Origin of the sequence: Flavobacterium sp., from assembly GCF_052437795.1 — a bacterium.
Classification (GTDB): domain Bacteria; phylum Bacteroidota; class Bacteroidia; order Flavobacteriales; family Flavobacteriaceae; genus Flavobacterium.
Map to the genome: position 1 here is coordinate 732,525 of NZ_JBQVPA010000001.1, position 111,657 is coordinate 844,181.

119 protein-coding genes and 1 other RNA gene (2 of these 120 running past the window's edge) are annotated in these 111,657 nt (G+C 45.6%); 47 read left to right on the plus strand and 73 right to left on the minus strand.

Translation table 11 applies throughout. The features are described from left to right. The 8 genes from ACT6R0_RS03490 to ACT6R0_RS03525 all read right to left on the minus strand — a co-directional run. Nucleotides 1-103, minus strand: partial view of a hypothetical protein gene (locus tag ACT6R0_RS03490; RefSeq protein ID WP_444651335.1) — the beginning only. The gene continues 566 nt to the left of window position 1, outside the view; 103 of the gene's 669 nt are visible here — the first part of the coding sequence; it begins with the start codon at nt 101-103; the stop codon falls past the left edge of the window. A 36-nt stretch (nt 104-139) separates the two neighbouring features. After that, nucleotides 140-1,033 carry a cation diffusion facilitator family transporter gene (locus tag ACT6R0_RS03495; protein ID WP_444651337.1) on the minus strand — a complete coding sequence of 298 codons (894 nt, stop codon included), beginning with the start codon at nt 1,031-1,033 and terminating at the stop codon, nt 140-142. 35 nt (nt 1,034-1,068) lie between these two features. Beyond that, nucleotides 1,069-1,791 (minus strand): RloB family protein, encoded by a 723-nt coding sequence (locus ACT6R0_RS03500; protein ID WP_444651339.1) that lies wholly within the window; start codon nt 1,789-1,791, stop codon nt 1,069-1,071. 2 nt (nt 1,792-1,793) lie between these two features. Then, a complete protein-coding gene (locus ACT6R0_RS03505) occupies nt 1,794-3,008 on the minus strand; it encodes an AAA family ATPase (RefSeq protein WP_444651341.1) in 1,215 nt (404 codons plus the stop codon). 166 nt (nt 3,009-3,174) lie between these two features. Continuing rightward, nucleotides 3,175-3,360, minus strand: coding sequence for a hypothetical protein (locus ACT6R0_RS03510; protein ID WP_444651343.1), 186 nt, complete (start codon nt 3,358-3,360; stop codon nt 3,175-3,177). Between the two features lie 158 nt (nt 3,361-3,518). Beyond that, nucleotides 3,519-4,295: a TIGR02757 family protein gene (locus ACT6R0_RS03515; RefSeq protein WP_444651344.1), complete on the minus strand. Its 777-nt coding sequence runs from the start codon at nt 4,293-4,295 to the stop codon at nt 3,519-3,521. Then, nucleotides 4,288-5,988 carry an LIC_10190 family membrane protein gene (locus ACT6R0_RS03520; RefSeq protein WP_444651346.1) on the minus strand — a complete coding sequence of 567 codons (1,701 nt, stop codon included), beginning with the start codon at nt 5,986-5,988 and terminating at the stop codon, nt 4,288-4,290. Before ACT6R0_RS03520 ends, ACT6R0_RS03515 begins: the two co-directional genes overlap by 8 nt. Before the next feature lies 1 nt (nt 5,989). Next, nucleotides 5,990-6,652 carry an ABC transporter ATP-binding protein gene (locus ACT6R0_RS03525; protein WP_444652313.1) on the minus strand — a complete coding sequence of 221 codons (663 nt, stop codon included), beginning with the start codon at nt 6,650-6,652 and terminating at the stop codon, nt 5,990-5,992. 140 nt (nt 6,653-6,792) lie between these two features. Between ACT6R0_RS03525 and msrA the strand changes: the two genes are divergently transcribed. Continuing rightward, complete coding sequence (msrA, locus tag ACT6R0_RS03530) at nt 6,793-7,464, plus strand: peptide-methionine (S)-S-oxide reductase MsrA (RefSeq protein ID WP_444651347.1); 672 nt, start codon at nt 6,793-6,795, stop codon at nt 7,462-7,464. Between the two features lie 52 nt (nt 7,465-7,516). On the opposite strand, the gene ACT6R0_RS03535 is transcribed toward msrA, so the two are convergent. Beyond that, the gene (locus ACT6R0_RS03535; RefSeq protein WP_444651349.1) at nt 7,517-8,377 is read right to left on the minus strand and encodes an EamA family transporter; all 861 of its coding nucleotides are present in this window, start codon (nt 8,375-8,377) and stop codon (nt 7,517-7,519) included. 184 nt (nt 8,378-8,561) lie between these two features. Between ACT6R0_RS03535 and ACT6R0_RS03540 the strand changes: the two genes are divergently transcribed. Continuing rightward, entirely contained in the window at nt 8,562-9,056 is a 495-nt protein-coding gene (locus ACT6R0_RS03540) for a hypothetical protein (RefSeq protein WP_444651350.1), read from the plus strand. A 92-nt stretch (nt 9,057-9,148) separates the two neighbouring features. Here ACT6R0_RS03540 and ACT6R0_RS03545 read toward each other — a convergent pair whose 3' ends face one another. The 5 genes from ACT6R0_RS03545 to ACT6R0_RS03565 are packed head-to-tail and all read right to left on the minus strand — an operon-like array spanning nt 9,149 to nt 13,750. After that, a complete protein-coding gene (locus tag ACT6R0_RS03545; protein ID WP_444651352.1) occupies nt 9,149-9,793 on the minus strand; it encodes an alpha/beta hydrolase in 645 nt (214 codons plus the stop codon). A gap of 2 nt (nt 9,794-9,795) precedes the next feature. Further along, the gene (locus tag ACT6R0_RS03550; protein WP_444651354.1) at nt 9,796-10,119 is read right to left on the minus strand and encodes a DUF4870 domain-containing protein; all 324 of its coding nucleotides are present in this window, start codon (nt 10,117-10,119) and stop codon (nt 9,796-9,798) included. Further along, a complete protein-coding gene (locus tag ACT6R0_RS03555) occupies nt 10,120-10,575 on the minus strand; it encodes a hypothetical protein (protein ID WP_444651356.1) in 456 nt (151 codons plus the stop codon). It lies immediately after the preceding gene. A 2-nt stretch (nt 10,576-10,577) separates the two neighbouring features. Further along, nucleotides 10,578-11,831, minus strand: coding sequence for a dihydroorotase (locus ACT6R0_RS03560; RefSeq protein WP_444651357.1), 1,254 nt, complete (start codon nt 11,829-11,831; stop codon nt 10,578-10,580). Further along, nucleotides 11,828-13,750, minus strand: coding sequence for a BatA domain-containing protein (locus ACT6R0_RS03565; protein ID WP_444651358.1), 1,923 nt, complete (start codon nt 13,748-13,750; stop codon nt 11,828-11,830). Before ACT6R0_RS03565 ends, ACT6R0_RS03560 begins: the two co-directional genes overlap by 4 nt. Nucleotides 13,751-13,942: 192 nt before the next feature. On the opposite strand from ACT6R0_RS03565, the gene ACT6R0_RS03570 reads away from it, so the two are divergent. Beyond that, complete coding sequence (locus ACT6R0_RS03570; protein WP_444651360.1) at nt 13,943-15,046, plus strand: lactonase family protein; 1,104 nt, start codon at nt 13,943-13,945, stop codon at nt 15,044-15,046. Between the two features lie 94 nt (nt 15,047-15,140). Here the strand turns inward: ACT6R0_RS03570 and ACT6R0_RS03575 are convergent, their stop codons facing one another. Then, entirely contained in the window at nt 15,141-16,490 is a 1,350-nt protein-coding gene (locus ACT6R0_RS03575; RefSeq protein WP_444651361.1) for a DEAD/DEAH box helicase, read from the minus strand. Nucleotides 16,491-16,703: 213 nt separating this feature from the next. On the opposite strand from ACT6R0_RS03575, the gene ACT6R0_RS03580 reads away from it, so the two are divergent. The 5 genes from ACT6R0_RS03580 to ACT6R0_RS03600 all read left to right on the plus strand — a co-directional run bounded on the left by ACT6R0_RS03580 (nt 16,704) and on the right by ACT6R0_RS03600 (nt 18,769). Beyond that, nucleotides 16,704-16,958: a hypothetical protein gene (locus ACT6R0_RS03580; RefSeq protein WP_444651362.1), complete on the plus strand. Its 255-nt coding sequence runs from the start codon at nt 16,704-16,706 to the stop codon at nt 16,956-16,958. A gap of 150 nt (nt 16,959-17,108) precedes the next feature. Next, on the plus strand, nt 17,109-17,372 hold the full coding sequence (locus ACT6R0_RS03585; RefSeq protein WP_444651363.1) for a hypothetical protein: 264 nt from the start codon (nt 17,109-17,111) through the stop codon (nt 17,370-17,372). Nucleotides 17,373-17,374: 2 nt separating this feature from the next. Beyond that, a complete protein-coding gene (locus tag ACT6R0_RS03590) occupies nt 17,375-17,869 on the plus strand; it encodes a hypothetical protein (protein ID WP_444651365.1) in 495 nt (164 codons plus the stop codon). 187 nt (nt 17,870-18,056) lie between these two features. After that, nucleotides 18,057-18,293 carry a hypothetical protein gene (locus ACT6R0_RS03595; protein WP_444651366.1) on the plus strand — a complete coding sequence of 79 codons (237 nt, stop codon included), beginning with the start codon at nt 18,057-18,059 and terminating at the stop codon, nt 18,291-18,293. Nucleotides 18,294-18,397: 104 nt separating this feature from the next. Next, complete coding sequence (locus tag ACT6R0_RS03600) at nt 18,398-18,769, plus strand: hypothetical protein (protein WP_444651368.1); 372 nt, start codon at nt 18,398-18,400, stop codon at nt 18,767-18,769. Between the two features lie 185 nt (nt 18,770-18,954). On the opposite strand, the gene ACT6R0_RS03605 is transcribed toward ACT6R0_RS03600, so the two are convergent. From ACT6R0_RS03605 to ACT6R0_RS03625, 5 genes are all read right to left on the minus strand, one after another. Next, on the minus strand, nt 18,955-19,305 hold the full coding sequence (locus ACT6R0_RS03605) for a hypothetical protein (protein WP_444651369.1): 351 nt from the start codon (nt 19,303-19,305) through the stop codon (nt 18,955-18,957). Further along, nucleotides 19,302-19,430 carry a hypothetical protein gene (locus ACT6R0_RS03610; RefSeq protein ID WP_444651371.1) on the minus strand — a complete coding sequence of 43 codons (129 nt, stop codon included), beginning with the start codon at nt 19,428-19,430 and terminating at the stop codon, nt 19,302-19,304. Before ACT6R0_RS03610 ends, ACT6R0_RS03605 begins: the two co-directional genes overlap by 4 nt. Before the next feature lie 117 nt (nt 19,431-19,547). Continuing rightward, complete coding sequence (locus ACT6R0_RS03615; RefSeq protein WP_444651373.1) at nt 19,548-20,846, minus strand: hypothetical protein; 1,299 nt, start codon at nt 20,844-20,846, stop codon at nt 19,548-19,550. A 19-nt stretch (nt 20,847-20,865) separates the two neighbouring features. Next, nucleotides 20,866-22,851 (minus strand): excinuclease ABC subunit UvrB, encoded by a 1,986-nt coding sequence (uvrB, locus tag ACT6R0_RS03620; RefSeq protein ID WP_444651375.1) that lies wholly within the window; start codon nt 22,849-22,851, stop codon nt 20,866-20,868. A gap of 323 nt (nt 22,852-23,174) precedes the next feature. Beyond that, nucleotides 23,175-23,837 (minus strand): thiamine diphosphokinase, encoded by a 663-nt coding sequence (locus tag ACT6R0_RS03625; protein ID WP_444651377.1) that lies wholly within the window; start codon nt 23,835-23,837, stop codon nt 23,175-23,177. Between the two features lie 231 nt (nt 23,838-24,068). Here ACT6R0_RS03625 and ACT6R0_RS03630 point away from each other — a divergent pair, with 231 nt between their 5' ends. Continuing rightward, nucleotides 24,069-24,563 carry a GNAT family N-acetyltransferase gene (locus ACT6R0_RS03630; RefSeq protein ID WP_444651379.1) on the plus strand — a complete coding sequence of 165 codons (495 nt, stop codon included), beginning with the start codon at nt 24,069-24,071 and terminating at the stop codon, nt 24,561-24,563. 34 nt (nt 24,564-24,597) lie between these two features. On the opposite strand, the gene ACT6R0_RS03635 is transcribed toward ACT6R0_RS03630, so the two are convergent. From ACT6R0_RS03635 to ACT6R0_RS03680, 10 genes are all read right to left on the minus strand, one after another. Further along, nucleotides 24,598-25,422 (minus strand): DUF4249 domain-containing protein, encoded by an 825-nt coding sequence (locus ACT6R0_RS03635; RefSeq protein ID WP_444651381.1) that lies wholly within the window; start codon nt 25,420-25,422, stop codon nt 24,598-24,600. 5 nt (nt 25,423-25,427) lie between these two features. Next, on the minus strand, nt 25,428-27,806 hold the full coding sequence (locus ACT6R0_RS03640; protein WP_444651383.1) for a TonB-dependent receptor: 2,379 nt from the start codon (nt 27,804-27,806) through the stop codon (nt 25,428-25,430). A 194-nt stretch (nt 27,807-28,000) separates the two neighbouring features. After that, entirely contained in the window at nt 28,001-29,128 is a 1,128-nt protein-coding gene (locus ACT6R0_RS03645) for a serine hydrolase domain-containing protein (protein WP_444651385.1), read from the minus strand. 67 nt (nt 29,129-29,195) lie between these two features. Next, on the minus strand, nt 29,196-29,771 hold the full coding sequence (locus tag ACT6R0_RS03650) for a Crp/Fnr family transcriptional regulator (protein WP_444651387.1): 576 nt from the start codon (nt 29,769-29,771) through the stop codon (nt 29,196-29,198). 107 nt (nt 29,772-29,878) lie between these two features. Then, a complete protein-coding gene (locus tag ACT6R0_RS03655) occupies nt 29,879-32,104 on the minus strand; it encodes an NADP-dependent isocitrate dehydrogenase (protein ID WP_444651389.1) in 2,226 nt (741 codons plus the stop codon). 214 nt (nt 32,105-32,318) lie between these two features. Further along, nucleotides 32,319-32,543 (minus strand): hypothetical protein, encoded by a 225-nt coding sequence (locus ACT6R0_RS03660; RefSeq protein ID WP_444651391.1) that lies wholly within the window; start codon nt 32,541-32,543, stop codon nt 32,319-32,321. 243 nt (nt 32,544-32,786) lie between these two features. Beyond that, entirely contained in the window at nt 32,787-33,140 is a 354-nt protein-coding gene (rplS, locus tag ACT6R0_RS03665) for a 50S ribosomal protein L19 (protein ID WP_444651393.1), read from the minus strand. A gap of 239 nt (nt 33,141-33,379) precedes the next feature. Beyond that, nucleotides 33,380-34,054: a tRNA (guanosine(37)-N1)-methyltransferase TrmD gene (gene trmD, locus ACT6R0_RS03670; protein WP_444651395.1), complete on the minus strand. Its 675-nt coding sequence runs from the start codon at nt 34,052-34,054 to the stop codon at nt 33,380-33,382. A gap of 88 nt (nt 34,055-34,142) precedes the next feature. Next, complete coding sequence (locus tag ACT6R0_RS03675) at nt 34,143-34,595, minus strand: DUF1569 domain-containing protein (protein WP_444651397.1); 453 nt, start codon at nt 34,593-34,595, stop codon at nt 34,143-34,145. 114 nt (nt 34,596-34,709) lie between these two features. Then, a complete protein-coding gene (locus ACT6R0_RS03680; protein WP_444651398.1) occupies nt 34,710-35,513 on the minus strand; it encodes a class I SAM-dependent methyltransferase in 804 nt (267 codons plus the stop codon). 107 nt (nt 35,514-35,620) lie between these two features. On the opposite strand from ACT6R0_RS03680, the gene ACT6R0_RS03685 reads away from it, so the two are divergent. Beyond that, nucleotides 35,621-36,553: a peptidylprolyl isomerase gene (locus ACT6R0_RS03685; RefSeq protein WP_444651400.1), complete on the plus strand. Its 933-nt coding sequence runs from the start codon at nt 35,621-35,623 to the stop codon at nt 36,551-36,553. 133 nt (nt 36,554-36,686) lie between these two features. Next, entirely contained in the window at nt 36,687-37,232 is a 546-nt protein-coding gene (locus tag ACT6R0_RS03690) for a hypothetical protein (protein ID WP_444658620.1), read from the plus strand. 89 nt (nt 37,233-37,321) lie between these two features. Here the strand turns inward: ACT6R0_RS03690 and ACT6R0_RS03695 are convergent, their stop codons facing one another. Further along, entirely contained in the window at nt 37,322-37,888 is a 567-nt protein-coding gene (locus tag ACT6R0_RS03695) for a thioredoxin family protein (RefSeq protein ID WP_444651404.1), read from the minus strand. A gap of 85 nt (nt 37,889-37,973) precedes the next feature. On the opposite strand from ACT6R0_RS03695, the gene ACT6R0_RS03700 reads away from it, so the two are divergent. Next, entirely contained in the window at nt 37,974-38,306 is a 333-nt protein-coding gene (locus tag ACT6R0_RS03700) for a tRNA-binding protein (RefSeq protein WP_444651406.1), read from the plus strand. Between the two features lie 69 nt (nt 38,307-38,375). On the opposite strand, the gene ACT6R0_RS03705 is transcribed toward ACT6R0_RS03700, so the two are convergent. Both ACT6R0_RS03705 and ACT6R0_RS03710 read right to left on the minus strand, forming a co-directional pair. After that, on the minus strand, nt 38,376-39,494 hold the full coding sequence (locus ACT6R0_RS03705; protein WP_444651408.1) for a GTP cyclohydrolase: 1,119 nt from the start codon (nt 39,492-39,494) through the stop codon (nt 38,376-38,378). Between the two features lie 3 nt (nt 39,495-39,497). After that, nucleotides 39,498-40,505 (minus strand): transporter, encoded by a 1,008-nt coding sequence (locus tag ACT6R0_RS03710; RefSeq protein WP_444651410.1) that lies wholly within the window; start codon nt 40,503-40,505, stop codon nt 39,498-39,500. Nucleotides 40,506-40,634: 129 nt separating this feature from the next. Here ACT6R0_RS03710 and ACT6R0_RS03715 point away from each other — a divergent pair, with 129 nt between their 5' ends. The 3 genes from ACT6R0_RS03715 (at nt 40,635) to ACT6R0_RS03725 (ending at nt 44,831) form a co-directional block, all read left to right on the plus strand. After that, on the plus strand, nt 40,635-40,892 hold the full coding sequence (locus tag ACT6R0_RS03715; RefSeq protein ID WP_444651412.1) for a DUF4834 domain-containing protein: 258 nt from the start codon (nt 40,635-40,637) through the stop codon (nt 40,890-40,892). A gap of 124 nt (nt 40,893-41,016) precedes the next feature. After that, nucleotides 41,017-43,521, plus strand: a complete 2,505-nt coding sequence (locus ACT6R0_RS03720; RefSeq protein ID WP_444651413.1) for a YfhO family protein — start codon at nt 41,017-41,019, stop codon at nt 43,519-43,521. After that, nucleotides 43,521-44,831, plus strand: a complete 1,311-nt coding sequence (locus tag ACT6R0_RS03725) for a glycosyltransferase family 4 protein (RefSeq protein ID WP_444651415.1) — start codon at nt 43,521-43,523, stop codon at nt 44,829-44,831. The genes ACT6R0_RS03720 and ACT6R0_RS03725 overlap by 1 nt, the downstream gene beginning before the upstream one ends. Before the next feature lie 112 nt (nt 44,832-44,943). On the opposite strand, the gene ACT6R0_RS03730 is transcribed toward ACT6R0_RS03725, so the two are convergent. The 8 genes from ACT6R0_RS03730 to ACT6R0_RS03765 all read right to left on the minus strand — a co-directional run bounded on the left by ACT6R0_RS03730 (nt 44,944) and on the right by ACT6R0_RS03765 (nt 53,881). Then, nucleotides 44,944-46,833, minus strand: coding sequence for a monovalent cation:proton antiporter-2 (CPA2) family protein (locus ACT6R0_RS03730; protein WP_444651417.1), 1,890 nt, complete (start codon nt 46,831-46,833; stop codon nt 44,944-44,946). A gap of 2 nt (nt 46,834-46,835) precedes the next feature. Continuing rightward, a complete protein-coding gene (locus tag ACT6R0_RS03735) occupies nt 46,836-47,438 on the minus strand; it encodes an NAD(P)H-dependent oxidoreductase (RefSeq protein ID WP_444651419.1) in 603 nt (200 codons plus the stop codon). Nucleotides 47,439-47,461: 23 nt separating this feature from the next. Next, nucleotides 47,462-49,693 (minus strand): cation:proton antiporter domain-containing protein, encoded by a 2,232-nt coding sequence (locus ACT6R0_RS03740; RefSeq protein ID WP_444651421.1) that lies wholly within the window; start codon nt 49,691-49,693, stop codon nt 47,462-47,464. 116 nt (nt 49,694-49,809) lie between these two features. Continuing rightward, nucleotides 49,810-51,162 carry an adenylosuccinate lyase gene (gene purB / locus ACT6R0_RS03745; protein ID WP_444651423.1) on the minus strand — a complete coding sequence of 451 codons (1,353 nt, stop codon included), beginning with the start codon at nt 51,160-51,162 and terminating at the stop codon, nt 49,810-49,812. A 79-nt stretch (nt 51,163-51,241) separates the two neighbouring features. Then, nucleotides 51,242-51,757 carry a hypothetical protein gene (locus ACT6R0_RS03750; protein WP_444667360.1) on the minus strand — a complete coding sequence of 172 codons (516 nt, stop codon included), beginning with the start codon at nt 51,755-51,757 and terminating at the stop codon, nt 51,242-51,244. Then, nucleotides 51,750-52,436, minus strand: coding sequence for an SIR2 family NAD-dependent protein deacylase (locus ACT6R0_RS03755; protein ID WP_444651426.1), 687 nt, complete (start codon nt 52,434-52,436; stop codon nt 51,750-51,752). Before ACT6R0_RS03755 ends, ACT6R0_RS03750 begins: the two co-directional genes overlap by 8 nt. A gap of 132 nt (nt 52,437-52,568) precedes the next feature. Further along, complete coding sequence (locus ACT6R0_RS03760) at nt 52,569-53,351, minus strand: anti-sigma factor (protein ID WP_444651428.1); 783 nt, start codon at nt 53,349-53,351, stop codon at nt 52,569-52,571. Further along, entirely contained in the window at nt 53,351-53,881 is a 531-nt protein-coding gene (locus ACT6R0_RS03765; protein WP_444651430.1) for an RNA polymerase sigma factor, read from the minus strand. The genes ACT6R0_RS03760 and ACT6R0_RS03765 overlap by 1 nt, the downstream gene beginning before the upstream one ends. 55 nt (nt 53,882-53,936) lie before the next feature. On the opposite strand from ACT6R0_RS03765, the gene ACT6R0_RS03770 reads away from it, so the two are divergent. After that, nucleotides 53,937-54,602 (plus strand): TrmH family RNA methyltransferase, encoded by a 666-nt coding sequence (locus ACT6R0_RS03770; RefSeq protein ID WP_444651432.1) that lies wholly within the window; start codon nt 53,937-53,939, stop codon nt 54,600-54,602. Between the two features lie 318 nt (nt 54,603-54,920). Here ACT6R0_RS03770 and ACT6R0_RS03775 read toward each other — a convergent pair whose 3' ends face one another. The 3 genes from ACT6R0_RS03775 to ACT6R0_RS03785 all read right to left on the minus strand — a co-directional run bounded on the left by ACT6R0_RS03775 (nt 54,921) and on the right by ACT6R0_RS03785 (nt 58,541). Beyond that, complete coding sequence (locus ACT6R0_RS03775; RefSeq protein ID WP_444651434.1) at nt 54,921-55,691, minus strand: carboxypeptidase-like regulatory domain-containing protein; 771 nt, start codon at nt 55,689-55,691, stop codon at nt 54,921-54,923. A gap of 80 nt (nt 55,692-55,771) precedes the next feature. Continuing rightward, nucleotides 55,772-57,601, minus strand: a complete 1,830-nt coding sequence (locus tag ACT6R0_RS03780) for a DEAD/DEAH box helicase (RefSeq protein ID WP_444651436.1) — start codon at nt 57,599-57,601, stop codon at nt 55,772-55,774. A 355-nt stretch (nt 57,602-57,956) separates the two neighbouring features. Further along, nucleotides 57,957-58,541 carry a non-canonical purine NTP diphosphatase gene (locus ACT6R0_RS03785; protein ID WP_444651437.1) on the minus strand — a complete coding sequence of 195 codons (585 nt, stop codon included), beginning with the start codon at nt 58,539-58,541 and terminating at the stop codon, nt 57,957-57,959. Nucleotides 58,542-58,703: 162 nt separating this feature from the next. Between ACT6R0_RS03785 and ACT6R0_RS03790 the strand changes: the two genes are divergently transcribed. Then, nucleotides 58,704-59,969 carry an aminotransferase class I/II-fold pyridoxal phosphate-dependent enzyme gene (locus tag ACT6R0_RS03790; protein ID WP_444651438.1) on the plus strand — a complete coding sequence of 422 codons (1,266 nt, stop codon included), beginning with the start codon at nt 58,704-58,706 and terminating at the stop codon, nt 59,967-59,969. 163 nt (nt 59,970-60,132) lie between these two features. Here the strand turns inward: ACT6R0_RS03790 and ACT6R0_RS03795 are convergent, their stop codons facing one another. Together ACT6R0_RS03795 and ACT6R0_RS03800 are read right to left on the minus strand one after the other, a co-directional pair. Then, complete coding sequence (locus ACT6R0_RS03795; RefSeq protein ID WP_444651439.1) at nt 60,133-60,996, minus strand: hydroxymethylglutaryl-CoA lyase; 864 nt, start codon at nt 60,994-60,996, stop codon at nt 60,133-60,135. Nucleotides 60,997-61,186: 190 nt separating this feature from the next. Next, nucleotides 61,187-62,221, minus strand: coding sequence for a quinone-dependent dihydroorotate dehydrogenase (locus ACT6R0_RS03800; protein WP_444651441.1), 1,035 nt, complete (start codon nt 62,219-62,221; stop codon nt 61,187-61,189). An 86-nt stretch (nt 62,222-62,307) separates the two neighbouring features. Here ACT6R0_RS03800 and ACT6R0_RS03805 point away from each other — a divergent pair, with 86 nt between their 5' ends. From ACT6R0_RS03805 to ACT6R0_RS03815, 3 genes are read left to right on the plus strand one after another with little or no spacing between them, the layout of a single operon-like run. Then, on the plus strand, nt 62,308-62,922 hold the full coding sequence (locus tag ACT6R0_RS03805) for an HD domain-containing protein (protein ID WP_444651443.1): 615 nt from the start codon (nt 62,308-62,310) through the stop codon (nt 62,920-62,922). A gap of 37 nt (nt 62,923-62,959) precedes the next feature. Continuing rightward, on the plus strand, nt 62,960-64,201 hold the full coding sequence (pepT, locus tag ACT6R0_RS03810; RefSeq protein ID WP_444651444.1) for a peptidase T: 1,242 nt from the start codon (nt 62,960-62,962) through the stop codon (nt 64,199-64,201). Between the two features lie 2 nt (nt 64,202-64,203). Beyond that, nucleotides 64,204-64,782, plus strand: coding sequence for a YdeI/OmpD-associated family protein (locus ACT6R0_RS03815; protein WP_444651445.1), 579 nt, complete (start codon nt 64,204-64,206; stop codon nt 64,780-64,782). 532 nt (nt 64,783-65,314) lie between these two features. On the opposite strand, the gene ACT6R0_RS03820 is transcribed toward ACT6R0_RS03815, so the two are convergent. The 5 genes from ACT6R0_RS03820 to ACT6R0_RS03840 form a co-directional block, all read right to left on the minus strand. After that, nucleotides 65,315-65,560 carry a hypothetical protein gene (locus ACT6R0_RS03820; RefSeq protein WP_294823003.1) on the minus strand — a complete coding sequence of 82 codons (246 nt, stop codon included), beginning with the start codon at nt 65,558-65,560 and terminating at the stop codon, nt 65,315-65,317. 220 nt (nt 65,561-65,780) lie between these two features. After that, nucleotides 65,781-66,062 carry a preprotein translocase subunit YajC gene (gene yajC / locus ACT6R0_RS03825; protein ID WP_444651447.1) on the minus strand — a complete coding sequence of 94 codons (282 nt, stop codon included), beginning with the start codon at nt 66,060-66,062 and terminating at the stop codon, nt 65,781-65,783. A gap of 3 nt (nt 66,063-66,065) precedes the next feature. Then, a complete protein-coding gene (locus ACT6R0_RS03830) occupies nt 66,066-66,542 on the minus strand; it encodes a DUF1573 domain-containing protein (RefSeq protein ID WP_444651448.1) in 477 nt (158 codons plus the stop codon). A 20-nt stretch (nt 66,543-66,562) separates the two neighbouring features. Next, nucleotides 66,563-67,507: a transcription antitermination factor NusB gene (gene nusB, locus ACT6R0_RS03835; RefSeq protein WP_444651449.1), complete on the minus strand. Its 945-nt coding sequence runs from the start codon at nt 67,505-67,507 to the stop codon at nt 66,563-66,565. 86 nt (nt 67,508-67,593) lie between these two features. Further along, a complete protein-coding gene (locus ACT6R0_RS03840; RefSeq protein WP_444651450.1) occupies nt 67,594-68,697 on the minus strand; it encodes a Glu/Leu/Phe/Val dehydrogenase dimerization domain-containing protein in 1,104 nt (367 codons plus the stop codon). A 197-nt stretch (nt 68,698-68,894) separates the two neighbouring features. Here ACT6R0_RS03840 and ACT6R0_RS03845 point away from each other — a divergent pair, with 197 nt between their 5' ends. The 6 genes from ACT6R0_RS03845 (at nt 68,895) to ACT6R0_RS03870 (ending at nt 72,691) form a co-directional block, all read left to right on the plus strand. Then, nucleotides 68,895-70,652 carry an ABC transporter ATP-binding protein gene (locus ACT6R0_RS03845; RefSeq protein ID WP_444651452.1) on the plus strand — a complete coding sequence of 586 codons (1,758 nt, stop codon included), beginning with the start codon at nt 68,895-68,897 and terminating at the stop codon, nt 70,650-70,652. A gap of 72 nt (nt 70,653-70,724) precedes the next feature. Further along, nucleotides 70,725-71,105: a PUR family DNA/RNA-binding protein gene (locus ACT6R0_RS03850; protein ID WP_444651454.1), complete on the plus strand. Its 381-nt coding sequence runs from the start codon at nt 70,725-70,727 to the stop codon at nt 71,103-71,105. A 231-nt stretch (nt 71,106-71,336) separates the two neighbouring features. Further along, nucleotides 71,337-71,669 (plus strand): ArsR/SmtB family transcription factor, encoded by a 333-nt coding sequence (locus tag ACT6R0_RS03855; RefSeq protein WP_444651456.1) that lies wholly within the window; start codon nt 71,337-71,339, stop codon nt 71,667-71,669. A gap of 11 nt (nt 71,670-71,680) precedes the next feature. Then, nucleotides 71,681-72,142 (plus strand): DUF6428 family protein, encoded by a 462-nt coding sequence (locus tag ACT6R0_RS03860; RefSeq protein ID WP_444651458.1) that lies wholly within the window; start codon nt 71,681-71,683, stop codon nt 72,140-72,142. A 1-nt stretch (nt 72,143) separates the two neighbouring features. Continuing rightward, nucleotides 72,144-72,269: a hypothetical protein gene (locus ACT6R0_RS03865; protein WP_444651460.1), complete on the plus strand. Its 126-nt coding sequence runs from the start codon at nt 72,144-72,146 to the stop codon at nt 72,267-72,269. A 2-nt stretch (nt 72,270-72,271) separates the two neighbouring features. Next, entirely contained in the window at nt 72,272-72,691 is a 420-nt protein-coding gene (locus ACT6R0_RS03870; RefSeq protein ID WP_444651462.1) for an arsenate reductase ArsC, read from the plus strand. Here the strand turns inward: ACT6R0_RS03870 and ACT6R0_RS03875 are convergent, their stop codons facing one another. The 3 genes from ACT6R0_RS03875 to ACT6R0_RS03885 all read right to left on the minus strand — a co-directional run bounded on the left by ACT6R0_RS03875 (nt 72,692) and on the right by ACT6R0_RS03885 (nt 75,419). Then, the gene (locus ACT6R0_RS03875) at nt 72,692-73,216 is read right to left on the minus strand and encodes a DUF421 domain-containing protein (RefSeq protein ID WP_444651464.1); all 525 of its coding nucleotides are present in this window, start codon (nt 73,214-73,216) and stop codon (nt 72,692-72,694) included. It lies immediately after the preceding gene. A gap of 69 nt (nt 73,217-73,285) precedes the next feature. Further along, entirely contained in the window at nt 73,286-73,774 is a 489-nt protein-coding gene (locus tag ACT6R0_RS03880; RefSeq protein ID WP_444651465.1) for a phosphoribosylaminoimidazolesuccinocarboxamide synthase, read from the minus strand. A gap of 82 nt (nt 73,775-73,856) precedes the next feature. Further along, nucleotides 73,857-75,419 (minus strand): T9SS type A sorting domain-containing protein, encoded by a 1,563-nt coding sequence (locus ACT6R0_RS03885; RefSeq protein WP_444651467.1) that lies wholly within the window; start codon nt 75,417-75,419, stop codon nt 73,857-73,859. 410 nt (nt 75,420-75,829) lie between these two features. On the opposite strand from ACT6R0_RS03885, the gene guaB reads away from it, so the two are divergent. Next, nucleotides 75,830-77,302: an IMP dehydrogenase gene (gene guaB, locus ACT6R0_RS03890; RefSeq protein ID WP_444651469.1), complete on the plus strand. Its 1,473-nt coding sequence runs from the start codon at nt 75,830-75,832 to the stop codon at nt 77,300-77,302. Between the two features lie 75 nt (nt 77,303-77,377). Continuing rightward, on the plus strand, nt 77,378-77,692 hold the full coding sequence (locus tag ACT6R0_RS03895) for a hypothetical protein (RefSeq protein ID WP_444651471.1): 315 nt from the start codon (nt 77,378-77,380) through the stop codon (nt 77,690-77,692). Here the strand turns inward: ACT6R0_RS03895 and ACT6R0_RS03900 are convergent. Next, nucleotides 77,684-79,069: a TlpA family protein disulfide reductase gene (locus tag ACT6R0_RS03900; protein ID WP_444651473.1), complete on the minus strand. Its 1,386-nt coding sequence runs from the start codon at nt 79,067-79,069 to the stop codon at nt 77,684-77,686. The genes ACT6R0_RS03895 and ACT6R0_RS03900 overlap by 9 nt on opposite strands. A 145-nt stretch (nt 79,070-79,214) precedes the next feature. On the opposite strand from ACT6R0_RS03900, the gene ACT6R0_RS03905 reads away from it, so the two are divergent. After that, complete coding sequence (locus tag ACT6R0_RS03905) at nt 79,215-80,837, plus strand: ABC-F family ATP-binding cassette domain-containing protein (RefSeq protein ID WP_444651475.1); 1,623 nt, start codon at nt 79,215-79,217, stop codon at nt 80,835-80,837. Between the two features lie 44 nt (nt 80,838-80,881). Further along, nucleotides 80,882-82,537, plus strand: a complete 1,656-nt coding sequence (locus ACT6R0_RS03910) for a WG repeat-containing protein (protein ID WP_444651476.1) — start codon at nt 80,882-80,884, stop codon at nt 82,535-82,537. 26 nt (nt 82,538-82,563) lie between these two features. Here the strand turns inward: ACT6R0_RS03910 and ACT6R0_RS03915 are convergent, their stop codons facing one another. Further along, nucleotides 82,564-82,731 carry a hypothetical protein gene (locus ACT6R0_RS03915; RefSeq protein ID WP_265173047.1) on the minus strand — a complete coding sequence of 56 codons (168 nt, stop codon included), beginning with the start codon at nt 82,729-82,731 and terminating at the stop codon, nt 82,564-82,566. Nucleotides 82,732-83,084: 353 nt separating this feature from the next. Between ACT6R0_RS03915 and pyrR the strand changes: the two genes are divergently transcribed. The 11 genes from pyrR (at nt 83,085) to ACT6R0_RS03970 (ending at nt 92,226) form a co-directional block, all read left to right on the plus strand. Further along, nucleotides 83,085-83,618 carry a bifunctional pyr operon transcriptional regulator/uracil phosphoribosyltransferase PyrR gene (gene pyrR / locus ACT6R0_RS03920; protein WP_444651478.1) on the plus strand — a complete coding sequence of 178 codons (534 nt, stop codon included), beginning with the start codon at nt 83,085-83,087 and terminating at the stop codon, nt 83,616-83,618. Nucleotides 83,619-83,639: 21 nt separating this feature from the next. Further along, nucleotides 83,640-84,569 carry an aspartate carbamoyltransferase catalytic subunit gene (locus ACT6R0_RS03925; RefSeq protein ID WP_444651480.1) on the plus strand — a complete coding sequence of 310 codons (930 nt, stop codon included), beginning with the start codon at nt 83,640-83,642 and terminating at the stop codon, nt 84,567-84,569. Nucleotides 84,570-84,717: 148 nt separating this feature from the next. Then, on the plus strand, nt 84,718-85,050 hold the full coding sequence (locus tag ACT6R0_RS03930; RefSeq protein ID WP_444651482.1) for a ribonuclease Z: 333 nt from the start codon (nt 84,718-84,720) through the stop codon (nt 85,048-85,050). Nucleotides 85,051-85,122: 72 nt separating this feature from the next. Further along, the gene (locus ACT6R0_RS03935; protein WP_444651483.1) at nt 85,123-86,028 is read left to right on the plus strand and encodes a ribonuclease Z; all 906 of its coding nucleotides are present in this window, start codon (nt 85,123-85,125) and stop codon (nt 86,026-86,028) included. A gap of 21 nt (nt 86,029-86,049) precedes the next feature. Next, complete coding sequence (locus ACT6R0_RS03940) at nt 86,050-86,766, plus strand: hypothetical protein (protein ID WP_444651485.1); 717 nt, start codon at nt 86,050-86,052, stop codon at nt 86,764-86,766. Between the two features lie 15 nt (nt 86,767-86,781). Next, entirely contained in the window at nt 86,782-87,426 is a 645-nt protein-coding gene (pdxH, locus tag ACT6R0_RS03945; RefSeq protein WP_444651487.1) for a pyridoxamine 5'-phosphate oxidase, read from the plus strand. 99 nt (nt 87,427-87,525) lie between these two features. After that, the gene (locus tag ACT6R0_RS03950; RefSeq protein WP_444651489.1) at nt 87,526-88,047 is read left to right on the plus strand and encodes a SixA phosphatase family protein; all 522 of its coding nucleotides are present in this window, start codon (nt 87,526-87,528) and stop codon (nt 88,045-88,047) included. Then, complete coding sequence (ppk1, locus tag ACT6R0_RS03955; protein WP_444651491.1) at nt 88,013-90,142, plus strand: polyphosphate kinase 1; 2,130 nt, start codon at nt 88,013-88,015, stop codon at nt 90,140-90,142. Before ACT6R0_RS03950 ends, ppk1 begins: the two co-directional genes overlap by 35 nt. Nucleotides 90,143-90,191: 49 nt before the next feature. Then, entirely contained in the window at nt 90,192-91,082 is an 891-nt protein-coding gene (locus ACT6R0_RS03960; RefSeq protein WP_444651493.1) for a Ppx/GppA phosphatase family protein, read from the plus strand. Further along, nucleotides 91,079-91,600, plus strand: a complete 522-nt coding sequence (locus tag ACT6R0_RS03965; RefSeq protein WP_444651494.1) for an O-acetyl-ADP-ribose deacetylase — start codon at nt 91,079-91,081, stop codon at nt 91,598-91,600. Before ACT6R0_RS03960 ends, ACT6R0_RS03965 begins: the two co-directional genes overlap by 4 nt. Next, nucleotides 91,600-92,226 carry an XAC2610-related protein gene (locus tag ACT6R0_RS03970; RefSeq protein ID WP_444651496.1) on the plus strand — a complete coding sequence of 209 codons (627 nt, stop codon included), beginning with the start codon at nt 91,600-91,602 and terminating at the stop codon, nt 92,224-92,226. Before ACT6R0_RS03965 ends, ACT6R0_RS03970 begins: the two co-directional genes overlap by 1 nt. On the opposite strand, the gene ACT6R0_RS03975 is transcribed toward ACT6R0_RS03970, so the two are convergent. From ACT6R0_RS03975 to dnaX, 5 genes are all read right to left on the minus strand, one after another. Next, nucleotides 92,214-93,110: a bestrophin family protein gene (locus ACT6R0_RS03975; RefSeq protein ID WP_444651498.1), complete on the minus strand. Its 897-nt coding sequence runs from the start codon at nt 93,108-93,110 to the stop codon at nt 92,214-92,216. The genes ACT6R0_RS03970 and ACT6R0_RS03975 overlap by 13 nt on opposite strands. A 98-nt stretch (nt 93,111-93,208) precedes the next feature. Continuing rightward, entirely contained in the window at nt 93,209-93,991 is a 783-nt protein-coding gene (locus ACT6R0_RS03980; protein WP_444651499.1) for a hypothetical protein, read from the minus strand. Nucleotides 93,992-94,012: 21 nt separating this feature from the next. Next, the gene (locus ACT6R0_RS03985; protein ID WP_444651501.1) at nt 94,013-94,636 is read right to left on the minus strand and encodes a hypothetical protein; all 624 of its coding nucleotides are present in this window, start codon (nt 94,634-94,636) and stop codon (nt 94,013-94,015) included. A gap of 51 nt (nt 94,637-94,687) precedes the next feature. Then, nucleotides 94,688-95,284 carry a DNA polymerase III subunit gamma/tau gene (locus ACT6R0_RS03990; RefSeq protein WP_444651503.1) on the minus strand — a complete coding sequence of 199 codons (597 nt, stop codon included), beginning with the start codon at nt 95,282-95,284 and terminating at the stop codon, nt 94,688-94,690. Nucleotides 95,285-95,364: 80 nt separating this feature from the next. Continuing rightward, the gene (gene dnaX, locus ACT6R0_RS03995; RefSeq protein ID WP_444651504.1) at nt 95,365-96,450 is read right to left on the minus strand and encodes a DNA polymerase III subunit gamma/tau; all 1,086 of its coding nucleotides are present in this window, start codon (nt 96,448-96,450) and stop codon (nt 95,365-95,367) included. A gap of 287 nt (nt 96,451-96,737) precedes the next feature. Here dnaX and rnpB point away from each other — a divergent pair. Further along, nucleotides 96,738-97,056: RNase P RNA component class A (rnpB, locus tag ACT6R0_RS04000), an RNA gene on the plus strand. Here the strand turns inward: rnpB and ACT6R0_RS04005 are convergent. The 4 genes from ACT6R0_RS04005 to ACT6R0_RS04020 all read right to left on the minus strand — a co-directional run bounded on the left by ACT6R0_RS04005 (nt 97,051) and on the right by ACT6R0_RS04020 (nt 100,129). Continuing rightward, on the minus strand, nt 97,051-97,662 hold the full coding sequence (locus ACT6R0_RS04005; RefSeq protein WP_444651506.1) for a hypothetical protein: 612 nt from the start codon (nt 97,660-97,662) through the stop codon (nt 97,051-97,053). The genes rnpB and ACT6R0_RS04005 overlap by 6 nt on opposite strands. Nucleotides 97,663-97,672: 10 nt before the next feature. Then, entirely contained in the window at nt 97,673-98,242 is a 570-nt protein-coding gene (gene rsmD / locus ACT6R0_RS04010; RefSeq protein ID WP_444651508.1) for a 16S rRNA (guanine(966)-N(2))-methyltransferase RsmD, read from the minus strand. After that, nucleotides 98,239-99,042, minus strand: a complete 804-nt coding sequence (locus ACT6R0_RS04015; RefSeq protein WP_444651510.1) for a DUF3822 family protein — start codon at nt 99,040-99,042, stop codon at nt 98,239-98,241. The genes rsmD and ACT6R0_RS04015 overlap by 4 nt, the downstream gene beginning before the upstream one ends. Before the next feature lie 208 nt (nt 99,043-99,250). Continuing rightward, on the minus strand, nt 99,251-100,129 hold the full coding sequence (locus ACT6R0_RS04020; RefSeq protein ID WP_444651512.1) for a helix-turn-helix domain-containing protein: 879 nt from the start codon (nt 100,127-100,129) through the stop codon (nt 99,251-99,253). Between the two features lie 136 nt (nt 100,130-100,265). Between ACT6R0_RS04020 and ACT6R0_RS04025 the strand changes: the two genes are divergently transcribed. Further along, entirely contained in the window at nt 100,266-100,625 is a 360-nt protein-coding gene (locus ACT6R0_RS04025) for a DUF983 domain-containing protein (RefSeq protein ID WP_444651513.1), read from the plus strand. Between the two features lie 3 nt (nt 100,626-100,628). Here the strand turns inward: ACT6R0_RS04025 and ACT6R0_RS04030 are convergent, their stop codons facing one another. Both ACT6R0_RS04030 and ACT6R0_RS04035 read right to left on the minus strand, forming a co-directional pair. Continuing rightward, on the minus strand, nt 100,629-101,261 hold the full coding sequence (locus tag ACT6R0_RS04030; protein ID WP_444651515.1) for an NUDIX hydrolase N-terminal domain-containing protein: 633 nt from the start codon (nt 101,259-101,261) through the stop codon (nt 100,629-100,631). Next, complete coding sequence (locus ACT6R0_RS04035) at nt 101,254-101,964, minus strand: hypothetical protein (RefSeq protein WP_444651517.1); 711 nt, start codon at nt 101,962-101,964, stop codon at nt 101,254-101,256. The genes ACT6R0_RS04030 and ACT6R0_RS04035 overlap by 8 nt, the downstream gene beginning before the upstream one ends. An 84-nt stretch (nt 101,965-102,048) precedes the next feature. Here ACT6R0_RS04035 and ACT6R0_RS04040 point away from each other — a divergent pair, with 84 nt between their 5' ends. After that, nucleotides 102,049-103,104 carry an oxidoreductase gene (locus ACT6R0_RS04040; RefSeq protein WP_444651519.1) on the plus strand — a complete coding sequence of 352 codons (1,056 nt, stop codon included), beginning with the start codon at nt 102,049-102,051 and terminating at the stop codon, nt 103,102-103,104. 70 nt (nt 103,105-103,174) lie between these two features. Here ACT6R0_RS04040 and ACT6R0_RS04045 read toward each other — a convergent pair whose 3' ends face one another. Genes ACT6R0_RS04045 through ACT6R0_RS04055 form a run of 3 tightly spaced genes read right to left on the minus strand, consistent with a single transcriptional unit; the run spans nt 103,175 to nt 104,622 of the window. Next, nucleotides 103,175-103,633 carry a sensor of ECF-type sigma factor gene (locus ACT6R0_RS04045; RefSeq protein WP_444651521.1) on the minus strand — a complete coding sequence of 153 codons (459 nt, stop codon included), beginning with the start codon at nt 103,631-103,633 and terminating at the stop codon, nt 103,175-103,177. 2 nt (nt 103,634-103,635) lie between these two features. Beyond that, the gene (locus ACT6R0_RS04050) at nt 103,636-104,049 is read right to left on the minus strand and encodes a hypothetical protein (protein WP_444651523.1); all 414 of its coding nucleotides are present in this window, start codon (nt 104,047-104,049) and stop codon (nt 103,636-103,638) included. Between the two features lie 30 nt (nt 104,050-104,079). Further along, nucleotides 104,080-104,622, minus strand: a complete 543-nt coding sequence (locus ACT6R0_RS04055) for an RNA polymerase sigma factor (RefSeq protein WP_444651525.1) — start codon at nt 104,620-104,622, stop codon at nt 104,080-104,082. 155 nt (nt 104,623-104,777) lie between these two features. Here ACT6R0_RS04055 and ACT6R0_RS04060 point away from each other — a divergent pair, with 155 nt between their 5' ends. Next, nucleotides 104,778-105,434, plus strand: a complete 657-nt coding sequence (locus ACT6R0_RS04060) for an HAD family hydrolase (protein ID WP_444651527.1) — start codon at nt 104,778-104,780, stop codon at nt 105,432-105,434. A gap of 90 nt (nt 105,435-105,524) precedes the next feature. After that, a complete protein-coding gene (locus tag ACT6R0_RS04065) occupies nt 105,525-106,178 on the plus strand; it encodes an HAD family hydrolase (protein ID WP_444651529.1) in 654 nt (217 codons plus the stop codon). Nucleotides 106,179-106,241: 63 nt separating this feature from the next. Here ACT6R0_RS04065 and trxA read toward each other — a convergent pair whose 3' ends face one another. Next, nucleotides 106,242-106,547 (minus strand): thioredoxin, encoded by a 306-nt coding sequence (gene trxA, locus ACT6R0_RS04070; RefSeq protein WP_444651531.1) that lies wholly within the window; start codon nt 106,545-106,547, stop codon nt 106,242-106,244. Between the two features lie 164 nt (nt 106,548-106,711). On the opposite strand from trxA, the gene ACT6R0_RS04075 reads away from it, so the two are divergent. After that, nucleotides 106,712-108,304, plus strand: coding sequence for a L,D-transpeptidase family protein (locus ACT6R0_RS04075; protein ID WP_444651533.1), 1,593 nt, complete (start codon nt 106,712-106,714; stop codon nt 108,302-108,304). Nucleotides 108,305-108,403: 99 nt separating this feature from the next. Here the strand turns inward: ACT6R0_RS04075 and ACT6R0_RS04080 are convergent, their stop codons facing one another. Both ACT6R0_RS04080 and ACT6R0_RS04085 read right to left on the minus strand, forming a co-directional pair. After that, nucleotides 108,404-110,875: a glycoside hydrolase family 3 C-terminal domain-containing protein gene (locus ACT6R0_RS04080; RefSeq protein ID WP_444651535.1), complete on the minus strand. Its 2,472-nt coding sequence runs from the start codon at nt 110,873-110,875 to the stop codon at nt 108,404-108,406. Between the two features lie 84 nt (nt 110,876-110,959). After that, a protein-coding gene (locus ACT6R0_RS04085; RefSeq protein WP_444651537.1) for an LLM class flavin-dependent oxidoreductase crosses the window boundary here: on the minus strand, nt 110,960-111,657 show its 3' portion. The gene runs 307 nt beyond the window's last position; the window shows 698 of its 1,005 coding nt (coding positions 308-1,005); its start codon lies beyond the right edge, outside the window; it ends in the stop codon at nt 110,960-110,962.

The following is a 111,657-nucleotide window of genomic DNA, read 5'->3' on the forward strand; positions in this document are numbered from 1 at the left end:
TGGCCTTGCAGATCTCAACTGTGAACGCATCTATTTCAGCATCGGTCTGCGAATGGCATAGCGCCGAGATCAGCAGGAGAATAAAAAAACAAGGGTATTTCATAGGTTGGCAGTTTCCCCAAATATAGCAGAATATTCTTTACGAATAATCATCCGGTTCTATATGCACCAGCACATGCCCCAGCTCGGGCAGTTGCAGGCGCAGTGCATCTTCCAGTTCGTGGGCGAGGCGGTGGCCTTCCTTAACGGTTATATTTGAGTCGACCACGGCATGCAGCTCGATATGGTAACGCATCCCGGCCTTGCGGATAAAGCACTTTTCGGTGTCCAGGATACCGGGAACGGTAACAGAAATGCGCTTGATGTCGGCGGCAAGGTCATCGTATACGTGCTCGTCCATTATCTCGCCGAGCGCAGGACGGAATATCAGGTAGCTGTTATAGAGGATGAAAAATGACGCGAAGAGTGCCGCCCAGTCGTCGGCCGACTCATAGCCCGGCCCGCAAAAAATAGCTATCGAAATGCCGGTGAACGCCGCCACCGATGTAATGGCATCGCTGCGGTGGTGCCAGGCATCGGCTTTTAGTGCCGAACTGTTGGTCTCCCTGCTTTTGGCCATTACGATGCGGAACGATATTTCTTTCCAGATGATGATCGCTCCCAATACAATGAGCGTCCATTTTTCGGGCAGGGCGTGCGGGGTCTGTATGTTCAGGATGCTTTCGTAGGCAATAATGGTGGCAGAGGTAATAAGGAAGCCCACTACTATAAAAGTGATGAGCGCTTCGGCACGGCCATGCCCGTACGGATGGTTCTCATCGGCGGGCTTATTGGAGTACTTTATGCCTACCAACACAAGGAATGACGAAAAGATATCGGTGGTCGACTCAATGGCATCGGCTATCAAAGCGTAGGAGTTGCCCAGTATCCCCGCAATGCCTTTGATCAGCGCGAGAAGCGTATTGCCCACAAGGCTGAACCAGGTGGTACGGATCGCTTTTTGTACGTTATTGTCGTGGGTTGCTGTAGCCATGGAAAATTGGGATGGCCAAAGGTAAGGATTAATGTTTATCCTCTTTCCTCAATTTCCTTGTTTAACGCTACGGATTTTCCATTTAGTTCTTCAACCAGTAAATGGATTTTTGTACATGGGTTGTGCGTTGCATAATTCTCGCAGGTAAAATTACTCAATAACTTTGCGGCCCATTTTATTGCCTGTGCCTGGTTGCCATATTTTTCAAGAATATCATACATATTCTCGCTATTCTTTTCGTAAATGAAAGGATTTACCTTTTTTGCTTTACTTCTTTCTTTAATGGCTTTATTTACCTCTGCTTCAAGGTTTTTCTTATAATCAGCTCTGGACATACCAGTGTTCCTGAATTGAAAATGCAGAAGATACCAAAGCTCGAAAGCTTCGTTAGTCCAACCGGTTTTTATATTGTTTTTCTCCGCAAGTTTTATTGCACTGTTAAAGTTGGCTGAGGGGAAACTATCCTTATCAAAGACTGCCCAAACGCTGTCGTATTGCTGGCTGGAATTATCCCGGGCTTTAATAGTGCGATTTACCAGGTCTAAAGTATTCGATCCTTCTCCTTGAGCATCAATTGTATACACGAAAGGCATTACATTGGATTTAAATGACCTGAAATAATTCGGTTCCGTTTTTTCCCCTTCACATATTATCAGGAAATAAACCCGGAGCTCCTTCGTATTTTCTTTCCGCTTTTTATTCTCATTCCGCTTGTGCCTTTTTAGTACGGAGTTATCGATCTTAATGATGTTTGCCATGGCTATATTTCCTGAAAGTTTGAAAGGTAAGGAATTGCCCCATAGCGGCCTTTTATGTAATCAGCTTCAAAGCTCCTGTCATTGCGTACAGTTTTACCATCTTCTTTAAACTCTAACAAAGAATACAGGTCTGTAGCTTCATATTGGTCTTTTTCTGTAAACCACACCTGATCTCTCCTAAAGAGATTCGCTCCTAATAGATTTGTGTCATGAGTGGAGAAAATCAATTGGGCATTTTCCGGATTTGTTTTAGGGTTATTAAACAGTTTTATTATTTCCTGTGTAAGAATGGGGTGCAATTTAGCGTCTAGTTCATCAATAACTAAAGCCAGTCCAAATTTTAAAGCAAGAATAATATATCCGGATAAATCTAAAATTTTATTAGTTCCCGAAGATTCATGATCGGTCATTTTAAATTCAAAATTTGAAATAAAATTACCCTTATTATCGTATTTTTTATGAATAGTTTTTAAACGGTCTTTAAAATCTTTACTACTATCTGAATCAATGTCAAAACTATTAAACCCTAAATCAAGTTTTCTTATGAAATTTTCAAGATCAGATTTGTAATCTGCATGTTTGAACATATATATGGCATTAGTCATTACAATACCTTCTTCATGTTCAAGTCCTGACATAATATGGATACGTGAAATGCTTTTCATTATTAATTTTCCAATTTCCGTATTAAATTGATCAGTTAAAGGAAGAAATAATGCATTATCCCGAGTTTTATCTTCTAAACCACTTGCTTCTTTGAAAGCATCAGCAACACCAATGCCTTCAAGTGTTCTTATAAAGTATAAATCCTCATTCTTTGATTTTTCTAGTAAAACATATAACCATTCTGAATGGATTTTATCATTATCGAGTTCAAATCCATACCTATACCGAATATTATCCTCCAAAATCAAAATTTCAAAGAATGAAGGCTGATCTTCAGTTTCTGTACTTAGTAAAAAGGGTTGTATATTTAGCTTATCAGTAGAGTTAAGTTTGGAAGATCTTTTAATTGTCGTGACCATAAAATCCAATGCCTTAATAAAATTACTCTTACCGCTGGAATTGGCTCCGTAAATAGTTGCAGAGCGCAACACTTTGTATTTATCGACAGTTATAACGTTATCTTTCAATTCCTTGATTCTTCCTGCTTCAAGGCTTAACGTTTTTTTATCTTTAAAGGACAAAAAGTTCCCAACTGTAAATTCAAGTATCATAATAGTTTTTTTAAAATGAGAAATTTTCTCAAATTTAATTCAAATGTAATTAAATTAAATTAAAGTTGGTTGTAGTGACTGTTTTTTCCCTTTGGAATTCCACAAAAAAAAATCAGCCCGAATGCATTATTTGGGGCTGATAATATATTATACGGTATATTCCGCCTTATTTACCGCCGTAAGTCTCTCCTAAAAATATCAGGATGCCGCCAACTACAAGCAAAATAGAATTGATCTTTAGCGTATTGACCGCCTTTTTGAGGTTGGCATTGTTAATGGATACCTGATCGCCTTCAGCGGTCCACTTGTTGGCGCCTTTGAGCCCGGCATATACACTTACTGCAAATAGCATTTTAATTGCACTGTTTAGGCATATTAAAAAGCCTAAAATTTCAAGAATGATCATCATGATTATAACTGGTTACTGTTTTTGGCAAATATATACATTTCCCTTAATCCTTAAAAAAATGTTAATAATCGGGTAGTTGATTTATGATGAGTTAATTATGGCTAAAACCCTTCAAAAACACCCAATCCAAAAAGTGCAAAATCGTATTTTACGGGGTCGGATGCATCCATTTTACGTAAAGCGGCATCGAGTTCGGCCAGGGCTTTGGCATCGTTCTGCTTCCGCGTAAGTACGCCCAGCTTTCGTGCTACATTGCCACTGTGTACATCGAGCGGGCAGGAGAGGAGTGATGGCGAAATGCTTTTCCATAATCCAAGATCTACGCCTGTGGTGTCGTTGCGGATCATCCACCTTAAGTACATGTTGATGCGCTTAGCCGCCGAACCAGCCAACGGGTCGCTCACATGTTTGTGCGTGCGGTTTTGGTGCTCTATCTCAAAGAACACCTTCTTGAATTCATGTATGGCAGGCTGCAGGCTCTCATCCTTTTGATGCCTGGCAAAAACAGCTTCCAGGCCGCCATGGTTTTGGTAAATATGCCGCAACGCTTTAATGAAAGTAACAAAATCCGATCCGTTGAAGGTGCGGTGTACGAACGTATCAAGCTGTTCCAGTTGATGTTTCTCATGGCCCATCACGAAATCATAGGGGCTATTGCCCATGAGCGCTACCATTTTTTTTGCGTTGCTGATGATCATTTTACGGTTGCCCCATGCTATGGTCGCTGCAAGGAAACCGGCGATCTCAACGTCCTCTTTTTGAGTAAACAGGTGCGGTATCTGTATAGGGTCGCTGTCGATAAAGTCGGGCTTGTTGTAAAGAAGTACCTTTTCGTCAAGGAAAGCCTTCAGGTCATCTTTATCAATAGTGTCATTCATATTTTGTAATATCCTCTGCATAAAATCCATCTTCAATATTCTCGGTACGTAACTGTGGCAGGACCTTGTGTTTCTTAAAAAAATACTTCACCTGCTTTTCATTAATGCATGGTGGCGGCCCATCGCCAGTAGCCCAAAAGAAATCCATATCCACAGGGGCATAATAATGCAGGTTGCCTTCGACCTTTTCCCGGAATTCAGTATCGTATTTCGTATTCTTGTATGGAAAGACCACATTGTTGAACGAGAAGGTGCTGCTCTCCAGTACGAATTTGTTCTTGGTAAAGCGGTTCAGGTCCATGGGTACAAAAAGTACAATTGAGGTAACAGCCACCGAAAGCCACATCATACCCAAAATTACTCTTTTACTGGTAATGATAACTGCGGTTATAAGGAACGAGAACAGTAGCAGAAAGTTCAGGAAAAAGCGGTACTGCGGCGACGATAGCGCAAGCATTAGTAGCTCTGCTAACATCACAAGATATAAAAACCACGCCTCACGCCTGTTGTAATATTTGTAGATGATAACGGGCAGTATCACTACCATCGTGGTAACAACCTTGTTGAAAAGCCCATGCAGCTTGGGCAGCATTAGCCATTGCAAGAACTTCTGCGTTACCGTCATGCTTTCGAACTGCTTTTCGGTCACAAAATAGGCGCAAAGTTTAGTGAAGCTGTAGTACAGTTTCGAAATGTGCTCCGGCAGGCTGTAGTCATTATCAGCGAATTGATAGCCGGTGATCGGGAAGAACGGGTGTCCGCTCACAATGGTGTTCTTGGTTATGAACAATGCCAAAACAACCAACCCTGCCAGCGCACATTTTAAGATGGCAGGTTGTATAGCTTTGAGGTCCTTTACAAATAAAAGCAGCGGAAGTACGACCATGGCAGCCGCGGTAGTCTTGATATACAGAGAGAACAGCACTAACACAGTGATAAGGGTAAATGCCCCGGCATCCATGGTTTTGTAACGCTCAAAAACATAGAAGAAGATGATGAACGAAAATACGTATATGGGCATGTCCGGCGATGGCGCGCTGATGAACTGGAACAGCAGTACATTGGCCAACGGCAGCAGCCCTATGATGAGGTAGTGCCTGTGGCCGCCCTCAAAATAGCCTGCGAGACGCGTTATTGCAAAGATGTTGCCCAACAGCAGGCAATACCCGCTGATGTCATTAAAGCTGCCGTACAGGAAAGAAAAGTTGAGCGCGCTCTGGGTAATATGCCAGCCACTGGTCTGTGCCAGGAAAACATGCAGGTTAGCCACGCCTTTTACAAGGCCATATTGGTTCATCCATTTTATGGTTTGGATGTAATAGGACTCGTTGTCAATAACATACGGTATAGAGGCACATTGTGCGACGATAAGCAATGAGTTGATACCCAATATGATCTTCAGTGATCGGGGCAGGGTTTTCAGCTGCTGCCAAAATGAGAAGTAAACATCCGCTATGCATCTGCGGAAGCAATATCCCAAAAGCACGTTCAATGCCAGCAATGCCAGATGGAATTCCCAACCGATGCGTCCGAATACTGCCCATACAGAGGCGAATATGGTCACAGAGAAAAGTCCTAGGATCGCGGTAACGGCAATATCCTTACTATTGATGCGCAGCAATTTCTCCAGCGCCACCCCAAAGCAGATGGTGGTCAGGGTAATATATATCCAACTTAACAGGATGAGAAGCATACTACGAAATAATTAGCCCATCGCTCATTACCAGCTTACGGTCGGCCATATTAGCAAGTTCTTCATTGTGGGTCACGATCACAAATGTCTGGCCCATTTCGTCCCGCAGCTTAAAGAACAGCTTGTGCAGGTTATCTGCAGATGTGGTATCGAGGTTCCCCGATGGTTCGTCGGCAAAGATAACGGCCGGTTTGTTGATGAGTGCCCTCGCAACGGCCACCCTTTGCTGCTCACCGCCCGACATTTCGCCGGGCCTGTGGCCAATGCGGTGCGAAAGCCCAAGGTACTCCAGCAGCTTTTTGGCTTCGGCCTCTGTGGCGCTCTTCGACTTGCCTGCAATGAACGCAGGTATGCATACGTTCTCTAAAGCGGTAAATTCCGGAAGCAGCTGGTGGAACTGGAAAATGAAACCCAGGTGAATGTTGCGGAACTTCGATAATGCCTTATCCTTCAGACCCAGAACGTTCTCGCCATTGATAGTAAGTGAGGTATCCGGGCCTTTTTTGGGAGTGTCCAGCGTGCCGAGTATTTGCAGCAAAGTCGTCTTACCCGCACCCGAAGCGCCTACGATAGAAACGATCTCGCCTTTTTTGATATGGAGGTCAACACCTTTAAGCACGTGCAGCTGGTCGTAATATTTTTGGATGTTCCGGGCCTGTATCATATATGCAGTTTTCACAAAGGAACGAACAATTTAAAAGATACCGAAATCTTTTTTGGCACAATATTTCGTATATCATATTGTAAATTTTCGTTAACCGCATTACCGGTGTGTACCTTATCCTTTAACTTTGAAAAAACAACATGAATAAACTGATAGCAATAGCGCTGGCCGTGGTCTCCGCCTCGTGCCAGGGCAGCCCCAAGCCTACAGGGGAGAATAATGAAGGTAAAAGCAATGTTCAACTAACAGATAACACAGGAGATAAAACAATGAGTGACAAGACAGAGACTGCCATATTTGCAGGTGGCTGCTTTTGGTGTACCGAGGCCTTTTTTACCGACCTTAAAGGCGTGCAGAAAGTGGTATCGGGGTATATAGGCGGAAAGACCGAGAACCCTACGTACAAGGAAGTATGCGAAGGTTATTCCGGCCATGCCGAAGCAATTAAAATCACCTATAACCCTAATGAGGTAGCTTATGAAGACCTGCTTGAGATATTTTTTGCCACACATGATCCTACCACCCTCAACAGGCAGGGGAATGATGTAGGTACGCAGTACCGCAGCGAGATCTTTTATACATCGGAGGCTCAAAAGGCAGCTGCCGAGGATTTCATTAATCAGCTTACCGGACAGAATATTTTTGACAAAAAGATCGTCACAAAGGTTACCAAGGCGCCTGTATTTTATCCTGCGGAAGATTACCACCAAGATTATTACGCGCAGAACACTAACCAGCCGTATTGCGCGGCTGTGATCACGCCAAAACTGGCAAAGCTTAAAAAGAATTATAAGTCGAAACTGAAGGCGTAACTTCCTCAATCAGATCATTAAAAACCACATTGTGCGAAAGCCGGTGTGGTTTTTATTTTTTCAGTTGCGAAAGCGTTATAAGTACTATTGCCACGAGGGCTAAAGCAATGCCCAGGTAATTGCGCCTGGTAAGCTTTTCCTTAAAGATGATTATCCCTGCAAGGCTGCCCACCACGATCACCCCCATGTTCATTGCCGCGAACACGGTCGAGGGATCGTTTGAAAATTCCTTATGTGCCTTGAGGTAAAATATGATGTTGCCAAAATTGAATATGCCCACCAACGCGCCAAACGCAGGGTTGATCGGGTGCATAGGGAATTTCCTGATGATGACATCATAAGCTATCATAAGAGCCGTAACCACCAGTGCACCGCAAAAAATAAAGAACAGCGAAGTGGTATAACCCGGCGATGGCAGCAGTGCCACCTGCTTGAAAAGCACGTCGATCACACCAAAACCAAGTAGCACCAGTAAGGGGAATATCCATTTGCGGCCGTGGTTCTCGTCTTTGCGGTAGGCCAGTATCAATATCATGGCAGGAAAGGCTACGGCGAGTCCGGCCAACTTAAGGATATTGAATTTTTCCCCGAAAATGAACCATGCCGCCAATATGGGTATGAACAGTGACAGCCGTTGTGCCGCGTCGGTCTTTACAATGCCCATGTGACGTATCGATATCGCCAGCAGGAGGAAAACCGTAGGCAGCAGTAACGAAAGCGGGACATAGAGCGGCCAGTGCCGGCTGAAGTTGAAAGACGAAACGTCGGGTTCAAAAAATACGTAACAGAGTATGATGGCAAAAAAGTAGTTCCACCCCACGATCTGGGTGGAGCAGGTATCATACTTTCGGGCAATTTTAAAGATCGCACCCACCGTAACGCTACAGAAGATGCTTAATATAAGGTACAGCATTTTTTAAAGTGTGATGCAAAAGTAGCACTTGGATAATTAAGAAACGGCACAGTGGATGATTATTTTAAAATAATGCGTTCGATCTTGACATACAGATTTTTAGATTTTTAACGGTTTGTAAACGATCGCGCGCGGACAAACTTATACTTTTTTTTGTACATTAGCCTTCCTTATTATATGTGCAATGAAAAAGATGCTCCTGCTTTCAATTACGGTTTTTTTCTTTTTTTCATGCGACTTCATCATGAAGGAGCGCAAAGATGACGACACTGAGGCAAATACCAGTAAAGTAGTACTTGGTACTGATAAAGATGAGCACGGCTGCGTAACGTCTGCCGGCTATAAGTGGTCGCTGCTGCGCAAGGAATGCGTAAGGCCTTTCGAGGAAGGCTACAGGTTGAACGCCATAGAACAGCTTGAAGGTGAAAGCATCGACAAAAGCGCATTCGTTATCTTTGAAGACGGAGGCGAAAGGGCCGAACTGTACCTGCCGGATGCGAAAAATTCTGTCATGCTTGAAGAGGATGACAAAAAAGGCAACTATAGTGGCAGTGGCTGGAAACTTCACCAAAAAGATGGCTATAAGCTACAGAAAGGTCCGCAAATACTATATGCGGGCGCCAAAATAGAGGAAGGGCAGATAACAGGGTACGATAAGCCCGAAGATGCTACTCCTTGATACTCCAGAGGGGCATTGACTCAAACCCTTGAAATTTTCTAAAATGATCCCATTCACTGTTTACACCATCAGTGGATCTCAACTTTTTGGGGTTAGGACCCCAGCCATTTCAAAAGATCGTAAAAATTCTGGGGCGCTACGCCATGGCCAACAGGATACTCGTGGTATTCGGTTCCCAAGCCTAACGCCTTAAGGAATTCCGGGGCTTTGCGTGCCCATTCTACAGGGATCACCTGATCTGCCGTTCCGTGCGAAATGAAAAAACGCAATTTAGAAATGTCATTTCGGTTCCTGTCTTTTTCTATGATGTCGCCATTCAGGTAACCGCTCAGTGCTGCCACACGCTGTATCTTTTCAGGGTAGGACAATGCGACGGCGTAACTTAGTATCGCTCCCTGGCTGAAGCCGATGAGTGTTACCATGTCTTTATCTATAGGGTAATGTGCGACGGCCTCATCTATGAATTTCGCAATGAGGTCACGCGACTGTCCGGCCTGTACTTCATCGGAAAACTTGTTCATGTCTTCATCAAAATTGATGGCATACCACGCGTGCCCGTAACCCGGTAGGCTATAAGGTGCGCGTGCGGAGATAATGTAATACTCATCCGGCAGCTGTGCGGCAAAGGAGAACAGGTCTTCCTCGTTACTGCCGTAACCGTGTAAAAGTAAGAGCAACGGGTTCTTTTCCTGTTTTATTTTCGGCTCGCGGACAAGGTGGTAAAGGGATAATTCCATGCTTACAGGTTTTTAAAGGCTCTCTGGAAAAATGGGCCAACCAATGGTATCAGTCCGTACTGCCCCTGGAGCGCGCTCACGAAGCCGAACATCCACAGCACAAAGAAAAAGACGTAAAAGCCCATAGAGATGGCCCAGCTGTCAAAATAGCCAATTGGGTAGCCTAATGCCAAAAAGCCAAGTTCCAACCCCAGCGCCTGGCGGATATGAAAGGATGCAAAAGGATTTTTCTTTTCGCTGTTTTGTACCATCGCGATGATTGCGCCTACGATGGTAAGGTAACTGATGATGGCATTGGTCTTGCCTTGTTCTACGGTATTGTCCATTTAGTAAATGCTTATTGTGCTTTTTGGTTCAATGTCGGTGCGGCCGTCAAAGATCACGTCGCGGTAGCCTGCTGTACCGTTCTTTGTATCAACGTTGAGTGAGGTGCGGCCTATTTCTACGCCATCCTTGCCGGCTACTTTAAAGTTGACAACGCCACTGTAGTTCTTGTCGTTAATGAGATAGATCACCAACTTGTTGTATTTTTTGGTCACCGAATCCTTCTCAATATAGAATTTGCCTGTGCCAATCCCTTTCTCCTTCATTTGTTCGGAAAGGGCAATAGTGCAGCCCCGGCTGTCCTCGAAGTGCGAGGAAACTTCATCGACCACCTTATCGGTCGTTTCCTTTACGGCTTTGCCGCCTTCGTTTATAACATCACGGGCTTTGTCTTCTGTTTCTTCTTTGCAGGCGATGGCCAGTGTCAGTGCAGCGCCTAATATCAATAGCTTTTTCATGATCAACCGTTTAAAATTAATTTGCCGTTATTGTATATTCCATAAGCTTTCCCTTTCATAGTTCGTCCCAGGAAAGCAGAGTTTTTTGATTTGGAAAGGATATCCTTTTTAGTGAATTTGCGATCTCCTGTTGGTGTGAATAGCGTAAATCCTGCTGTTGAGCCTTCCTCGATATCATGGCTATCAGATCCGAATATTATTTTTCCTGCCGTCAATTTCTCAACGATCACCTCCAGCGGCAGTACGGTCATCAACGCCCCGAAAGCGCTTTCCAGCCCTATGGTGCCGTCTTTTGCCAGGTCGAATTCCAGCTTTTTATTCTCGATGTCCAGCGGGTTGTGGTCGGACGTGATCAGGTCGATGGTACCATCAAGTACGCCTTCGATCAACAGTTCCCTTTCCGCCTCAGGACGGAGCGGGGGAGCGACTTTATATCGGGTATCAAAATCGCACAGCACTTCATCGGTCAGTACCAAATGATGTACCGCTACGCTGCATGTCACGTTCAGGCCTTTTGCTTTACCCTCCCTTATCAATTGCACCGATCTTCCTGTGGATATGGTCGGGATGTGCATTTTACCGCCGGTGTATTCCAACAGGAACAGGTTTCGTGCGATCTGCAGTTCTTCGGCCAGTGCGGGAATTCCCTTAAGGCCCAATCGTGTGCTTATGACGCCTTCGTGTACTACACCCCTGCCTTTTATCTTGTCATCCTGCGAATAGGCGATGACCAACCCGTTGAAATCCTGTACATATTGCAGCGCGATCTTTAGTATGTTCGCATCGGCAATGGCTTTGTTGTGATCACCAAAGGCTACAGCTCCGGCATTCTTCATGTCGAACAGCTCGGCCATGTCCTTACCTTCGCTGCCTTTTGTAAGTGCGCCTATCGGATGGAGGTTGGTCGCATGACCAGCCGATCTGTTCACAAGGAATGCTATGTCGCCCTGCCTTTCGGCGATGGGGTTGTTGTTGGGCTGCAGGGCAATATCGGTAAAGCCGCTTTTTGCCGCTGTATCAAGGCCGTTAGCAAGGGTTTCGCGGTCTTCATAACCCGGCTCGCCAAGGCTTACAGAACTGTCGAACCACCCTTTGGAAATGTGCAGGTTGTCAAGTTCAACGGTTTCAAAGCCTTCCGCAGTAATATTATTGCCTATTTGTTTGATAATGCCGTTCTCCACAATGATGTCGACCTGTTTGTTGTGAAACGGGCTGTTCTTATCAATGATGGTCGCATTTTTGAATATCAGGTTCATTTTACAAATTTTTGTATCAGGAGTTCAAGTATCAGGAATATCAGTGTACCGATCACGAACCATTTCCATAATTCGCTGGCGGTTCGTTCCGATCTAATGTCGCTGTACACAGTGCTTACTGATCCTGTTTCGGTAAAGTCCTTCAGCACGGCTTTGTTCTGCAGGCCCAGGTTGCTCTCGGTGCGGGCATGGTTAAAACTGATATTCTTCAGCACCTCATTGCCTTTTGTGATGGCATAATTTCCTGCAACTTCAGGATAATCCCCAAAGGACAGCTTCACTTTATTGTTCAGCACCTGCTGCATAGGGATAAAGTCGGAACTCTCATTGCGAACAGTGAGTACTTCATCTTTAGAGAGCACGGCATCCAGCAGGAGGCTTTGGTTCTCGCCAATGGTGATCGCGCTTATGCCTGTCTTGCCGCTGTTCTGCGCCATATTGTAAAAGGTTGGCACGATTAGCGGCGAGTTCTGGAAGTTACTGTTTGTCTTATTTATCGCGGCAGAGAATACATATACATTGCCCAGCTTATTGCTCATTGAGGCGAGGAACGGCGTTTGGTCTTCATACGCCAGTACAGGCAAGGCATTCCCGGAAATGGTGAACCCTGTATTTACTGTTGGGTACTGGAAATTATCCGTTTTCTTTTCAAATACTGTTTGGTACAGCGGGTGGTTGAAGGATATTTTGGTTACCTGCCTCTTGTTCTGTGTCATTGGCTTATAAGCCGCGCCAAAAGTACCCAGCAAAGTGTTGAGGTTTTGCAGGCTGCCTTCGGTGGATGGTATGATCACAATGTTACCGCCTTTTGCATAAAGATCTTTCAGGGTAGTGATGAGCGACTGCGGTATTTCCTTCAATTCATTCAGGATGATCGCATCCTGCTTTTCAAGGCTGTTATAGTCAAGCCCGCTCAGTTCCGAAGCTGTAAAGTTGAAGTCATCATCGGTATAGATGCGGGACAGGAAGCTGTTTTTGGCTGTTTCGCCGATGGCAACCACGTTCGACTTTTCAGGTTTGGATATGCTGAAATAATAGGTGTTGTCATATGCCAGGCTGTTATCATTAACCGAAACATAACCATGGAAATCTTTTTTGGGTATGGTAAAAGCAGCAGATCTTTTCTCGGTATCGAATTTTACAATTGTCTTTGCGGTCAGGTTCTTGCCATTGTAGAGCGCAACGGGAACTTCATCTTCAAATTCGCCGTAGGCCTGCATGTCGACCTTTACCTCATAAAAGTTATCCATGGCCTGCGAAATGTAAACGCTGTCAATGCTTATGTTGCTCGTGTTCTGTGCTTCTGCAATTACGGCATATAGTGGGCTGCCGGTAAATTTCTGCAGGTCTTTGCTGTCGAGGTCCACCGCATCGGTGATCATTACAATGTCCTTGCCTGTATTTGTTTTTTTTGCCTGTGCCTTGGTCAGTAAGAAGTCGGGGCGGAAAGGCACATCGCTGTAAGGCAGGTTCTGTAATTCCTTTTGTATGGACTTTATGTCGGTATCCCACCAGGCATTGGTATTGGTGATCAGGGAAAATTGCTGGTTCTCGGGTGTATTTTCGAGGAGGTCCTGTACGGCGCGTTTAAGCAGTTCGCCCTTGCTGCCCTTGGCTTGCATCGAGAAAGAGTTGTCCAGCAGTATCACCATTTCGTTGCCCTTGTTATCATCGCCCTTCGCTTTGAAGAACGGTTGGGCAAACGCAATGATAAGGCAGGCGAGGAGGAGCAGTCGCGTACACAGCAGCAGCCATTTTTTTATTTTAGAGCTTTTGCGGGTTTGCATGCTGAGGTCCTTCAGGAACTTAACATTGGTAAAATATTCTTTCCGGAAACGGCGCAATTGGAATAGATGGACCAGTATTGGAATTGCCAGCAGGAAAAGGAAGTAGAGTATCTCCGGGTGTTTGAACTGCATTCGTTTGTAGGGTTTGTCAAAAATACGATTTTTCTAATAGTATCAAGCCACGAATTAAACGAATTTCAAGTTTGGTAAAATTTGCGTGATCGGTGGCTCAAGCCTTCATTTACTAACGCAAATACCACCGTTAAATTTTTTGCCTGCCTGCATTAATATCTTACATTTGTTTACCAAAGTAATCAACGCACTATGAAATTAGCCGCCATATTAACCTTTTTCGGGATATTTGCCATGAACGCACAAGACTACAATCTTTTAGTGGGAACCTACACTAATGACTGCGACAGTAAAGGGATATATGTATATGACTTTAATGCTGCCACGGCAAAGTTCAAGGAAAAGAACCATTCTGTTAAAGTGGAAAGCCCCAGTTTTCTTACGGTCTCTGATGATAAAAAGTTCATTTACAGTGTGAACGAGTCGGGCGATAAAAGTACTGTCAGCGCATTTAAATATACAGCGGCAAGCGGCAAGCTCGACTTCATCAATAAAAAAGAATCCAAAGGTGAGGACCCGTGCTATATCATTAATGACGATAAGAATGTTATCGTGGCCAATTATTCCGGTAGTACCATAGCAGTATTCAATAAGAAGCCTGACGGTTCGCTTACCGATGCGAAACAGGTGGTAAAGCATACAGGCAGCAGCGCCAACAAAGACCGTCAGGAGAAGCCGCACCCGCACATGGTGATCTTTTCACCAGATAAAAAGCACCTATTTGTAAACGACCTGGGTACTGACAAAATTTATATTTACAGCTATAATCCGACAGGCGGCGATAAAACACTTACACTAAAGGAAACCATAGCAACCGATCCGGGAAGTGGTCCAAGGCATCTTGCTTTTAACCCGAACGGTATTTTCTTTTATTTGCTGAATGAGCTTAATGGAACTGTAACTGCCTATAGCTATGAGAATGGTAAAACTGTAAAAATGCAGGACGAAAGCCTTGTGCCTTCCGGTTTTAATGGGCAGAACGGGGGAGCCGATATTCATTTTTCCAATGACGGGAAATTCCTTTACGCGACCAATAGGGGCGATGCCAACACCATTACCGTTTTCAGGGTACATGCAAACGGCATGCTGAACATGGTGCAGCAGATAAGCACACAGGGCGTATCGCCACGCAATTTTGCCATCGATCCCAAAGACAATTTCGTTTTGGTAGCCAACCAGAAAAGCAATAACATTGTTATCTTTAAAAGGGATAAAACTACAGGAATGCTGGAAGATACTACTCAGCGGATAGAGGTGTGCTCACCTGTATGCCTGGTGTTCACTGCGAATAAATAATTGTTTAGGCCTTACTGATCGATGCGTAGTTATCTGCTTTTTAGTGATCTTACAATGAGATCATTGTTCGGATAAAGCGCACCGATCATTTTCTCTACTTGTCTTTATCTTTACGTTTTTTATCACGCGCCCTTTCTACACCACGGTTTCGGGGTGCGGTCTTACGGGGTTTGGTCTTTCCGGGACCGCCAAGGTTCACCTTTTTATTCTTTTCCTTCTTTTCGTGGAAAGCGGCACCGCCCTCTTCCTTTTTCTTTTTGAAAACCTGCTTTAATTTCTTCCAGTCTTTTTCAAACTCGAGCAGGCGTGTGGCTATTTCAACACCTTCAGGAATATCAAGGACTTCCATTTCTTTTTCCATCAGCACCTCTGCCTGTACCTGAATGTCCTGTTCGTGCTTGCCTACAAAGCTTATGGCAGCGCCTTCCTTATCGGCACGGCCCGTACGTCCAATACGGTGGATGTATTGCTCGGCAACCTCAGGGAATTCCATATTGATTACGTGGGTAATATCCGAAATGTCAAGACCTCTCGCCATTACATCGGTAGTGACAATGCCCCTCAGGTCGCCCTGTTGGAACGATGCCATGGTGTTGAGCCTGTAGTTCTGCGACTTATTGGAGTGTATCACGCCGAATTGCCTCGGATAAGATTCCTCAACAGCATCCATCACAAGGTCGGCGATCTTTTTATTATTCACGAAAACCAGCACACGGCTCATGTCCTCGTCTTTCAGCAATTCCTTCAGCAGGCTTATTTTGGTTAGGAAGTTGGGCACATTGTACATCTGCTGCGATATCTTTTCCAGCGGCGTACCCGACGGCGCTAGGGATACTTCTTCCGGGAGATCAAAAAAGTCATTCAGCATTTCGTCCACTTCATCGGTCATTGTAGCTGAAAAAAGTATGTTCTGCCTTTTTTGGCGCATCATCGATAGTATCGAGGTTACCTGGATGCGGAAGCCGAGGTTGAGTATTTCGTCAAATTCGTCTATAACCAGCTTTTGCACCTCATCAAAACGTACAACGTTGTCAAGGGCGAGGTCCATCATCCTGCCGGGAGTGCCTACAAGGATGTCAACACCCTCATACACCTGTTTTTTCTGCGTATTAATGTTCACGCCGCCAAATATACCCAAGGTGCGCACCGACATGAATTCGGTGAGTTTTTCTACCTCTTCTACAACCTGCACTACCAGCTCACGGGTCGGCACCACGATGACAACACGGGGTGAGTCGGTTTTAGCGAACTTCCATTGCTTGAGTATCGGCAGGAGGTAGGCGAACGTTTTACCAGTACCTGTTTGTGCAATGCCCATCATGTCACGGCCCGACATGATAACAGGCATGGCCCGCTCCTGTATAGGTGTAGGATCGGTAAAACCAAGGCCGTCAATGGCTTTTTGCAATGCTTTGGGCAGGTCGAGATCGTGGAATGTGGACATGGGTATATTTTTTGCAAAGATAGGTTTTTAATTTTTAGCGACGAAAGCGTTACCTCCAACCGCTCTCCAACGCAAAATGGAGCCGCTTTATTAGTGGTGGGATCTGTGCAGATCTACACGATACGTGTTATCGTGTTCCATTTTTAAATTAACATAACCTTGTCAAATTTTCATTTTGGCTGTAGTATTTTAGCTATACAAAAACTAAAAGCCATGCCTGAATTTGTAGTAATAGGAAACGAAATATCCATAGCATCCATAAGGAATTACTTGTTTGCCAAAAGGATAGAAAAGGGGGATTCGCTCGTGCTGAACCCAATGGACCACGAAAAACTGATCGAGGAGATAAAAGCTTCGGAAGAGCCGATCGACATTCCGCTGAATGTGCTGGGGGTGCTCATCATTAAAGATACCACCGGTGAAGTCCCCAATGGAAAAGTCCAGATCGTGGGCGACGATAAAATGTAAATTATATGTGACCTGAATACTACTACTGATCCAAAAGCTTCGTATAAACGAAGCTTTTGTTTTATGAGGGATCAGGAAAGTTTAGGCTTTATTTAAGAGCCCGTTCAAATTTTAAGTGCTAATTTGTATCTAACGTTAAAAGACCAAACCATGACCGATAATTTTAAGACCATAAAAGATGCCTTCACCGACGCAGGGATCGATGTACAGACGGCAGAGTACAGTATCACTGAGTATTCACTAAATACCAGCCTGAGCTTTAAGTTCAACAATATTGCAGAATTGCTTTTGTTCCTTAACGTGGCCGATCTGGAGAAAACAGAAAAGATAAAGGCCCGGGTGATGGAATCCAATGTAGATCCCAACAACTTTTTTTACGTGAATTTCTACAAACCTAAAGTTGTTGAACTGTAATTATGGACCTTGGCTACCTCAAAATAAAAATAGACATCAGAGCGGAGCATAATTCGCTTAAGAAGAAGTACGATTACAAACGAAAGGAACTCAAGAAGGAAGAGATCAAAAAGATCTTCGACGGTTTTAAGGAATTCTTCAAAAGCGACGGGCATTTTAAGTTCAAAGAGAACGAGCACAGCATTGCAGCCGAATACCGCGACCACGCTATCAAGCTTGATATGGACGTATATAAGAACATTGACAGCCCTGACTTTAAGATCGTAGGCATCATCAAGACCTACGAGAAAGATACTTTCGAATTCGTGGCCGAAGGCTTGTGTAATAAAGAGATGACCCTGCAGCCTGTGGAACCGGATGAAAATGAAAAGCTTGTAATGGAATCAAAACTCTACCAGGACTTCCTTGATGGCGAGATCAAATACGATTTTGTATATAGCATAACAGGCAGGGAAGGAGAGTATGACTCGATACAGGCGCTGCTTATTGCGTTATAAACAACTTTTTGTTTAAAACAAATCCGCAACATTGTTAAGGATATCACAATATCCTCTACTTTTGATAATACTAAAATTCAACAGATCGCGTTGTAACTTCTTGGCTGCAACGCCAAGAGTGCTATTATCAATTAAATTAATATCCCTTTTGCTGTAACATTACATTATTATCCCTAAAGTAAAAGGCATGAGATTGTTTTCTCTCATATTGTCCATAGCAGTATTCTTTGTATCCCTGTACTTTTTAGTGCAGGAGTTCCCCGTGTCCGGCGATATTAACGATTTGATATACATAGCACTGCTGGTTATCCTGATGATCATTTGCGTCGTGGGTGTCATCATCAACTGGAGCCTTTTAAAAAAGCGCAGCAATACCATGGTGTTTTTTGTATCCAATAGCTTTTCCGTTAAAAAACACAGATAGTGGCCTGGCAGGGAGTGCCATATCTGTCGCACCAATAGCCAATCTTAACCCAATTAAAACACTACTGGGTAGTTATCGGCATACATTTACAAAAACAATAAATTATGTCTGATAAAAAACAGTTTGGCGTATGGATGGACGGCCACCATGCAACGGTGGTAGGTAAGGGAACTTCGGGTGACGGCGACTTTGTCGTGCTGGGCCACGTAACCAATCCCGGCGCGGAAGGCAACTCCAGCGAAAATGCAAAAAACAACCATGAGCAGAGCCTGACGCAGAAATTTTTCAAGGAGATCGCCGCGCTGATGCAGAATGTGGATGAGATCCACATCACAGGAACCGGCGACGCACAGGAACAGTTCATTAAATTCCTTGCCAACACGCCCCAGTATAAAAATGCAGTGGCTAATGAAAGCACCTCCAATAAAATGAGCGATGAAAAGCTAATCGAAATGATCACGGCCAACTTTAACTAAAGTAAGTCCCGATAAAATACAAGAGCCTCGCGATTGCGGGGCTTTTTTAGATTTACAACATATGGCTGTCCGCACCCTCGTAGTGGCAGTTCATCAACAGCTCCGCGGCTTCCTGCGCATCGTGGAGGATGTCATCGGATTCAAGGTGGGCTATGGCAGGGGTGGGGAAAGTGATGGTCGTAATATTATTTGTTCAGCTTGGAAAATTTTATTTCGAGCGATTCATGTGTCTTGCCTGCTCCGTTGGTATAGTTTACCGAACCTTTTGTATAAACCGCTTTAGTCCCGGCGTACGGAATAGAATCTATGTAATGGAAGAATAGGGTGTCCCTTGTTATTTCAGCTTTACCGTCGAAAAGGTTTCTATCCCGTAAGCCCCTGGTTTCAAATTCAAACGTACTATCGGGATAAATGCGCAGGTACACCCAACCCAAGGGGGCTTCCCTGTCGGCGAGGAGTATCGGCTGTTTTTCTTTTGTTTCTTTTTGGCAACTAAAAAGGAATAAAACGATGAATAAGTAGTGGTAGTATTTCATGCTTTTGGTTTACAATTGTCGGTAGCGCGGGCTTCCAACTCGTGTCGGTAAAGGTTTGGTTTGTTGTTGTCTTCTATTGTTGGCTGCACGAGCGTGACGCTCGCGCCAGCGGTGGGGATTTGCATTTTAGTTTTTTTGGGATCGCTAGCGCGGGCATCTTGCCCGTGCCGGTAGAGGTTTGGATTACTATTGCCGGTATGAGCTTGAAGCTTGCCCAAAACGGGGGGAAAATCATAATTATATTATTTCTTATTTTTTAATTTGTTTCTGATTCCAAAAAAATCTAAAACTGCCTGCCTATTTTTATATTCACCATTTAATTTAATAAGCTCTAGGATAAATGTAAGAGCGAAGCCTTGAAATTTATAAAAACTCATAGGATTTATTTTTAATTCAATTCTATTATGCAAGAATTTATTACGTACTTCATAAATCTCATTTATAGCTTTTGTTAACTCATTATCATTGCATTTCTTTGCTATCTGGTTTACATATGTTTGTCCAAGGCCTTTAATATTTCCTTCGGGGATTAGAAAACTCTCAAGTAAACTGATTAATTTTATACTCCGCTCGTAAAAATTATGTGTTGCATGGCTTTCACCTAATAGATCTATTTTATTTATAATCTCAAAATAAAGTTCATCATTCTTCTTACTATTAATAAATTCTGAAACTACATCTAATCCTTTAGACTTAAACGTTTCCAACAGCTCAGTAGTAATTATGGAAGTTTGACTACCGGATTTAAAATTGAATGTTAAGAAATTAGTATGTTTATCTCTTCCTATGAAAGATAAAAATTCGTCATTTCTATCGTCGTCCATATAAGGTAATTCAACCTGCATAATCGATTCATTTAGCATAAAAATTTTTAGAACATTTAAAGCTAACTTAACGTTATAGATAGATTTATTTTTAGCGCGATCTTTCGTAGCATATACTTGAGCAATCGCTATAACTTTCTTAGTGTATGATTCAAGGTTTTTTTTATTCTGATCATACTTTTGTCCCATTTTAGAAAATTCATTTTCAAAAAATGTTGTGCTGAGTGAAGTAAATAATATATTCCCGATGATAAATTCTTTTTCAATACCTAAGGAAGATACTTTGTAGTAGAATTCATAGTTGTATAATTCTTCTTCAACTTTATTCTTTAAATAATTTATGAGATCAGATGATGAGATATTAGTTTCATATATATTTATTAACCATTGAAATATTTCAATCTCAATAAATCTATAATCTGTAAAATTATTGAAGTAAGGTATAGAAATTATTTCATTAGCTAAGAGTTGTAACTCTCTGTAGTTCTCTTTACTTATGCCTACCTCGTAATCTTGTATACCTTTTTTAACTGCACATAGATTGCCTAAAGAATCAATTAAATGTGATACAGGTTTAATTGTAGAATTTTTAAAATCTTCTACATTTATTCCAACAAAATTTTCAAACTTTCTGGAAACTGTTTTTTGATTTTTAGGTGTTACTTCTAAAAGATTTATAAGGCCATATGCCAATTTATTAATTTCTGATTCAGTCATAATATTAAATATAAATAACCTACACTTTCTCCTGCAACACCTTTATCTCATCCCGCAACTTCGCTGCCTGTAAAAAGTCCAGCTCCTTAGCGGCTTTCTCCATCGACTTGCGCTTCTCGCGGATGATCTTCTCAATGTCAATTTTGGTCATATAGGTAGTGTCCGGTTCAGCGGCAATTTTCGGGGCTTCCTCCAGCTTGTAGGCATTGCTCTTACCGAGGACATTCTTCTCGATCTTCTTGTTCAGGGCGGTTGGCACAATGCCGTTGGCCACGTTGAAGTTATGCTGCTTTTCGCGCTTGTAGTTGGTCTCGTCAATGGTGCGCTGCATGCTGTCGGTGATCTTGTCGGCATACATTATGGCTTTACCGTTCACATTACGTGCGGCACGCCCCACGGTTTGGGTCAACGAGCGGTTCGAGCGCAGGAAGCCTTCCTTGTCGGCATCCAGTATCGCTACCAGTGACACTTCAGGTAAGTCAAGCCCTTCCCTCAAAAGGTTCACTCCGATAAGCACATCAAAGATACCTCTGCGCAAATCCTGCATGATCTCCACACGTTCCAGCGTATCCACCTCGCTATGGATGTAGCGGCAGCGAATGGAGACTTTCGTCAGGTATTTGGCAAGCTCCTCGGCCATTCGCTTGGTAAGCGTAGTCACGAGTACACGCTCATCAAGTTCCACGCGCTGGTGTATTTCTTCTATAAGGTCATCTATCTGGTTCAGGCTCGGGCGAATTTCTATGATCGGGTCCAGCAGCCCTGTCGGGCGTATCACCTGTTCCACATACACGCCGCCGCTTTTCTCCAGTTCATAATCGGCAGGGGTGGCGCTCACGTACACCACCTGGTTTTGCATGGCTTCAAATTCCTCGAACTTTAACGGGCGGTTGTCCATCGCGGCAGGGAGTCGGAATCCGAATTCCACCAGGTTCTCCTTGCGTGAACGGTCGCCGCCGTACATGGCGTGCACCTGGCTTACAGTCACGTGGCTTTCGTCGATCACCATCAGGAAGTCTTTCGGGAAATAATCCAGCAGGCAGAAGGGGCGCGTGCCGGGCAGCCTGCGGTCCAGGTAGCGCGAGTAGTTCTCGATACCCGAACAGTAGCCCAGTTCGCGTATCATCTCAAGGTCAAAATTGGTGCGCTCTTCAAGGCGCTTGGCCTCAAGGTGCTTGCCTATTTCTTTAAAATAATCTACCTGTTTTACCAGGTCCTGCTGTATGTCCCAGATCGCGCTTTGCAGCACATCCGGACTGGTCACGAACATGTTGGCAGGGTAGATGTTCAGACGGTCATATTTTTCAAGTACTTTCGAGCTTGCTTTGTCAAATGCTTCTATTTCTTCGATCTCATCCCCAAAAAAGTGGATGCGGAAAGGCTCATCGCCATAGCTTGGGAAAACCTCCACCGTATCGCCCTTAATGCGGAAAGTACCGGGCGTAAAGTCGGCCTCCGTACGGGCATACAAACTTTGCACGAGGCGGTGCAGCAACTTGGTGCGCGATATCATCTCGCCCCGCTTTATCGAGACCACGTTCTTTTGGAATTCCACCGGATTACCGATACCGTAGAGGCACGATACCGATGCCACCACGATAATGTCTCGGCGGCCCGAGAGCAGGGAAGAGGTGGTGCTGAGCCGCATCTTTTCAAGCTCTTCGTTTATCGAAAGGTCTTTCTCTATGTACAGCCCTGATACGGGTATGTAGGCCTCAGGCTGGTAGTAGTCGTAGTAGGACACGAAGTATTCCACGGCATTGTTCGGGAAGAATTGCTTGAACTCAGCATACAGCTGTGCCGCCAGGGTCTTGTTATGTGCCAGTACCAGTGTGGGTTTCTGCACCTCCTGTATCACATTAGCCATGGTAAACGTTTTACCCGATCCGGTTACCCCCAGCAGCGTCTGGAAGCGTTCGCCCATTTCGATCCCCGCGCTCAGTTGCTTTATCGCCTCGGGCTGGTCGCCCATCGGCTTGTACTCCGATACAACATTAAATCTCATTCGTTTAGCTTTTCTACAAATATACGAAATATGAGGCAGTCGCGGTCGCAGTTTTCAGTCACGGTCGCGGTCCACATTTTGACGAAATCACCACGTACTGTCGGCACGTCTTGCTCCCCTCTCCTTTGGAGAGGGACCGGGGGTGAGGTCTAATGAGCAGGAGTGAAGCTGTTCTAGGGGGCTTTGAGCGAATGGCCAGTGCATTTTTGCCATCGTCATTCCTGCCCTCCGCTGTATCTGCTTCGTGCCTCCGCAGGATGCCGCGTCGGTCAGGGCTAAGGGGGAGAGGGGTTTTACCTTTTGCCAAAAAACCAAATCGACCCTCAATCAAAGCACTCCATCAACAGCAGATCGCCTTCGCGATGCTGTATCGTTACCATGCCGTCGGCCAGCGCCTGGTTGCTGCTCCCGGTGCGGTAGCCTATGGTAAGTTCGTCGTCATTGAGTTCGTACTTCAGGTTTTTGGAGTGGATGCCCGAAACCTTCCCAATAGGTATAAGGGACAGGGGCGTGCCTGCCGGGTACCACTTTTCGAACTTTTGCGGCAGCAGGAATATCTTTGAGTGATCGTCCAGTATCACGATCTTTATTTTGTCGCGGTAACTTACGATGTTGGTAATGTTGGTGATCGTGTGGTCGGCACGTTTTCCGGTGGCCCATATCACGTTCACGGCAGGGAAGTTACGGTCTATTAGAAAGTCCAGTGCCTTTTCAAGGTCAGTCTTGTCCTGGTCGGGTGTATGCACTATTTCCAAAGGATATTGCATGTCCCTGTAATATTCCGGGTCAAAGCCACGGTCAAAGTCGCCCAGCAATACATCCACTTTTATACCATATTGCATGACACGCCCGATTGCGCTGTCCAGCACCACTACAAGCGGCGACCACTCCAGCAGCTGGCCCATCAGCTCTTTACTGCATTCGGCGCCATTGGCAATGATGAGCGCGGGTTCCTGATCGTCGCGGACAATATGATGAGATGACATAATTTTAATTTGAAGTAAAAATAATAAAAAGAACCCGGATGATCCCTCATGATGCATGACAAGCTGCTGATCGGGCGGATGAGAACGGATTTTATTTGTGGTTTAGCAGAATTACCTCGAGGCTTCATTTAACTAAAAGAAAATTTTGAGGATCTTTGTGTCTCCTTTGTGTGACTTTGCGGTATAACTTAATAGCTAAATTATTAATTTTAGCAAATTAAAATTGCAGCCGTGCACATACGACCCGCTACACCTTCAGACCTTATCACCATCATGCCCATCATCGATGATGCACGCCTCATCATGCGCGAGAACGGCAACCTGACGCAGTGGATCAACGGCTATCCTTCCACCGAGGTGATATTGAACGATATTGATAACGGCCATGGGTTCGTATGCATTTCAGAGGATGAAATTGTGGGCTATTTCTGCTTCATTGCCGGAGATGATCCGGAGCCCACCTACAATGTGATCGAAGGCGGTGCTTGGCTCAATAGCGATCCTTACGGTGTGATCCACAGGCTGGCATCGGGGCGAAAGGCGAGGGGCATAGCGCGTGCGGCATTCGAATTTGCCTTTACTAAAACAGCAACCATCCGCGTTGATACCCACCACGACAACATCCCCATGCAGAATTTCCTGAAGAAGAACGGGTTTGAATATTGCGGCATCATCTATGTGAATGATGGCACGCCCAGGGATGCGTTCCAGAAAACCATTGCATAAAAAAGCCCTCCGGAGAGGGCTTCGCTTTATATATTTACTGTATCGTATACGTGTTCTCCTCAACTTCTGCCAGCCTGAAATAACCCATTGCAAAGTTCTTTTGGTTGGTCTGGTTAATGATATTGCCACGGGCATTTACAGGAGGCGTCTGGAACGGGCCGCTTCCGGCGCCACCCTCTATCATAGAGATAAGGATCGTCATAAAATTATAATAGCGTTCGGATACACTATATAATTCGATGTCTACCACCTTTCCCTGTTCAAACTGTTCATCAGATAGTATTACCGACATCATGTTGCCTTGCTGGAATTCATCTTTAAGCGCTCCGTAATGGGGAAAGGGATAAATGTCGGTATCTATGCGGACAACATAAAAGTTGGTCTCATTGGCATTATCAGGAAAATAATAGGTCAGCTCAATATCTTCACCTGTAAAGCCGCCTTCATTGTCCTGTACAATGTTGTCTATCTGCGGAGTGGCGTAAAGCTTTTCTGTAGCGGTATACGTTTGGCCGTCATGTATCACGGTAAGGGTATAGGTCTGGCCGATCTCTGGCACAAAGTCGGTGCACACATATTCGCCGGTCCCGGGTGTTTCCGTAAAGTTGAATACGGTATTGGCGCCATTGGTAATAAATACTGTAGCGTCAGATACCACCTGCACGGTAGTTCCGTAATAGCTTCCGCTCATGGTAAGTTTTACCTTCTGTTCGCTGCCATCTGTGCCGCGCGCCCAGTTTATAGATGCATCAACGACCAGTCGGGGTGTCCCGTTAGCAAGGTCTACATCAATTACCTCTTCACACGAAGTAAAAAGGGTTATTGTAAGGATGAGGAGGATATACTTAATATTTTTCATCGGGATCAAAATTTAAAGTTGTAGGTAACACTAGGTATCACACCAAATATAGAAAGCCTTACAGCCTCGTTCCGGGCCGTGTCCTCATTTTGCCTAAAGGTGATGGAAGCCGCATTTTGCCTGTTGTACAGGTTGTATATGCTGAATACCCATTCGCCCTGCCAGCCTTTTGTTTTTTCCGGTTTAGGGGTATAGGTGGCCGACACATCCAGGTGATGGTAAGCCGGCAGCCTGCTGCCATTCCTAGAGCCAAATATAGGTACATTCACATCGCCATACTGGTACTGCCCTTCGGGATAGGTTGCCGCCTGCCCGGATTGCAATGCGAATATTGCCCCAAACGACCATTTTTTATTCAGTTCATACGAGCCTGTTACCGATAGATTGTGTGTTTTGTCATAACCGGTACTGTACCAGTCGCCATTATTTATACCTGTTTCATTTGCTGTCCTGCCCGGTGTCTGCTGCTCCGCGCGCGACAGTGTATACGATACCCATCCGGTAAGGCTCCCTGTATTTTTACGTAATAACACTTCCAGGCCATATGACCTCGCCCTGCCGTTAAGCAGCACTTGTTCGATAGCCTTGTTGGCAATAAGGTCGGCACCGTCAATATAGTCAAGCTTATTTTGTATCTTTTTATAGAAAGATTCTACTTCCAGGCTGTAAGCGTCATTTTTAAAGTTCCTGAAATAGCCGACAGCGAACTGGTCCAGCAACTCAGGCTTCACATAATCGTCACTCGGTGCCCATACGTCCAGCGGGGTAGGCGACGACGTGTTCGAGATGAGGTGCAGGTACTGCGCCATGCGGTTGTAGCTCGCCTTCACCGACTGGTTATCGTCCAGCTTGTAGGCTACCGCAACACGGGGCTCCAAATTGTTGAAATCGGCTATTGTCTCGCCACTGCCATAAGAGCGTGTTCCCGTCGGGGCCGCCTTTTCATATATTTTCAGTTCATCGTCAAAAGTTACCGGCTGATCGTTGGCATACGTATTCATTACCTGCGAGCCAAGTCGGTAGAACATGCTGTAGCGAAGCCCATAGCTTACGGTCAGGTCCTCGGTCAGCTCATGCTCGGCATCGATATACGCTGATGGTTCGAATGCGTATTTTTTCTCCAGCTGGTCGTAGTTGATGGACGAATTGAGCCCCATCGGAGTAACGGTCCCGGGGTTGAAATCATAATAAAGCGCGCTGACACCATAATTCAATTTAAACTTGTCGCTGAGGTAGTGCTTCAGGTCGTACTTGAAATTATAGTTTTTGATGCCTGAATCCCATTTCAGGTCTATGAATCCAAGTTCAAGGCCATAATAGTAATCACTGTATATCATACTCATGTTAGAGAACAGCTTGTCGCTGAACAGGTGGTTCCAGCGCAGGTTAAAAACCGCGTTGCCATATACATTGCTAAAGCTGTCGCTGATGTCGAGCAGGTCACGGCCAAAATACCCTGACAGGTACAGGTTGTCGTTCTCCCCGATGTTATAGCTAAGCTTCGTGTTAAGGTCATAAAAGTAAGCGGAGTTATCATTATCTGCCAGCTTAAGGAAAAGGTGGGCATACGAAGCCCTTCCGCCTACAAGAAAGGAAGCCTTATCTTTAACTATGGGTCCTTCGGCAAGCAGGCGGCTCGATATGGCGCCAATACCCCCGGTCATGTGGAAATCCTTTTTGTTGCCTTCCTTTTGGTAAATGTCCAGTACAGATGACAGCCTGCCACCATATCGGGCGGGGATGCCGCCTTTGTAAAGCTTCAGGTCCTTAATGGCATCGGCGTTAAAAACAGAGAAAAAACCGAACAGGTGGGATGAGTTGAATATCGTAGCCTCATCTAAAAGGATAAGGTTCTGGTCAGCCGAGCCTCCGCGCACATTAAAGCCCGAAGCGCCCTCGCCGGCATTGGTCACGCCGGGCAGCGTGAGTATCGACTTCAGCACGTCGACCTCACCCATGACCACAGGCATTTTTTTGATCTCCTGCGAGGTTAACCTGTTAACACTCATTTCCGGCTTGCGGATCTCTGCCCTCGGCCTGTCGGACGAAATGATAACCTCCTCCAGTTCCTCGCTGCCCGGCTCAAGGCTAAAGTTCTTGCGTATATTGCTGTTTAGCACAATGGTCTCTTCCTGTGTGCCAAAACTCACATAGCTTATCTGGACCGTATAGGTCCCCGCCGGAAGTGAGATCGAGAAAAATCCATATTCGTTGGTAGAAACGCTTTTTTGGATCTCTTTGATGTAAATGCTTGCTCCTATGAGCGTTTCGTTGCTGCTGCCATCGGCAATAGTGCCGCTAAGGGTGAATTTTTCCTGCGCAAAGGCATTGCCCAGGAACATAATGAGGAGTACCGTGACGTACCCTTTTAGTCGTAAGATCATGATGTGGTTTGTTCGATTGATTGATGATTTGCTTTATACTGCAAAATTGCACTATTCCAATTACATAACAACTATGCAATTTTAGGACGGCAGCATTTTAACAGGATTATTTATTTCAGGTTTGATAACGCGTTCATGACGAAATAAATTGTTTGTTGTTACAAAATTTACAGAAAAATAATACACAATTGAGACTACTGCAGTACTATATCCACTATCTCCTGCCACAACTCCATGAACTGTGCTTCCTTATTGGCATCGATCAATGTACCTGTATTGGTGCAAAGTGTAATGCTCATGTTTTTCGACGGGAAATAAAAAGCATAGGCCGCCGCGCCGGCGCCGCTGCCATCATGGCCTATAGCCTGAACTCCTGCGGGTGTTTTGTAAAAATGAAGACCAAGCCCGTATATAGGCTGTCCCTGGTAGCTCACCGCTGTCTTCATTTCGGTCAAAGATGCAGGCGCAAGCAGTGTACCCTCCTTCAATAGCTTGTAGTAAAAGGCAGCGATATCCTGTGTGGTGGCAACGATACCGTCATCGCCAATGAACGACTGTACCGTGCCCAACTGTAGTTCGCTTACATCAGTAAAGCCCGTGCCCTCTGCCAGATAGCTTGCGGTAGTGCCTGCCGGTGCGGCCATAGTGGTTCCTGCAATGTAATAAGTATTGGTAAGCCCGGCCCCGTTGATCACACTCGTCGTAATGTGATCGCGGTGGCCGTTATCGGTAACGCTGTCAATGATCAGTGCAAGCAAGTGGTAGTTGATGTTGCTGTAGCCGAAAGATGTACCCGGCGAAAAATTGGCAGGCTTCCCATATACATAGCTCAGTACCTGGGCGCTTGGCATAGGAAGCGGACCTGAAAGTGCATCATTAAAAAATTGGTCATTGTCTATGTAATCAGGCAATCCCGACGTCATGTTGAGCAGCTGCCTTACGGTAATGATATTGCCATTTACAAGGTTGTCGCATACCGATGCCGGAAGGTAGGTGTTCATTTTCGCGTCAAGGTTTATCTTGCCTTCTTCCTTTAGTTTGAGTACAGCAACTGCCGTAAAGGTCTTCGAAATGCTTTGCATGTAGTGCAGCGATGCTGCCTGCATGGGCTGTTCGTCCATTTTTGCATCTCCCGCCACGAGGGTGTAGCTTTCAGTACCCGACTTTACGCTCAGGCTCAGCCCCGGGAATTTTGATAATGCGGCATCCAGCTTTTCCTGCGCGCGGGCTTTGGTGTCAATTGTTTGGGACCTGGTGTCGTCACTGTTGCACGAAATAATGAACAGCGATAACAGCAATGAACTTAGTTTTGCGATCTTCATGATTTGATATTATTTTGATTGATGGCGCAAATGTATCTTATCCTGAGCGAATAATAATTGACTTAGGTCAAGTGGCCATCTTTGCGCGTATTCTGCTCAAACGTTCCTGCGAGATCCCCAGATAGGAGGCAATGTATTTCAGGGGAATCAGCTTTACCTGTTCCGGTTGCCTTGCATGCAATGCATGGTACAGCTGCTCTGCCGTGTAGCTCTTGAATTCAATATGCCGCCTTACCAGCACTTCAATGTAGTGGGCGAGCAAATTCTCAATAAAATCCTTCAATTCAGGGTAAGTTCCCTTCAGGCGTTCCAGTGTACTGCGGTGTATCTTGATGATAACGCTGTCCACGATCGCCTCAATGGTCTCTGTGCTGTGAGCATTGGTTATAAAGGCGTGGGGTGCTGTATCGACATCGCCCGCAAAGCTGAACCCAATGATCATTTCCCTGTCATTCAGCAGCCTGTACGCCCTGAAGCTCCCCGAAACCACAATAAAGAAAAAATCGCATCGCTGGCCTGCCTTAATGGCGGGTTCACCGGCTTTCAGCAATGATTCTGAGCCGTTCTCCATCAACATTTGCATAAGCCTTGCTGTAGGCTTATCGGTCGCTTTATCGAGCTGGTTTTGAGGGTTGATGTACATGGCTAATGCTCTTTCCGCAAATGTAGGATTAATTGTCAGGTGTAAAATTTTTCTGTAATAAAAAAAGCCACCCCTCAGGATGGCTTCTATATAATAAGATCGATCGTTTAGTTCAATTTCGCAAGAATGCTGTTAAACGTTCCGCTTGGCCTCATGGCTTTGTCGGTCAGTTTAAAGTCAGGGTGGTAATACCCGCCCAGTTCCTGCGCTTTGCCCTGCGAACCTATAAGCTCCGCATCGATCTTCACTTCGTTCTCTGTGAGTTCCTTTGCTATCGGTCCGAATTTTGCCTTTAGTTCCGCATCCTTGTCCTGTGCGGCAAGTGCCTGTGCCCAGTAAAGTGCCAGGTAAAAGTGCGAACCACGGTTATCGATCTGGCCTACCTTGCGAGCAGGCGACTTATCCTGCTCAAGGAATTTTTCATTGGCCGCATCCAGTGTTTCAGACAGTACCAGAGCCTTTTGGTTGCCCAATGTCTGTCCCAGGTGCTCGAGCGATACGCCCAATGCCAGGAATTCTCCAAGGGAATCCCAACGCAGGTAGCCTTCCTCTGTGAATTGCTGTACGTGCTTAGGTGCAGAACCTCCCGCGCCGGTCTCGAACAACCCGCCGCCATTCATCAGCGGAACGATGGAAAGCATTTTTGCCGATGTACCTAATTCAAGGATAGGGAAGAGGTCGGTAAGGTAATCACGAAGTACATTCCCGGTTACTGATATAGTATCTTCACCTTTGATGATGCGCTCCAGTGTGAATTCAGTAGCCGCTACCGGGTCAAGGATCTTTATGTCGAGGCCGTTGGTATCATGGTCTTTCAGGTAGGTCTTTACCTTTTCGATAAGCTGTACGTCGTGCGCACGTTTGTCATCGAGCCAGAATACTGCCGGAGTAGCTGACAGCCTTGCCCTGTTCACGGCAAGCTTTACCCAGTCCTGGATAGGCGCGTCCTTTGTTTGGCACATCCTGAAAATATCGCCTGCCTCAACGGCCTGCTCCAGGTATACAGTGCCATTATTGTTATCGATCACTTTTATAACGCCGTCGGCCGCAGCCTGGAACGTTTTGTCGTGCGATCCGTATTCTTCAGCTTTTTGTGCCATTAAGCCCACATTCGGTACGCTGCCCATAGTTGCAGGGTCAAAAGCCCCATGCTTCTTGCAGAAGTCGATCGTAGCGGTATAAATGCCGGAGTAGCTCCTGTCCGGGATCATTGCTTTGGTATCCTGGCCTTTGCCTTCGGCATTCCACATCTGTCCTGAGGTACGTATCATGGCCGGCATCGAGGCATCTACGATCACGTCGCTTGGCACGTGCAGGTTGGTTATACCCGCATCGGAATTTACCATTGCGATCGCGGGGCTGTTCTTCTTCGTTTCATCAATAGCGGCTTTTACCTCGGCTTCCTGCGCGTGGCCTGCTATTTTAGCATAAACATCGCCAAGGCCGTTGCGGGTATCTACACCCAGTTCTTTGAACAGGGCCGCGTATTTTTCAAAAACATCAGCAAAGAAAACCTCTACCACGGCGCCAAATATGATAGGGTCAGATACTTTCATCATCGTCGCCTTCATGTGCAGCGAGAAAAGTACATTTTTCTCTTTGGCATCTGCCACTTCTTTGGCAACAAAAGCTTTTAGCTTATTCAGGCTTAGTGCCGATGAGTCGATTATCTCGCCTGCCTTAAGCGCGGTTTTATCTTTCAGTACTGTAACTGTACCTTCGTTTCCTGTAAATTCAATCCTTACATCGGTAGCTTCTTTTAGGGTAACTGAAGTTTCACTTCCATAAAAGTCGCCTTCACTCATGCTCGCTACATGGGTTTTTGAGTCAGCTGACCATGCGCCCATGGAGTGCGGGTGAGCCTTTGCGTAGTTCTTAACGGCCCTTGGCGCACGGCGGTCGGAGTTGCCCTCGCGCAATACAGGGTTCACAGCAGATCCAAGTACCTTAGCATACTTTGCCTTAACGGCTTTCTCCTCGTCAGTTTTGGCATCCTCAGGAAAGTCAGGAATGTTATAGCCTTGTCCCTGTAGTTCTTTTATAGCTTCTTTAAGCTGTGGCACTGAGGCCGATATGTTTGGTAATTTGATGATGTTCGCTTCCGGTGTGGTCGCCAGCTGGCCCAATTCGGTAAGTGCATCGCCTATTTTTTGGTCATCACTAAGGTTTTCAGGGAAGTTGGCAAGTATCCTTCCGGCAAGCGAAATGTCACGGGTTTCAACTTCTATCCCAGCAGGTGCGGTAAACGCCTGTACAATGGGAAGGAATGAATGTGTGGCCAGCATTGGGGCCTCATCTGTTATCGTGTAAAAGATCTTTGAGGTATTGGACATTAGGATTGAATTTTAAAACAACCTCATCACGGATGGGAAAAGGCTGATCGTTACTAAGTTATATCGTGTTTGTTTGTGGCCGTGCATCTCAAAATGCAAGGCACGCAAATATAGGAAAAACTGCCCGAAAAGCGGTTTGTCAAATCAGTAAAAAACGTTTGAAATTTACGGAATGCAAAATAGATCATGGAGAAATGGGCAATGCTGGGAATTCTTATTGCTGCCCTTTCAACTGATTGATACGTTCCAGCACCGCGTTGGCATATTCTTTTGTTATAACCTTATTTATCTGGCCTTTGCAGTCGGGAATGGAATAGTACCTGATGTGGGTCAGCTTTGCCTTGGCGTTCATTACTTCTTCAACCTCATAAATGTGCTTGATATTTACAAAGTGTACGCCGCCGCGAATGTCGGCTATTTTAATAAAGATCGGATCCATGCCCAAATGTAGTGAATTTTAGCCAATAAGGGGATAATTATTTGGGCGTGCCGGCTCCGCAAGCTACGCCGTCGGGCTATCGGCTATATCTGCTTCGTGCCTCCGCAGGATACCGCCTCTATCCCTCACGCGATCGCTGTAAATTATCTTCAAGTGTAGGTACAGGTTTTGAGAACCTTATTAAAAATAAAAAGATCCCACCGCAATGCGATGGGATCCCTGTATAATTCCTGAGAGGAAAGATTATCTCCTTCTTTTCTCTTTGATCTTAGCTTTCTTACCTGTAAGGTCGCGGAAGTAGTAGATACGAGCCCTGCGAACTTTACCTCTTTGGTTAACTTCAACTTTTTGAAGTGCAGGCATGTTTACCGGGAAAATACGTTCAACGCCAACAGCGCCTGACATTTTACGGATAGTGAAGGTTTCAGTGTTACCGGCACCTTTTCTCTGGATAACCACACCTTTAAAGAACTGGGTCCTTGTTTTTTCACCTTCTTTAATTTCGTAGTACACAGTGATAGTGTCACCGGCACCAAACTCAGGGAAATCTTTCTTAGCTACGAATTCGTCCTGAACAAATTTTAATAGATCTGACATGATCGTTAGATTTTAAATTATTGATCCAAAGCAACATTCACGAGTATCGTCAGAGGTTGGTCCGAATGAGGGTGCAAATTTATAAACTATTTTTAATAATCCAACAGTTTCAGGTTTAAAGTTTCAGGTTTTTGAAAGTTGTTGTTCAAAAACCGTGTGCCTTTGTATCGCAAGCGTCCCGACTGCGCTCGATGTGAGAACGGTCTAACAACTTTAAACCTTAAACCTGAAACAAATGACTACTCTAAAAGATCCGGCCTCCTGTTCCTTGTATGCTCCAGTGCCATGTCCTCGCGCCATTTGTCAATGTTGGCCGCATGGCCGCTCATCAATACATCGGGCACTTTCCATCCTTTATATTCTGCCGGCCGGGTGTAAATGGGCGGGGAGAGGAGGTTGTCCTGGAAGCTGTCGGTCAGCGCCGAGGTCTCATTGCTCAGCACTCCGGGTATCAGGCGGATAATAGCATCCGAAACCACCGCCGCGGCAAGCTCGCCACCCGACAGTACAAAGTCACCTATAGATATTTCTTTTGTAATGAAATGATCGCGCACACGCTGGTCCACACCTTTGTAATGCCCGCAAAGAATGATGATGTTCTGTAGGAGCGACATCCGGTTCGCCATGCCCTGGTTAAGGGTTTCGCCATCGGGGGTCATGTAGATCAACTCATCGTAGTCGCGCTCGCTTTTCAGTTTGGATATGCACGCGTCTATCGGCTCGACGGACATTACCATGCCCGCGCCACCGCCAAACTGGTAGTCGTCCACATTCTTATGCTTATTGGTACTGTAGTCGCGGAGGTTGTGAAAATGTACTTCCACAAGGCCTTTATCTATGGCTCGTTTAAGTATCGAAGCCTCGAACGGGCTTCGGATAAGTTCGGGAAGTACGGTGATTATGTCGATGCGCATTTTTTTTCTATAGTTGATCTGGTTATTTGTTAATTTGGTTATTTGTAGGCCGGATCAACAAATCCATAAATAACCGAATAAACTTAAATTAAACTCCAAACTGCCTCAAATGGTGGTCCAGGTGCTTCCACTGGGCATGGTCTATTTCCTCATAGCTCATTTTACCGAAAAGCGGATGTTCTGTGACCATAATGCCGGCACGCCCTTCTCGGGTAAACTTGGTCACCAGTTCTTTCAGGCCGGCTTTTGCCTCATTAAAATCAGGATGGTAATTGATCTTGAATTCCTTTGCCGTGGGCATGCCTTTCCCGAATTTCCTTTCGCCGGTAAACAGTTTTTTGGCACTGCGGCCAAAGCAAAATCGCATCAGCCAGTTTACCTTGATCTGCTTGGTGCCGTATACCACCTTCAGTGGCATCTGGCAGTGTTCCATCATCTGGGCAACGGTCATAACACCCCATTCGGAGAGTTTTATCTGGGTAAGCTGTTCAATGCGGTCTAATATTTTCTGGTTCCCCTGAGGGTCGAATAGGCTTTCCATATAGGTGATCTTTAGCGTAACAAATGTAGCAATTATATCGAAAATTATTACAGTTAAAAAATAATGGTTTACCTGACCATTTACTGTGTAAACGGTGCTCCCGGACAGCTACTTTTAACCTTTTTTCACCGTCATCAGCGTGTACATCATCGGTATCTTATTCCCGAAAGGAATGATACGGAACTTGCCCGGCTCAAATTCCTCCGTATTGCTAAAGCAGTTGTAGGGCGAATAGTCAAACTCGTTGAACGAGTGGATCTCCATCCCTTTTGCCAACAGCGCCGTAACCACTTCCGAAAGCGCATGGTTCCAGCTTACCATTTCGTATTCAATGGGTGCGGTCACATCGGCATAGGTGCCAAATTCGGTCTCGATGATGGCATTGTCCTTAAAATAGTTGTACTGTACTTTTTCGAAGTTATTGTCGAACATCCATACCACAGGATGGAATTCGGCAAAAACGAATTTACCGCCGGGCTTCAGGAACTGCGAAACGATACCTGCCCATTTTGCCAGGTCCGGCAGCCAGCCAATGGTGCCATAGCTGGTGAATACGATGTCGAAATGCTCGTCCAGATGGTTTGGCAGGTCATACACATCGCAGCAGATGAAGCGTGTGTCGGTACCTAATTTTGCAGCCAGCTCACGTCCTTTTTCGATGGCTTTGTCCGAAAGGTCCATTCCGGTGGCGATGGCGCCCATCCGCGAAAGCGAAATGGTATCCTGCCCAAAATGGCATTGCAGGTGGAGTATCTTTTTACCTGTTACATCGCCCAGCAGTTTGAGTTCAGGTTCCATGAGGCTGTTCTTCCCGTTAAGGAAAGCCGCCGTATTGTAAAATTCGGAATTCACGTGCACTTCAGTGCGCTGGTTCCAGCCATTTTTATTTATAGCGAGGTAGTTGTCTTCTTTTTTCATGATTGGTTTTTGGCTTTTCCAAATTTACCATTTTGTTATAAAAGCCAACAATGCCTTTAGGGATTTTATTTGTAAATTTGCGCTTCAAAACAAAAAAACAATTCATAATGGAAAACGGGATCTACGCAAAATTCAATACAAATAAAGGAAGCATACTTGTAAAGCTGACTTACGATAAAACGCCGGGCACGGTAGGCAACTTTGTTGGCCTTGCCGAGGGCAACCTTGAAAATAACGAAAAGCCGCAGGGCAAGCCGTATTATGACGGACTGAAATTCCACCGTGTGATACCGGATTTCATGATACAGGGCGGATGCCCGCAGGGTACGGGTACAGGCGGACCGGGTTACCAATTCGACGACGAGTTCCACCCAAGCCTTACGCACAGCGGGCCGGGCGTACTGTCAATGGCCAATGCCGGACCGGGCTCTAACGGTTCGCAGTTCTTCATCACACACGTGGCTACGCCATGGCTGGACAACAAGCACACGGTTTTCGGTAATGTGGTAGAAGGCCAGGATGTGGTAGATGCCATTGCACAGGGCGATAAGATCGAGACCCTGGAGATCATCCGCGAAGGCGAGGAGGCTAAAAAATGGAATGCCATTGAGGCCTTTCGTACCTTTGAAGGCTCACGCGAAAAGCGCGTTGCCGAAGCTAAAAAACAGGCTGAAGAAGCTATGGAAAAGCTGGCTGCGGGCTTTGAGAAAACAGAAAGCGGGCTACGCTACAAAATGATCCAGAAAGGTAACGGCAAGCAGGCAGAAAAAGGCAAGAAAGTATCTGTACACTACCAGGGTTCGCTTGAGAACGGGCAGGTGTTCGACTCATCATACAAAAGGAAGCAGCCTATCGACTTCCAGCTTGGCGCAGGCCAGGTTATCGAGGGCTGGGATGAAGGTATTGCTTTATTGCAGGTAGGCGACAAGGCCCGCTTTGTTATCCCATCGCACCTTGGCTATGGCTCACGCGGCGCTGGCGGTGTTATCCCACCCGACGCTACATTGATATTCGATGTGGAGCTGATGGAAGTGAAATAATTTCGAATTGTCAATTACGAATTACGACCTCTTTTGGTCATTATAATAATACCCCAAAGGCATTCGATCCTTTGGGGTTTTTTATTGGAATGCTTTTTGCATATTTCTCATTAACTTTGTACCTATGAAAACCATGCGCTATTTTATTGCACTTTTTATTTTTTTTACTTTTTCTGCTAAAGCCCAGGTGATGCACTGCGGATATGACTTTACATCCTATGTAGTGCTCGACGTGCACGAGGCGGGTAAAAAAGAGAACATCAAGAACCTGAGGATAACGATAGTTGACAGTCTTGGTAATGATGTGATCAATAAAGCGAATAAATACAGTTTTAATCACGCAAATGAACCCATGGTGTTTACTTTCAATTATAAAATTGGCGATGACAATAAACGTCTTCCGGAGGGAGGTACTGCTGCTAAAGAACGTTGGTTTTTTCCCTATGCGAAAGATAACTACCTGCTTTCGGTAACCAATACATTTCCCGCGGACAGCTTCCAGATCAAGATCGAGGATGTTGACGGTAAGGAGAACGGCGGCAAATACAAAACCATCATCCTTCCCCTGTACAGCTACAATATGTACATTTTATGTTCTAACGAAAGCCAGCAGGCGGGCATGAAGTTCGGCCGTAAAATGAACAAGCCTATCGATGTGGTCCTTGAACAAGCCCCCTAATCCCCAAAGGGGCGATCCCACGATCGCTTATTCGGTTTAGAAGATAACGAACTGTCGGCATGCCACAGTTCCCTCTCCTTTGGGGAGGGTTAGGGAGAGGCCATTCTCCATTTGATCCCACACCCCACACTTGACTTCTGGTTCTCTGGGATATTCCTGTTGTACAGCACGCCGTCAATGGCGTTGCGCAGGTCGCTGCCGCTTAATGGGATGTTATTGCCCGGCCTGGAGTCGTCCAGCTGGCCGCGGTATACCAACTTATCCGAGTTGTCGAACAGGTAAAAGTCGGGCGTGCAGGCCGCGTCAAAGTCTTTTGCGGTTTGCTGTGTTTCATCGAACAGGTAAGCGAAATCCATTTTATTTTCAAAGGCGAATTGCGCCATCAGCTCAGGGCCGTCCTGCGGGTACTTATCAATGTCATTGCTGCTGATCGCAATGATACCGATACCCTGAACGCGGTAGTCGTTGGCGATCATAACGATCTCATCCATTACGTGGTGAACGTAGGGACAGTGATTACAGATGAACATTACAAGCGTACCTTTTTCACCTTTTAGATCTTCAAAAGAGTAAAAATAGTTGGAGTTGGTATCTTTTAGCCAAAATGTTGGCGCGGGCGTACCCAACGGGAGCATATTTGAGGGTGTTTTTGCCATTGTTGATGAAAACTATTATTTTAGCAAAATACGACATTTATCATCGTCGGGCTAACTTTATCCTGAAACTTTAAATCTGAGATCAATGCTTACCTGGGAAGAATTTGAAAAAACCGAAATGCGTGTGGGCACGATCATTGAAGCCAATGACTTTCCCGAAGCACGAAAGCCTGCCTACCAGCTTACGATAGACTTTGGCGCGGAGATAGGCATCCGCAGATCATCGGCGCAGATCACCAGGCGTTATAAGAAAGAAGATCTTACAGGGCGGCAGATCGTAGCTGTGGTCAATTTCCCTAAAAAACAGATCGGCAAGTTCATGAGCGAATGCCTTGTGCTCGGCGCAGTAGGGCAGGAGGGCGATGTAGTATTGCTGGCCCCTGACCTTAACGTGGAAAATGGTTTACGGATCGGGTAGTTTTAGCGGACGGATTAAACAACTTCTTTCAAATTGGTCCTGTCAAATTTAGTTTGATCAGGCAAAACATCACAGATCTTTTCGATATGTCCTTCTGCGCTTGTTTACAACAGGGTTGAAATTCTTCCACAGGTTGTGCATCGCGTAGTTGTCCTCAAGCTCAGGGGTACGGATGCAGTTTTGTATACCGTACTTTGTGAATGTTTCGTAGTATTCCTCAAAAATAATTGCGGTAACACCTTTATTCTGGTATTCAGGCAGTACCCCTATAAGGTAAAAAACAACGTCTTTGCTGCTTTTTTTCGCTTTGAGCAAATGAATGAAGCCAAAAGGGAACAGGCTGCCGTTAGCCTTTTTAAGAGCTTCAGAAAATGAAGGCATCACTATACTGAACGCTACCAGCCTGCCGTTTTCATCTTCAATGAATTTAATGTAGTCTGGGTTAATGAGGCCAACATATTTCTTCTTAAAATAAGCCTTTTGTACATCAGATATGGCAACGAAAGAGGAAAGCTTTTCATACGATTCGTTGAAAAGGTCGAACATCCTGTCCACATACGGCATAACGTCTTTTGGTGACTTGAAATTCAGGGACTTCAGCCCATACCTTTTTTTTATCAGGGCGCTGGCTTTTATAAAAGGCGCAGGGTCTACATTACTAAATGGAAAGATGCTCTCGCGGTACTCTTTTTCCATTACATAGCCCAGCTTCTCAAGGTGGTCCTTGTAGTAAGGGTGATTGTACCACGTGATCATGGTACCCATTTGGTCAAAGCCCTCAGTAAGCACACCGACTTTATCGAGGTTCGAAAAGCCCAGCGGCCCCTCGGCATACTCCATATTATGTTCACGTCCGAATTCATATACTTTTTCAAGCAGTGCCTTCGTTACATCAATGTCGTCAATGAAGTCGAACCACCCAAAGCGAACTTTCTTCTTGCCCTGGTTGTTCACTTCTTCCAAATTGATGATGGCGGCTACTTTCCCCGCTATCTTACCCTCCTTGTACGCCAGATAAAATTTTGCCTCGGCATTTTCAAAGGCAGGGTTTTTATCTTTGTCGAAACTTTCAAGCTCATCGTTTATGAGTGGCGGTATCCAGTACGGATTATCCTTATAGAGCGTAAAAGGGAATTTCACAAAATCCCGGAGATCCTTTTTGGTCGTAGCTTCTTTAATTGTGATCATGGCTTATTTTCCTCCGTCGGGTGCAGGTTCCGGTTCGGGTGTCACCGCATCACGGCGTTTATTCCTGCGCTCTTCGCGTTTCTTTTCTTTATCTTTATTCTTCTTGTCCTGCTCCTTCTTCAGCTCGTCTTCGCGCTCGCCTTTGCCCGGAAGCAAAATATCCCTGTAATCGGCATCAAAGCGCCATGAAAAGCCCACGCCTCCATAGGCTATGAGAGGTGTGTTTTTAAAGTTACCGCTTATCGACGCGTCAAACTGCATCATCGGGTTTAACAGGTAGGCAGCACCGGTACGCAACACGCCATCGGCATACCAGTCGCTTTTATAGCCCTGAAATTCTATAAAGCCTGACCATTTGGCATTAAAACCGCGTGTTACGGTAGATATTATGCCATAACTCGGATAGTCGGTGGTGATTTTGTCTGCTATGATGTTGTTGATCCAAACCCATTTCCCAAAATGGTTGTGGGTTATCAGTGCTGCTTTAGGGCTTAATCCGTCGGTAGGAAAGCTGTAGGGATTGTTTTTACCTATCAGGTTCACACCCGCATAGCCTCCCAATGCAGGTATTAGGTTGCGCCACCTCCATTTGTGGTTGGCTTTCCAGCTGAGCAGGTTTATTTTTGGCTTATAATTTTTATCCGGGTCAAAGAACATATACTTCGCGCCTATGGTTATCTGCCTGAAATCGTTACGCATAGTGGTCTCCAGCGCGTTGGTGTAAGCATCGAACTGGTATTGCAGGTCGGCAATGAGTTCCAGTTCCTCCATAAAGGCACCGTAGCGTATCTGTGCGTCGAGGCCAACACCCTTTGCTTTATAATTCAGCACATCATGCTCTTCGTATATTCCATAGATACCGGTCTCAAACTGCAATACGGTCTCGCCTACCGCAAATGCCGACATCGATTTGCCGGGCCTGTTGCTGTTGATCTCATCCGTATACTGTGCTGTTGCCGCGGTAGTAGCGAAGGCCGAGACCAGCACGAAAAATTTTCTTATGGCAGTCATGTTGTTTGGCTCGTTTATTGGACAGATATTTTAGGGTTCTTCAAAAGTAGTATAATTATTATTATTTTAAGAGCCAACAATTCAATTTTCAGCAACAAATCATTTAATTTTGGTAAAAGTTTAAGATTTATGGATACGGCATCTTTCACAGGCTTCCTCAAGACGATAGCGATATTGATAATGATATATTATGCTATCAGGATAGCATTCAGGTTATTGGCGCCTGTACTTATACAGCAGGTAGTTAAAAAGGCAGGGAAAAATTTTCATGAGCAACAGCAAAATATGCAGCAGCAATACCAGCAGCAGCCCGATCCTTACCCATCCGGAAAACCACGCGAAAAGAAAAAGGTAGGCGAATACATTGACTTCGAAGAAATTGAATAGCCAAAGCATACTGCCCCTGACCATGAGGGGTTTTTTATTGCCCGCGCCGCATTAATTGCGCCATTGTGGCAGGTGTTTTCAGGAAAATAAGTATCTTCACGGCGTTTTACAAACTACGCTTTTTATGAAGAACATCAATAGGATCTACCCGCATTTGCTGGCGATCATCGGATTTATAGCTGTTTCGCTCATCTACTTTTATCCTGTACTTCAGGGTAAGAAGATCTACCAGTCGGATATTGTACAATATACCGGCATGGCAAAGGAACAGAACGATTTCCGCAAACTGACGGGCGAAGAGCCGTACTGGACCAATAGCGCTTTTGGCGGCATGCCTACCTACCAAATGGGCGCCAACTACCCGCACAACTACATCAAGCAGCTGGATAGCGCCATACGCTTCCTGCCGCGCCCTGCCGACTATATGTTCGTGTATTTCCTTGGCTTCTACATATTGCTCTGTACGCTGAAAATGAACCCTCTCAAGGCATTTTTCGGAGCACTGGCTTTCGGGCTTTCTACTTATCTTGTTATCATCCTGGGGGTCGGGCATAACGCCAAAGCCCATGCCATAGCCTACATGCCAATGGTTGTTGCCGGTGTATTGCTTGTCTTCAGGCGCGAATACATTATCGGGGGGCTGCTCACCATGCTTGCCGCGGCGCTCGAGATCAATGCCAACCACTTCCAGATGACATATTATTTATTGCTGTTGTTGCTGGTTATCTACATTTATTATCCGGTCCACGTTATTAAAAGCAAAGAGTACAAGCACCTTGGCATTTCGGCGGCCGTGTTTGCCGTTGCCGGATTATTGGCGCTTGGGGCGAATGCCACCAACCTAATGGCAACATCTGAATATGCGAACGCGAGTATAAGGGGCAAGAGCGAGCTTACGACCAATCCTGACGGCAGTAAAAATACTACTGATTCGTCAATGGAGTATGATTACATTACGGAATACAGCTATGGTAAGGCAGAGAGCTTCAACCTCATTGCACCAAGGCTTTTTGGCGGTGGTAATGGGGAAGACCTCGGTAAAGACTCGCACATGTACGAATATGTGCTTGGCCTTGGCGCCGAACCCGTACAGGCCGAGCAGTTCGTGCAAAGCATGCCTACCTACTGGGGCGAACAGCCTATCGTGGAGGCTCCCGCTTACATAGGGGCCATCATTTTCTTTTTGGCGATACTTTGCCTTGTGATCGATAACCGAAAACTTAAGTATGCATTTCTTGCCGGGGCAGTAGTATCATTGCTGCTTTCCTGGGGCAAGAATTTCCCGGTGCTAACAGACTTCTTTATTTATAACATACCGTTCTACGATAAGTTCAGGGCAGTTTCATCCATTCAGGTGATACTGGAACTATGCATGCCGGTACTGGCGTTCATGGGTCTGCAGGCGTTCTTTAAGACAGAAAAGGCACAGCAATGGAAAGCTCTCTGGATCTCGGCTGCCATAGCTATGGGAACGATAGTGTTCCTGTTCCTGATAAAAGGGCAGTTCAGTTTTTCCGGGCTCAACGACGCACGCTATGACGAAATGTTCGGTAAGATGCCGGGCTTTATCGATGCGCTGATACAGCAGCGGAAGGATATGTATTCGGCCGACCTGATGCGCTCTGGCATATTCATCCTTTTGGCGGCCGCCGGTTTGTGGCTGTACATCAAAGGGAAAATATCCAATACCATTGCTGTGGTCGTTGTGGGGCTCCTGATCGTGTCCGACCTATTTTTCATCGACAGGAATTATGTGAACAAAGAGAATTTTAAGAGCGCCAGCCAGGTAGACGCGCCATTTGACCCAACTCCCGCGGACGAATATATACTCAGGGATACCACCAATTACAGGGTGTACAGCTTCCAGGGCAGGCTCCAGGGCCGCACGTCCTACTTCCACAAGGCAGTAGGCGGGTACAGCGCTGTAAGGCCGCGCAGGTTCGAGCAATTGTTCAACTATATTGTAGAGCCGGGTATCAGTAATATCGTAGGCTCTATCGACCAGCAAAGCATGGCGTTCTCCAGGCGTGTACCGGTACTTGACATGCTGAACGTAAAATATGTACTGCTTCCTGCCAATGAGGAGGGCGAAGTGCCTGTTGCCAATCCGTTCGCCAATGGCCCGGCATGGTTCGTAAGTTCGGTCAAGGCAGTGGATAATGCCGATGGCGAATTGCAGTCGCTTAAACAAATAAACTCCAGGGAAGTAGCTGTGATCAATAAAACGCAATTTGCTGATGCCGTTAAAAAAACGACGTTCGCAGCAGACAGTACAGCAACTATAAAACTTGTATCAGAGAAGCCGAACTACCTGAAATATAGTACCAACAATACTAACGAAGGTCTTGCTGTATTCTCTGAAATGTATTATGCCGATGGTTGGAATGCCTTTATCGATGGTAAGCCTGCACCGCATTTCCGTGCCGATTATGTGCTCCGTGCCATGAACGTGCCTGCGGGTAAACATAGTATCGAGTTCAAATTCGAGCCGCAGGTGGTACAGACAGGCAGCAGGATAGCGCTGTTCAGCTTTATAGGAATGCTGTTGCTATTGGCTGGCGGAATCTATCTTGAAACAAGAAAACACAGCCCCCTGGCCCCCAAAGGTGAGGTTAAGTACCCTGAATAATGGATGCTATTGGAATTCCCCCTCAGGGGTTTAGGGGGCGTAAGCTCCTCATCATAACGTACTATTGGCCGCCTGCGGGTGGGCCGGGCGTACAGCGCTGGCTTAAGTTCGTTAAGTACTTGCCGGAGTATGGTGTGGAACCCGTGGTATACATCCCCGAAAACCCTACTTATCCGTTATTGGATGAAGGCCTGCTGGCAGAAGTGAGGCCGGACGTTACCATTATCAGGCAAAAGATCACCGAGCCGTATGCCTGGGCTTCGATGTTCTCTAAAGGCAGTACAAAAAAGATAAGTTCGGGTATCATCCCAAATAATAAAAAGCAGTCACTCATCCAGCGGATGCTGCTGTGGGTGCGGGGCAACCTGTTCATACCCGATGCACGTGTGCTGTGGGTAAAACCATCAGTGGCCTATCTATCCAAATACGTTCAGGAGAATGGCATCGATACCATCATCACGACAGGTCCACCGCATAGCCTGCATTTAATTGGCCTGCGCCTGCAGGAAAAGCTTTCAATAAAATGGCTGGCCGATTTCCGCGATCCCTGGACGACCATTGGCTACCATAAGGAACTTAAGCTTTCCGCCTCCGCGGAAGCAAAGCACAAGGCACTCGAAAAGCAGGTGCTCACTTCGGCGGATGCCGTGATAGTGACAAGCCCTACCACCAAAAAGGAATTTGAAGCGCTTACGCAAAAGCCTATCCATGTTATTACCAACGGTTACGATGTGGAGAAGGTTCAGAAGCAGCCATTGGACGAAAAATTTACGTTGGCACATATTGGCTCATTCCTCTCTGAGCGCAACCCGAACATATTGTGGGAGGCTCTTGCAGAATTGATAAGGGAGAATGAAGCTTTCCGCGATGCATTCCAACTGAAGCTGATCGGTGCGGTAAGCCAGGAGGTACTGCGTTCCATATCTGAAGCCGGGCTCGATGGCTATGTGAACAGCCTCGGGTATGTGCCGCACGAGACCGCGATAGTAGAGCAGCGAAAGTCGCAGGTGCTGTTACTTGTTGAGATTGACAGTCCTGATACACAGTGTATCATCCCCGGGAAATTATTTGAATACATGGTATCTGAAAGGCCGATCGTTGCGATAGGGCCGGAGGGGGCCGACTTTGCTGCCATCATCAGATCGACCAATACAGGCGTGTTCCTTACTTATTCTGAAAAGGAAAAGCTGAAGCAAATACTATTCGGATATTTTGAAGAATACCAAAAAGGCACATTACGTTCGCATCCCATCGGTTTGCAGCAATATTCACGTAAAAACCTTACAGGAGAGTTGGTTAAGGTGTTGTAGTTCCTCAAATGTTATTTTATATCATTTCAAGGAGTTGCCTGCCGGCAAATCGCCGCGATCCGTTGCACGTCGCTCATAATAAAAGCCGTAAGGGAACTAAAACATCAGATCATCAATCCTCTTTACTATTGCCATCCCCTTCGGCCTCACGCCTCAGGTCGGCGCTTTCCCAGGCATGGTCGGTAGCGCCAAGTTGGGCATACAGGTCGCTTTTAAGCAGTTGTTCCTGTAATTCTATCTCTTCCTTGGCGGTCATAAGAAAAGCTTTTTTATCGTGCCTTTTCTTCGCCAGCCTGAGTATGGACTGCTCGTCATATTTCATAAAGCGCTGTCCCTGCCTGGTTGCGGTGTAGCGCCTTTGCCCAAGCTCTACCAATGCGTCTACCCCAAGATGTACCGCACTGTACAGGTTTTCGCGGTAAAAATTATTTACACCCATGTCGACCAGCTCAAATGCATCAGTACGGTTGCGGGCGCGTGCCAGTACCTTTAGGTTAGGAAAGTGTTTCTTTATCAGTTCCACCACCTGCAGGTTTACCTGGGGGTTATCTATCGCGGCAATGAAAAGCTTGGCATTTTCGCATCCGGCTGCCTTCAGCAGTTCCAGCCTTGAGGCATCGCCATAGTATACCTTAAAGCCCATTTTACGAAGCGACTCCACCCGGTCACTGTCCATGTCCAGTACAGTGGCCGGTATGCCATTGGTTTTCAGCAGGCGCACAATGGTGCTGCCAAAATTCCCAAATCCCGCGATGACCACATCATTATGTTCCTCGATGGTATCATACTTCTTTTTAGGCTGCTTCTCTTTTACACCAAAGAACGGGTCGATCCACCGCTCGTTGATGAGCAGCAGGAACGGTGTCCCTATCATACTCATGGCGATAACAGCCATCATTTGGTTGGACAGGTCAAGGGTAAGCAGGTGCAACTGTGTGGCAAAGCCGAGGATCACGAATCCGAATTCCCCTGCCTGGCTAAGCGCGAACGCGAACAGGAGGTTTTGGTCGGAGCTTTTTTTATAGATCTTCCCTACTATAATGAGCACAAAGAACTTGATGATGTTGATGATGGTACAAAAGATGATGATGAACGCCGGGTCGGCCATGATGAGCTGGAAGTCTATGGATGCGCCCACACCGATGAAGAACAGCCCCAGCAGCAACCCTTTGAACGGGGCAATGTCGCCCTCCAGTTCATGACGGAATTCGCTGTTTGCCAGTACCAGCCCTGCCATGAACGCCCCAAGTGCCGGACTTAGGCCCACGATCTGCATGACGAATGATACACCCATGACCAATAGCAGGGCAGATGCTGTAAATAGTTCCTGCAACCTTGTTTTTGCCACTACGTGCAATAGCGGCACTATGACGAATTTACCGAATACGTACACCATTATTATCGTACCGAAAACAATAAGTGTCTGAAGCCATCCGTCAAGGTCGGAGATAAGCGATTGTGTGATCTCATTCTTTATGATGCCCCCGCTGCCCAATAGCGGCAGTATGGCCATGATGGGGATCACAGCGATGTCCTGGAAAAGCAATACAGCGAACGACGACCGCCCCATAGATGTCTTTGTCAGCCCTTTTTCCTTAAGCGTCTGCATCACAATGGCAGTAGATGATAACGCAAGTGCAAGGGAGATGACCAATGTAGGCCGCCACTCCCAGCGCAGTACGAATGAACAGGCAATGAAAAGCACTACGGTCGTACCCACCATTTGCAGAGAGCCCATACCCATGATAAATTTTCGCATGCGCCAAAACTTTTGCGGGTCGAGTTCAAGGCCTATGAGGAACAGCATCATGACTACGCCAAACTCGGCAAAGTGCATGATGTCCTGGCCTTCCTCTCCGATCAATCCCAGTACGTGCGGCCCAATGATTATGCCCGCGAACAAATAGCCCAATATGGAGCTAAGGCCGAATTTTTTGGCAACCGGCACGCAAACCACTGCGGCCGTAAGGTATATTATCGCCTGGAAAAAAAAGCCGTCCATAGTTAGGTTGTTTTAGTTTTAAACCAGTCGTTAAAGTAGTGAAAAGCTGCGAGTTCTTCAGGGTCGATCACGTTGCTTTCAAGGTATTCCAGCACACGGGCATATAAACGGGCATTTTTCTCATAGCCTTCCTCATCCATAGAGTGCGTACCGTGCACTACGAAAGGCGGGAGGTAGTGCATATTGCATACTTTGGCAGTCTGGCAAAAAGGTTCCAGCAATTCGGGTATGGTAAAGCGGTCACGGCCTGTGGGAGAGTAATTTTCCTTTTTGCCCCCGGTGGTCACTGCCTGCAGGAGCAGTTTGCCCTTTAGCGCATAGCCGTCCTTGCCGTATGCCCAGCCGTGTTCCAGTACAATATCGATCCATTGCTTGAGCAGCGGAGGGCAGCTGTACCAGTACATGGGGTGGTGCCAGATGATGATGTCATGATCGTAAAGCAATTCCTGCTCACGCTTCATGTCCACATCGAACTCAGGGTACTCCTGGTACAGGTCGTGGAAAGTAATGTTCCCTGAATTAGGGATGCTGCTTACCAATGCCTTGTTAGCATTCGATTTTTCGAACAGGGGGTGGGCAAAAATGATAAGTATCTTATTTGGCATTGAGGCTTTATTTCATTGTGAAGTTAAAACAAATTCTCCAATAATTTTTTATCGCCTACAAGCCATAATACATCATTGCGTTTCAGCACCATCTCCGACTCGGGGTTCATGATGCGTTCATTGCCGCGCTCAATACCTACCACAAGGCCGTTGGTGCGTTCCCGGAGTTGTGCCTCCCTTATGCTTTTGCCTATGAACCCGCTGCTGCCCAGGGATATCTTTTTCAGCACAACTTCAGTGTTGCCGGTATCGTCCTGCTGGCGGGTAGCTTCAAGATACTTTTCAAATGCCACTACCTGTTCATCGCTTCCTATAACGTATAATGTGTCGTTCGGAAATATCTTTTCGGTACGCGGGGGGACATTGATAGTTTTTTCACCCCGTTTGATGATCGCGATATTGATCCCGAGGTCTTCCCTCAAATGCAGCTCATACAGCGTTTTGCCCGCGATCGATGATTCCTGGGGTACTTCAAATACCGCCATGTGACCGTCCCATGGGGTAAGCTCACTCCGGTTCTTGATCCGCTGGTGTATCTCGCGGCTGTTAAAGTTATTCATGAAATGGTTCTCGAGGTAGTAGTAGTACCTGCGCATCCGCGAAGGGAACAGGAAACCACCCGCGACCAATACTGCCAGCGCGCCCATTGCCACCATCGGCGAAAAGAAATTGTTGAGCAGCAGCCCGATGTAGAATAGTGCAAGGCACACCCTAAGCACGAGGATGAGCGTTACCGGCCCTTTGTACTTTCGGTCCCTGCGGATATGGTCCATGGCAGTGACCGCGACCCTGCGCAGCGCCAGCGCCCACAGGAATGGCGACAGGAGCAGGATTATGCCGCACGATACCAGTATTTTATTGATGTGAGATGCCTCTGAAACGGGGAATATGAATTTTGACGATAGTACTATGACCCCAACGATGATGACCGAATGCAGCAGGATCTGCGTAACATTGGCCTTAATGAAGATCTTCCAGTCGCTGGCCGATTGTATGGTTTGCGTACTGTAGCTGTAATTCTCGATCCACTTCAGCAGCCTGTTGGGCAGTATTTTTTGCAGGATATCATAAAACTGACCCGAAGACTTGATAAAAAACGGTGTGGTAAAGGTAGTAATGGCCGATATGGCTACGATGATAGGATATAGGAATTCGCTCGTCACACCCAGTGTCATGCCCAGTGTTGCGATGATGAACGAGAATTCTCCGATCTGCGCGAGGCTCATCCCGGCCTGTACCGACTGCTTGAGCGGCTGCCCTGAAAGGATGGCCCCCAGAGTAGTAGAAAGTGTTTTGCCCACAATGGTCACCAATGTTATTATAAGCACAGGAAACCAGTATTCGACCAGTGTTTCGGGGTTGATGAGCATCCCGACCGATACAAAGAACACTGCCCCGAAGAGGTCCTTTACAGGCTTTACCAAATGCTCGATACGTTCGGCCTTAGTCGTTTCAGCAATGATCGAACCCATTATGAAAGCGCCAAGCGCAGGGGAGAAACCGGCCTTTTCGGCAAGTATCACCATCATAAGGCACATGGCTAGCGAAAGGATGAGCGTGGTCTCTTCGTTGAGGAGCTTGCTTAGCTTTTTAAACAGCGTAGGAACAAAGAAGATGCCACCCACGAACCAGAGTATCAGGAAAAATACCAGCTTGAATGCCGATCCGAGCAATTCCATCCCGGAGAACTGCTGGCTTACCGATATGGTCGTGAGCAATACCAACAGCAATATGGCCACAATATCCTCAATGATGAGCGCGCCAAAAACAATGCCGGCGAACTTCTGTGTTTTTACGCCTGCTTCTTCAAATGCCCGTATTATGATCGTGGTGGATGATATGGAAAGTATCGCCCCGAGGAAAATGCTGTCCATTTGGGACCAGCCCATGAGCTGCCCTGTAAGATAACCCAACCCGATCATGCTGGTTATTTGTACAATGGCCGTGACCGATGCCGACCCTCCCACACGCATCAGCTTCTTGAAGCTGAACTCAAGCCCAAGGCTGAACAGTAGTATGATAACGCCTATCTCGGCCCATACCTCTACGTTGTGCTTATCCTTTACCGATGGGAAAAACTCGAAATATGGCCCTGCAAGGAATCCTGCTATCAGGTACCCCAAAACCAGCGGCTGCCTTATTTTCTTAAATAAAAGTACGGCGACCCCTGCTGTCATAAGGATGAGGCCCAGATCTCCTATCAATGGATACAGATGATGGCCGGTTTCCGCGGCGGTGGCAGTTGCTTCGGTCATAAAAGATCCTGTCTAAATTTCCATTCCCTGCAATATAGAAAAATTTTCCGGTGTAGGAAAAACTCGCAAAGCGGGTCAGGGAAATTTAAACAGGATTTAACAGTTATATCTTTTGCCTATGGCTGTATCCCCAGGTAATTTGCGGGGGTTATCTGCATCAGTTCCTGCCTGATACTATCATTGACGTTCAAACCTCCAATAAAATTATGTATCGCATTTTTATCAATGACCGTATTTGTACGTGTAAGGTCTTTTAATGCCTCATACGGGTTCGGGTAGCCCTCGCGGCGTAATATGGTTTGGAGGGCTTCTGCAACCACAGCCCAGTTCTTTTCGAGGTCTTCGGCAAACTTGTCGGCATTCAGCAGCAGCTTGTTCAGGCCTTTTAAAGTAGCTTCAAATGATATGAGCGTATGTCCCATGGGTACGCCTATATTGCGTAGTACGGTGCTGTCGGTAAGGTCGCGCTGCAATCTTGATAACGGCAGCTTGGCCGAAAGGTGCTCAAAAATAGCGTTGGCGATGCCAAGGTTGCCTTCGGAGTTTTCAAAGTCTATAGGGTTCACCTTGTGCGGCATGGCCGATGAGCCTATCTCACCTGCTTTTATCTTTTGCTTAAAATAATCCATTGACACATAAGTCCAGATATCCCTGTCCAGGTCGATGATAATGGTATTAATGCGTTTCAAGGAATCGAAGAAGGCGGCAAAGTGATCGTAATGCTCGATCTGCGTGGTAGGAAAGGAATGCTTCATTCCCAGCGTGCCTTCAACGAAATCATTACCGAACTGCCTCCAGTCGGTTTTTGGGTAGGCCACAAAGTGCGCGTTAAAGTTGCCCGTTGCCCCGCCAAATTTAGCCGCGAACGGTATATTGAACAGCAAACGCATCTGCTCCTCCAAACGTTCCACGAATACGCCTATTTCCTTGCCCAGGCGGGTAGGTGAGGCGGGCTGCCCGTGGGTGCGTGCCAGCATGGGTACGTTGGCCCACTCCACGCTCAGTTCCTTCAGCTTTGCGATAACCGCAATAAGCGACGGCAGGTAGACGTCCTCAAAGGCTTCTTTGGTAGAAAGCGGTATGGCGGTGTTATTGATGTCCTGTGACGTAAGCCCAAAGTGGATGAACTCTTTGTAAGCATCAAGCCCGAGTTTGTCAAAAGCCGCCTTAATGAAATATTCCACGGCCTTAACATCGTGGTTCGTGGTTTTTTCAATTTCCTTGATCTGCTGTGCATCGTCCGCGGTAAAGTTCTTGTAAATGTCCCTCAGCTGCCCGAACAGTTCATTGTCCACACCTGAAAGCTGCGGGAGTGGAAGCTCGCACAGGGCAATGAAATATTCCACCTCGACAAGCACACGGTAGCGTATGAGGGCTTCTTCGGAAAAATAACGGGATAGTGATGCGGTTTTGCCACGGTACCTCCCATCTATTGGGGAAATGGCGTTCAGTTCAGATAATTGCTGCATTGTTGTTGTGTTGTAATGGAATGAACCGCAAATATAGGGTTTTGGGGTGAATATTAAAAGAAGCGTTTTGCCACGAATTTTACGAATTCCGCAAATTTTCCTGGGTTTCCGCTTCGCTCAGTACAACCTCAAGCCAATTGCCAAGTATCGTATGCAGTGCATACAAGTGCCTTTCAGTATCGTTTACAAACTGCATCTCATTATTAACTACTGTTGTAAAACCGCCATTTAATGTACCATTAATGGTTGCTATAAGATATGAATTGGAGCTTCCATCTTCGGCCTGATAGATTCCCGGATCAGGTGTTCGTATAATGGGCTGAACATTGCTTTCCCGAAATGTATTTATTGCAGCAACCAGATTTTCGGGGATAACACCTTCAAGTTCAACAAATGTTCTTACTTGCTGCTTTGCAATGCTAAGTGCAAACGAGCCAAATACAATACTATAACGAAACTGACTGTCGATTACCAAATCATAATTCCAAAGCCTCAAGGTGAAACCATCAAAATGGTCCAAATACAGGATATACTCAGGTTTCAGTGACCATTTATCATCAATATCCATAAAAGCGATATCTGAACGGCTACGCATTTTTCAACTTTTCCCAAACAATCTCCATCCCCTCACTCCCCATTTTTGCAATTACCTCTACAGGTTTTTTCATGTAGGGAATACTTGCAGGATTTGGGTCAACATAATAAATAGGAACATTCGGTTTTGCGTAATCCATAAGGCCGGCTGCGGGGTAGACCTGTAGGGAAGTGCCTATTACGATTACGTAATCCGCCTGTTGTACAATCCCAATGGCCTCTTCAATAGCGGGCACAGCTTCGCCAAACCATACGATATGCGGACGCAGCTGGTAGCCATCGGTATGCAGGTCGCCTAAATTAATATCTGTTGTCCATTCAAAGGAGTCGTAGCTGTTAACGCTGCGTGCTTTGAGGAGTTCACCGTGCAGGTGGAGTACATTGGTGCTTCCGGCGCGTTCATGCAGGTCGTCAACATTTTGGGTAATTACGGCGACGTCAAACTCGTTTTCAAGTCCGGCTATGATGGTGTGGGCCTTGTTGGGCTGAACATCGAATAGCTGCCTGCGCCTTTGATTATAAAAATCTAAAACAAGGGTAGGGTTTTTACGGAAACCCTCAGGTGAGGCGACTTCCATAACGTCGTGGCCTTCCCACAGCCCACCCGCATCGCGAAAGGTTTTTATGCCACTTTCGGCACTTACGCCGGCACCTGAAAGTACTACTAGCTTCTTTTTCATTTTTTGGGTCGGAACTATATACGGAATTTAATTTAAATCAATTGTCACTTCGAGCGCAGTCGAGAAGCAATAATACGAAAATGCCGCATTTCGACTGCGCTCAATGTGACATTTTCTTCATATCCCGTAGAATTATACCTTCCCTAAAGCATACAGCTGCTCCAGAGTAGGGGTGGCACTTCCGCCTTCAGGTTCAAGTGTGATACCAAAAGCCTCGGCCTGGTCGAAATTATCCACCTGTAGTATGCCGTTGGTTTTAGCGGTAGTATCAAGTACGCCGATGCTCGTTGGGGTAAGCGGGTCTAACTTAAGTGCCCAAACCTGGTATACCTTGCCTGCCGGAGCTTCGGGCAGTCCGGCAATATCCACGTAGATCTCCTTCTTGTTCGGGTTTACGTATACTTTAGCATACGCTTCAGGTGCTGCGGCCTGTCCTTCAAGCGGTACAACGGTACTGAATTTGTCGCGTATCACGGCAAGTGCCTTTTCATTCTCGCTATTTTTGGTTTCAAGGGCTGCTACCATCTGTTCGAATTTGCCACGCTCTTTGGTCACGGCTTGCACTTCTTTTGTCACTTCGTTGTATTCGTAATACTGGTAGGCAAGGCCGAACATGAGCAGGATCGCCGCTGCCCATCCGATCCAGGCCGCGGTGTTGGTTTTCGCCCTGATAGGCACAACGCCACCGTGTTTTTCTATAAGCTGCCGGCGTATACGGTCGTAATTCTCCGCCGACAGATATGGTGCAAAGCTATACGAAAGGCTGATCACCGCTTTCTCGATGGACACGATCTCGTCGCGCACTTCGGCGTGTTCTTCGGCCATTTGGTTCACGTCGCGCATTTCTTCATCAGAAAGCCGCCCGAAAACGTACAGTTCCAGTATGCCTGATTCTATGTATTCCCTTGTATCCATTATACTTGCAATAGTGTCCTTAGATCTTTTATGCAGCTGCGGTTCTGCGTTTTTATCGTGCCTAATGGCAATTCGAGCTCTTCTGAAGCTTCCTGCTGGGTATAGCCTTTAAAGAACAGCAGGTCGATGAGGCGTATGCATTTCGGCTTTAGCTTCCTGACGAAATCACGAATGCCTATCGCATCTATCTTGCTTGCCGCGGTGTGGTTATTGTCGAGTATATGTACGAAGTTGTCGGCAGACAGGTTTTTAAGGCTGTTATTATGGCCTTTAGAGCGTAACCTGTCGATGGACGAATTGCGGGCTATGTTGAGTATCCAGGTAAAAAAGCGGCCTTTTGTAGTATTGTAGGAATCGATGTTCTTCCAGATCTTTACAAAAACTTCCTGTAAAACATCTTCGCTTTCTTCCTTGTCCCTGAGTATGTTGAATATAATGCCATAAAGGCTCTTGGAATACATGTCGTACAGCAGGGTAAATGCCCTCCCGTCTTTTTTGTAGATTTGCTCCAGTAATTCTTCCTGTGTCATGTTTTGTGTTTGGTAGCCTAAATGTAGGAAGAATTTTTTAACATATTCGCCTTTTATGAAAAATACAACAGATACCGATTATCTTAATTACCTCGAAGGATTTATAAGTGAAGGCCGTGCCGGGCGTTTCCGCGATGTGCTCAGCCGCCGTACACGCCATTTTACCGTGGCTGTGGAGGACTTGTTCCAGCTGCACAACACAAGCGCTGTAATGCGAACGTGTGAGGTTTTCGGGATACAGGACCTGCATGTGGTGGAGGAGAAGTACGGCAAGACGATCGACAAGGAAATTGCCCTGGGTGCTGAAAAATGGGTTGATGTGCACCGGTATAGCTCGGTTACGGCCTGTATCGCCAGGCTCAAGGAGCAGGGCTATAAGATCATTGCTACCTCGCCCCATGAGGATTCCTGCATGCTTGAGGATTTTGACGTCACACAAAAGTCGGCGCTGTTTTTCGGGACGGAAAGGCTCGGATTGTCCGAAGAGGTTTTAAAGCAGGCCGACGGCTTTCTCAAGATCCCGATAGTGGGCTTTACCGAAAGCCTCAACATATCGTCATCGGCTGCCATTATCATCCAAAACCTCACGCACAGGTTGCGGCACTCGGATGTGGAATGGCACCTTAATGAAGCCGAAATGCTGGAAAAGCGCATCGACTGGGCGGAAAAGACGATCAAGGATATTGAGTTTGTGAAGGGGAGGTACGTTAGTGGGCAATGAGTGACAATATTACTATATAGGAATTTTCCTGCGTACTGTCATTGCGAAGAGGCACGACGAAGCAATCTTCCAAGTAGTAAAGACTTAAGTAGCCTAACTTTGGAACCACGATCCAACCCTCGTCTTTAATCTGATATAAATTGGTGGAAGAGGTGCGAAATATTATTGTTGAGATTTCTCCGCTCCGCAAGCTGCGGTCGAAATGACAAGAAAGATTGCTTCGTCATACTTCCTCGCAACGACGGTGGCGACAACAGTAAACCATCAACCAAAAACGAATAAAAAAATAACCCCATCCACAAATAAACCAAAAAAAACCTACTTACTCCTGTGCATCACCTTATATTCCTCATAGCACCCGCTTATCGCATCCATGATCTGGAGGTCGTTAGCAGTATTGATGAAGTCGGTTGAATAGTTGCAGTGCTCCAGGATCTCGGCAATGTCGTTCTTGGTTACGCCGAGCAGGGCTGCCAGGGTCTCCCGGTCAAATTTTGAGGCGAGGGCATTCCGTACGGTATCGTCCTTTTTCATTTCGCGCAGGCGCCGCATCTCGTTGCCTTTTTTGCCAAAAAGGTTGTTGAGCAGGTCGGCAGGGTTCAGCATGGTGCTGAGCACGCGCTTAAAAGCGTTAGGGGAGTGCTGGCCTCCTTCGTAGCCCTGCGAAAGCCCTGCAATGTTGTAGCGGTAGCTTTCTTTTATCGGGATGAGCTTGGAGTCGATAGGGAGGTAGCCGGTAAGGTGGTATTTGTCTATGATCACTTCTTCGAGGGTGTAGGCACGCTCGGTGATGGGGATCTTGGCAACGGTCTTGAATTTGATCCAGTCGTTCGTCACACGTACCTTGATGGACTGGAACCCGATGTAGGATATGTGCAGGGTGTCATTTGCCACAGCCTCAATGGTAAAATTACCTTTAGCATCGGTAGTGGTACCCTTTACCTTATTAATGTTGATGATATTGACACCTGAAACCGGCTCCCTTGTATCATCTACAATGATGGTACCTGATACGGTCTCGGTTTTTTGGTCCTGCGCGTGGGCCAACAGGCTGAAGAGTGAAAATAAAAAAACTGCAAAATATCTCATCGGCTGTTTATATGTTGTAAAAGTAATAAACAAACGGGATATTTTGCAGTTAGTATGTAGTAAACCGAAATTATTTTAGTTTAGCTCCTTCTTGGCTTCCTTGATCCGGAAGGTGCATCGCTGCCGCCCCTGCGGGGTGCGCTTTGCGTCCTTGCACCGCTCCTGCCTCCGCCAAACGAATCGCCACGGCGCTCGTTCCTCGAATTGCGGTCGGTACTGCGGTCACCACCACGGTTAAATCCGCCTCCGCTGCGTCCGTTATGGTCCCTGCGTCCGCCATTGGTATCGCGCCCATCGTTCTTGGAGATCTCCACATTCAGCCTGCGGCCTTCAAGGTGCATGCTGTTCAGTGTCTCAAGAACAATGTTGGAGTGTTCAGCATCGGTATTAAAGAAAGAGAAGCCTTCTTTAACATCCACCTTGAACACGTCGTCACGGCCTAGGCCAAGGGTATCGCGAAGGAAATCCTTCAGGCTCATCCAGTCAAAGTTATCCCTCGACCCGATGTTCACAAAGTAACGTGTAGCGCCGTTCCCGCTTCCGCCTTCGTTCGAAGCTGAGCTGTCCCTTCTGTCAGCGCCTGCCTTTTGTGTGGACAGGTCCCTGTTCTTTTTATAGTAATTAATGAAACGGTTGAATTCAACCGATACCATTTTCTTGATAAGCTCCTCTTTGGTAAGGTCCTTCATCACCTCATAGATGGCAGGAAGGTAGGAGTCGATCTCGTGGTCAACCTCTACATCCTTTATCCTGTTGGCAAGGTGGAACAGCTGTATCTCACAGATCTCCATGCCTGAAGGGATGGTCTTCTCTTCGAATTTCTGCTTGATGATCCTCTCAATAGCAGCGATCTTACGCAATTCACTTTTAGTGATGATCACGATAGATGTACCCAGTTTTCCGGCACGGCCTGTACGTCCGCTTCGGTGGTTATAGGTCTCGATCTCATCGGGAAGCTGGTAGTTCACTACGTGTGTAATGCTATCTACGTCGATACCCCTTGCTGCAACGTCGGTCGCCACAAGCATCTGTATCTGCCTGCCCCGGAACGATTTCATTACACCGTCACGCTGTGCCTGGCTAAGATCGCCGTGCAGTGCAGCTGCGTTGTATCCGTCCTCAATAAGCTTTTCGGCAACCGCCTGCGTATCCCTTTTGGTACGGCAGAAGATAACCGAGAAAATATCCGGGTTGCTATCAGCCAAACGCTTCAGTGCCTCATAACGGTCGCGTGCATTTACAAGGTAAAACTCATGCGATACTGTAGAAGAACCCGAGTTCTTGTGGCCTACGGTGATCTCAAGCGGCTTGCGCATGAATTCCTTAGCTATGCGGGCAACTTCCTGCGGCATGGTAGCCGAGAAAAGCCATGTGCTCTTGTCGTCCGGCGAAGTTGAAAGGATGTTTACGATATCATCGTAAAAGCCCATGTTCAGCATCTCATCTGCCTCATCGAGGATACAGAAATCGATCTTCGAAATGTCTACCAGCCCACGGTTGATCATGTCCTGCATCCTTCCGGGTGTAGCTACGATAACCTGTGCGCCACGCTTTATGTCTCTGGCTTGCTCAGTAATGCTGGCTCCTCCGTATACAGCCACAGTGTTCAGGCCTTTTACGTATTTGGAATACAGCTTGATCTCGTTAGTGATCTGCAGGCAAAGTTCACGTGTGGGTGAAAGTATAAGTGCCTGTGTAGCCCTGTTGTCAGGGTTTATCTTTTGGATAAGCGGAAAACCGAATGCTGCTGTTTTCCCTGTCCCCGTTTGCGCTAGCGCTACAATGTCTGTGTCTTTTTCTAATAATAGGGGAATCGCCTTTTCCTGTACTTCTGACGGATTTTCAAATCCTAGATCGTTTATCGCCTTCAGAAGCGATTCATTCAATCCTAATTGTTCGAATTTATTCATGTATAATTTTAAAATTGCCGCAAAAGTACTGCTAATTAGCGAGATAATCTAATAAAGCCCGTAGTTTTATTTTAATAAAATAAATTGAAAATCAGAAAGTTAAGTTTTTTGATAAATCCGGTGGTGTACGCACTATACCCTAACGATGTCAGATGAATAGGTTTTTGTCATAAAAATGAACTTAAAAACAAGCGGCTAATCCTACATTGTCTGATTTGTTTTGGGCGTGTCGCTCCACTGCGTTATGCGTCGGGCTGTTCGCTGTATCTGCCTCCGTAAACTACGGCAGGCCGCTTCCATCCCTCACGCGAACTTCACTCGTGCCCGCCGATAGCTCATAATACAATGATGAAGTTTACTGCTGAAATTCAGATCTCAAAAATTCGATCAGCTGCTTTACAGCCCTGCCTCTGTGGCTCATTTGCGATTTTTCATCCAGTGTCATTTCGGCGAAGGTCACATCAAGGCCTTCGGGTTTAAATAACGGGTCATAGCCAAAGCCTTTTTCTCCTGCTTTCTCGTAAGTGATGGCACCTTCAACCGTTCCTGTAAATAAATGCTGATGCCCCTTTAGGTTTAATGCTATAACCGTTTTGAAACGAGCGCTCCGGTCAGGGTTATTGCCCAGTTCCAAAAGCAGGCGGTGCATGTTGTCACCGGCATTTTTCTGTTCGCCGGCATACCTTGCAGAATAGACGCCCGGAGCACCGTTCAGCGCGTTGACCTCCAGTCCGGTATCGTCGGCAAAACAATCGAAGCCATAATTTTGGGTCACGTAATCAGCCTTTAAAATGGCGTTGCCTTCTATGGTATCGGCGGTTTCAGGAATGTCCTCATGGCAGCCGATATCCTCAAGGCTAAGCAGTTCAATGTCCTCGGGCAGTTGGTGCTTTATCTCAACTATCTTATTCTTGTTGTTGGATGCAAAAACGATCTTCATGGCGTAATTTTTGGTTTTGGTATATTATCGCCATAAAAATACTATTTTCTCCTGAACTTAAAAATGCCGGAACATTCTGTTTATATTGGCTCAAAATAATTATGACAAACGATATTTAATAGCTATTTTTGGTGCGTTTTTAAAGAACGCAAAACTTGAATTATGGTAAAAGATCTTTTTGAAAGGATACAGAAGAATAAAGGCCCTCTTGGAAAATGGGCATCACAGGCCGAAGGCTACTATGTTTTCCCTAAACTGGAGGGGCCGTTGTCCAGCAGGATGATGTTCCATGGCAAAGAAGTGCTCAACTGGAGCATCAACGACTACCTTGGGCTGGCCAACCATCCCGAAGTGCGTAAAGTGGATGCCGAGGCTGCTGCCGAGTACGGCGCTGCCTACCCAATGGGCGCGCGCATGATGAGTGGCCACACTACATTCCACGAGCAGTTGGAGCAGGAGCTGGCTTCCTTCGTACAAAAAGAATCGGCTTACCTGTTGAATTTCGGCTATCAGGGGATGGTTTCTACCATCGATGCGCTGGTATCTAAAAATGATGTTATAGTTTATGACGTTGATTCACACGCTTGTATTATCGACGGTGTACGCCTTCATATGGGCAAGCGCTTTACCTATAAGCACAACGACGTAGAAAGCCTTGAAAAGAACCTTGAGCGTGCCACCAACATGGCCGAAACGACCGGCGGCGGTATCCTTGTGATCACGGAGGGTGTTTTCGGGATGCGCGGTCAGCAGGGTAAACTAAAAGAGATCGTCGCACTTAAGGAAAAATACAACTTCAGGCTGTTGGTAGACGACGCCCATGGTTTTGGTACGCTTGGTAAAACAGGCGCCGGGGCAGGCGAGGAGCAAGACTGCCAGGATGGTATCGATGTATACTTTTCTACATTTGCCAAATCGATGGCCAGCATAGGCGCGTTCGTTGCGGCTGATAAAGACGTGATCGACTTCCTGAAATACAACCTGCGTTCGCAGATGTTCGCCAAGTCATTGCCAATGCTATTGGTAAAAGGCGCACTAAAGCGCCTTGACATGCTGCGTACCATGCCGGAGCTTAAAGACAAGCTTTGGGAAAATGTGAACGCGCTGCAAAATGGCCTTAGAGAAAAGGGCTTCAACATTGGCGATACCAATACATGTGTTACGCCGGTGTACCTTGAAGGCAGCATACCCGAAGCGATGGTGATGGTGAATGACCTGAGGGAGAATTACAGTATCTTCCTTTCGATAGTAGTATACCCGGTTATCCCGAAAGGCATTATCCTGTTGAGGATGATCCCAACGGCGACCCACACCTTGGAAGACATTAACCAGACGCTTGCCGCATACGAAGCTATTCGCGAAAAACTGGAGAACGGGACCTATAAGCAGATCGCTGCCGCTACAACAGTAGATGTTGATGCGGAGTAGCCTGGTTTTATAATATTATTGCGAAGCTGTCAGGGAACTGGCAGCTTTTTTTTGGACTCACTTCAGATATCTATAACAGAGAAGAATTGCCATTGCTATCGATCGAAGTTAGCAATTAGCTTTCGTCATTGTTGACAACTAACAACCCTCAACCGACAACCAATTAATGATACTCCCCAAATAGTTTCGTAGCCTCATTATATGCGCTCTCAAAACTCATAGCGCGCAGGTTGTGGTCGGCTTTGGCTGCGGTAAAGTAAGACAGCATTTTTTCTGTAGGCATATTCCCGGTAAGGTCATCCTTAGCCATTGGGCATCCGCCAAAGCCCTGGATCGCGCCGTCAAAGCGGAGGCAGCCGGCTTTGTAGGCCGCATCTACTTTTTCGTGCCATTTGTCGGGCGTTGTGTGCAGGTGCGCGCCAAACTCGATAGCGGGATATTTCGGTATCAGGTTAGAGAACAGGTATTCGATAACATCGGGTGTTGAGCTTCCTACGGTATCTGACAGGGAAAGTATCTTTACGCCCATACCTGCCAATTTCTCGGTCCATTCTCCCACGATCTCTACATTCCACGCATCGCCGTACGGATTCCCGAATCCCATAGAGAGATAGGCTACAACTTCTTTATTCGACTTATCAGCAATGTTGAGTATCTCCTGCAATGTCACAAGCGATTCTGCAATGGTCTTGTGCGTATTGCGCATCTGGAAGTTCTCTGAAATGGAGAACGGATAGCCAAGGTATCGTATCGCCGCATGCTGTGCGGCATCTTCAGCGCCTTTGGTGTTGGCAATGATGGCAAGGAGCTTGCTTTCGGTAGCCGAAAGGTCGAGGCTTGCGAGCACCTCTGCCGTATCCTGCATTTGCGGTATAGCCTTGGGTGATACGAAGCTCCCAAAGTCGATGGTATCAAAACCCACCCGCAGCAGCGACTGGATATAGCTTACTTTCCTTTCGGTGGGAATGAATGCCTTAATGCCCTGCATGGCATCCCTTGGGCATTCTATTAATTTGACTTTCTCCATAAGAAGCCCAAATATAAGAATAATTGACAGGTTACGAAATCGATTTCTTCTTAAAAGTTTCAGAGTTTCAAAGTTCCAAAGTTCCAAAGTTTCAAAGTTTCAAAGTTTCAGTGTTGGAAAGTTTTTTAAATACTCCGGGACTTTGGGACTTTGAAACTCTGCAACTTTACCATCTTATAACTTTATGACTTTATGACTTTGAAACTAACAGCCTATTGCAAATTGCTTTTATCAATCCGGGTCCTTCATAAATAAAGCCCGTATACAGTTGTACAAGGCTTGCTCCGGCCTCCAGCTTTTCCATGGCATCGTCGGCAGTATGAATACCGCCTACACCAATGATAGGGAAGGCCTTGTTGCTTTTTTCAGACAGGAACCTGATAACCTCGGTAGAGCGCTTTGCCAACGGTTTTCCGCTGAGGCCACCCATTTCCGACTTGTTTTCAGATACCAGCCCTTCTCGCGAAATCGTGGTATTGGTCGCAATAACTCCTGCTATCTTCGTCGTTTTTACGATGTCGATAATGTCCAGCAACTGGTCATCAGTAAGGTCGGGAGCAATCTTAAGGAGTATCGGCTTCGCTTTTGTCATTGCATTATTCTTATCCTGTAAGGTCTGCAGAAGCTTCGTCAATGGCTCTTTGTCTTGTAGTTCGCGCAGGTTGGGCGTGTTAGGGGAACTTACGTTCACCACGAAATAATCCACGTTATCATATAGCGCGTCAAAGCATATTTCATAATCCTTTACGGCATCTTCATTCGGGGTAGCCTTGTTCTTGCCGATATTTCCGCCGATAAGTACATGGCCTTTGCCTTTTGGATTTTTCTTGAGACGTTCTACTGCTGCTTCTACACCCCCGTTATTAAAGCCCATCCGGTTGATGATGGCACTGTCTTCCTTCAAGCGGAACAGGCGCTTTTTTGGGTTTCCATCCTGTGGCTTTGGTGTAAGCGTACCGATCTCGATAAAGCCAAATCCCAACCCGGCGAGCTGTTTGTATAGCTTGGCATCCTTGTCAAGCCCGGCGGCCAATCCTACAGGGTTTTTAAATCTGAGCCCAAAAACCTCACGCTCCAGCCTTGGGTCGGATACCTCGTAAGTCAATCTTAAGATCGATGGCATTCCCGGGATATTATTCAGGAAACGTATGGACGAAAATGTAAAGTGGTGCACTTTTTCGGGGTCGAATCGAAAAAGCATTGGCCTGATGAGTGATTTGTACATTGTAGTTGTGTTGTTGGGTGCAAATTTAGGATTATCTGCGCTTCATTTAAAATTTATGGGGCAAAACTTAGTAAATTTGAATTGTTATGCTAAAAGAGACATTCACTACGCTTGCAGGGAAGTATACAGCAGACCTTGCGCTCACGGCACAGCTCTGGCATTTTATTGAGGGCAGGTACACCGGCAAAGGCCGCCATTACCATACGCTTACACATTTGGAGAACCTCCTGCTGGAGCTGCAGTCCTGCGAAAGCCATGTGGCAGACATGGATAGTGTGCTGTTCGCACTGTTTTACCATGACGTTATTTATAAGTCCACGGCTAAAGACAATGAGGAGAAAAGCGCAAATACAGCAGTTTTGGCACTTTCAGGTATTGGTTTCCCTCAAGAGAAAATCGAAAAGTGCAGCGCTATTATTCTGGCTACGAAGTCACATGCCCTAAGCCCGGACAATGATACTAACCTGTTCACCGATACCGACCTCTCCATTCTTGGCAGCAATTGGGAAGAATATTCCGTTTATTTTAAAAACGTACGGAAGGAATACTCCATTTATCCTGACTTCATGTATAACCCTGGAAGAAAAAAGGTTTTACTTCATTTCCTGGAAATGGAACATATCTTTAAGACGGAATTTTTCAGGGACAAGTATGAGAAAAAAGCACGGGAAAACCTTCGACGAGAAATCGAAATTTTATAGAAGAAATCATAAATTTGCATCAAACAAATAAACGAACATGCAGCATATTATTGACCGGTTCATTAGCTATGTAACCGTTGACACAGAATCTGACCCTAATTCTGATACTACACCCAGCACTGCAAAGCAATTGGACCTCGCGAAACAGCTTGTAGAAGAGTTGAAGCAGATCGGCCTTGAAGATGTGACTATCGACGGGAATGCCTACATCATGGCAACACTGCCATCGAACGTGGACCATGACGTGCCTGTTATCGGCTTCGTATCGCATTTCGATACCACGCCCGATTTTACCGGGGCCAACATAAAACCGCAGATCGTGGAGAACTATGATGGCGGCGATATTATCCTGAACAAAGAGCAGGGCATTGTGCTTTCGCCCAATTACTTTAAGGACCTGTTGCAGTACAAAGGCCAAACCATCATTACGACCGATGGGACGACTTTGCTTGGCGCGGATGACAAGGCCGGCATTACCGAGATCGTTACCGCGATGGAATTCCTTATCCAACATCCGGAGATAAAGCATGGCAAGATACGCATCGGGTTCACACCGGATGAAGAGATCGGACGTGGCGCGCATAAGTTCGATGTGGCGAAATTTGGTGCTGACTGGGCCTATACCATGGACGGCAGCCAAATAGGGGAGCTGGAGTATGAGAACTTCAACGCCGCGGGTGCAAAGATCATCTTTAAAGGCAAGAGCGTTCACCCGGGCTATGCTAAAGGCAAAATGATCAACTCGATGCTGATCGCCAATAAGTTCATTTCGAAACTGCCCAAGGAAGAAGTGCCGGAGAAGACATCTGGGTATGAAGGGTTTTTCCATGTTACGGGGATAACAGGTAGCATTGAGGAAACCACTGTACAGCTGATCATCCGCGATCACGATAAAAAGCAATTTGAAAAGCGTAAAAAGCTGGTTAAGAAAATAACCGACGGCATTAACCGTAAATTCGAAAAGCAGTTTGGCGGCGATATTGCCATAGCCGAAATAAAGGACCAGTACTACAACATGAAGGAGAAGGTAGAGCCTGTTTTCCATATTGTTGACATTGCTGAACAGGCGATGAAAGACTTGGGCATCAAGCCGCTGATAAAGCCTATACGCGGTGGCACTGACGGCTGCCAATTATCTTATATGGGATTACCATGCCCCAATATTTTTGCCGGAGGGCATAACTTCCACGGAAAGTATGAGTATGTGCCTGTAGAGAGCATGCAAAAGGCGGTCGAGGTGATCGCGCGCATAGCCGAGCTTACTGCTCAAAAGAAATAGCTATGGAAAAGGAAAGGAAGGTTTGGGATAAGGTGCATCTTTGGGAATCAGAACTTGAAGAGCTCAAAGCCATAATTGCCAAAACCGAACTCGTGGAAACTGTAAAATGGGGAGCGCCAACCTATACCCTTAATGGTAAGAATGTACTGGGTATAGGTGGTTTTACTAACTATTTTACCATCTGGTTCTATAAAGGCGTTTTCCTGAAAGACCCTAAAGGCATACTTGTGAACGCCCAGGAAGGGACCACCAAGTCGTTAAGGCAATGGCGTTTTACTACCAGGGCTGAGATAAACGAAAAGCTTATCCTGCAATATGCAGCTGAAGCCATTGAAGTGGAGAGGGCAGGAATGGCTATAAAGCCGCAAAAGAAAGAGTTTGCCGTACCTGAAGTATTACAGAAGGAACTGAACGCTTCACCTGAAATGACTACGGCTTTCGCTGCCTTCAAGCCTTATAAGCAGAATGAGTTCCTCGAATACATCTGTTCGGCCAAGCGACTCGAAACCCAACTATCGCGTCTTGAAAAAGTAAAGCCGTTGATCCTGGAAGGGCGGGGACTGAATGATAAATATCGTTGATCGGTAGGGATACAGTGCCTGTGGCTCACGTGAATTTTCCGGCAATGCGCATTCAATGCGTCCTATATAAAAAGATCCCCATCATTATTTCGTGATGGGGATCATTGCTGTTATTACAGTATCAGGCTTCATTGAGTCGCACTTATTCGCCGATATTTGCCGTGTTGCTGACCGGTTTCCGCATAAAGCGCCGGCGTAGGTTCTGCCCTGTACGAACGGGTGGAAAGTACAGCACCCCTTACAGCCTCCAACGGCAAAACTGACTACCCGTCATCTTCGCTTCGACATCGTGCAATACAGTTGTTACCTGTTTATAATGTAAAGGTACACCATCATTTCTTACGGTTATCTTAAAGAGGAACTAAGGTGGTGTTAATGTTTTTAGAGGTCCGGATGGTCGGAAGTTGAGAAGTCTGGATCACAAGTACAAAAATAAGATCCGATGCCAGGCGCAGCAAACAGCATCCGGCATCGAACTTATAAACAAGGTTTCCTTCATCGGACTTCCGACTTCGGACCTCCTACAAAAACTCTACGCCACTATCCTTGGATAGAAAACGGTGCACATCATGCCTTCGCTTGCCTTGTCAGTGTGCGGACAGTGTGGTGTCTGGAATTTAGAGCACTTCAGGCAGTCGGTCTCCCTTGTCAGTACCGCCCGGAACTCATACGCCCCGCAAGCCTGTGTTTCTGCAGTTATTACTTCGTGTACGTTGCACACCTGGCCTTTTATATGGTGGTCGCAGTTGCCGCAACAATTTGCTAGTCTGATGTCCATGGCTTTATAGTTTATGATTACTACCATAAAGTTAGGAAGAATAACTTTTAGACGAATTATAAATAACTGTTAAACAGTAGTTTGTAAATAGAATGATTAAAAATAGGACACTAAGATACTGATCTTATGATGATAAGATCAAGCCTGGCGAGAATATGATACTTAATTCATATCTTAAAATATCCTAAAAAAAATCCCCATCTTGCGGATGGGGACCTTATTATACTTTTGCAGGAGCATTCAGCTTCTGGCTCAGCTCAAGGGATATCGCGGAGCGTTCCAATTTAAGCTTTCCGGCCATGGTCTCGATAACCACGGTGTCATTAGCCAGTTCGGCGATCCTTCCGTGTATGCCGCTTTTGGTGATGATCTTGTCACCCACCTTTAGCTCTTTTTCAAATTCTTTTTCCAGTTTTTGCTTTTTCTGCTGTGGCCTGATCATCATAAAATAAATGACCACGAACATCAGGATCAATGGTAAAAACGTTTGTAACTGTTCCATGTATTAATGTTTTACAACGCCTATGCCGCCAGCTTTGGCTGCTACGTTTGCTTTAAAGTTAAGTACTTCGGTACCTTTTTCGGTATTCAGGGTTACCGTAACCTGTTTTGACTGGTTGCCCGGTTTTCCGGTAGAGTCAAATGTAACTTTGATCTCTCCTTCGCCGCCCGGCTTTACAGGGGTTTCTGTATAGCTTGGTACTGTACACCCGCAGCTCGCCTTAACATTGCTTACCACAAGGTCGGCAGTGCCTACATTTTTAAATTTGTATATATGCTCGGCTTTCACACCTTCGGCAATGTTACCAAAATCGTGGTCCATATTGTCGAACTTTACTACAGGCAGCTTACCTGACTCGGCATGGGCAAGCTCTGCTTTTTTGGCTGTAGCCTCGTCAATGCGAAGCGCTGCATTTTCTTTTTTGCATGATGAAAGCGCTACGGCTGCTATGGCAAGCATAACTACTGACTTTTTGATCATAACTGTAATTATTAATGGTTTTACATTAAACCTCTTCCGGTTTTTACTAACTTATTATTCGCTTGGTAATCCTTGATCAAATTATCCAGGATACCGTTGATAAAGATACTGCTTTTTGGCGTAGAATATTCCTTCGCAAGCTCAAGGTACTCGTTAATGGTAACTTTTACAGGGATCGAAGGGAACTTCAGGAACTCGCATATTGCCATTTTTAATATAATAGCGTCCACCTCGGCAATGCGCTCGGTATCCCAATTCGGGGTCTTGTCAATAAATTCTTTGGCCAGTTCCACCTCGTTAAGTACGGTTTTGCGGAACAGGTTGCGAACAAACTCCTTATCATCAGCATCCTTGTACAATTTTGGTACATAGTAGGCATCTTTCCCTTCGACAGTAAGAGCCTTAAGCTGTTTGGCAATGAATGTGTTCACCAACGGGATGTCATCGATCCAGGTAAGTTTATTATCCTCCAGGTATTCATACAGTTTTTCATTCGGCGCGACCACTTCGGTAAACACGTCATGTACGAACTGGCGGTCTTCTTCCCAGTTATTATCCCTGTTGTGCATGTATTTTTGGTACGCTTCGCTGGCCTTGATGTCTTCCAGGAGCAGCAGCACATAATCGTCGTTGCGCTTCCAGTTATCGATCTTACGGTCCTCCATGGCAATGCTCAGCGGATTACTCTCATTGAGCAGCTGCAGTACCTGGTTGTTGACAAATTTCCTGTTGGGGTTGCGTTCCTCGGCTGTGGCAAGGTGTTTTTTTAGCGATTTTTCTATATACTCTTCCTCGCTGTTCCTGATCTCAACAAGCGCTGATATCATTATTAGGTACAGGTCGCGAATATTCTCTATACTGTTAAAAAGGAATTTCTCTTCCTTTTCCATGTTGTCTGAATTATTCTGGTGCATGGCATAGATCGACTGCATCACCTTAACCCGTATGTGTCTTCTGTTTAACATCCGTCTTTAAGAACCTTTAAAAATTAACGAAGCGAAAGGAATTCCTTTCGCTTCGCAAAATTAAGAATAATATCTTTTTACGCTAATTATTTAGCGGTTTCTTTTTTCCTGTCGTCAATACGCTTCTGTGCGATAGACATAGCTGCCTGCTGCGTAGTGATGTTGTTGGCCTCTGCATGGCTGAATATCTCAAGGGTAGTGTTGTAGATGTTCTCGGTCCTTCTCATTGCTTCTGCTTTGTCATAACCTACGATCTCTGCATACACGTTAATGATGCCACCGGCGTTGATAAGGAAGTCCGGTGCATAAGCGATGCCTTTTTCCATAAGGATGCGTCCGTGTACCTGTTCAACGGCAAGCTGGTTGTTGGCAGCACCTGCAATAACTTTCGCCTTCAGTTTGTTGATGGTATCATCATTAACCGTAGCGCCAAGGGCACATGGGGCGTAAATGTCAACATCGGCAGTGTAAACGTCTGCACCTGTATAGATGGCAGCGCCGTATTTGATGGCAACTTCTTCCATCCTTGCTTCATTGATATCGGATATGGTTACAAGCGCGCCTTCTTTAGTAAGGTAGTCGATAAGGGTTTCGCCTACGTGGCCTGTTCCCTGTACCAACACTTTTTTGCCGCTTAGGTTATTAGACCCGAACTGGTGCATTGCAGCTGCCTTCATACCCATGTAAACACCGTAAGCTGTTACAGGTGAAGGGTTTCCTGAGCCACCGCGAGATTCTGATATACCGGTCACATGCTTGGTCACATCGTTGATGCGGTCCATGTCGGCAGTTGTGGTGCCCACATCTTCAGCAGTGATATATTTTCCGCTAAGCGAATCTACGAACTGGCCAAACCTCGTGATCATCTCCGGGGTCTTGTCTATTTTAGAGTCGCCTATGATAACAGCTTTACCGCCGCCAAGGTTAAGTCCTGAGATGGCCGACTTGTACGTCATACCTCTCGACAGCCTCAAAACGTCGTTAAGGGCTTCCCACTCATTAGCATATTTCCACATCCTTGTACCACCAAGTGCAGGGCCTAAAACCGTATTATGGATACCGATTATTGCTTTTAAACCTGTATCTTTGTCATGGCAGAAAACAACCTGCTCATGGTCATTGAACGATGCTTGTCCAAAAACCGGATCTACCTTTGTAAGTTCGTTAGCCTTAACAACTTCTGCTGTCATAATAGAATCTTTTTAAATTTGAAATTATTCAAAAACGTGATACAAAATTAAACATATATTTAAGATAAGGCAATATATTTGTGTTTTTTTACGTAATCGATAATTCAGAGTGGTATTTTTAATGCTTCGAAAAACGGTTCCTGAACAAGTATTTTAACATATAAGCCGATAAATAAAATTACTTTTCCATTTAAACAATGAAAGAACTTCAGTATTTAAACAAATATTTTGTAAAATATAAATTTCAATTTCTTCTAGGGATATTGATCACGATCGCAGCCCAGATCTTCTCCCTGTTCACTCCGGAACTCGTTAAGCGCTCTATCGATTCTACCCAGGAATTCCTTGAAAAGAGAGAGGGTGTTGCGTCAGAGCTTTACACTATACTCGGCGAGAACCTGCTCCTTATTATAGGCACTACATTAATAGGTGCGGTGCTTACCTTCTTTATGAGGCAGACCCTGATAGTAATGTCGCGCCATGTTGAATTCGATCTGAAGAACGAGATCTTCCGCCAATATGAGAACCTTACCCAGCATTTTTATAAGCAAAACCGCACGGGTGACCTAATGAACCGCATTAGTACAGACGTTGACCGGGTGCGCCAGTATGTTGGGCCGGCCATCATGTACTCGCTCAATACCATCGTGCGTACGGTAGTTGTGATCACGCACATGTGCATCATATCGCCAAAGCTTACACTGTATACGCTCATACCTTTGCCGGTGCTTGCGTGGAGTATCTTTAAGATCAGCAGGGAGATCAACAAGCGTAGTACGGCCTACCAGCAGAACCTTTCCAAATTATCGAGCTTTACCCAGGAAATGTTCTCCGGCATCCGCATCATTAAAGCTTATGCGCTCGAAGGCCAGAAGCAGGATGAATTTAAAGAGCTTTCGCGCGACAGCGTGAAGAAGAACATGAGCGTTGCCAAGGTGAACGCACAGTTCGGCCCGCTGATGATACTATTAATAGGTATAAGTAACCTTGTGGTGATCTACGTAGGAGGGATGATGTACATCAATGGCAGTATTGACAAGATAGGGACCATTGCACAGTTCATATTATACATCAACATGCTTACTTGGCCAGTGGCATCACTGGGGTGGATATCCTCTATGGTGCAGGAGGCGGAGTCATCGCAAAAGCGCATTAATGAATTCCTGAAAATTGAGCCTGAAGTCCGAAACACTACCACTGCCCACACGCCGGTATTGGGCCAGATCGCTTTTGAGAATGTGACCTTTACCTATGACGATACGAATATCATGGCACTCAAAAATGTATCGTTCGAGGTGCATAAGGGCGAAACACTGGCAATATTGGGCCGAACAGGGTCAGGCAAGTCGACCATACTCTCCCTCATCAGCAGGCTGTACGATACCGAAAGCGGCAGGGTGACCATCGACGGAGAGGATATTAAGGATGTTAACCTGAACGACCTGCGCGACAGCATTGGCTTTGTACCGCAGGACGCGTTCCTTTTCTCGGACTCCATTAAGAATAATATTAAATTCGGCAATGAGGATGCGGGTGACGATGAAGTTATTGAGGTAGCTAAAAAAGCCGTGGTACACAATAATATAATAACATTTACCAACCAGTATGAAACGATATTGGGGGAGAGGGGCATTACGCTTTCGGGTGGACAGAAGCAAAGGGTATCCATTGCACGTGCCATGATAAAAGATGCACCTATACTGCTGTTGGACGACTGCCTTTCGGCCGTAGATACAGAAACTGAGGAGGCGATACTCAACAACCTGCAGGAATTCTGCCGGGACAAGACCACGATAATCGTTAGCCACAGGGTTTCTTCTGCCAAGAATGCCGACAGGATAATCATTCTGGAGGACGGGAAGATCATACAGCAGGGCACGCACAACGGACTTTTGAGTGAGACAGGATATTACAAGGAATTGTACCTTAAACAACTTTCGGAAAAAGAAATGTAATAATTTGTTGGTTTATTTAGTTTTTTTTTAGATTTTTGGTAGCACATAAACCAGATAAAACAAAAGAGGATTATGAGAGAACATGATATGCTGGAAAAGGAGGAGATTTTTTCTAAAGTTTTAAGGGCAGGAAGAAGGACTTACTTTTTCGATGTGAGGGCTACCAAAGCTGACGATTATTATATTACTATTACCGAAAGCAAGAAGTTTACCGAAGAGGATGGCTCGTTCCACTTCAAAAAACATAAGATCTACCTTTATAAAGAAGATTTCACCGCATTCAGGGAGATCCTTGACGAAATGACCGAATATGTACTTTCCAATAAAGGCGAAGAAGTGATCTCTGAAAGGCATCAGAAAGATTTCAGGAGGCTGTTTGGCGAAAAAGGCGAGGAGGCTGTGACGATCGCTGCTACCGAAAGCTTTACCGATGTAGACTTCGACGATATTTGATCGTAGGCCTGTAAAATTTACAAAGTCCGGAACCTGAGGGTTTTGGGCTTTTTTTGTTTTTGTAGCACTGATAACCCTATTACATCTATCTGCCTGAATAAGGTCAGATCCGGTCGGTTTTCCATCCTTTACATTTCTAGACAGAATGATCTCAAATAATTTTTGCTGAAATAAAACTGAATTCAGCATTTGTCTAAATATTTATCGTAATATTGCGATAAATATTTTTCTATGGGAACTACCAAAGCTGAATTGTTTACTGCGGAACAAAATGAAATTGCTTCGATGCTGAAGGCATTGGGGCATCCGGCACGGATCGCGATATTGCAATACCTGCTAAAAGTTAACCAATGCGTTTGCGGCGATATTGTTGGCGAGCTTCCGTTGGCGCAGGCGACCATATCCCAGCATCTTAAAGAAATGAAAACCGTTGGACTGATCAAGGGTAGTGTGGAAGGCACTGCTATCTGCTACTGTATTGACGAAGCAGGCATTGAAAAGATCCAGTCCTATTTTGTGGGAATTGCCGAGAAACTTGATACAAATAAAAATAATTGCTGTTAATACTATAAAGGATGAAACTATCAGAAATTAAAGGGATCCTGCCAAGGTTGGATAATGTTGCTTTCCGTTTTACAGACGGGAAATTTGTGCCTGAACACTTTCATGTCACTGAAATAGGCAGTGTAGACAAACATTTTATCGACTGTGGCGGTACGGTGCGCCATGAGCAGGCAGTGAATTTTCAATTATGGGATGCCAACGATATTGACCATCGCCTGAAACCGGGTAAACTACTCGGCATTATTAAGCTGTCTGAAGAAAAGTTGTGCATTGGCGACCATGAGATAGAGGTGGAGTACCAAGGTAATACCATTGGAAAGTACGGTCTTGATTTTGACGGTTCGGCCTTTGTACTTGTTAATAAACAAACCGCCTGCCTTGCCAATGATGCTTGCGGCGCGCCAAAGATGAAAAAGGATATAAGGGAAATTGCCGCGACATCGCGCTGTACTCCCGACTCTGGATGCTGCTAACATGAAAGAGAAGATCATAAAATATAAAAAGCCTTTAATTATAACCGGTTCGGTCATAGTGCTGCAGCTGATCTTTGGCTTCGATGCTAAATTCTGCATCATCAATATCATTTGGCTATTAGTTTGAATATGGAAGTGAAAAAAATATTAGTGCTATGCACGGGAAACAGTTGCCGCAGCCAGATCGCTGAAGGTTACCTGCGCCATTTTACGGGTGAAAAAGCGGAAATTTACAGCGCCGGGATCGAAACCCATGGCGTTAACCCCAAAGCTATTGTGGTTATGAATGAAGATGGTGTGGATATATGGCACCATACTTCGAACCATGTAGATGAATACAGCCATATTGCATTCGACTATGTTATAACGGTTTGTGACAATGCAAAAGAAAGTTGCCCATTTTTTCCCGGCAAGGCGGAAAAATTCCACTACGACTTTCCAGATCCGGCAAAGGCCAAAGGGACTGAAGAAGATATTTTAAATGAGTTCAGGCGGGTTAGGGATATGATAAAAGGATATTGCAGGAAACTTGTAGACAAATGTGTCTGATCATTTGCCTCTTAAATTCTCATCATCAAGGGAAGAATCCCTAACAGGCAGTGGCGATCTTTTAATTACAGAAAAGTGCCCATTCAACTCTAAGACAACTGCCTTAACATCTTCCATTCGTTCAAGGCGGAAGCTTCTTATTTCTGCAAGTATTTCTTCTTTGGTAATACCTTCGCGCTTCATTTCGTCCTCGATATAGTTGCCATCGTAATACAATAGTGAAGGCTTGCTGTTAATGGCTTTTTCGAGACCTTTATTTGACGCGGCCAGCCAGGCAAGCGCATACTGCATTATTACGATTATGGTCAGCGCGACGGCACCTTCCGTAAGTGTTACCTTGGCCAGTATCATTGAAGATAATGTAGAACCCAGTGTGACTGTAACGATAAAATCGAATGCATTGAGTTTCGCCAATGTTCGCTTCCCTGAGATACGGATGAGGATGAAAAGCGTAAGGAATGCAATTACGCTGCACAAGGCTACATCCTTGATACTGCCCCAGTCTTTAAAAAAAATGTTTTCCATATCCGTAAGATACGGATTAATGACTATAAACAGTTTGTAATAAAAGGTTAAAGGTCTGCCTGAAGGTCACTATGCCAATAAGTTTTCATCCTTCATAATTTTTAGCGCTTTTTCTGTCTCACCCTTCCCACCGGTCAAAGATCCGGGAAGCATTATCAGGCGTTTTTTGGTCTTTCCTTCGCTATTCTCAAACAAAACCTCAAACCGTGAGCGTGTCACAAAAGGAATGGCTTTTTTGAATGATACCTTTTTGATAGCATTTCGTTGAATTACAGATACCGCTGAATTATTAGTGCTTACTGCGATCCCGTAAATAAGATATAATGCCGCTAAACCGAACAGGGCCGAAAAAAACATCTGCCCGTCAAAATAGTTATCATAAGCAAAGTATATAAAAACACCAGCCATTATCCCATAGATCGTAAGTAGCTTTACAAGGATGGTGCCGTCAGGGGTGTCATTCACATTTTCAACGTTGCCATCATTGGTTAAAACTATCCTGTCCGGTAAAATATGGCAGAAGCCGAGCTTAGTCCTGAATGTTTTTTCGGTGTCCATTTATTTTAAAATAAGTTTATCATTTGGTCAAAAATACAAAAGCCTGTATTGCTACAGGCTCCTTTATAAATAATTATGCAGGTTATTTTTTAATGAACTTCAGGTTGGTCATTTTGCCTGAAGCTGATACATTGACAAAATAAACACCATTTTCAAGATCTTCCACATTGATCTGGCTGCTCCCTTCGAACTGTCCGTTAGCAACGGTCCTTCCGTTTATGTCGTTAATAGAATATTTTGCCGGTCCCGCCTCACCTCCAAGGTCGATGGTGATCTGGCCTGAAGCAGGGTTGGGGTAAAGCTTGATGCTCGCATTTGCTGCTACCTCACCATTTGTAAGCGTTCCGGAATGGTAGCGGGCAACGGCCACTTTGTTACCTGAAAAACCGGCCAGGATTATCTTTCCGTCAGGCTGCAATTTCATGTCGCGTGCATCATTGTTGGTATTATCAAAATCGGTCATTACATAGCCACCTGTACCAAATGTATTATCTATTGAATAATCAGGTTTTACCCTTGTCAGCAAAAAGGACTTGTTGCCTGTGGCTGCATCAAGCATTGTGCCACCGGTAATGAACTTTCCGTTGCTGTCTTTTGCAAGCGCATAGCAGGTTGGCTGGGCATTGGACCAAAAGGAAAGTGTTGTATTGGTCGTTGACGCTCCATTGGCGCTGGTCACGCCTATGTACATGCGTGTCATGCCGTCATTCCATGGATGGCCCCCGCCAAAATGGAAGCTGTCATCCGGATTCAGGATCACCGCATACGTCTTGTCATCACTCGTTGCAAGGTTATCGCTGTCATAGCCATCATTATCAAAAGTATCATCATTGGTGCCATCACTGTTGATCCTTACTTCATAATGATCGGCATCATAAAAAGTTGCCCCTGTTGTTGGCTTGATCCATCCCACGGCCGTTATCTTTCCATTAGGTTTCACGGCTATATCTTCAATGCCAAAATGGAACGTCCACCCGGTAATAGGGCTTGGGAGTTGTATTTTTTTGCCATCGCCGTTAAATGTAGTATCCAGTGTACCATTTGGGTTGTAGCGCGCCATGATCGGCACTGAATTATTGGTTGCTGTAAACCCTGTTCCTGCCACTATGATCTTGCCTGTGGCAAAATGTACTTTTACTACCTTAAATTCATCTTGTTTCACAGGGTTATTGTTTCCAACCGTAGCAGTAAAATCAGTGATCACTTTTCCGCCTGTACCGAAAGAGTTATCCAGCGAACCGTCGGTGTTCAACCTGATGACTGCGCCGTTCTTATTAGTGCCATCGTCAGAATACCCTGCGAGGTAGAGCTTGCCCGAACTGTCAATGTCTATAGAGTACGCCATGTCGTCGGCTCCCGGCTGCAGGTCGAACGTTGCTATGCCGTTGGTGCCGAAGTTTGTGTCAATAGTACCGTTCGCATTATAGCGTATGCACAAAAAGTCATTTCCGGTATTAGCATTGTTGGTATAACCCCCAATAACGATCTTGCCGTCGGCCTGTACGACCACGCCGTGTGCTTTTTCCAGTCCGTTCACGTTGGTGGTCACTTTGCCACCATTACCAAAACTTGAATCGAGCGTACCGTCCTGGGCATAAAAATGTGTAATGCTGAATAAGGCAGATAATAGTAATAGTTTTTTCATTCGTAAAATTGGTTTTTTTGAAATGCGAATATATAAGAATATTTTCGGCAAAAATATCACCATCATGAAAATATGTTACATTTTAATGTAAATGTGTAGCCGTTAAATTGATCGGCAATGAGCTTTTTGTAACTCGAAAAAAATATCACGCTCATTGTAGGAATTTTTTCTGTTGATCTATCTGCTTTATTTGATGTTCATTATGTTTTGAGTTTCCATTCTTAAAAATAGTAGGGCTTTATAAGTCTCGTTCCAACTATCAGATAATGAGTACGAAAACCACACCTTAGCATTCAAGTCAAAGCTCTGTCTGACCAAAACCTGACTATGTTTGATCTGATAGTTGCATTTTGTCTTTTGTAACTTAAAAAAGCGTATATTTGCATGCAATTTAACTACAAATTGCAACGATGAAAGCACACACGACTAAGATCATCGGAGAAGGCCTTACTTACGACGATGTTCTCCTTGTTCCCAATTACTCCGAAATCTTACCCCGCGAAGTAAGCATACGATCAAAATTTTCACGCAACATTACGCTCAATGTTCCCGTGGTCTCTGCCGCGATGGACACCGTTACCGAAAGCGCAATGGCGATAGCAATGGCACGCGAGGGCGGCATTGGCGTACTGCACAAGAACATGACCATAGAGCAGCAGGCTGGCGAGGTACGCAAAGTAAAGCGCGCCGAGTCGGGCATGATCATCGATCCTGTTACGCTTCCGCTTACGGCCAACGTTGGCGATGCCAAGAACGTGATGCGCGAATATAGTATCGGCGGTATCCCTGTGGTAGATGCCGATGGCAAACTAAAGGGCATTGTGACCAACCGCGACCTGCGTTTTGAAAAGGACAACCAGCGCTCGATCCTGGAAGTAATGACTTCTGAGAACCTGGTAACAGCAGGGGAGGGTACTACGCTCGAAGTGGCTGAAGGCATTCTGCAGAAAAACAAGATCGAAAAACTTCCGGTAGTCAACGCCGATCATAAGTTGGTTGGGCTTATCACGTTCCGCGACATTACCAAGCTTACACAAAAACCCATAGCGAATAAAGACAGGTTTGGCCGCCTTCGCGTTGCGGCGGCCCTTGGCGTTACCGCCGATGCCGTGCAGCGTGCCGAAGCGCTTGTCAATGCAGGCGTGGATGCCGTAATCATTGATACCGCCCACGGGCATACCAAAGGTGTAGTGACGGTGCTAAAAGAAGTTAAAGCTAAATTTCCCGACCTTGATGTTGTTGTAGGCAATATCGCTACTCCCGAAGCGGCGCTTTACCTTGCCGAGAATGGTGCAGATGCCGTAAAGGTGGGTATTGGGCCGGGTTCTATATGTACGACAAGAGTGGTTGCCGGTGTGGGCTTCCCGCAATTCTCTGCAGTGCTTGAGGTGGCTGCCGCGCTAAGGGGCACAGGCGTACCCGTTATTGCAGATGGCGGTATCCGTTATACAGGCGATATACCAAAAGCCATCGCTGCCGGTGCCGACTGTGTAATGCTGGGATCTTTATTGGCTGGTACGATGGAATCGCCGGGCGAGACGATAATCTTTGAAGGCCGTAAGTTCAAATCGTACCGCGGCATGGGTTCGGTAGAGGCAATGAAGGAAGGGTCTAAAGACCGCTACTTCCAGGATGTGGAAGACGATGTGAAAAAACTGGTTCCCGAAGGAATCGTAGGCCGCGTACCCTATAAAGGCGAATTGTTCGAGAGCATGCTGCAGTTCGTTGGCGGGCTTCGTGCCGGTATGGGCTATTGCGGCGCGAAAGACATCCCGACGTTACAGGAGACAGGTCGCTTTGTACGCATTACATCCAGCGGTATATCGGAAAGCCATCCGCATAACGTGACGATCACCAAAGAATCACCGAATTATTCAAGATAAGAAGGCATAAGATAGAAATGAAAAGGCATAAGGCAAAAGCTTTATGCCTTTTCTAATAACCTAAAGTTTCAAATAATGCTTTTAGAAGAGATAGAGTTTCACGATATGCCTGTTTCCATGATCCATCTGGATTTCGTTGACGAAATTTTGACATTGGACATTCCGCCCTGCGGCGATGGGCAGCAAATCCCTAAAAAAATTATTTTTAAAGATATAAGGGAAATTGAAAATACAGGTTTTCCGTCTATAAATTCAGAGTGTGAAATATATTCGCTGGACGTAAGTGTAGGCAACGAATTAAAGCATTTGGTGAAACTGGTGATGCTAACCGGATTTGGAAAGAGGACATGGTACTATGAATTTGAATGCTCCGAAATAGAATTACTTTAATTCTTCCTCAAACTCAACATCGGAAAGATTGGCAAAAGCATTTTTGATAGTCCCGCCGGGCTCTAGTATGATTGTACGGTTGATGTTGGTAATGACCCACTTGTCGCGCAACTCATGGAAGTCCGCTGCCCTTAAATGGAGTACACCAGCCGAATCTTCATGTGCAAGTACTTTTTTCCATTCATTATCTTCATCCACATTTACAGCGATGAAATCCACTTTCGGGTTATCCTGTTTAAGGGCTTTGATCTTTTCGTAAAGGTCTTCCAGCTGTGCACGGGCGCATCCGGTCCAAAAGAATATTACCGTTTGGTTCTTAATGGTGTCAACATCAAAAGGTCTGTTGTCGCGGTCCACCAGTTTTACTTCGGGCAGTTCAGTACCGTCCTTAAGTACCTGTATGGCATTGCCTATCCTCCTGATCTCGTTATCCTTGCTGCCGTCAGTCGACAGCTTCATGTAACGGTCAAGGAACTTTTTGTTGTTGTCGATGTTCTGGTCTTCAAGCAGGTAACTGAATGCGATGTTATTGAGTACCTGATTCTTAACCTGCTCATTGGTAAATACCGAATCTGCTATATCGAGCTTTTCCATACTGTTTTGGTAAGGAGCTTCGGTTAAGATGCCGGTTTTCTTTCCTTCGGCTATCGACATATTGTTCAGCATGGCCGAAAGGTAGCGCAGGTAAGGTGAATAGTGGATGAGCGCGGGATCATTAAAATCAATGGACTTACGGAAGTCATAAAAATCCTTTGGCAGTTGCGACCCTATTTCTTTGCCGGTGCGGCGGGCGTACACATACGGGTAATATTCCTTTTTGGTGTAATAATTAAGGTCTACCCTCGATCGGGCATAAAAATCAAATGCATCGCTCCACCTTATCGCCGCTTTGCGCTTCTTGTAGAACTCCATTCGCTTTTTGTAGGTAGAGTCTATGGTTTCTTTGAATTTAGGATATTCATAACCGTATATGCTATATGAGTTTTCCCTGTCTGCCTCATGCAGTAGGGAAAGTTCCATCATGAAGTTGTTCTTCTCTTCCCCGCGTCCGCTGAATACTACAGAATTATCAAAATCATCAGCATCAATGGAGACCATGATGCTGTCATTCTGCTCGAAATATACATATTGATAATCCGGATCGTGCTTAAAGCTGTACAGCCCGGGAGTGAGGGAGTCGAATTTTATCGAAAAGCGGTTATCCTTGTCCAGGCGCAGCGTATCGATCACCTTATCATCCTTGCTGAATATAACGTAATTGGTTTTCGGGTTGAGCACCTGCCCCCCGAAATAAGCAGAATGATCCTCATCTTTACCACAGGATATGATCAAGAGCAGGGAACATAAAAAAAGACCGGCCTTAGTAAGATGTGACATTTGGTGATTATTCAGCAAAAGCAAAAATATTTTATTATGTCTTTAATACTGTTAAAAACGCGTTAAAATAAGAATTCGTACCCCTTAATGGTAATGTGCGCCCAAAGCATCCTTAAATTTTGTATTTTCGCAAAAATTTTTTAAAATGCTATCAGTTTCAAATTTATCGGTACAGTTCGGCAAGCGGATACTGTTCGACGAAGTGAATACCTCCTTTACCGAAGGCAACTGCTACGGTATCATCGGCGCTAACGGTGCCGGTAAGTCTACTTTCCTTAAAATACTTGCGGGCGACATCGATCCTACCTCAGGCCGCGTGCACCTTGAGCCAGGCAAAAGGATGTCGGTACTGAACCAGAACCACAATATGTTCGATGAGCATACCGTGCTTGAAACGGTTATGATGGGCAATAAAACCCTTTTTGCCGTTAAAAAGGAAATGGATGACATCTACCTTAAGCCTGATTTCTCTGATAAAGATGGCGATAGGGTAGGTGAGCTGCAAATAATATTTGAAGAGATGAATGGCTGGAATGCCGACTCTGATGCTGCGGCGATGCTTTCCAACCTGGGTATAGGTGAGGAATACCACTATACATTAATGGGCGACATGGACAGCAAGCTGAAAGTACGCGTGCTATTGGCGCAGGCCCTTTTTGGCGCGCCTGATGTGCTGATCATGGACGAACCTACCAACGACCTTGACTTTGAAACCATAGGATGGCTGGAAAATTTCCTTGCCAACTATGATAAGACCGTAATAGTAGTATCGCACGACCGCCACTTCCTGGATGCCGTATGTACGCATATTTCGGATATCGATTTTAGTAAGATAAACCATTTCTCTGGCAATTATACCTTCTGGTATGAGTCGAGCCAATTGGCAGCGAGGCAAAGGGCCCAGCAGAATAAGAAAGCTGATGAGAAGAAGAAAGAGCTTCAGGAATTCATCATGCGGTTCAGCGCCAACGTTGCTAAGTCCAAGCAGGCTACCAGCCGTAAGAAAATGCTTGAGAAGCTTAAGGTAGATGACATCAAACCATCGAGCCGTCGTTACCCTGCCATCATATTCGAACAGGAACGTGAGGCCGGCGACCAGATACTTAACGTGAAAGACCTTAGCGCATCTGTAGACGGAGAGGTATTGTTCAGGAATGTTGACCTGAACATGGCCAAAGGCGATAAGATCGTCGTGTTCTCTAAAGATTCACGCGCTACATCTGCCTTTTACGAAATATTGAATGGTAATATGACTCCGGACAGCGGTACGTTCGATTGGGGTATCACTACCATCCAGTCCTACCTACCTGCCGATAACCACGAATTCTTTGAGAACGACCTTACCCTGGTGGACTGGCTTCGCCAGTGGGCCAAGACAGAGGAGGAGCGTGATGAGGTGTATATCCGCGGGTTCCTTGGTAAGATGATCTTCAGTGGAGAGGAAGCGCTGAAGACCGGAAGGGTACTTTCGGGAGGTGAAAAAGTACGCTGTATGCTTTCGCGCATGATGATGCTCCGCGCCAATGTACTGATGCTCGATGAGCCTACCAACCACCTTGACCTTGAGTCGATCACGGCGTTCAACAACTCGCTGAAGAACTTTAAGGGTTCGGTGCTGTTTACCACGCATGACCACGAATTCGCGCAAACCGTTGCCAACCGCGTGCTGGAGATCACCCCGAACGGCGTTATCGACCGCTACATGACGTTTGATGATTATCTTGATGATGAGAAAGTAAAAGAGCTTCGTGCCAGGATGTACAACTAATTATACTAATCCGTTTCTTTGCCGAAACGGATTTTTTTATGCTTATGAAAAAGATATGCCTGCTCATTGTAATATTGCTTTTCCAACCCGGCTACAGCCAAAATGCTTTAGTACCTTATCGTGTAAAGGATAAATGGGGCCTATCTGACCTGAATGGGAAAATGGCAGTCAATGCCGAATATGATAAAGTTTTTATAGGCAGTAATCTTGCCGATGGCTATTATGGATTTAAGAAAGGCAATGTGCTGGGATTGATCCATAACAAAAAAGAGATATTATCAGGATCTTACAGGGAATTTGATGTCGTAAAAAATAAATTCATCATTGCCCAAAGCAAGAGGGATCTTCCGGGAGGCGGGTCGTATTCTGAACAGGAATATGAGCAGGTGATGAAAAAACGGGAAGCCAGCTTCCTCTTTAACCTTTCCGGAAAAAATATGTACCCTGATGGTTTCAGGACCGTGCGGGCGTTTGATTCGCTGGGAGTAAGCAGTAAATATAAAGGCCACGCAAAATACCTGCTGTTCATTTCTGAAAATTTTGACAGGCAGAAAAGCATTTTTGCGTATGATGTAGACAAGCAGGACATTGCAAACTGGCTCCTGAAAGATCATTATAAGCTTGCATTATATGGGGACGGCAGTTTTTCAAATGCTAAGTATTATATTAAAGGGCATGAAACAGGTACGGCAGAAGAAATGATCTACACCTTTAGCATTGCGGGTAACAAAATAAAAGTGGATATCACGCCCGCGACAAAGCCAAAGCAGTCATCAGGTTATGGTTCAGGCAGCGGAGGAGGAAACTATGGTGATGGAGACTTATCCATTGGGTCACACTCAGGCGACCTTTATGTAGAGGCAGCACCATCATCCGGCAAAAGATCATACACCACTTCAATTAAAGTCACGGGCAATACAATAGACTTTAAGTCGACTGAATATCCAAGGAAAATGAACAGTACTGACGGCATTGTCGAGAAGAAGATCATACTGCCTTACGTCACGGAGTGGATAAAAGAAGAACGGCTGTACCATGATCTTGTTTGCGATGATGGTACAAAGATCAGTTTTAACAATGTTGCCCATTTTAAGACAAAAGAAGGCACTTACGGTATTGTGTTCTTGGATACGCTGATGATCAAACCGGGATATACTTATTTAAAACCTTTTAGGTGGTACAGCGGCGCGAAGGAACCACTAAACTTTTTTGTGGGGAAAAGAAATGATAAGAACGGCAGTACCAAATACGGAACCATTGATATTTTTGAAAAGGAAATCGTACCCATGGTCTACGACTCCATATTCATTGAAAAATCCAGGTATGACAGCGGCTTTGTACGATCTATGGCACAAAACAGGTGGAACGTACTGAAAGATGGTAAATACGGCATCATTGACATTAATGGAAAAATACTCTTCGAAGCGGTTTATGATACCATCTATCAAAACAAAAAGAATTATGTCAGCTTTAGAGAAAGTGATTTTACTGTTTTAGGAAAAGATGGTAAATATGCACTTTACCAAGAATACACTAAAGATACGCCACTGTTTACAGCGCCTGTGTTTATAAAGCCGCCGGGCTATTACATTAGTAATTATCAGGGTCAGAAAGGGCTCATGCTTGTTGGCCTTTTAGATAAAGACGGCGATTTGTATTGCTATGCCCGAAAGGATGGGTTTTTGTATTACAAGGAATAATAATAAAGGGCCTTCACGGCCCTTTATTATTTCCTGAACTTGCTTATCAGCCAGATGATCAATACTACTACAGCAATTACGATAAATATGCCCACTGCCATTCCGGCCTGGAAAATATCGCCGATCACCTCGCAGCTTGTAAGGGTTCCCAGCAACAGCGCGAAAATACCCAAATGGAAAATCCTGTTTTTCATTGTTTTGTTCTTTTAGGTTATTACATAAAATTACGGTAGGAAAAACAGGATTTTGTTAAAATAGGATTAATTGGCAGGAGATTATGATTTATTAGAAGTGCAATATTGACTGCTTAAAACACAAATTACAATAAAATTTTACCGCATAGGTACATAGTTTTACGTACTGTTGAAAGCATTGGGAAGAGTAACACAAACTTTGAAGCTTAACTTCATCTACGTGCGGACATTTATTCTCCGGCTTGATCTGAATTACCTTTTTACTATGTCCCAATGTGGTTAATTCAGCATCCGGGAGGTTATTTTCTTTAATTTTTTTCCCTAAATTTACCCTCCAAACACAACACCGCATTATGAGCCAGAAAATATTGCTCACTTCGACCGAAGTCAATATCATCCTACACCGTTTGGCCTGCCAGTTAATTGAAAAGCACCTCGATTTTTCCAATACCGTGCTCATTGGGCTGCAGCCCCGTGGCGGTTTCCCTGCCAGGCGCATCAAGCAGATACTGGAAGATGAATACAATGTGCCCGAGATCCAACTCGGTTTTTTGGACATAACCTTCTTCCGTGACGACTTCCGCAGGCATGACAAGCCGCTGGAAGCCAACCGCACTGAGATCGACTTTTTGGTAGAGGACAGGAAAGTGGTCTTCATAGACGACGTGCTTTACACCGGGAGGAGCATACGTGCTGCACTTACCGCGATACAGTCGTTCGGGCGCCCGTCAGAGATAGAGTTGCTGGTGCTCATCGACCGCCGCTTCAGCCGCCACCTGCCCATACAGCCCGATTACCGCGGCCGCCAGGTAGATGCCATCAACGATGAGAAGGTCCGCGTACACTGGAAGGAGAAGGAGGGCGAAGATGGTGTTTATTTGATATAATATAACTACAGCAACAACACAATGAAAGAACTAAGCGTTGATCACCTGCTCGGCATAAAATACATCACGAAGAGTGATATAGAACTCATTTTTGAGACAGCCGACCAGTTTAAGGAAGTCATCAACCGGCCCATTAAAAAAGTCCCGTCACTCAGGGATATTACCATAGCCAACATATTTTTCGAGAACAGCACCCGAACAAAGCTATCGTTCGAACTGGCGCAAAAAAGGCTCTCTGCCGATGTGATCAGCTTTTCGGCGGCACAATCGTCGGTTAAAAAAGGAGAAACGCTCATTGATACCGTAAATAACATCCTGTCGATGAAGGTCGACATGGTGGTCATGCGCCATGAAAGACCCGGCGCGGCACACTTCCTGTCGCGCAACGTGAATGCCAGCATCGTAAATGCAGGCGACGGCGCACACGAGCATCCTACGCAGGGATTGTTGGATTCTTACACCATCCGCGAGAAGCTGGGCGGGGTAGAAGGGAAGAAAGTGGTTATCGTAGGCGACATCCTGCACTCGAGGGTAGCGCTTTCCAACATTTATGCCTTACAGATGCAGGGAGCAGAAGTAAAGGTATGCGGCCCGAAAACGCTTATCCCGCGTTATGTGGAGTCACTGGGCGTTAAAGTGGAGCCGAACCTCCGCAAAGCCCTTGAATGGGCCGATGTAGCCAATATGCTACGTGTGCAGAACGAAAGGCTGGATGTGAACTATTTTCCGTCCACACGAGAATATGCTCAGCAGTATGGCCTTGATAAAGCGTTCCTGGATTCATTGGACAAAGAGATCGTGATCATGCACCCCGGCCCTATAAACCGTGGCGTGGAGATCACCAGCGACGTGGCCGATTCGCAGCAGTCGGTAATACTGGAACAGGTGGAGAATGGCGTAGCAGTACGCATGGCAGTGATCTATCTGCTGGCCTCGAAAATAAAGCAGTAGTTTAAAAATTTACAGTTAACGGTTTACAGTTTACAGTTGTTCATGGAGTGTCATAAAATATTTAAAACAATAATCCGGATAACTGCGATCTTTGTACCTTAGCGTTCGGACTAAAGATCCAAAATCTAAAAATCTAATCTGTCCCAAAATGAAAGTAGAAGAAAAAGGGCATACCGTGATCATAAAAGATACACAGGGTGATGTGGCCGCATTCCTTGCGAAAGTTACCGCCGGGTATACTACCTTTAAAGAAAAGAACCTGATCCTGGACCTGACCAGCGATAATGACATTTCGCTTGATACGGTACTGACCTTCCTGTCGCTGTCCAACAAGCACCGCAAGGCTAAGAAGTCGTTCGTGCTGGTAGCCAATGATGTCGACTTTAATGAACTTCCTGAGGAAATGGTGGTAGTACCCACATTGCTTGAAGCCAACGACATTATCGAGATGGAAGAGATCGAGCGCGACCTGGGCTTTTAATTTAATATTAAAAATTTAATATTGAGGTTTACCGGTTACAGGGGCAACCTGAAACCTTGAACCTGAAACAAAATGAACCTTACTATCCTTGGCTGCTACGCCGCGACACCACGTACAATGACCAATCCAACCTCGCAGGTGTTGGAAATGAAGGAAAGGATGTTCCTGATTGACTGTGGAGAAGGCACACAGGTGCAGTTACGCAAGAACAAGCTGCGGTTCTCAAAGATAAACCACGTATTCATCTCGCACCTTCACGGCGACCATTTTTATGGGCTTATAGGGCTTATCTCGACATTTTCACTGCTCAACAGGCAAACCGACCTCCATGTATATGGGCCTAAAGGTGTAAAGGAGATCATTCTTTTGCAGTTGAAGCTTTCTAACTCATGGACGGGTTATAACCTGTATTTCCATGAATTGGAAGGTAAGGAGCCGGAGATCATATATGAAGATAAAAAAGTAACGGTCTCAACCATTCCCCTCAAACACAGGGTGTATACCAATGGTTTCCTTTTTCGCGAAAAACCGGGCGAGCGCAAGCTAAATATTGAAGCCGTTGAGAACTATGGCATTGACATGGTGTATTACCAAAAAATAAAGAATGGCGGCGATATAAAGCTCGACGACGGCAGGGTGATCCCGAACGCCGAACTTACATTTGACCCGCCCGCACCAAAAAGTTATGCGTTCTGCTCCGATACGGTATATGATGAAAGCATCGTCCCGCTAATAAAAGATGTGGATGTGGTGTACCACGAAAGCACCTTTCTCGAGTCTGAAGCGCATTTATGCGACAAGACAATGCATACCACCGCAAAACAAGCCGCTACGATCGCTAAAATGGCAAATGTGAAGCAACTGGTGCTGGGACATTTTTCGACGCGGTACAGCTCGATAGAATTGTTTAAGGAAGAAGCTAAGACAGTTTTTGAAAATGTCGAATTAGCAGATGATGGGAAGGTTTTTGAGTTTTAATATATTTACAAGCCTTACGTTATGAATTATCTATCATTGATTAAAGCCTTGGTTATACTTTTACTTTTGGCGTCATGCACCCCCATTAAAATAAAAGTAGAAGATTATCATTCAAAAACAGTAGCTCTTATTATACCACGAATTGATAGATCTCATGAAAAGATGTCAGATCACCCTTATTTTTTTACCACTCCCGGCGACACTGTAAAAAGAACTATTTTTAGAGGCGATAATAAAATAAATATTGTATCAACATGGTATGACTATGTGGAGTATAACGAATTTGGTGAACAACTTATAAGAGCTTATGGGGGCAATGGGAATATAGTATTTTCATCTGATTTCTCTTTGAATCCGTTGATCGGGATCTCAAGGCAATTTAAAAGTAATGGGATGTTGGAGTCTAAAGGCATTTTTTCACGTTTGGGTTTTTTAATCGGAAAAAGTTATATATATGGTGAAAAAGGCGATCTTATTAAAGTTATAGATAACGATAAACATTTTAAGTATAATTATAAAAAAGTACTTAAATTTTGTAATGAGCACAATATTCCGATTAGTACCCAACTTGTTAGTGGAATTACAAAAGGCACTTCCATAATCAATGCTGAATTTGATCATGGTAAATACTATTGGTTAATTGAATACGATAGTAATGATCCTGAAAAGAAAAATAGTTACTTACTTGAGGGAGATACCGGGAAGATATTATCGGTCTCAATTGTAAATGAACGTTGAAATCTTAAATAAAAAATGAACGACTTAAGCAACTACCGCCGCTCTTACGAAAAAAGCCAGCTAACAGAAGATAACCTACCTGACGGCCCGATAACACTTTTCCGGGATTGGTTTAAGGAGGTGGAAGATTTTGGCACCGCCGCCGAGGTAAACGCCATGACGGTTTCGACCATCGGGCTGGATGGCTTCCCAAAGTCGCGTGTGGTGCTGCTGAAGCAGTTTACTTACGAAGGTTTTATTTTTTACACCAATTATAATTCGGAGAAAGGGAAAGCTATTGCGGCTAACCCGAATTTATGCTTGTCTTTTTTTTGGCATGAACTGGAAAGGCAGGTCATCATAAAGGGCGTGGCCGAAAAAGTAGCGGCCAATGTTTCCGACGGTTATTTTGAGAGCCGTCCCGAAGGCAGCAGGCTGGGTGCTGTGGTATCGCCGCAAAGTGAAGTGATCCCATCGCGTGAATATTTGGAGAATAACCTGAAAGAGCTGGAGCATGGATATCAAGGCAAAGAGATACCGCGGCCTGAATATTGGGGCGGATACATCGTAAAGCCTGTTGAAATGGAATTCTGGCAGGGAAGGCCAAACCGCCTGCACGACAGGATACGTTACAAATTACAGGAAGATCATTCGTGGAGAACCGACAGGCTGGCCCCATAAACGGAAATTTTAATATCGAATTAACATTTCGTAGGGAGATTCGCTTCGTATTTTTTTAGACATTTAAATTATTGATACACAAAACTTAAACCTCGACGTATGAAAAATTTAATCCTGATCCGACATGCGAAATCAAGCTGGGATGCTCCGCTGTCGGATAAAGACCGTCCTCTTTCCAATCGCGGGATCAATGACGCGCACCTGATGGCCGGCGAGGTAGATGAGTTCCTTCCGAAGTCGTTCATCGTATGGAGCAGCACTGCGCAACGGGCCAAGAACACCGCCTATATTTTTGCTGAGAACCTTTCGATACCTATTGACACTATTATCTTTAATGACGACCTGTACACTTTTGATGAAAAAAAGCTGGCAAGCATCATAAGATCGTGCGATAACCAATTTGATAACCTAATTCTTTTTGGACATAACGACGCTATTACTAATTTTGTTAATACCTTTGGGAACCACGCTTTAGACAATGTGCCTACGGCGGGATTCGTATCGCTGTCATTTGACGAAAATGACTGGAAGGACATACGAAAAGGCAAAATAAAGAAAACGTTATTTCCAAGAGAATTAAAAAAGCATGATTCACCACTCACCGGTAAACAGGTACATTGACAGGGAAAAAAGCTGGCTGGCATTTAACGCAAGGGTATTGCAGGAAGCTGGAGACGATAATGTGCCGTTGTTAGACAGGCTCCGTTTTTTAGGGATATTTTCAAATAACTTCGACGAATTTTTCAGGGTACGCTATGCTGCCATCCGCCGCCTGAGCCTGGAAGGGCAAACCGGCGAAAAAATATTAGGGGGCATATCGGCTCAAAAGCTGCTGAAGGAGATCACAGAGATCGTGATCGAACAGCAGTCAGACTCCCTCCGTATCCTCAGCGTGATCGAAAAGGAACTGGAGAAGGAGAATATCTTTATGCTCAATGAAGCCCAGATCAATAAAGAGCAGGAACTTTTCATTAAGGACTTCTTTATCCAAAAAGTAAGTCCGGAACTTGTGACGATTATCCTTAACGACCTGGATGAATTCCCGATACTGAAAGATACATCAGGATACTTAGCGATAAAGCTTGTGATGAAGCCGCACTATGATGGCCTTGCCGACGGGGACAAAGACGACGATGATGGAACGGGTGAGGAGGTGCGCTACGCCGTTATAGAAATGCCGAAAACAGTTAACAGGTTCGTACAGCTTCCGTCAAACAACGAGAAGAAGTACATCATTATGCTTGACGATGTTATACGCCTTAACCTGCATAGCATCTTTAATGTATTTCATTACCAGAGCATCTCCGCGCACATGATCAAGATCACGCGCGATGCTGAGTTGGAAATAGATAGCGACCAGAGCAAAAGCCTCATGGAAAAGATATCGACCAGCGTAAAGGAAAGGCGCATTGGCGAGCCCGTACGTTTTGTATACGACCAGTCGATCGATGCTGATACGCTCGAGTTTTTCCTTACGAGGATGGAGATCGATTCCTCCGACAGTATCATACCCGGAGGCCGTTATCACAACCGCCGCGACTACATGGATTTCCCGAGCCTTGGCAGGCAGGACTTGCTTTACCAGCAAAATGTGCCGCTTCCGGTCACGGGGCTGAGCCTTGAGGGGAGCATCATACAAAGGCTGAAGCACAAGGATTACATGATCAACACGCCGTACCAGTCCTTTTCGTACGTGATCAAATTCCTGCGTGAGGCCGCGCTCGACCCAAAGGTCATCAGTATAAAGATCACACTGTACAGGCTGGCGAAGAACTCTCAGATCATAAGCTCGCTGATCAACGCTGCCAAGAACGGCAAAAAAGTTACGGTACAGATAGAGCTGCAGGCGCGCTTTGACGAGGCCAGCAACATATCATACGCCGAGCTGATGCAGACCGAAGGCATCAACCTTATTTTTGGGGTGAAAGGCCTGAAAGTGCACAGTAAAATATGCGTGGTAGAGCGCATTGAATCAGGTAAGCTAAAGCGTTATGGTTTTGTATCTACCGGTAACTTTAATGAGTCGACCGCCAGGATATATACCGATGTGACGCTTTTTACAAGCCATGCGGCCATTATGAAGGAGGCCGGTAAGATATTTGATTTCTTCGAGGTCAATTACCGCGTGCACCGCTACAGGCATTTGTTTGTTTCGCCGCATTACACGCGCAGCAAATTTTACAAGCTGATAGACAGGGAGATACTCAACGCCATTGCCGGTAAGGAGGCCTATATAAAACTGAAGATGAACAGCCTTACCGATTACAGGATGATCGATAAGCTATATGAGGCCAGCAGGGAGGGCGTGAGGATACAGCTCATCATACGCGGCATTTGCTGCCTGATACCCGGTGTGGAGGGGATGAGTGAGAATATTGAGGCAATAAGCATTGTTGACAATTATTTGGAGCATAGCAGGGTATACATATTTGCCAATGGAGGCGACCCGGAGGTATTCATCTCTTCGGCCGACTTCATGACGCGCAACCTTGATGCCCGCGTAGAGGTGACCTGCCCAATATATGACAGCGAGATAAAGCAGGAAATGCTTGAGGTATTCGAAATAGGGTGGAAGGCCAATGTAAAGGCCCGCCTTCATAGTGAAACGCTCGAGAACAAATACAGGAAAAAACCCGACCAGAAGCCCTTCAGGGCGCAGCTCGAAACCTATAATTATTTCAGGAATAAGCTGGATGTGATATACGAACAACTATAAAGCGTGAGGTCAATAAGTTCATTAATTGATAAGAACCTTTTTTCAGAGAATGATCAGTATAAAAAAATATGCCGCAATAGATATCGGGTCCAATGCCATGCGGATGCTGGTATGCAACATTGTAGAGCAGGAAGGAAAAGAAACGCAGTTCAATAAAAGCTCGCTGGTGCGTGTGCCGATACGCCTTGGCCAGGATGCCTTTACCGTGGGCGAAATATCCGATGAGAACATTGAGCGCATGGTAGATGCCATGACGGCGTACAGGCTGTTGATGAAGGTGCATGGTGTGGAACGCTTCATGGCATGTGCAACATCGGCCATGCGGGAGGCAGATAATGCTAAAGATGTGGTGGATACCATTGAGCGTGAGGCAGGCATTAAAATAGAGATCATAGACGGCAGGAAGGAAGCGGCCATCATCGCGGCGACCGACCTCCATGAATTCCTAAAGCCCGACCATACGTACCTTTTTGTGGACGTAGGTGGCGGCAGTACCGAATTTTCGCTATTTACAGGAGGAAAGATCGTGGCGGCAAAATCGTTCAAGAACGGTACCGTGCGCCTGCTCAATAATATGGTTAATGATGTTGTTTGGCACGAGATCGAGAAATGGATCAAACAGATAGTCGAGCCGTACGAAAGTGTTACCCTTATCGGGTCGGGCGGTAATATCAATAAGATATTCAAAATGTCGGGCAAGGCACAGGAAAAGCCGCTGTCTTATTTTTATGTGAACTCACAGTACCAGTTCCTTAACAGCCTGAGCTATGAGCAGCGAATCTCCGAACTTAGCCTCAACCCAGACCGTGCCGACGTTATCATCTATGCCGCTCGCATTTACCTGAATGCCATGAAGTGGAGCGGTGCACGCAATATCTATGTGCCCAAGATCGGGCTTTCGGATGGTATCGTAAAAGCGATGTATTACGGAAAGATATGATACCAAAAATATCACTCATAAAAGGCGATATCACTAAAATGAGGATCGATGCCATCGTCAATGCGGCCAACTCGTCATTGCTTGGCGGCGGCGGGGTGGATGGAGCCATTCACAAGGCGGGCGGTAAAGCGATATTAGAAGAATGCGTCGCTATCCGTAACCGCCAGGGAGGATGCAAGACAGGGGAGGCAGTTATTACAACCGGGGGTAACCTGCCTTCAAAATACGTGATCCATACTGTAGGCCCTGTCTGGAATGGTGGCAAGAGCGGTGAGGAAAGGCTTTTGGCGAATGCCTATAACAATAGCCTTAGACTTGCAGTTGAAAATAGGATAACTACAATTGCTTTTCCTAACATCAGTACGGGAATATATCATTTTCCAAAGCAATTGGCCGCTGAGATCGCAATTACTTCGATAAAGGATTTTTTGAAAGCAAATGATACAATATCAGAGGTGATCTTCGTTTGCTTCGATGATGAGAATTATTCCATTTATAAAAACCTGCTTAAAGACTAATGGAAAAAATATTTCACTTGTTACTATTGATACCGTTTTTTGGTTTCGGGCAAAATTACCTCAATACCAAGCTTTCGGATAAGTATGATCTTAGTATTTCTGTGGAAGAGAAGGCGGGTGAAGAAAAAGGGCATCCGGAACGTTGGCTATATGTTAAAGCCATCATTAAGGTGACCAAGAAAGCCCAGGACATAATTATTCGTGCCGGAGTACTTTATGATAGATCGTTCACCGATCACTCCGGATCAATGTCCTACAGGACCAGTTTTAATATAAACAGGCAGATCGTTGACAATGATCACGGTGACATAATTGTGGCCGATCTGAATTTTGACAGGCAGGACGACCTTGCCATAAAATGGGAAGAAGGAGGCAATGGAGGTCCTTTATATAATTATTACCTTCAGGACAAAAACGGAAAATTCATAATTAATGATTTTCTTTCCAAAGAAATGATATTTTTCCAGACGGAAATAAATGCTAAAAAACAAACGCTCACAACCCTTGTCCATGCCAGTGCCTATTCAGTTAGTGAAACGGTTTACAAACTTGATCCCAGGCCAGGTAGATGGAAACAGATAAGCCATAGGTTTATAGGCGGAAAAAAAATAAGCTACATTATATAAAAGTCATCTTTAGTGATCGGTTCAGGCAATTCTTCTTCATTGAGCAATTGCCTTATATTGATCTCTATCGTCCTTGCAATGGCGGTCACCGGCACGTCGCTCGGCCTGTTGCGGAACGGGTCCTGCAGGTAGTACGCCGTTTTTTCGAGGGTAAAGAAAACGAATGAGATGAGCAATAGCAGTGGGATCTCATAAACAAGCCAAATGTCCTTTAATGCAATGGAAAGTATCACGCAAAACAGGTAGATGGTAAAGTGAAGGAACATCCGGTAGATGGTTGGGAATACAGTATTATTAATGCGTTCTGCCGCGCCCATGCTGTCAGAGAAGCGTACGCAGGTGCTGTTGAGCTGTATGTTCTCAAAATCCGAAAGTTCTTCCTGTAGCCGCAGCCTTTTGATCTCAAGGACATTAAGCTGTAATAGTGCCAACGGCTTATTCCTGAACATGAATATTCGTTTTTGATCCTCCGGTGTAAGTACATCTTCGCAGCTGCTGAGCGGAGGCATACCCCTTAGCGACTGGCCCAGGCAATAGCACCATGCGATCTGGCGGTAGGCCATTTCCTTTATCACAGGCTTAAGGTCTTCCCCTTTAAGGAAACCCTGTAGCTGCAATACAAAGCTTCGGGAATCGTTCACAATGGCACCCCATATTTTTCGGGCTTCCCACCAGCGATCATATGACTGGCTCATTTTGAATGACAACAATACCGATATGGCCGTACCGAGGAACGTAGCAATCGTGAGGGGCATCTCGGGAATATAAGGGCCTGCTATCTGGGCTATAAAATGGATAATAGTACCGATCATGATGACAATGATCATCTCATAGCGTACCATCCGGATAATGTATTTTAGTGGAAGCCTTTTATCTACAAGCATAAGTTACATTTTAATTGCAACTTAAAATTAGATAAAAAATCGATTTTGGTTTATTAGCAGGAAAACATTTATAAAAATATTCACATAACGATTGCAGGCTATAATATTTTTATCCTCATATACTGATGCACATCATTTATGTCACCATCTGCCTTCCAGTATTGCGAAGGATGGTTTACCGAAACATACAAGTACCCGTCAGCCCCAAAAAATGACTCCTGCGGCATCCAGTTAGTAAAGCTGGCATTCACTAATGGAATGATCTCCCCGCCTTCGATCTTTTCAATACTCAACTCTCCCGATCCCGGCGAGTAAATGTCCGCATAGATCGAAACAACGAATTTTTTATCCGGTGAGATGAGTGGGAATGACTGGTAGGTAGATGTAATATAGCCTGTGTCCGACTCGAAAAGCATATACCCGTAATCTTCATAATACGTGCCTAATACCACAAAGTGGTTGATGACCGGCAGGCGGCCTTCATAACTGAAGGTGCGGTGCATTTCGGTGTCGGTCAGGTCATCGATGAATGTCAGGACAGTGTCCCTCGTTTTTACAGTAAGCACCGTGTCGATCTTTACCACACTTTTGGCATCTTCCTCCCAAAAGCTCACGGCAGTTCCCTGTTGTGTTTCGAACAGCTTTTTGTCTATCATTTCTATTTGCAAGTGCGAGGCAAGTATGCTGTCGGCATTGTGCTGAACCTCATTAAAATTCATATCCTTATCAGGAATATATACCGAAGCTGCCATTATATTTTCAGGAGTAACGGTGAATGTTTGGAGGGTATCTGCCGGAGCAGTAGGCTCGTTATGTATAGGTATTTTGCTCTTGCAGGAGAGGAGCAATATGAGTAAAAAAGCACAAACTGAGTATTTCATTTTTGAATTTACGGCTATAAATTAGAACCCCTTTTCGATTTTGCCAGGTATCTCATCCTGCCTGTATTCACCAATCCTCTTATAATAACTCCCATCTGGCTTTATTATGATATAATTGCCACAGTGTCCACCATAGAAAAAAAACCCATCCTGAAATATTCGGCCTTTGTCTTCAAGAGTTTTATTTTTGCTATAAACGTAATCTTTTGCTGTAATGAAAAATTGGACGGCTGCGGGATTGTTTTTAAAAAAGCGTAGGTATTTCCTGTCATCAGTATAATGGTCGATACATGACCCATACCTTTTGTTTGCAGAAGTTTCCGGATCCTTGTAATAAAAGTTAACCACTATGATTTGGTCATCACTAATCTTTATACCTGAGATTCCCGTAAGGTATTGTATAATTTCATTTCTCTTTTCAGGAGTAATACTGCCATATTGGTCTCTGAGGATCAATTTGGCCGTCAGAGTCGAATCAGTTTCAAGCAGTACGTAGTGATAGTCACTACTGCCAATTTTACTTTTAAAGATACTTTCGGTGATTGGTTTATTATTTTCGTCAAGTAAATATTCTTTTTTAGCCGTTTGACCATGGGTATACAGGCTAAAAAATAAAACTGTAATTATTATAAGGTACTTTTTCATCAGGCTGAATTTTATCAAATATAATAATTTAAAAATAGCCTGTATTTGAAATTAAAAATCCAGGTCGAACATCTTCCTTAACGTTTCTACCGCCGGATTAATTGCCTTGAGCTTATCGAATTTTTCCTGAGGGGTAAAGGCGTGCCGTGTGGAAACAACTTCGTTAACGTGTACCTCGATCACAATATCATGGTTGTGCAGCTTGCCACGAAGGTAACCCAGCAGTTCATGCTTGTTGTTGTCGAAGTCTACCTTGGAACCCGCATTGGGTAGTTCCAGGCGTATTGTAACACCGTCATCATCCAGCACAGGGTCATTGATCTGCATGTAGGTCGCCATGATCTTTTGGCCGTTGTCGCTAAGGCGCTGGGCGAACCTGTTCCATTGCAGGCGCATGTCGGTCTCGTTGAAGGCTTCGCGAGGCAGTTCGTCCACATTACGTATCTGGGCACGCTGGCTTTCCTGCAATTCCTTCTTTTTGCGAAGGCCTGCCAGTGAAAATGCCGATATCCTTACATCGCTATCATCTTCCTTTTTTGGGGCAGGCGGCTGTACGACTTCTGGAGTATCCACTTCAAGTTCCGCGGCAGGCATTGGAACGATAGGCGCAGGGGTTTCCGTTACAGTAACAGCTACGGTCTCCACCACAACTTCGGGGGCGGCTACAATAGTTCCTTCCTCCCTGACCTTGATAGCGGGCGCGTTATCCTTAAAATAATGGGGTGGGATTATAAATTGGTCAGCTTTTTTTTTTCTCCATCAAAAGTGATAGAGGCAAGCTGCATAAGGCAAAGTTCGACAAGGAGCCTTTGGTTCTGGCTCACTTTATATTTCAGGTCGCATTCGTTGGCAATGTCAATACCCTGTAAAAGGAATTCCTGCGATGCCTTTTGCGACTGCATTCGGTACAATTGCTGAGCGATTTCGCCCGCTTCGAGCAATACCAGCGTAGCCGGGTTCCTGCACACCAGCAGGTCACGGAAATGCGAGGCAAGGCCCGCGATAAAATGATGACCATCAAAGCCTTTCGCCAGAATATCGTTGTAGGTAAGCAACAAGTCCGGAATGCGGTTCTCCAGGATCAGGTCGGTCACCTTTACATAATATTCGTAGTCGAGCACGTTCAGGTTCTCGGTAACGGCCTGGCGCGTGAGGTTGTTGCCGCAATAGCTTACCACACGGTCGAATATGGAGAGCGCGTCACGCATGGCGCCATCGGCCTTTTGGGCAATGATGTGCAATGCGTCGTCCTCAAAGGTAATGCCCTGGCTCCTGGCCACATCGGCAAGATGTTCCTTGGCATCCTTAACCGTTATGCGCTTAAAATCGAATATCTGGCATCGCGACAATATGGTCGGGATGATCTTGTGCTTTTCAGTAGTAGCGAGTATGAATATTGCATGCCTCGGCGGTTCTTCCAGCGTTTTCAGGAATGCGTTGAAGGCCGCTTGGGAGAGCATGTGCACCTCGTCAATGATGTATACTTTGTATTTGCCTGTCTGGGGAGGTATGCGTACCTGATCGATAAGGCTGCGGATATCGTCTACGGAGTTGTTGGAGGCGGCATCGAGCTCGAACACATTAAACGCGAAATCCTCATACGGGTCGTCATAACCTTCCTGGTTGATCTTGCGGGCAAGGATGCGCGCACAGGTGGTCTTGCCTACACCGCGCGGACCTGTAAAAAGCAGTGCCTGTGCGAGGTGGTTACTTTCAATGGCATTCAGCAGCGTATTGGTAATGGCCTGCTGCCCCACGACATCCTTAAAGGTCTGTGGGCGGTACTTGCGGGCTGATACGATGAATTGTTCCATTAGGGCAAATATAGGGAATTATTTCAGATTTTAGATTTCAGAATTCAGATTGAGCTTCACTCTTTTTCTCTAAATTATTTCAGATTCAGAGTGTATATTCCAAATTGAAATACACTCTTTACCTCTAAATTATTTCAGATACAATTGAACTTCACTCAAAATATAAACATTTGATTGTGTTGTTTTTAGTACTGATCATAGAGGGAATGGATGTTCCCAGGATCAGGATTGCAGCTAAATCTAAGATCTACGATCTGAAATCTGAAATCAAAAACGTACCTTTGCCGCAAGCAGGCCGCCTTATCGCGTTCTGACAACAGAGCGAGGAAAGTCCGGACACCAGAGGGCAGCATAGCGGGTAATGCCCGTCACTGCGGTATGCAGAACCGCGGGAGGACAAGTGCAACAGAAAGTATGTACAGGTAATGCTGTAGTGAAACCAGGTAAACTCTATGCGGTGAAATGCCATGTATACCGGCTATATGTAGGGCGGCCCGCCCGATGCCGGGGGGTAGGCAGATTGAGTGCCGGCAGTAATGCTGCATCCAGATAAATGATAAGGGCCCCGCGGGGGTACAGAATCCGGCTTACAGGCCTGCTTTATTTTATTTCCTTTACAACTATTTCCAGCTCCGGCAATCTTGGCCTCAGCTTCGCTACTCTTTGCTCAACCCCGTTTAATGTAAACTGTAGGTTCCCAAAAATAATAGGGTCAGGCGTAAAGTAAATGATGGTGCTATCCGATTCATCAGTATCTTCAACATTGCGTGTTACCGTTTCCCCTGCTTTAAAAGTAAAAGTCCCTTTATAGCCTTCATTTACCGTTACGAGCGTGCATTCCTCCATCGCCGCGTTAATGGTGGCAATGCCGATCTTGCAGAATTCCTCACCTACAGATAGATGCTTTTTATGGTTCTTGCAGGCAAACAGCTGTGTCATTATTGCTTCGGCCATGTTCATGCCGCCTGTCTCCCCTAAAAACATCCCTGCATTATAACGGATGTGAAAATTGTTTGGGGCGATGCCAAACTCAATTGCAGTACACCTAACATCAAAATGCTCATCAATGGCATGGCAGGCCGCTTCTAATGGTAATGGGTCCAATGATCTCTCACTAAAGCATTCGTCAAAATAAAGGCCGGGCCTCATACGGACGTGTTCCTGAAATGAAACTGCACTTATGTCGTCTGCGTTGTATTCTTTGTCTGCCATGACGAATTATTTAAATCTCCTCGTTGCTGTTGTCATCAATATTGCTTATCTCAAAAAATGAAAAAATACTCCCACCATATTTCTTGTCAAAAGAAAAATGCTTTAGATGATTCAGCGGGGTATGCTTAGAATGCTCAATGATCATCATGCCGCCTTCGTTCAGTAAATTGTTTTCAAATACCTGCGTTACCACGGCCTCAAATTCCTTTTGGGTGGAATTGTAAGGCGGGTCGGCCACAACAATGTCATAAGTCGACTTATGTCCGCTCAGGAACTTCAATACATCGCTCTTTACGGCAGAAATATTGAAGTCGAATTCTGCCGCCGTCTGCTTGATGAACTTGATGCAGCCAAAATCGGCATCTACAGCCGTAATAGCTGCCGCGCCCCGCGACCCGAATTCATAGCTCAGGTTGCCTGTGCCCGAAAAAAGGTCGAGCACTTTAAGGCCTTCAAAATCGAAACGGTTGTTCAGGATATTGAACAGCGACTCTTTCGACATGTCGGTAGTTGGCCGTACGGGCAGGCCTTTCGGCGGACTTATCCTGCGCCCCTTGTATTTTCCGGAAATGATCCTCATGAGTTGAATAGTATAAAGTGTTCCAGCGCTTCCTCCTGTGTTTTGCCCCATTTTTCACGCAATGCCGGGGCATCATATAATGCAATATGCCTAATGTAGGTGTAAGCAAGTTCAAAGCAAGGATGGCTTTCGGTTATTTTGCCGAGCACCTGCACCTTTACCGTTTCGGGGTTCAGGAACAGCTGCTCCATGGTAAAAAGCAGGTAGTATAAAAAGTCTTCAGGCGTTTTGTATTCGAACGAATTGAACAGCAGCAGCTTTTGATTGCGCACCACAACAACTTCAAAATGGCTGTCCTGTCCGTGTACGAAAACCAGCTTCTCGTCGACGTTTCTCGATGCTTCTAATAGTTTGGTTACGAGTATGCTATTAGCGTTCTTGTAATCAAAGGCTCCAAATTGGTCGATAAGGAAATTGTTCACGTTCATCAATGGCACGTACACATTCTTCAGTTCATAATTGCTTATGGCATCGAACGCGAAAAAGTCGGTTTCGAACACCTTGGTATTGTATTGGAGGTAGCTGCCCAAAAAGTTTTGGTCGAACAGCGCGTCGGGTACAAAGGTGTTAAAGCTGTTATCGTGCAGCACCACGATCTCGTCATACGGGCGGGTAAGCTGCGGGTGGTTCACAAAGGCCTTCCAAAGCTCTTCCTCAACCGGGCTGTATTTTGAAAATGCCACCGACTTGCAGCTTGTTACCTCCCAGTTGAGGGTATCGAAACAGCAAAACGACATACCGCCCTGCGCTACCTGGAGCGTAAGCTTCTTATAATTCTTTGAGGTTATGGTGTCGTTCATGGAAAACCGGGTTGAAGCGCAAATTTAATTTATTTTTTTATGTCTGGTCAGCCATTAGTTAAAGAAAGTTTTTATCATAAAGTCCACAAAGATCTCTTAATGTCGGCGGGAGACACCCTTCATTGAAAGGCCACATAGATGAAGCCTCGATTTGTGAATTTATGCAAAACGGTTTTGTGTACCTTGTGGAATTCTTTGTGGTAAAAAACTATTTCCCATACTGCTCCAAAAATGCCTTAGGCGTTAGCCCGGCCTTATTTTTAAAGATGCGCGAAAAGTATCCGTAATCCTCGTAGCCTAAGGCGTAGGCAACTTCAGAGAAGGTGCTGTTCTGCCGTATCATTAGTTTTTTGGCTTCAAGAAGCAGGCGGTCCTGTATCACATCGATAGCCGACTTGCCTACGACCGACTGTGTAATGCGGTTGAGGTGCCGGGACGTGATGGCCATTATCGAGGCGTAGGCCGAAGGCGATCTAATTTGGAGGTAATGCTGCTCTACCAATGCTTCAAACTCACGGAACCTGGCGTAATAGTTGTTTTCGGACACATGACCCTCATCGCTGTAAGTAGGGTAAAGGCGCGTGGCAGAAATATAAATGAGGTCTGCCAGGCCGATGAGCGCTTCTTTCTTCAGGAGGCTGTCAGCATTATATTCAGTCAATATTGTACGGAACAGGGTTTTGAAACTTTCGGTTTGTGATGCTTCCAGATATATTACGGGCGACTGGTACATGCTGTAATAGAACGGAAAGCGGTTGATGCGGCTGTGTGTATAATGCAGGTCGTAAAACGCCTGTGAATGCAGGAAGATATAGCCCTCGGTATCGTCCGATAGTTCCCAGTGGTGCGTTTGCCCCGGATTAAGGAAGAACATTGACCATGGCTTTACCTCATAAGCTGTAAAATCAACTTCATGCGTGCCGGTACCTTTTGTAAAAAGCATGGCAACGTAAAAATCGTGCGAGTGTGGATGGGCTATGTCCTTGTGCCGTGTCTGCAAATGGTCCTGCAGCGTGTTGGCGTGAAATTCCTCGGCACCCTGCCCGTCATTAAACTGCGCTATATGGAGCACCGATGTTTTTTTCATTATGATATGAGTATATCGTATGTGTAAATATCTGAGTCGTAATTGTTATTGATAATGTCCGAAAAGTACAAATTTCTGCGTAAATAATCTATTGCTACAATGCTTGCGATCATCGTACCTTTACCAAAAAAATAATATGTCAGCTTTAGTAGGTATCATAACAGAAAAATGTCCGAAATGTGGTAAGGGAAAAGTTTTCACAAAAAAAGGGAACCCTTTGCTTTTCCAGATGCCCCGCATGAACGAACGCTGCCCTGTATGCAGCCACAAGTTCGAGAAGGAGCCCGGTTACTTTTTCGGCTCCATGTTCGTAAGCTATGCAGTAACGGTAGGCGAGATGATCGTTTTTTTCCTTTTGGCACATTTATTCATAGAAAGCTTCGTGACCATAGTTGTACTTATCGGATTAATGTCAATACTCCTCAGCACCTTTAACTTTAGGCTGTCGCGAATGATCTGGATCTATATGTTCGACGGCGGGGGCAGGCAGGTATAGGTTTCAGGATGGTTGATCAAAATAGGCCTCAAGATCGTTGTTGACCACTTTGTGGTGCAGCAGCTTTATCTGGCTATCAAGTATCCTGTCGGTTGACAGTTCAGGCAGGTTATGTATGTCAAAAAAGCCCGCGCCCAGCATGTCAAAGCCGCTTTCCAGTTCGCCGGATAGTACCTCACAGTAAAATACCAGCTTGTAAATATAGTAGGGTTGCGGCGGGTGCGGGTGCATACGCTTATCGAAAACCGCCAGCAGCCTTTTAGCCTCGACAATAAGCCCGGTCTCCTCACGAACTTCCTTTTCTGTTGCTTCTTTGGGTGTTTCGCCTATATCGGCCCAGCCGCCCGGCAATGTCCATTTCCCATCAACACTTTCCTTTGCAAGCAACACTTTCTTTTTATCATCAGACAGCACCAGGGCACGCACATCGGTCTTCACGGTTGGATATTCTGTTACCGGAAGGAAGATCGATCTTATGGAATCCTCATCATTCCCGCTCACTTTGGCTAGCAGGCGGTGGCTCATGGCTAGTAATTCGGTATAGCGGTCTTTGTCAAACTGGTTATCGGCATAAAGCAGGCCAATGTCAGCCATGTTCTTCAGGCGTTTTATCTCTTCAAGTATCCCTTCATTCATTGTAAAAGAATTTTTGGTACTCCTCAGGCTTCAGGTAGCCATCGGGCAGTAAAGTTATTTTTCCGGCCGCTTCATCAAGGCTGACCTTTATTTTCTCACCGTGCATAAAGTGGAACCATGCGCCGTCAATTATGTATTGTTCTTGTTCTGCCCAAAGCGAATCATAGTCTTTCACATCACCATCATAATCGTATTTCGGGTCATTGTAAGCGGTTTTGGCAACTACTATAGAGCAGGGCTTGAAAGTGCACATCGCCGATCCGTGCGCAAAAATCGTTTTTGCCTGGCCGGGGTTCACTTCCTCAATATTGGCCTCGGCGGCTATCAGCAGGAGGTTTTCCATAGTTGTATTGGTAAAGCTTATCGTACCGCGCTGTGGGTTATTTTCGGGCACAAGGATAAAGAACGCGCAGCAGCATCCGGGCTGTATGGTGTACTTTTCATTTTTCCTGAATTTTGCCAGAAAATGCAGCGTGTCTTTCCCGATGATGGCGGCGCATTTGTCAAAACCCTTTTTCGCAAGCGGTATCTTCTGCGGAAGGCTATCCATTATTTTAAGTGCTTTGCCGTTGACGGACAAGGCAAATTCCGTACGGAAGCCATCTTTCCCTTCCCCAATGCCGGGCATGAATTTTATGCTTGCCGTCTGTGCGAAAAAGGGTAGCGCACCTAACAGCATTATCAGTATGGCAAGGCGTTTCATAGGATACTTTTGGTAAATATATAAAATCCATTAACGCGGCTTTGGATGTTAAATTATTATCTTAGCCATGATAAATACCCAAATATGAAAAAAAGCCTGTTACTGCTGCTGCTTGCCGGCGCGATGTTCTCCTGCAAAAAAGAGGAAGCGAAGAAAGACTACAAGCCATCGTTCACTGCTGTCGAAGCAGATACACTTGTTAGCGAAGAAATTAGCATCCGCGCGATAACCATTGATGGCGATAAGGCTTGGTATGCAGGCAGTATGGGCAAATATGGATGGGTATCGCTGAGCGGAGGTAAAAACTTTAGCGGTGTCATTGCAAAAGACACGATCTTCCCTGAGTTCAGGGCTATTGCGCAGACTAAAAATGATATTTTTATATTGAATGCAGGTACGCCTGCCATGCTGTACAAAATTTCTAAAGATGGCAAGAACAGTAAGGAAGTGTACAGTGAAACCGGCGAGAAGGTGTTTTATGACAGTATGCAGTTCTATAATGATAAGGAGGGCATTGCTATGGGTGACCCTACAGAGGATTGCCTGTCGGTCATTATCACTTCCGACGGCGGGAACGCATGGAAGAAAATGCCGTGTACGGGCCTCCCCAAAGTTGCCGAAGGCGAAGCAGCCTTCGCGGCAAGCAATACCAATCTGATAGTAAAGGGTAATAGCACCTGGATCGTATCGGGTGGGAAGAAGTCGCGTGTTTTTTATTCGGCAGACAAAGGCAAAAGCTGGAAAGTATATGATACTCCGATCGTTCAGGGCGGTGCGGCCGACGGGATATATTCAGCTGATCTATATGATGAGAATATTGGCTTTGCGGTAGGGGGTAACTATGAAAAAGCAGAGTCGAATAAAAGCAATAAGATCCTGACTACAGACGGCGGTAAAACATGGGATAAAGCAGCCGATGGGCAGGCTTTCGGGTATGCTTCGTGCGTGCAGTTCGTTCCCGGCAGCAACGGCAATGAGCTGATGACAGCCGGGCCGTCAGGTATATGGTATTCGTTTGATCGTGGTACTACTTGGAAAAAAATACTTGACGAAAATATATACCACACCATACGGTTTGCCGATAACAAGACAGTTATCCTTGCCGGACAGAAAAAAGTCGTGCGTTTGAAATTGAAATAGTTAGCGGCTCCAACAAAAAGGAGCCGAAGCTCCTTTCGATCAATCAACCAACCGATCATCAATTATTAGATCAACCTTTCTTATCCTTATACTTGTCAAGCAGCTTTTTATTGAAGTCGCGCTCTGCCTTTTTTAACATCAACATCCTTGCGGGGCCAATGATGGCCTTCAGGTCGGCAACCATTTTCTTACGGAGGTTAAACAATTCTTCTTCAGCATCCTCCATTTGGTTGAGGTAGGACAGCGCATCCTTATCGGATAATTTATCTATACCCGCCTGATCTATCTTCTTCATCAGCTTGCGCATCTTGTTATGGCGCAGGTCGTATTCCTTTTCTTCGAAGGCATTGTATACAGGCCAGAACTTTTCTGCCTCCTCTGCAGTAAGCTTGAGTTCATTTGTTATAAAAGGCACTTTTAGTGTTTTTACCTGTTCCCATTTTTCTTTTTTATCCTTGCCTCCCTGGGCAAAAAGGCTTGCCGAGAACAGTAACAGCAACGGTAGTATCAGCTTTATTTTCATCTTCATGGCTATTCGTTTAAGTCTTCAATTGTTTTATCGTATAGGTATTCTTCGATCGCTTCATCACTCACAGCGATGGACTGCTCCATCTCGGCAAGGTCATCCGTATCCAGGTTCTGCATCAGGTCGTAAGAGTTGATGTTGGCCTGATACACGAGGTAATGCTCAATGGCGGCATCATCGGGCTGTGCTGCTGCAGTACCGGTATTGGTCATCAGGAAAATACCTGCTCCCACTAATATAGCAACCGAAGCCGCTGCCGAAAGCCATACCGGCCTCCTCTTGTAAAGCGGGATCACTTTCGGCTCCTCACGTTCCTGAAGCTGCTCCATCAGCCTGTCGGCAAAATGGTCAAAATACGCATCGGGGGCTTTAAATCCCGTGGTTATCTTAGGCTCATTATCTAATCTGAAGTCGCTCATAATTATAAGACTATTTTTTTTTCAAAAGGTTTAATGGGGATTGATATGATCTTCGATCTTTTTCACAGCGTGGTGGTAAGAAGCTTTCAATGCGCCTACCGATGTGCCCAGTATTTTGGATATCTCATCATATTTCAGGTCTTCAAAATATTTCATCTTAAAGACAAGCTGCTGCTTTTCGGGAAGCGTCGCTACTGCCTGTTGGAGCTTTAGCTGCAGTGCATCGCCTTCAAAATGATCATCAGCCTGAAGGTTGTTAAGGACCTTCTGCTGCAATTCCTCATTGCTAATGCTACTCTTTTTTGCTTTGGAACTAATGAAGGTTATGGACTCATTAGTCGCAATTCGGAATATCCACGAGAACAGTTTGCTTTCCCCTTTAAAGCCCTGCAGGTTTCGGAACACTTTTATGAACGTGTTTTGCAATACGTCATCGGTATCGTCATGGTCAATTACAATGTTGCGGATGTGGTTGTACAACGGCCTGCTGTATTGGGATACAAGCTGCCGGAACGCCACGTTCTGCGTTTTTGGGTCGAGCAATTCCGCGATAAATGCCTTTTCGTCCTGCAAGTGGAAATTTTTTGGTATTGGACTAAAGTTACGGGAAATGGTTTAATCCGTAATTACAAAAATTCCGATACCGTCGCCATAAAATAACAATATCTTAAGTCGGGCAGTTTTATTCTTACGGTATCATGCCGTACTTTTGCGCTTTAGTAACAGCCATGATAAAAACCGTAATATTCGACATGGACGGCGTTATCGTTGATACCGAGCCCGTTCATTATTTTGCCTACAACCAGCATTTCAAACACCTGAACATTGAGGTCTCTGACGAAATGTATGGATCATTTACAGGAAATTCTACCAAAAATGTGTATCAAAAGCTAAAGGAGACCTTCCAACTGCTCTATGATGTAGATGGCCTCGTAGACCAAAAGAGAGAACTGTTCAATAACGCGTTCGACCAAAAAGAAGACCTTGACCTGCTGCCGGGCGTAAAGGACCTTATTATTGATCTGCACAGCAACGGGATGCAATTGGTGCTGGCTTCTTCATCGGCTAAAGTGACCATCGACAGGGTGTTCAGTCGTTTTGGGCTGTACCCGTACTTTTCACACATTGTGAGCGGTGAGGATTTCCCCAAGTCAAAACCGCATCCTGCTATCTTCTTGAAAGCCGCCGAACTCTCAGGCACGCCAATTGAAGAATGTATTATTATAGAAGACAGTACCAATGGCATTAAGGCCGCCAAAGCCGCCGGCATCTATTGCATTGGCTACAAGAGCGAGAACGCCATATTGCAGGAACTGGCCGAGGCAGATATGATCATCGCCCATTTTAATGAGCTGGATCTTAAAAGGATCAAAGATCTGAAATAGTTTTCAGGAATGTAATACTGTCAGTTCAGGCAGTCGGGAACCTAACGTCCAGGGATCTCGACTGAGCTCGATGGGACATAATATCAAAATATGAAGAAAACCGTAATATTCGACATGGATGGGGTAGTGGTCAATACCGAGCCGATAGGCTATGGCGCTAACCAAAAGCTGTATAAGGCACTTGGAATTACTGTACCGGATGAGGTGTACAGTACCTTCATAGGGAATTCTGATAAGAATATCATCCAGAAGCTCAAAAGTCTATACACGATAGATATGACCCATGAAGAACTGCTTGAAGAAAAATACAAGTATTACTTTGAAGCCTTTGATAATGCGGCCGACCTTGACCTGCTTCCTGGTGTGAAAGACCTTATCATCGACCTGCACCGTAACGGAATGAAGCTCCTGCTGGCGTCATCTGCATCCAAAAGAAAGATCGAAGCAGTATTTACACGCTTCGGCCTGCACTCTTATTTTGATGCTAAAATAAGCGGGGAGGATTTTGAGTTTTCCAAACCCCATCCCGACATATTCCTCGAAGCCGTACAACAGTCGGGTTTTGCAAAAGAGGAATGTGTTATCATTGAGGACAGCACCAACGGCATTAAAGCCGCCAAAGCCGCCGGGGTATATTGCATCGGTTACAAGAGTGAGCACTCCATGGGGCAGGATACCTCACTGGCTGATTTGGTGATCACCGATTTTAAGCAACTGGACTATAAAAAACTACGAAATTTATAGCGAACAGTCCTGTATTTCTGGTTTAGGATTTTCCATGAAGTGTGGCAACCCTGAACCCGAAACTTATTGAGTAAGGCTTTTTATCGTCCTTATGATCTCTTCCTTTGGCATTACGCCCGACTGCCGCCACAGCATTTTTCCGTTTTGGAAAAGCATCAGTGTAGGTACGCCCTTTACCTGAAAACGGGGATCGCTCATCAGTGACTGGTTCTTATCCACATCTACCTTAATGATCTTTATCTCATCGCCCAGTGTGTCTTTTACATCTTTAAGTATGGCCGCAAGCATTTGGCAAGGCCCGCACCATGTGGCGAAAAAGTCTACCAATACCGTCTCTTTGCTGTTGATGATCGTATTGAAGCTATCCATGATCTTATAATTTAATGTATAAAATTACTAAACCCTTTGCAGGGCATAAAGGCTTTTACACAAAATTATGATAACCTGTGGCATGCTCATAATTGTTAGTTAAATCTGACAAGAAGTAATGTGGGCCAAATGTTAAAATGATTACTTTTAATAAAAAAGAGATCATGACCATGAGAAAAGCACATTTGATAATTGCCCTACTGTTCGGGTTCACGCTTACCACAGTTTCCTGTAAAAAAGATAAGGATAAAACCGAAGCCGATGCCAATACTGAGGTACACGACCACGATGGTGCCGACATTCCCATTGATGCTGCCGCATTCGATCCGTATTTCAAAAAATTTCCGCAATACAAGGAATTTGAAAAGGACATCCGTGAACTATACCAAAAGCATGATCATTACATTTGGCACGAAAAGCGCGGGCTTATCGAGTTTGCCGAGGTACTTTACAACCGCGTGAACCAGCTGGATGATGAGGGCTTGCCAATGAAGATACCTTATAAAAAGAACCTCGACGAAGTTTTCGAAGATGCCGGAAGGGGAGAGAAGCCCAACATGGAATCGGAATTGCTGATAAGCTCCATGTATATGTATTATGCCAAAAAAGTAATTAATGGCCTTGATGCGAGCAAAAGCCGTGAAACGGGATGGTTCCTGCCACGCGAAAAGATGGACTATGTAGGTTATCTTGATACGCTGATGAAGGAGCCACAAAAGATAAAAGGCGACAAGTCGGAGCTTTTTGCAATGTACTTCAACCTGAAAAAAGGGCTGGCAAAATACCGCGAGATCGAGAAGAAAGGCGGCTGGGGCGAAATTGTGCTTGATAAGGGTGTAAAGTCATTGAAGGAAGGCGATTCGGCAAAGGCTATAGTACAGATACGCAAACGACTGGCTTTGGAAGGCTACCTGAAAAACGATTCGAAAAGTGCTATGTACGACAGCGACCTTGCAACAGGATTAAAATTATATGAAGAGAAGCACAATCGTGATTTTGATGGCAAGATAGGTCCGGAAATGGTTAAGGAACTTAATGTATCTGTTAAGGACCTGATCAGGATGATCACTGTGAACATGGAGCGTTGCCGATGGGTGTCGCCTGCCATAAACAAACAGCAGGAATACATTGTGGTAAATATTCCGTCATATCGCATGCGTTATGTTAAGGATGGCAAGCCTTCGCTTATTTCCAGGGTCGTGGTAGGAAAGGAACTTAACAAGACAGTGGTGTTCAGCGGTCAGATGAGCTACCTGGTTTTTAGCCCATATTGGAACGTGCCACCAAGCATCCTTGAAAAAGAGATCATGCCGGGCATTGCCAAAGATGCTAATTATCTTTCTAAACATAATATGGAATGGAACGGCAAAAGCGTAAGGCAGAAGCCTGGAGGGCAGAACTCATTAGGCAAAGTAAAATTCATGTTCCCTAACTCGAATAACATTTACCTGCACGATACGCCGGCTAAGAGCCTTTTCAATGCAGATGACAGGGCATTCAGCCACGGTTGTGTAAGGGTGGAAAAAGCACGTGAGCTGGCCCTTGCCATTACCAAAGACCAGTCCAACTGGAGCGCAAGCAAAGTAGATGCGGCAATGAACGGTACTAAGGAGACCTATTTTAACCTTAAGCGCAAGATACCGGTATACATTACCTACTTTACCGCCCTCGCCGACGAGAATGGCAACATCGCCTTCTTCGACGATATCTATGAGCGTGACGGCAGGCTGTCGCAGTTCCTGTACGCGGCGAAGTAGTTCACCGTTCCAGGAAGGTAAATAATTTAGCCACGGATCACACTATTTAACCATGTCATTTAATGGTAAATAGTGTGATACGTGGCTAGTAGTTTATGGCTATTTAATGGTAACATTGCCTTTTAGCCTGACATCTTCCGAGGAAGCACCTACGATCACCTCAAAAGTGCCGGGATCATAGCCCCAGGATCTCTTGTCGGCCTTGTAATAAGAAAAGGCATCGGCATCAAGCTTTACGGTCACTGTTTTCGACTCACCTTTTTTAAGGGATACCTTATCGAAGCCTTTCAGTTCTTTTACCGGTCGCTGAACCGGGCTTTTGGGCTGGCGTACATATACCTGGCTCACTTCGGCACCATCACGGCTGCCGGTATTCTTAATTTTATAGGTTATGGTCACATCGGTGCCTTTGGCGGAAACCTTAAGGTCGGAGTACTCAAATTTGGTATACGATAGCCCATAGCCGAACGCGAACTGCGGCTTAGTGCGGCTGTGGTCGTAAAAGCGGTAGCCTACGTTCAGGCCTTCGCCATAGGTCACTGCCTTATTGTTATCAGGGTCATAATAGCTGTCGTACGTTGGGTTCTCTTCCCAGCGTTTTTCAAAACTGGCAGGCAGCTTGCCACTTGGGTTCACAGTACCAAAAAGTATCTCGGCAATGGCTGTACCACCTTCCTGCCCGGGATACCATGCGTTCAGCAGCCCCTTGGTTTGCGGCAGCCAGTTGCGCATATCGGTATTACCGCCGGCATATAGCACCACAACTGTATTTGGGTTGGCAAAAGTAACAGCTTTTATGAGCGCTTCCTGGTAGGAAGGGAGTTCGAAAGTCCGGTCAAAACCTTCTCCCTCGCTCGACATGTCATAGCCGGCGCTCAGTACCACCACATCAGATGCTTTTGCGGCTGTTACGGCTGCGCTAAAGTCGATCACCTCATGATATACGGCAAAAGAGATCACCGCCCCGCCGGCATTCTCATAGAACTCCAGGCGTACGTTATATTCCTTGCCTGCCTCGAGGTATAATTCGGTCATCTTTAACGTAGCGGCATGGTCATTCCACATGTCTATGACCAGCTTGTCGTCCACATAAAGGCGGAAGCCATCGTCGCCGCGCACCCCCAATTTATAGGTCGCTGTTCTTTCAGGCCGAACCACACCGGTAAAGCGTATCGAAAAGTTATCTTCAGGCATTCCCAAAACCTCCGGCGCACCGGGCCAGTTGTGGTTCATACTGCTGTCGGTCACAGTGGCAACAGGCTTTCCCTCAAGGTTTTTGTTCCTGAAATATTCTGCTTTCAGCCCGTGTGTTTTCGCGCCCTTACTGGTATAGAATGGTGAGGATGCGATATAGTCCTCCATTTGGGGAATGCTGTTGTCTACAAAGTTCACTATTGCATTGGGTGCGGCGGCTTTAATACCATCTAAAAGAGTGGTGTAGTGAAAAGGTTCGGTATATGAGCTTCCGCCGCCCGCAATGTATTTGTTGGAATTTGGCCCAACCACTGCAATGGTCTTAATATTTTTCGATAATGGCAGGATATTGCCTTCATTTTTTAAAAGTACGATGCCTCCGCGTGCCAGGTCGAGTGCTACATTTTCACTTTCAGGATTGGGTTTCAAAGTATCAGCCATGGTATAGGGTGTATCATAAAACCCAAAACGGAAGATAATGCGCAATATCCTCCTCACCTTATCATTGATAACCTCTTCGCTTAGCATACCATTTTTAATGGCAGGCAACAGGTTTTCACGGTTCATGAATTCGCCTTTTGGCATCTCGAGGTCAAGGCCTCCTTTGGCTGCAGCCACACCATCATACGTTGCTACCCAGTCAGACATCAGGATGCCGTCAAACTTCCAGTCGCCTTTCAGGATATCGTTATTAAGATGGCTGTTTTGAGTGGCGTGCTCACCATTCACAAGGTTGTAGCTGTTCATTACGGCAGCCACTTTCCCCTTTTGTACTGCTGCTTTGAACGCAGGCAGGTAGAGCTCCTGCAACGTGCGCTCATCCATGTCGGAACTCACATTATTGCGGTCCCATTCCTGGTTATTAGCGGCATAATGCTTTACGGTGGCAACTACTTTTTTGCTCTGTACGCCTTTTATGTAGGCTACTGCCATTTCGCCGGCAAGGTAGGGGTCCTCGCCCAGGTATTCAAAATTGCGCCCGTTCATTGGGGCACGGTAAATATTTACACCCGGTGCCAGCAGAATATGAACGCCGCGCTCCCGGGCATCATTGCCCAGAGCCTCGCCCAGCCTGTAGCCCAGGTTCCTGTCCCAGGTCGCAGCGCTTAGTATCGATGCCGGGTAAGCTGTGGTCTTCCCATAGTTGCGGGTACCCACCGGGCCATCGGTCATTTTTATTTTTGGCAGTCCGAGGCGCTCTATCCCACGGATGTAAAAGCCTTCATAGCCGCCGATGTAGTCGATCTTCTCTTCGAGGGTCATTTGCGAAAGCAGGTCCTCGACACGGCTTTCAGTGTTAGCTTTAGGGTCTTTGTAAACCTGGGCATTCGCCGAAAGGCAAAGCGCGAATGCCGCAATGATAAAATGGTCGCGCATGATACAGATGTTTGTTCGTGGAGTAAAAATAGGATTTTTTACTTCACAAGCCATAGCATGCCTTATCCCTTGAAGGAAATTTGTTTACCTGGACCTGAACATCTCTGCGATCAGCTCATAGGAGCGTTCCCTGTCTTCATAGTCATCGGCCCAGGTCGCGATCATTATCTCATCTACATTGTAGTCGTCGGCAAGTTTGCTGAGTTTTTTATGTACAAGATCCGGCGTGCCTGCAATAAAGCGGTTACGGTTATAGGCAATGCGCGAACGCTGTTGCATATTGTACTCAATGGCTTTGATCTCTTCCAAAGAAGGTAAGTCGCCTGTTGCGCCCATCTCAATATGCAGCATTCGGTAGTCGAATTCCGTTATCCAGTCCTCTATCTTTTGTTCGTCCTCACTGCAAAAGGCAAAGATGCCTACATTAACTTTTGGTTCGGCCAATTCAGCCGATGGCTTAAAGCTGTCGCGGTAAATGGCGGCAACTTCAGGCCCGCCGAAAGGGTTGATGAAGTGGGCAAATGACAGCGCCATGCCAAAGTGTGCCGCGAACTGCGCGCTTCCGCCGCTGGAGGTAAGTATCCAATATTCGGGTAATACTTCGGGAACAGGATAAGCTTTTACCCTGCCTTCCGATGCTTCGGTGCCTTCGCCACTAAGGTAGGTGCGAACGTCCTTCAGCTGTTGGAAAAATTCCTTTTCGCTAAACGTGTTTGACGGGTTGAGGAGGTGTGCCGAAAGCCTGTCCCCGCCCGGCGCACGCCCAATGCCGAAGTCGATGC

Excerpts from the sequence above, each read along its gene's own strand:
- ACT6R0_RS03495 (WP_444651337.1), bottom strand. The coding sequence starts at position 1,033 with ATGGCTACAGCAACCCACGACAATAACGTACAAAAAGCGATCCGTACC.
- ACT6R0_RS03500 (WP_444651339.1), bottom strand. The coding sequence starts at position 1,791 with ATGGCAAACATCATTAAGATCGATAACTCCGTACTAAAAAGGCACAAG.
- ACT6R0_RS03505 (WP_444651341.1), bottom strand. The coding sequence starts at position 3,008 with ATGATACTTGAATTTACAGTTGGGAACTTTTTGTCCTTTAAAGATAAA.
- ACT6R0_RS03510 (WP_444651343.1), bottom strand. The coding sequence starts at position 3,360 with ATGCTATTTGCAGTAAGTGTATATGCCGGGCTCAAAGGCGCCAACAAG.
- ACT6R0_RS03515 (WP_444651344.1), bottom strand. The coding sequence starts at position 4,295 with ATGAATGACACTATTGATAAAGATGACCTGAAGGCTTTCCTTGACGAA.
- ACT6R0_RS03520 (WP_444651346.1), bottom strand. The coding sequence starts at position 5,988 with ATGCTTCTCATCCTGTTAAGTTGGATATATATTACCCTGACCACCATC.
- ACT6R0_RS03525 (WP_444652313.1), bottom strand. The coding sequence starts at position 6,652 with ATGATACAGGCCCGGAACATCCAAAAATATTACGACCAGCTGCACGTG.
- msrA (WP_444651347.1), top strand. The coding sequence starts at position 6,793 with ATGAATAAACTGATAGCAATAGCGCTGGCCGTGGTCTCCGCCTCGTGC.
- ACT6R0_RS03535 (WP_444651349.1), bottom strand. The coding sequence starts at position 8,377 with ATGCTGTACCTTATATTAAGCATCTTCTGTAGCGTTACGGTGGGTGCG.
- ACT6R0_RS03540 (WP_444651350.1), top strand. The coding sequence starts at position 8,562 with ATGAAAAAGATGCTCCTGCTTTCAATTACGGTTTTTTTCTTTTTTTCA.
- ACT6R0_RS03545 (WP_444651352.1), bottom strand. The coding sequence starts at position 9,793 with ATGGAATTATCCCTTTACCACCTTGTCCGCGAGCCGAAAATAAAACAG.
- ACT6R0_RS03550 (WP_444651354.1), bottom strand. The coding sequence starts at position 10,119 with ATGGACAATACCGTAGAACAAGGCAAGACCAATGCCATCATCAGTTAC.
- ACT6R0_RS03555 (WP_444651356.1), bottom strand. The coding sequence starts at position 10,575 with ATGAAAAAGCTATTGATATTAGGCGCTGCACTGACACTGGCCATCGCC.
- ACT6R0_RS03560 (WP_444651357.1), bottom strand. The coding sequence starts at position 11,831 with ATGAACCTGATATTCAAAAATGCGACCATCATTGATAAGAACAGCCCG.
- ACT6R0_RS03565 (WP_444651358.1), bottom strand. The coding sequence starts at position 13,750 with ATGCAGTTCAAACACCCGGAGATACTCTACTTCCTTTTCCTGCTGGCA.
- ACT6R0_RS03570 (WP_444651360.1), top strand. The coding sequence starts at position 13,943 with ATGAAATTAGCCGCCATATTAACCTTTTTCGGGATATTTGCCATGAAC.
- ACT6R0_RS03575 (WP_444651361.1), bottom strand. The coding sequence starts at position 16,490 with ATGTCCACATTCCACGATCTCGACCTGCCCAAAGCATTGCAAAAAGCC.
- ACT6R0_RS03580 (WP_444651362.1), top strand. The coding sequence starts at position 16,704 with ATGCCTGAATTTGTAGTAATAGGAAACGAAATATCCATAGCATCCATA.
- ACT6R0_RS03585 (WP_444651363.1), top strand. The coding sequence starts at position 17,109 with ATGACCGATAATTTTAAGACCATAAAAGATGCCTTCACCGACGCAGGG.
- ACT6R0_RS03590 (WP_444651365.1), top strand. The coding sequence starts at position 17,375 with ATGGACCTTGGCTACCTCAAAATAAAAATAGACATCAGAGCGGAGCAT.
- ACT6R0_RS03595 (WP_444651366.1), top strand. The coding sequence starts at position 18,057 with ATGAGATTGTTTTCTCTCATATTGTCCATAGCAGTATTCTTTGTATCC.
- ACT6R0_RS03600 (WP_444651368.1), top strand. The coding sequence starts at position 18,398 with ATGTCTGATAAAAAACAGTTTGGCGTATGGATGGACGGCCACCATGCA.
- ACT6R0_RS03605 (WP_444651369.1), bottom strand. The coding sequence starts at position 19,305 with ATGAAATACTACCACTACTTATTCATCGTTTTATTCCTTTTTAGTTGC.
- ACT6R0_RS03610 (WP_444651371.1), bottom strand. The coding sequence starts at position 19,430 with ATGCAAATCCCCACCGCTGGCGCGAGCGTCACGCTCGTGCAGCCAACA.
- ACT6R0_RS03615 (WP_444651373.1), bottom strand. The coding sequence starts at position 20,846 with ATGACTGAATCAGAAATTAATAAATTGGCATATGGCCTTATAAATCTT.
- uvrB (WP_444651375.1), bottom strand. The coding sequence starts at position 22,851 with ATGAGATTTAATGTTGTATCGGAGTACAAGCCGATGGGCGACCAGCCC.
- ACT6R0_RS03625 (WP_444651377.1), bottom strand. The coding sequence starts at position 23,837 with ATGTCATCTCATCATATTGTCCGCGACGATCAGGAACCCGCGCTCATC.
- ACT6R0_RS03635 (WP_444651381.1), bottom strand. The coding sequence starts at position 25,422 with ATGAAAAATATTAAGTATATCCTCCTCATCCTTACAATAACCCTTTTT.
- ACT6R0_RS03640 (WP_444651383.1), bottom strand. The coding sequence starts at position 27,806 with ATGATCTTACGACTAAAAGGGTACGTCACGGTACTCCTCATTATGTTC.
- ACT6R0_RS03645 (WP_444651385.1), bottom strand. The coding sequence starts at position 29,128 with ATGAAGATCGCAAAACTAAGTTCATTGCTGTTATCGCTGTTCATTATT.
- ACT6R0_RS03650 (WP_444651387.1), bottom strand. The coding sequence starts at position 29,771 with ATGTACATCAACCCTCAAAACCAGCTCGATAAAGCGACCGATAAGCCT.
- ACT6R0_RS03655 (WP_444651389.1), bottom strand. The coding sequence starts at position 32,104 with ATGTCCAATACCTCAAAGATCTTTTACACGATAACAGATGAGGCCCCA.
- ACT6R0_RS03660 (WP_444651391.1), bottom strand. The coding sequence starts at position 32,543 with ATGGATCCGATCTTTATTAAAATAGCCGACATTCGCGGCGGCGTACAC.
- rplS (WP_444651393.1), bottom strand. The coding sequence starts at position 33,140 with ATGTCAGATCTATTAAAATTTGTTCAGGACGAATTCGTAGCTAAGAAA.
- trmD (WP_444651395.1), bottom strand. The coding sequence starts at position 34,054 with ATGCGCATCGACATAATCACCGTACTTCCCGAACTTATCCGAAGCCCG.
- ACT6R0_RS03675 (WP_444651397.1), bottom strand. The coding sequence starts at position 34,595 with ATGGAAAGCCTATTCGACCCTCAGGGGAACCAGAAAATATTAGACCGC.
- ACT6R0_RS03680 (WP_444651398.1), bottom strand. The coding sequence starts at position 35,513 with ATGAAAAAAGAAGACAACTACCTCGCTATAAATAAAAATGGCTGGAAC.
- ACT6R0_RS03685 (WP_444651400.1), top strand. The coding sequence starts at position 35,621 with ATGGAAAACGGGATCTACGCAAAATTCAATACAAATAAAGGAAGCATA.
- ACT6R0_RS03690 (WP_444658620.1), top strand. The coding sequence starts at position 36,687 with ATGCGCTATTTTATTGCACTTTTTATTTTTTTTACTTTTTCTGCTAAA.
- ACT6R0_RS03695 (WP_444651404.1), bottom strand. The coding sequence starts at position 37,888 with ATGGCAAAAACACCCTCAAATATGCTCCCGTTGGGTACGCCCGCGCCA.
- ACT6R0_RS03700 (WP_444651406.1), top strand. The coding sequence starts at position 37,974 with ATGCTTACCTGGGAAGAATTTGAAAAAACCGAAATGCGTGTGGGCACG.
- ACT6R0_RS03705 (WP_444651408.1), bottom strand. The coding sequence starts at position 39,494 with ATGATCACAATTAAAGAAGCTACGACCAAAAAGGATCTCCGGGATTTT.
- ACT6R0_RS03710 (WP_444651410.1), bottom strand. The coding sequence starts at position 40,505 with ATGACTGCCATAAGAAAATTTTTCGTGCTGGTCTCGGCCTTCGCTACT.
- ACT6R0_RS03715 (WP_444651412.1), top strand. The coding sequence starts at position 40,635 with ATGGATACGGCATCTTTCACAGGCTTCCTCAAGACGATAGCGATATTG.
- ACT6R0_RS03720 (WP_444651413.1), top strand. The coding sequence starts at position 41,017 with ATGAAGAACATCAATAGGATCTACCCGCATTTGCTGGCGATCATCGGA.
- ACT6R0_RS03725 (WP_444651415.1), top strand. The coding sequence starts at position 43,521 with ATGGATGCTATTGGAATTCCCCCTCAGGGGTTTAGGGGGCGTAAGCTC.
- ACT6R0_RS03730 (WP_444651417.1), bottom strand. The coding sequence starts at position 46,833 with ATGGACGGCTTTTTTTTCCAGGCGATAATATACCTTACGGCCGCAGTG.
- ACT6R0_RS03735 (WP_444651419.1), bottom strand. The coding sequence starts at position 47,438 with ATGCCAAATAAGATACTTATCATTTTTGCCCACCCCCTGTTCGAAAAA.
- ACT6R0_RS03740 (WP_444651421.1), bottom strand. The coding sequence starts at position 49,693 with ATGACCGAAGCAACTGCCACCGCCGCGGAAACCGGCCATCATCTGTAT.
- purB (WP_444651423.1), bottom strand. The coding sequence starts at position 51,162 with ATGCAGCAATTATCTGAACTGAACGCCATTTCCCCAATAGATGGGAGG.
- ACT6R0_RS03750 (WP_444667360.1), bottom strand. The coding sequence starts at position 51,757 with ATGCGTAGCCGTTCAGATATCGCTTTTATGGATATTGATGATAAATGG.
- ACT6R0_RS03755 (WP_444651426.1), bottom strand. The coding sequence starts at position 52,436 with ATGAAAAAGAAGCTAGTAGTACTTTCAGGTGCCGGCGTAAGTGCCGAA.
- ACT6R0_RS03760 (WP_444651428.1), bottom strand. The coding sequence starts at position 53,351 with ATGGATACAAGGGAATACATAGAATCAGGCATACTGGAACTGTACGTT.
- ACT6R0_RS03765 (WP_444651430.1), bottom strand. The coding sequence starts at position 53,881 with ATGACACAGGAAGAATTACTGGAGCAAATCTACAAAAAAGACGGGAGG.
- ACT6R0_RS03770 (WP_444651432.1), top strand. The coding sequence starts at position 53,937 with ATGAAAAATACAACAGATACCGATTATCTTAATTACCTCGAAGGATTT.
- ACT6R0_RS03775 (WP_444651434.1), bottom strand. The coding sequence starts at position 55,691 with ATGAGATATTTTGCAGTTTTTTTATTTTCACTCTTCAGCCTGTTGGCC.
- ACT6R0_RS03780 (WP_444651436.1), bottom strand. The coding sequence starts at position 57,601 with ATGAATAAATTCGAACAATTAGGATTGAATGAATCGCTTCTGAAGGCG.
- ACT6R0_RS03785 (WP_444651437.1), bottom strand. The coding sequence starts at position 58,541 with ATGAAGATCGTTTTTGCATCCAACAACAAGAATAAGATAGTTGAGATA.
- ACT6R0_RS03790 (WP_444651438.1), top strand. The coding sequence starts at position 58,704 with ATGGTAAAAGATCTTTTTGAAAGGATACAGAAGAATAAAGGCCCTCTT.
- ACT6R0_RS03795 (WP_444651439.1), bottom strand. The coding sequence starts at position 60,996 with ATGGAGAAAGTCAAATTAATAGAATGCCCAAGGGATGCCATGCAGGGC.
- ACT6R0_RS03800 (WP_444651441.1), bottom strand. The coding sequence starts at position 62,221 with ATGTACAAATCACTCATCAGGCCAATGCTTTTTCGATTCGACCCCGAA.
- ACT6R0_RS03805 (WP_444651443.1), top strand. The coding sequence starts at position 62,308 with ATGCTAAAAGAGACATTCACTACGCTTGCAGGGAAGTATACAGCAGAC.
- pepT (WP_444651444.1), top strand. The coding sequence starts at position 62,960 with ATGCAGCATATTATTGACCGGTTCATTAGCTATGTAACCGTTGACACA.
- ACT6R0_RS03815 (WP_444651445.1), top strand. The coding sequence starts at position 64,204 with ATGGAAAAGGAAAGGAAGGTTTGGGATAAGGTGCATCTTTGGGAATCA.
- ACT6R0_RS03820 (WP_294823003.1), bottom strand. The coding sequence starts at position 65,560 with ATGGACATCAGACTAGCAAATTGTTGCGGCAACTGCGACCACCATATA.
- yajC (WP_444651447.1), bottom strand. The coding sequence starts at position 66,062 with ATGGAACAGTTACAAACGTTTTTACCATTGATCCTGATGTTCGTGGTC.
- ACT6R0_RS03830 (WP_444651448.1), bottom strand. The coding sequence starts at position 66,542 with ATGATCAAAAAGTCAGTAGTTATGCTTGCCATAGCAGCCGTAGCGCTT.
- nusB (WP_444651449.1), bottom strand. The coding sequence starts at position 67,507 with ATGTTAAACAGAAGACACATACGGGTTAAGGTGATGCAGTCGATCTAT.
- ACT6R0_RS03840 (WP_444651450.1), bottom strand. The coding sequence starts at position 68,697 with ATGACAGCAGAAGTTGTTAAGGCTAACGAACTTACAAAGGTAGATCCG.
- ACT6R0_RS03845 (WP_444651452.1), top strand. The coding sequence starts at position 68,895 with ATGAAAGAACTTCAGTATTTAAACAAATATTTTGTAAAATATAAATTT.
- ACT6R0_RS03850 (WP_444651454.1), top strand. The coding sequence starts at position 70,725 with ATGAGAGAACATGATATGCTGGAAAAGGAGGAGATTTTTTCTAAAGTT.
- ACT6R0_RS03855 (WP_444651456.1), top strand. The coding sequence starts at position 71,337 with ATGGGAACTACCAAAGCTGAATTGTTTACTGCGGAACAAAATGAAATT.
- ACT6R0_RS03860 (WP_444651458.1), top strand. The coding sequence starts at position 71,681 with ATGAAACTATCAGAAATTAAAGGGATCCTGCCAAGGTTGGATAATGTT.
- ACT6R0_RS03865 (WP_444651460.1), top strand. The coding sequence starts at position 72,144 with ATGAAAGAGAAGATCATAAAATATAAAAAGCCTTTAATTATAACCGGT.
- ACT6R0_RS03870 (WP_444651462.1), top strand. The coding sequence starts at position 72,272 with ATGGAAGTGAAAAAAATATTAGTGCTATGCACGGGAAACAGTTGCCGC.
- ACT6R0_RS03875 (WP_444651464.1), bottom strand. The coding sequence starts at position 73,216 with ATGGAAAACATTTTTTTTAAAGACTGGGGCAGTATCAAGGATGTAGCC.
- ACT6R0_RS03880 (WP_444651465.1), bottom strand. The coding sequence starts at position 73,774 with ATGGACACCGAAAAAACATTCAGGACTAAGCTCGGCTTCTGCCATATT.
- ACT6R0_RS03885 (WP_444651467.1), bottom strand. The coding sequence starts at position 75,419 with ATGAAAAAACTATTACTATTATCTGCCTTATTCAGCATTACACATTTT.
- guaB (WP_444651469.1), top strand. The coding sequence starts at position 75,830 with ATGAAAGCACACACGACTAAGATCATCGGAGAAGGCCTTACTTACGAC.
- ACT6R0_RS03895 (WP_444651471.1), top strand. The coding sequence starts at position 77,378 with ATGCTTTTAGAAGAGATAGAGTTTCACGATATGCCTGTTTCCATGATC.
- ACT6R0_RS03900 (WP_444651473.1), bottom strand. The coding sequence starts at position 79,069 with ATGTCACATCTTACTAAGGCCGGTCTTTTTTTATGTTCCCTGCTCTTG.
- ACT6R0_RS03905 (WP_444651475.1), top strand. The coding sequence starts at position 79,215 with ATGCTATCAGTTTCAAATTTATCGGTACAGTTCGGCAAGCGGATACTG.
- ACT6R0_RS03910 (WP_444651476.1), top strand. The coding sequence starts at position 80,882 with ATGAAAAAGATATGCCTGCTCATTGTAATATTGCTTTTCCAACCCGGC.
- ACT6R0_RS03915 (WP_265173047.1), bottom strand. The coding sequence starts at position 82,731 with ATGAAAAACAGGATTTTCCATTTGGGTATTTTCGCGCTGTTGCTGGGA.
- pyrR (WP_444651478.1), top strand. The coding sequence starts at position 83,085 with ATGAGCCAGAAAATATTGCTCACTTCGACCGAAGTCAATATCATCCTA.
- ACT6R0_RS03925 (WP_444651480.1), top strand. The coding sequence starts at position 83,640 with ATGAAAGAACTAAGCGTTGATCACCTGCTCGGCATAAAATACATCACG.
- ACT6R0_RS03930 (WP_444651482.1), top strand. The coding sequence starts at position 84,718 with ATGAAAGTAGAAGAAAAAGGGCATACCGTGATCATAAAAGATACACAG.
- ACT6R0_RS03935 (WP_444651483.1), top strand. The coding sequence starts at position 85,123 with ATGAACCTTACTATCCTTGGCTGCTACGCCGCGACACCACGTACAATG.
- ACT6R0_RS03940 (WP_444651485.1), top strand. The coding sequence starts at position 86,050 with ATGAATTATCTATCATTGATTAAAGCCTTGGTTATACTTTTACTTTTG.
- pdxH (WP_444651487.1), top strand. The coding sequence starts at position 86,782 with ATGAACGACTTAAGCAACTACCGCCGCTCTTACGAAAAAAGCCAGCTA.
- ACT6R0_RS03950 (WP_444651489.1), top strand. The coding sequence starts at position 87,526 with ATGAAAAATTTAATCCTGATCCGACATGCGAAATCAAGCTGGGATGCT.
- ppk1 (WP_444651491.1), top strand. The coding sequence starts at position 88,013 with ATGATTCACCACTCACCGGTAAACAGGTACATTGACAGGGAAAAAAGC.
- ACT6R0_RS03960 (WP_444651493.1), top strand. The coding sequence starts at position 90,192 with ATGATCAGTATAAAAAAATATGCCGCAATAGATATCGGGTCCAATGCC.
- ACT6R0_RS03965 (WP_444651494.1), top strand. The coding sequence starts at position 91,079 with ATGATACCAAAAATATCACTCATAAAAGGCGATATCACTAAAATGAGG.
- ACT6R0_RS03970 (WP_444651496.1), top strand. The coding sequence starts at position 91,600 with ATGGAAAAAATATTTCACTTGTTACTATTGATACCGTTTTTTGGTTTC.
- ACT6R0_RS03975 (WP_444651498.1), bottom strand. The coding sequence starts at position 93,110 with ATGCTTGTAGATAAAAGGCTTCCACTAAAATACATTATCCGGATGGTA.
- ACT6R0_RS03980 (WP_444651499.1), bottom strand. The coding sequence starts at position 93,991 with ATGAAATACTCAGTTTGTGCTTTTTTACTCATATTGCTCCTCTCCTGC.
- ACT6R0_RS03985 (WP_444651501.1), bottom strand. The coding sequence starts at position 94,636 with ATGAAAAAGTACCTTATAATAATTACAGTTTTATTTTTTAGCCTGTAT.
- dnaX (WP_444651504.1), bottom strand. The coding sequence starts at position 96,450 with ATGGAACAATTCATCGTATCAGCCCGCAAGTACCGCCCACAGACCTTT.
- ACT6R0_RS04005 (WP_444651506.1), bottom strand. The coding sequence starts at position 97,662 with ATGGCAGACAAAGAATACAACGCAGACGACATAAGTGCAGTTTCATTT.
- rsmD (WP_444651508.1), bottom strand. The coding sequence starts at position 98,242 with ATGAGGATCATTTCCGGAAAATACAAGGGGCGCAGGATAAGTCCGCCG.
- ACT6R0_RS04015 (WP_444651510.1), bottom strand. The coding sequence starts at position 99,042 with ATGAACGACACCATAACCTCAAAGAATTATAAGAAGCTTACGCTCCAG.
- ACT6R0_RS04020 (WP_444651512.1), bottom strand. The coding sequence starts at position 100,129 with ATGAAAAAAACATCGGTGCTCCATATAGCGCAGTTTAATGACGGGCAG.
- ACT6R0_RS04025 (WP_444651513.1), top strand. The coding sequence starts at position 100,266 with ATGTCAGCTTTAGTAGGTATCATAACAGAAAAATGTCCGAAATGTGGT.
- ACT6R0_RS04030 (WP_444651515.1), bottom strand. The coding sequence starts at position 101,261 with ATGAATGAAGGGATACTTGAAGAGATAAAACGCCTGAAGAACATGGCT.
- ACT6R0_RS04035 (WP_444651517.1), bottom strand. The coding sequence starts at position 101,964 with ATGAAACGCCTTGCCATACTGATAATGCTGTTAGGTGCGCTACCCTTT.
- ACT6R0_RS04040 (WP_444651519.1), top strand. The coding sequence starts at position 102,049 with ATGAAAAAAAGCCTGTTACTGCTGCTGCTTGCCGGCGCGATGTTCTCC.
- ACT6R0_RS04045 (WP_444651521.1), bottom strand. The coding sequence starts at position 103,633 with ATGAAGATGAAAATAAAGCTGATACTACCGTTGCTGTTACTGTTCTCG.
- ACT6R0_RS04050 (WP_444651523.1), bottom strand. The coding sequence starts at position 104,049 with ATGAGCGACTTCAGATTAGATAATGAGCCTAAGATAACCACGGGATTT.
- ACT6R0_RS04060 (WP_444651527.1), top strand. The coding sequence starts at position 104,778 with ATGATAAAAACCGTAATATTCGACATGGACGGCGTTATCGTTGATACC.
- ACT6R0_RS04065 (WP_444651529.1), top strand. The coding sequence starts at position 105,525 with ATGAAGAAAACCGTAATATTCGACATGGATGGGGTAGTGGTCAATACC.
- trxA (WP_444651531.1), bottom strand. The coding sequence starts at position 106,547 with ATGGATAGCTTCAATACGATCATCAACAGCAAAGAGACGGTATTGGTA.
- ACT6R0_RS04075 (WP_444651533.1), top strand. The coding sequence starts at position 106,712 with ATGACCATGAGAAAAGCACATTTGATAATTGCCCTACTGTTCGGGTTC.
- ACT6R0_RS04080 (WP_444651535.1), bottom strand. The coding sequence starts at position 110,875 with ATGCGCGACCATTTTATCATTGCGGCATTCGCGCTTTGCCTTTCGGCG.